Origin of the sequence: Streptococcus mitis (genome assembly GCF_002096845.1) — a bacterium.
GTDB lineage: Bacteria > Bacillota > Bacilli > Lactobacillales > Streptococcaceae > Streptococcus > Streptococcus mitis_A.
The window spans coordinates 1-96595 of record NZ_NCVK01000034.1 but is presented as its reverse complement, the minus strand read 5'-3'; the positions used below and the strand labels follow the sequence as shown (position 1 = coordinate 96595).

The following is a 96595-nucleotide window of genomic DNA, read 5'->3' as shown; positions in this document are numbered from 1 at the left end:
TATCATGGAAAATCCCTCCTTAACTATAAGTTTATCACATAAAAAAGAAACCCAAATACAGAATTGTATTTGAATTTCTTAACTTAATGACATTGGTTTGCTTCTCTCTTTTTTTTTTTTTAATTTCAGTAATTCATTTTGATTGCGTATGCTTTTTTGTTTCATGATTTGTTCAATGAATACTGTAGTTTAGGTACATAAATTAAAATTTAACAGATTGTATAATTCTTACAAACTTTTAAGAAAGTAATTGAAGAGTTTTTTTGCTCCGCCTATAATATATGTTTCAATGTTATAAAAATTGCTGCTATTACGAGTCTAGATAAGTATTAGTTTACATTATAGTGTGAATAGGATTTAATATCTCTTTTGAGGAAGCTACCTTAGCTTTTTTCTACTTGTGTTTTATTGTATAGTGTATCTTTCTTGTTTTGAACAGAATCTTTTATGACATTTGTCATATCTCCTCATGACAGAAGTTTCTAGTGATTCTACCTTCAAAGAATTATACTAGATGTATCAAGTGGAGGAAGAAAAAATGAAACATAAAGTAATTGTCGCAATGAGTTTAGTAGCAGCAGGAGTCATGACTTATCTCATGTTCTCAGGATTGGATGAAGATTTCTATCATTTTCCTTGGGAGCTATTTGCAGGATTTGGAATGATGTCCTGGCTTATCCGAGAAGGTTTGAAATTAGTCTCAGATGTGAAAAAGGAGTTTGAAAAATGAAAAAAGCGTTTCTCTATCTTTTTATTGGACTATCACTAGTGGTATGGTTGGTAGAAATGTTTACAGGTTGGTTTGATCAAGCCTTCCTTCACCAATTCATCCGTGGTGCCTTGGGACTAGGATTTATGATTTTTATCGCCTTTCCTATGGGAATGGAGTGGCTGAAAGGAGAATATTATGAACATGATTAAGGTACAAGGCTTACATAAAAACATCAAGGGTAAGGCTATTTTGAAGGATATTTCCTTTGAGATAGCTGAAGGTGAATGTGTTGCCATGATTGGGCCAAACGGAGCAGGAAAGACCACACTCTTGGACTGTTTGCTCGGAGATAAATTGGTCTCCAGCGGTCAAGTATCTGTTCAAGGTTTACCAGTGACGAGCTCTAAGTTAGATTATACTAGGGCTTATCTCCCCCAAGAAAATGTAATCGTTCAGAAACTAAAGGTAAAAGAGTTGATTGCTTTCTTTCAACGTATTTATCCAAATTCCTTGAACAATCAGGAAATCGATCAACTATTGCAGTTTGATCAGCAACAGAAAGAGCAATTTGCAGAAAAATTGTCAGGTGGGCAAAAGCGTCTCTTTTCTTTTGTCTTGACCTTAATTGGGCGACCAAAGCTTGTCTTTTTAGATGAGCCTACATCGGCTATGGATACCTCAACTCGTCAACGCTTTTGGGAAATTGTTCAGGAACTAAAAGCTAAGGGAGTTACCATTCTCTATTCCTCCCATTATATTGAAGAGGTAGAGCATACAGCGGACCGAATCTTGGTCTTGAATAAGGGAGAGTTGATTCGCGATACAACACCTCTAGCCATGCGCAGTGAGGAGATTGAAAAGCACTTTATCCTTCCTCTAGCATACAAGGAAGTCATTGAGCAGTCTAACTTGGTTGAAAACTGGTCACAAAAACAAGATGCTTTGCAAGTAGTTACACGTGAAGCGGATGCTTTTTGGCAACTGTTAGTGCAAGCAGGATGTAGGATTCAAGAAATTGAAGTCAATAATCGTAGTTTGCTAGATACAATCTTTGAAGAAACACAAAAGGGAGATGACTAAGATGAAACGATGGATCGCACTAAACAAGATAGAATTTCTATTGACCAAACGACAATTAGTCTATTATCTATTATCCGTAGGGATGCCGACAGCCTTCTATTTATTCTTTTCAGGCATGTACCAGGACACACCTGGTGGACCAGCTAATTTTATGCGTGATTACCTCATCTCCATGACAGCCTTTTCCATGATGTCGACAGCTATGTTTTCATTCCCAGCTGTTTTACATACAGATAAAATCAACAACTGGCAGAAAACATTGCGCCATACCCCTGTAAATATGGTAGAATATTATCTATCAAAGATAACCAGTATGATGGTTGATTATTTGGTCTCAATCCTGGTTGTTTTCTCAGTTGGGCACTTGGTCAGAGGTGTGGATATGTCTTTAGGAAGCTGGATTGGGGCTGCGTTCTTGCTGATAGTAGGAAGTGTAGCTTTTGTAGCGCTTGGCTTGACCTTGACACTCTTGCCTTCTAGTCAGCTGATGTCTGTCGTGGGCAATCTTCTCTATCTAGGCTTGGCTGTTTTAGGTGGACTCTGGATGCCCATCTCTTTATTTCCAGACTGGATGCAAGCAATCGGGAAGCGCCTACCAACTTATCAGTTGATGGAGTTGCTCAAGACCTTCTTAAACGAGGGTAGCATCAATCTATCAGCCACAGTTTATCTACTTGTTTTTTCAGCAGTTTTGTTTGGTTTGACCATTTACCTTCAAGGTCATAAGGAGAATGCTTAATGCTTGAAAGACTGAAAAGCATACACTATATGTTTTGGGCCAGTTTAATTTTTATGATTTTCCCCATCCTACCTGTAGTGACTGGGTGGCTTTCTGCCTGGCATTTATTGATTGATATTCTATTTGTAGTGGCGTATTTGGGTGTTTTAACAACTAAGAGCCAGCGCCTATCTTGGCTATATTGGGGCCTCATGCTGACTTATGTAGTTGGGAATACTGCCTTTGTTGCTGTTAATTATATCTGGTTTTTCTTTTTCCTATCCAATCTCTTAAGTTATCATTTCAGCGTAGGTGGTTTAAAGTCTTTACATGTCTGGACTTTTCTTCTTGCTCAAGTCCTTGCTGTGGGACAAATTTTGATTATTCAGAGAATCGAAGTTGAGTTTCTATTCTATCTACTTGTAATTCTTGCTTTTGTCGATTTGATGACTTTTGGTTTGGTTCGGATTCGTATTGTGGAGGATTTGAAAGACGCGCAGGCCAAGCAAAATGCCCAGATAAATCTCTTGCTAGCTGAAAATGAACGTAGTCGTATCGGTCAGGATTTGCATGATAGTCTGGGACATACCTTTGCTATGCTGAGTGTCAAAACGGATCTAGCCTTGCAGTTATTTCAGATGGAGGCTTATCCACAGGTGGAAAAGGAATTAAGAGAAATACAGCAAATTAGCAAAGAATCAATGCGTGAAGTGCGAACCATTGTGGAAAATCTTAAGTCTAGAACTTTGGCATCTGAACTAGATACTGTGAAAAAGATGTTAGAAATTGCTGGAATTGAGGTGGAAACGGATAACCAACTAGATACTGCTAGCCTTACTCAAGAATTGGAGTCAACGGCTTCCATGATTTTGCTTGAGTTGGTGACCAATATCATCAAACATGCCAATGCATCTAAAACTTACTTAAAATTAGAACGGACAGAGAAGGAACTCATTCTAACAGTGAGAGATGATGGCTGTGGCTTTACTTCTATAAAGGGGGATGACCTCCATACAGTTCGAGATCGTGTTCTTCCATTTTCGGGAGAAGTAAAGGTAATTAGTCAGAAACAACCGACAGAAGTTCAGGTTCGACTACCTTATAAGGAGAGAAACTAAGATGAAACTACTTGTTGCAGAAGATCAAAGTATGTTACGAGATGCCATGTGCCAGTTACTTGCCTTTCAAGCAGATGTAGAGTCTGTCTTACAAGCCAAGAATGGGCAAGAAGCAATCCAACTATTAGAAAAGGAGTCTGTAGATATCGCCATCCTTGACGTAGAAATGCCCGTTAAGACAGGTCTTGAAGTCTTGGAGTGGATACGAGCAGAAAAGCTAGAAACAAAGGTGGTTGTAGTGACGACCTTCAAGCGTCCTGGGTATTTTGAACGTGCGGTCAAGGATGGAGTAGATGCTTATGTATTAAAGGAACGAAGCATTGCAGACCTCATGCAAACCTTGCACACCGTCCTCGAAGGACGCAAGGAGTATTCGCCTGAATTGATGGAAGTGGTGATGACGCATCTCAATCCATTAACAGAGCAAGAAATCGCAGTTTTAAAGGGAATTGCTCAAGGCTTGTCTAACCAAGAAATTGCAGACAAACTCTATCTATCCAACGGAACAGTCCGAAACTATGTCACCAATATTCTTTCAAAACTAGATGCAGGTAATCGAACAGAGGCAGCTAATATCGCGAAAGAATCTGGTTGGTTGTGATACTATCATAACTCGAAAACCATTATGTGCTAAAATTGAAATTATTCAATCAAACAAACAATTTTGTAACTAGAGGAGGGTTTAGTTTCCTCCTTTTTGTTTACTCTAAGGTGCTAGCAAGGAGCTAAAATTAACAATAAAAAAGAAAAATATCTTGACAACCAATGGAAAATTTTGTTACAATAATAGACGGTACTTTTTACTTTTGGTCTCTCAAGAGTGTACAGGGACGTGCTGACAAATGTTGCAAAAGTACACACAGATGATAGCTGTCACCAAGTGTATCATCACCAAAAATAAAAAAACACAGGAGAATGTAGATGCCTACAATTAACCAATTGGTTCGCAAACCGCGTAAATCAAAAGTAGAAAAATCTAAATCACCAGCTTTGAACGTTGGTTACAACAGTCATAAAAAAGTTCAAACAAACGTTTCTTCACCACAAAAACGTGGTGTTGCAACTCGTGTTGGAACAATGACACCTAAAAAACCTAACTCAGCCCTTCGTAAATTCGCTCGTGTACGTTTGAGCAACCTTATCGAAGTTACTGCCTACATCCCAGGTATCGGACACAACTTGCAAGAGCACAGCGTGGTGCTTCTTCGTGGTGGACGTGTAAAAGACCTTCCAGGGGTACGTTACCATATCGTCCGTGGTGCACTTGATACTGCAGGTGTTAACGATCGTAAACAAGGCCGTTCTAAATACGGTACTAAACGTCCAAAAGCATAAGGAAAGGGGATAAAGAGAAATGAGTCGTAAAAATAGAGCTCCAAAACGTGACGTATTGCCAGATCCGCTTTACAATTCACAACTAGTTACTCGTCTTATCAACCGCGTTATGCTTGATGGTAAACGTGGTACAGCTGCTTCAATCGTTTACGGTGCCTTTGAGCAAATCAAAGAAGCTACTGGAAACGATGCACTTGAAGTATTTGAAACAGCTATGGAAAACATCATGCCTGTACTTGAAGTACGTGCACGTCGTGTTGGTGGTTCTAACTACCAAGTCCCAGTTGAAGTTCGTCCAGAACGTCGTACAACACTTGGACTTCGTTGGTTGGTAACAATCGCTCGTCTTCGTGGTGAACACACAATGCAAGACCGTCTTGCAAAAGAAATCTTGGATGCTGCTAACAACACTGGTGCAGCTGTTAAGAAACGTGAAGACACTCACCGTATGGCTGAAGCTAACCGTGCATTCGCACACTTCCGTTGGTAAGATAGGATGCGAAAGCGTTAAGAAAGTCCCAGAGAAAATAGGGAATCGAAGCAGGTTGCGATTGCAACCAATGAGATTCATCTTTTTCTCCAGACTTTTAGCTTGAGCTCAACTCAACTAACTTGGGCTTTTAGCCCGAGTTCGATTCAATTTGTAAACCTACAAGTTGAAACTAACAATAGCATGAAAACATTGAGAACGGGTAGGTCCTGCCTATCCGTTTTTATTAAAATCATGTTATAATAGAATAGAAATCAAAAATAAATAGGAGAAACAAACCTCATGGCACGCGAATTTTCACTTGAAAAAACTCGTAATATCGGTATCATGGCTCACGTCGATGCTGGTAAAACAACAACTACTGAGCGTATTCTTTACTACACTGGTAAAATCCACAAAATCGGTGAAACTCACGAAGGTGCGTCACAAATGGACTGGATGGAGCAAGAGCAAGAGCGTGGTATCACTATCACATCTGCTGCGACAACAGCTCAATGGAACAACCACCGCGTAAACATCATCGACACACCAGGACACGTGGACTTCACAATCGAAGTACAACGTTCTCTTCGTGTATTGGATGGTGCGGTTACAGTTCTTGACTCACAATCAGGTGTTGAGCCTCAAACTGAAACAGTTTGGCGTCAAGCAACTGAGTATGGAGTTCCACGTATCGTATTTGCCAACAAAATGGACAAAATCGGTGCTGACTTCCTTTACTCTGTAAGCACACTTCACGATCGTCTTCAAGCAAATGCACACCCAATCCAATTGCCAATCGGTTCTGAAGATGACTTCCGTGGTATCATCGACTTGATCAAGATGAAAGCTGAAATCTATACGAACGACCTTGGTACAGATATCCTTGAAGAAGATATTCCAGCTGAATACCTTGACCAAGCTCAAGAATACCGTGAAAAATTGGTTGAAGCAGTTGCTGAAACTGACGAAGAATTGATGATGAAATACCTCGAAGGTGAAGAAATCACTAACGAAGAATTGAAAGCTGGTATCCGTAAAGCGACTATCAACGTTGAATTCTTCCCAGTATTGTGTGGTTCTGCCTTCAAGAACAAAGGTGTTCAATTGATGCTTGATGCAGTTATTGACTACCTTCCAAGCCCACTTGATATCCCAGCTATCAAAGGTATTAACCCAGATACAGATGCTGAAGAAACTCGTCCAGCATCTGACGAAGAACCATTTGCAGCTCTTGCCTTCAAGATCATGACTGACCCATTCGTAGGTCGTTTGACATTCTTCCGTGTTTACTCAGGTGTTCTTCAATCAGGTTCATACGTATTGAACACTTCTAAAGGTAAACGTGAACGTATCGGACGTATCCTTCAAATGCACGCTAACAGCCGTCAAGAAATCGACACTGTTTACTCAGGTGATATCGCTGCTGCCGTTGGTTTGAAAGATACTACTACTGGTGACTCATTGACAGATGAAAAAGCTAAAATCATCCTTGAGTCAATCAACGTTCCAGAACCAGTTATCCAATTGATGGTTGAGCCAAAATCTAAAGCAGACCAAGATAAGATGGGTATCGCCCTTCAAAAATTGGCTGAAGAAGATCCAACATTCCGAGTTGAAACAAACGTTGAAACTGGTGAAACAGTTATCTCTGGTATGGGTGAGCTTCACCTTGACGTCCTTGTTGACCGTATGCGTCGTGAGTTCAAAGTTGAAGCGAACGTAGGTGCTCCTCAAGTATCTTACCGTGAAACATTCCGCGCTTCTACTCAAGCACGTGGATTCTTCAAACGTCAGTCTGGTGGTAAAGGTCAATTTGGTGATGTATGGATTGAATTTACTCCAAACGAAGAAGGTAAAGGATTCGAATTCGAAAACGCAATCGTCGGTGGTGTGGTTCCTCGTGAATTTATCCCAGCGGTTGAAAAAGGTTTGGTAGAATCTATGGCTAACGGTGTTCTTGCAGGTTACCCAATGGTTGACGTTAAAGCTAAGCTTTACGATGGTTCATACCACGATGTCGACTCATCTGAAACTGCCTTCAAGATCGCGGCTTCACTTGCTCTTAAAGAAGCTGCTAAATCAGCACAACCAGCTATCCTTGAGCCAATGATGCTTGTAACAATCACTGTTCCAGAAGAAAATCTTGGTGATGTTATGGGTCACGTAACTGCTCGTCGTGGACGTGTAGATGGTATGGAAGCACATGGTAACAGCCAAATCGTTCGTGCTTATGTTCCACTTGCTGAAATGTTCGGTTACGCAACAGTTCTTCGTTCTGCATCTCAAGGACGTGGTACATTCATGATGGTATTTGACCACTACGAAGATGTACCTAAGTCAGTACAAGAAGAAATCATTAAGAAAAACAAAGGTGAAGACTAATCAGTCTTCGCTCTAGAAGGAAGTCACTTAGTGGCTTCCTTTTGTCTTTAGAAAATACCTCTAAATATGGTAAAATAGTAGAAGAATAATGTGAGGAAAATGAATGTCAAATAGTTTTGAAATTTTGATGAATCAACTGGGGATGTCTGCTGAAATGAGACAGGATCCTGCTTTAGCACAGGCCGATATTGAGCGAGTTGTGGTTCATAAAATTAGTAAGGTATGGGAGTTTCATTTCGTATTTTCTAATATTTTACCGATCGAAATCTTTTTAGAATTAAAGAAAGGGCTGAGTGAGGAATTTTCTAAGACAGGCAATAAAGCTGTTTTTGAAATCAAAGCTCGGTCTCAAGAATTTTCAAATCAGCTTTTGCAGGCCTACTATAGGGAGGCTTTCTCTGAAGGGCCATGTGCTAGTCAAGGTTTTAAGTCCCTTTATCAAAATTTGAAAGTTCGTGCGGAGGACAATCAGCTATTTATTGAGGGCTCAGAGGCGATTGATAAGGAACATTTTAAGAAAAATCACCTTCCTAATTTAGCCAAACAACTTGAAAAATTTGGTTTTCCTACTTTTAACTGTCAAGTAGAGAAAAATGATGTGCTGACCCAAGAGCAGGAAGAAGCCTTTCATGCTGAAAATGAGCAGATTGTTCAAGCGGCCAATGAGGAAGCGCTCCGTGCTATGGAGCAACTGGAACAGATGGCACCACCTCCAGCTGAAGAGAAACCAGCCTTTGATTTTCAAGCCAAAAAAGCTGTAGCTAAACCGAAGCTGGATAAGGCAGAGATTACTCCTATGATTGAAGTGACGACGGAGGAAAATCGTTTGGTCTTTGAAGGGGTTGTTTTTGATGTGGAGCAAAAAGTGACCAGAACAGGGCGTGTTTTGATCAACTTTAAAATGACGGACTACACTTCAAGTTTTTCTATGCAAAAGTGGGTTAAGAATGAAGAAGAGGCTCAGAAATTTGATCTAATCAAGAAAAATTCTTGGCTCCGAGTTCGTGGGAATGTGGAGATGAATAACTTCACACGCGATTTGACTATGAACGTGCAGGATGTGCAGGAAGTTGTTCACTATGAGCGTAAGGATTTGATGCCAGAAGGTGAGCGTCGGGTTGAGTTTCACGCTCATACTAACATGTCGACCATGGATGCTCTACCAGAGGTTGAAGAAATCGTTGCGACAGCTGCTAAGTGGGGACACAAAGCAGTTGCTATCACCGACCACGGGAATGTTCAATCCTTCCCACACGGCTATAAGGCGGCCAAAAAAGCGGGAATCCAGCTGATCTATGGTATGGAAGCCAATATCGTGGAGGATCGTGTCCCTATCGTCTATAATGAAGTGGAGATGGACTTGTCAGAAGCGACCTACGTGGTTTTTGACGTGGAAACGACAGGACTTTCAGCTATCTATAATGATTTGATTCAGGTTGCGGCTTCTAAGATGTACAAGGGGAATGTCATTGCTGAATTTGATGAATTTATCAATCCTGGGCATCCCTTGTCAGCTTTTACTACTGAGTTGACTGGAATTACAGATGACCATGTCAAAAATGCCAAACCACTGGAACAAGTTTTGCAAGAATTCCAAGAATTTTGTCAGGATACAGTCTTAGTCGCTCACAATGCGACCTTTGACGTTGGCTTTATGAATGCCAATTATGAGCGTCATGGTCTGCCAAAGATTAGTCGGCCAGTTATTGATACGCTGGAGTTTGCTAGAAACCTCTATCCTGAGTACAAACGTCATGGTTTGGGGCCTTTGACCAAGCGTTTTGGTGTGGCCCTAGAACATCACCACATGGCCAATTACGATGCGGAAGCTACAGGTCGTCTGCTTTTCATCTTTATCAAAGAGGTAGCAGAAAAACATGGTGTGACTGACTTAGCTAGACTCAACATTGATTTGATTAGCCCAGATTCTTATAAAAAAGCTCGGATTAAACATGCGACCATTTATGTCAAGAATCAAGTAGGGCTAAAAAATATCTTTAAGCTGGTTTCCTTGTCTAATACCAAGTACTTTGAAGGAGTGCCACGGATTCCGAGAACGGTTTTAGATGCCCATCGGGAAGGTCTGATTTTAGGTTCAGCTTGCTCTGAAGGTGAAGTTTTCGATGCAGTTGTTTCCCAAGGTGTGGATGCGGCGGTTGAGGTGGCCAAGTATTATGACTTTATCGAGGTTATGCCACCTGCCATCTATGCTCCCTTGATTGCCAAGGAGCAGGTCAAGGATATGGAAGAACTCCAGACCATTATCAAAAGTTTGATAGAAGTGGGAGACCGCCTTGGTAAGCCTGTTCTGGCTACGGGGAATGTCCACTATATCGAACCAGAAGAAGAGATTTACCGTGAAATTATCGTCCGTAGTTTGGGTCAGGGAGCGATAATTAACCGTACCATTGGTCACGGTGAGCATGCCCAACCAGCTCCTCTTCCCAAGGCTCATTTTCGAACAACCAATGAGATGTTGGATGAATTTGCCTTCTTGGGCGAGGAATTAGCTCGGAAACTAGTTATTGACAACACCAATGCCTTGGCAGATATCTTTGAACCTGTTGAGGTTGTTAAGGGGGACTTGTACACGCCTTTCATAGACAAGGCTGAAGAAACGGTCGCTGAATTGACCTATAAGAAAGCTTTTGAGATTTATGGAAATCCGCTACCAGATATTGTTGATTTGCGGATTGAAAAGGAATTGACTTCTATTCTGGGAAATGGATTTGCTGTGATTTATCTGGCTTCCCAGATGCTGGTACAACGTTCCAATGAACGGGGCTACTTGGTTGGTTCTCGTGGGTCTGTCGGATCTAGTTTCGTTGCGACCATGATTGGGATTACGGAGGTTAATCCTCTATCTCCTCACTATGTCTGTGGTCAGTGTCAGTATAGCGAGTTTATCACAGATGGTTCGTACGGTTCAGGATTTGATATGCCCAATAAGGACTGTCCAAACTGTGGTCACAAACTCAGTAAAAATGGGCAGGATATTCCATTTGAGACCTTCCTTGGTTTTGATGGAGACAAGGTTCCCGATATTGACTTGAACTTCTCGGGAGAAGATCAGCCTAGTGCCCACTTGGATGTACGTGATATCTTTGGTGAGGAATATGCCTTCCGTGCAGGAACGGTTGGTACGGTGGCTGCCAAGACCGCTTATGGATTTGTCAAGGGCTATGAGCGAGATTATGGCAAGTTTTATCGTGATGCAGAGGTGGAACGTCTTGCTCAAGGTGCAGCTGGTGTCAAGCGGACGACGGGACAACACCCGGGGGGAATTGTTGTTATTCCTAACTATATGGATGTCTACGACTTTACGCCTGTCCAGTATCCAGCGGATGACGTGACAGCTGAATGGCAGACCACTCACTTTAACTTCCACGATATCGATGAGAACGTCCTCAAACTCGATGTGCTGGGGCATGATGATCCGACCATGATTCGGAAACTCCAGGACTTGTCTGGGATTGATCCTAATGAAATCCCAATGGATGATGAGGGAGTTATGGCTCTCTTTTCTGGGACTGATGTGTTAGGGGTAACACCTGAGCAAATCGGAACGCCGACGGGTATGCTGGGGATTCCAGAGTTTGGGACCAACTTTGTACGTGGAATGGTAGACGAGACCCATCCGACAACTTTTGCAGAGTTGCTTCAGCTCTCAGGTCTATCCCATGGTACCGACGTTTGGCTGGGCAATGCCCAAGATCTGATTAAACAAGGGATTGCAGACCTATCAACCGTTATTGGTTGTCGGGACGACATCATGGTGTACCTCATGCATGCTGGTCTCGAACCTAAGATGGCCTTTACTATCATGGAACGGGTGCGTAAAGGCTTATGGCTCAAGATTTCCGAAGAGGAACGTAATGGCTACATCGAAGCCATGAAGGCTAATAAGGTACCAGAGTGGTATATCGAGTCTTGTGGGAAAATCAAGTACATGTTCCCTAAAGCCCATGCGGCAGCCTACGTTATGATGGCCTTGCGTGTAGCTTACTTCAAGGTTCATCATCCCATTTATTACTACTGTGCTTATTTCTCAATCCGTGCTAAGGCTTTTGATATCAAGACCATGGGGGCGGGCTTGGATGCTATCAAGCGCAGAATGGAAGAAATCTCTGAAAAACGGAAGAATAATGAAGCCTCTAATGTAGAAATTGATCTTTATACAACTCTTGAGATTGTCAATGAAATGTGGGAGCGTGGTTTCAAGTTTGGAAAACTCGATCTCTATCGTAGTCAGGCGACAGAGTTCCTTATCGATGGGGATACCCTCATCCCGCCATTTGTAGCAATGGATGGTCTAGGAGAGAACGTTGCCAAGCAATTGGTGCGAGCGCGTGAAGAGGGAGAATTCCTCTCTAAAACAGAATTGCGCAAGCGTGGAGGGCTCTCATCAACCTTGGTTGAAAAGATGGATGAAATGGGTATTCTGGGCAATATGCCAGAGGATAACCAGCTCAGTTTGTTTGATGAGTTGTTTTAAAAATTGCTTATTTTGATCAAGTGGACAAAATATGTCCACTTGATTTGTTATAATTCTCTTAAAAATAATAGAAAAGAGAGTATAATATGGTGGATCAAGGAATTTTAAATTCTAACGTGTCAATTGAAGAGCAAATTTACAATTTTGAAAAAGGCTTGAAAGATGATGGGAGTGATTGGACTGGGTTCCCACAAATAGACTTAAAAGAAGATTCTCAATGTATTTATATTTGCGGTATTTCAGAGACTGACAGATGGCATTTGTTTTATACGTTAACTAAAATAAAACCTGCTACTCCAATAGCATCACTTGGATATTATCGAGTGAGAGATAATTTGATTTTTTCTAAACATAGTCAATGGATAAAACTGCAAATGGAGCATACAGAGTATGACTTGATTTTTCTGGAGGGAGTTCAATTTTTGGGAGAGGCTGATCAAAGGGTACAGGAATACTGGATGCAGCAATTCAAAGAGAATAAGAAAAGAAGCAAACTCTTCATTGTATATTCAGACTGCTTACCCGAAGACTTAAAAAATATGGATGAATCCGTAGTTGAGTTCTTCGAATCTGGCATAGTGGTACAGTTGAAATCACCTAAGGGCTAGTTTATTTTGCTTTAATCGTTTTGAATATAAAGTGCTAGTTAGACTATAGAAGTGATGATAATGTACTAGAAATAATATTGTTTGAATAATATGTAGAAGGAAATTGCAAATGAATGATCAAGAGAGATTACTAACTATCTTTTTACGCTTACAGTTTGGGACTCCGTTAGGAAAAAAGCAACTGGCTCAGGAATTTGAGGTTAGTGAAAAGACGATACAGAGAGATTTTTCGCTACTCCGTGATATTTTATCTAGTAACACCAGTTATAGTGGAGATTTGCTTTATAACCGTAAGACGAATAAGTATTGTTTAGCAAGTAAGTCAGTTTTTAATAAAAAGGATATTCTCGTTATTTCAAAGATTTTATTGGAAAATCGAGCACTGAATAGACCAGAAATTGCTAGCTTACTAAAAAATTTACTGGTTTTGGTTCCCCGTGATGATCAGAAAGAAATTGAGCAGATTATTGGCAGTGAAAAGCTGAACTATGCTCCCTTAACGGATCAACAAAATAGAATAGAGAAAATATGGAATTTATCAGAAGCTATTTTGCATGAACAGGTTCTAGATATTATCTATCAAAAACCTTATTCTGAATCTTCTAAGAGGCAGACTGTTTTGCCAGTCTCTCTTTACTATGATAGTCATTATTTCTATCTGGTTGTTTACCAGTTGAAACATGCTACTTATATTACCTTAAGAGTAGACCGTATCCAGTCATGGTCTCTTAGTGGTATAGAGAAACCCTCTATTTCTTATCGAGATAAATTTAGAGATGGCGACATTCGTAACGAGAGAGTAGATGCTTTTATCGGGAAGAAAATCAGTATTGAAATCGAGTATTTGTACGAACCGACGATTGTGATGGATCAATTTCCAAATGCAAAAATAGTTGGGAAAAATGGCGACTGGACTCATTTTCAGTTTGAAAGTCAGCATACACCAGGGCTTAAACGCTGGTTGCTGGGACAAGGGGAAGCAGTTACTGTTTTGTCTCCTCGGATTTTAGTAGAGGATATGAAGCAAACAGTTCAAGAAATGATAGATAAATATAGATGAGGATAAAATGACTATTCAATTTACTTCTAAAAAGGTTGGAGAACTATTGAAAGAAGGGAAGTTGCGGATTCCTTCTTATCAAAGACCATATAAATGGAACAGAAAACATATCCGTAATCTTTTTTATGATTTACGAGATGCTATGGGGAAAAAGGAATATCAGATTGGTTCCGTTATCTTACATGAAAATGATGGATACGATATTGTCGATGGACAGCAACGGCTAATTTCAATTTCCTTGTTTCTTCATTTATTAGATAGATTAGAGAATTATAAGGGTGCTAAGCAACTGCTGAGTGCTGAAGAATTTGGAGAGCTATCTTGCTATCATGCGAGTGAAAATTATAATGAGTGGAAAAATTTAACTCAATTAGTTGGCGAAAATCAGGCAAAAGATATTTGCAATTTTTTATTAGAGAATTGTGCTGTCTCTGTGATTACTATGCCCAAAGAACGATTATCAGAAGCCTTTCAGCTATTTGATTCTCAGAATAATCGTGGAAAATCTCTAGAACCTCATGATTTGCTCAAAGCCTATCATCTTCGCAAGCAAGATTCCGAAGATGAAAGAATTGTGGAAAAGTGGGAGCAATTTGTAGAGGATAAAGAGTTAAGTCTCAAAGAGTTATTTGATAAACATCTTTTTCGTATGAGACGTTGGTCGCGAGGAGAGACAGGATTGACAAACAAGCGTTATGGTTCTTATCTCCGTTTTACAGAGGATTTTATTGACGATTTTAAAGGCGTTGATTTGAACCAGAATTTTCCATATCTAGAATTGTATCGTCATATTGAAAATCTCCCCATGTCCATTACTATGCCAATCATTGATGGAAGTAAATTTTTTGAGTATATTGAATCTGCTTATGAAACTATTAAAGAACATAAAGATTTTTTAAATGAAGAGTTAGGATTTTCTGATGAACCTGAAGGGGAAGAAAAAAATCTAGCTTACCCAGAAGGTATGTTGAACATTTACAATAGCTCAAAAGGACGCTACCTCAAGTGTCACAATATATTCTTAAATATATGCTCGCTTTTTGCAGATAGATTTGGAAAAGATGAGCTATTGAAGGAGATAGTAGAGACCTTGTTTATTTGGTCTTATTACCCACGAGTTAAGTCTAAAGCTATATACGATGCAACGGTAGGAAACTATGTTGCTGGTGGAAGGTTTAGACAAAAAGAGATTCAAAAGCTATTTCAACTTTTATCCCATGCTGTTACTCCGAATGATTTCATGATCAAGATAGATAGAGAATTATTTGAAAATTATACTGTGGACAAGATTATAGAAGAGGAAAAAGATAAATGGTAGAAACACATATAAGCTTATCGGTTAATCGTTTGTTAAATGAAGATACCTATGCTATTCCTCTTTATCAGAGAAATTTTGCTTGGACTTATAATGAAATCGAGCAGTTATTGAACGACGTAGCAGATGCTTTTCAAGAAAATAGAGACAATTATTATAGAGACAATTATTATATTGGAACATTAGTCGTTAATAAAGAGAATGATATTTTCAAAATCATAGATGGGCAACAACGAACAACAGCCCTTAATTTGATTGCCTTAGCTTTGAAGCATGAGTTTGGTTTTGATAGATTGAAAGCTGTCAATCTTACCTTCCCAGCTAGGAAGAAATCAAATAAGAATATTCAAGATTTATTTGCCAAGAAAAAAATTTTAGAGGGCGATGAAAATGAGCTGACTAGAGGCTACAGACATGCTAAAGACGCATTAAAAAAAGTGTTAGAAGAGCGCCAATTGGATCCTCAGTCTTTCGTTGATTATCTTTTTGATAATGTCATCATTTTTCGGAGTGTACTTCCTGAGGATTTAGATTTGAATCTTTATTTTGAACGTTTCAATTCTCGAGGAGAACAACTAGAGGCTCATGAGATTCTTAAGGCGCGAATGATGGCTAAGTTCGGTACAAATCAAGAAATGGCGCAAAAGTTTGCAAGGATTTGGGATGCCTGTGCAGAGTTTGATAAGCCGGTAATAAAAACTTTTCAAATCCGAAGTAGACCAAACAATACTGATGAAGAGGGGGAGAAAATTTTTGGTAAAGAATTTACTAACTTCAAATTGGAAAGTGTATTTGAGAAAATAAGAGTAAAAAAAATTGAGCAACGAAGTTTACTAGATGCAATTACTCAGACAAAATATGAAAGTAGTAGTTTAGTAAATAATGGAGCAGATATTTCAAATTATACGACTGTAATTGATTTTCCAACATTTTTGCTTCAAGTTTTTTTCATCATGGAAGGAAATGATGAAACTACATTTGATGATAAAAAATTATTGAAAATTTTTGAAATTGAACGACGAGATAGAGAATGGGTCCAACAATTTGGGCAACTACTTCTGACTATGAAGCATATATTTGATACGCTTATCGTAAAAAATGTCCAATTAGAAAATGAAACCGAATGGCAAATCAAACGAGGTAAGTATGAGACATATAAACGAAATGAAATTCGAATTAACTTTCAAAAAAATACTTTTGACAATTTAAACAAAAACATTATCCTCCTTCAATCTATGTTTGCTGTGACCTTTACTGCTAATCGTGATAGTCGTTGGTTATATGAAATCTTGCAATTCTTGTTTAACCATATTGAAGAGTTAAATCAAACAGAATTTGCTAGTCAGTTTAAGGATTTTCTTGAAAAAATGGCAGTGAGATATGCTGAGGAAAGATTGTTTACTGAAGATAAAAGTATCAAAAAATATGGAGCAATTCCTGTTTACGCTTTTAACTTTGTAGATTATGTTTTATGGAAAAATCGTGCCGAATTAGAGAAAGAGTACAAGGATATTAATTTTGATCATTTCAAATTTGCATATCGTCGCTCCATAGAGCATTGGTATCCTCAGAATCCAAATGGACATGATGGAGAGAGCCAATTACCTGCGGAGTTTTTACATTCCTTTGGCAACCTTTGTATTATTACCGATAGTCAGAACTCCAGGTTTGGCAACTCCTATCCAGAAGCTAAATTAAAACAATGGGAAAAAGAAGATATATTCCATCGTCAAAGTTTAAAATTACAGATGATGGCAAAGATAACTTCTAAAAAAGATTCTGGTTGGGGTCCGAAACAAATAACAGAACTGGAAAAAGAGATTTTGACTAGGGTAAATCATTTTATAGAAAATAAGACATCAGAACAACTATAATCATCTATTCAAAGAGGCCATTGTATATCTAATAGATTTACATTAGCCTTCTTTTTTGTTAAAATAGTCTATAGAAAGAGGGTGAGAGTATGTCAAAGACGAGTATGAGCATTCGTCTGGATAGTGAGGTTAAGGAGCAGGCCCAACAGGTGTTTAATAACCTGGGAATGGATATGACAACGGCTATTAATATTTTCCTTCGTCAGGCTATTCAATATCAGGGATTACCTTTTGATGTTAGGCTAGACGAAAATCGGAAGTTGCTCCAAGTGTTAACGGATTTAGACCAAAATCGTAATATGAGCCAGTCTTTTGAATCAGTCTCAGACTTGATGGAGGACTTACGTGCTTAAGATTCGTTACCATAAACAGTTTAAAAAAGATTTTAAGTTGGCTATGAAGCGTGGTTTAAAGGCAGAATTATTAGAAGAAGTTTTAAATTTTCTTGTTCAAGAAAAAGAACTTCCTGCTAGATATCGTGATCATCAATTAACGGCATCCAAGCATTTTCAAGGAGTTCGTGAATGCCATATCCAGCCAGATTGGCTTTTGGTTTATAAAGTAGACAAGGAAGAATTGATTTTAAATTTGCTGAGGACAGGAAGTCATAGTGATTTGTTTTAATCTATTTTAAGGAGTTCAGGATGAAACTAAGAATTTTTGCGGAAGATAAGCCGGCTGAGAAGGTATTTGAATATCAATTAGAACTTGCTGATCAGACAATTCTTCTATCAACAGCACTTTTGTCAGGTGCCATTGCTTTAGCAGGATTATTCTCTGCTTTGAAAGAAAAATAAATATAGAAAAGAGAAAACAACATGGTTTTACCAAATTTTAAAGAAAATCTAGAAAAATACGCGAAATTGTTGGTTGCAAATGGAATCAACGTGCAACCTGGTCACACTTTGGCTCTCTCTATCGATGTGGAGCAACGTGAATTGGCGCATTTGATTGTCAAAGAAGCTTATGCTTTGGGTGCGCATGAGGTTATTGTTCAGTGGACAGATGATGTCATTAACCGTGAGAAATTCCTCCATGCGCCGATGGAGCGTCTGGATAATGTACCAGAATACAAGATTGCTGAGATGAACTATCTTTTGGAGAACAAAGCTAGCCGTCTTGGGGTTCGTTCTTCTGATCCAGGTGCCTTGAACGGAGTGGATGCTGACAAGCTTTCAGCTTCTGCTAAAGCTATGGGACTTGCCATGAAGCCAATGCGAATCGCAACTCAATCCAACAAGGTTAGTTGGACTGTAGCAGCCGCTGCTGGACTTGAGTGGGCTAAGAAAGTCTTTCCAAATGCTACGAGCGACGAAGAAGCAGTTGATCTCCTTTGGGACCAAATCTTCAAAACTTGTCGTGTCTACGAAGCAGATCCTGTTAAGGCTTGGGAAGAGCATGCAGCTATCTTGAAGAGCAAGGCCGATATGCTTAATAAAGAGCAATTTTCAGCCCTTCACTACACAGCGCCAGGAACCGATTTGACCCTTGGCTTGCCGAAGAACCACGTTTGGGAATCAGCTGGGGCTATCAATGCACAGGGAGAAGGATTCTTGCCAAATATGCCGACAGAGGAAGTTTTCACAGCGCCTGATTTCCGTCGCGCAGATGGTTATGTCACTTCTACAAAACCGCTTAGCTATAACGGAAATATCATCGAAGGTATTAAGGTAACCTTTAAGGATGGACAAATCGTTGACATCACTGCTGAGAAGGGCGATCAAGTCATGAAAGACCTTGTCTTTGAAAATGCGGGTGCGCGTGCCTTAGGTGAATGTGCCTTGGTACCAGATCCAAGCCCAATTTCTCAGTCAGGCATTACCTTCTTTAACACTCTTTTCGATGAAAATGCGTCAAATCACTTGGCTATCGGTGCAGCCTATGCAACTAGCGTTGTTGGTGGAGCGGAGATGAGCGAAGAGGAGCTTGAAGCTGCGGGGCTTAACCGTTCAGATGTTCACGTAGACTTTATGATTGGTTCTAACCAAATGGATATCGATGGTATCCGTGAGGATGGGACACGTGTACCACTCTTCCGTAACGGAGATTGGGCAAATTAAAGAGATAATATGTTAGGAAGTATGTTCGTAGGTCTCTTAGTGGGATTTTTAGCAGGTACTCTGACCAATCGTGGAGAACGCATGGGATGTTTTGGAAAAATGTTTCTCGGATGGATTGGTGCCTTTATAGGCCATTTGCTTTTTGGGACTTGGGGACCGATAATAGCAGGAATTGCCATTATTCCGGCAGTACTAGGTTCCATGATTGTCTTAGCGATTTTCTGGAGACGAGGAAGTTAATTTCCTAAATCTGATACTCAATGAAAATCAAAGAGCAAACTAGGAAACTAGCCGCAGGTTGCTCAAAGCACTGTTTTGAGGTTGTAGATAGAACTGACGAAGTCAGCTCAAAACACTGTTTTGAGGTTGCAGATAGAACTGACGAAGTCAGCTCAAAATACTGTTTTGAGGTTGCAGATAGAACTGACGAAGTCAGTAACATATATACGGCAAGGCGACGTTGACGCGGTTTGAAGAGATTTTTGAAGAGTATGAAACGAAAAGGAGGTTGGTCATTGTACCAGCCTCCTTTTGAGTATGATATAATAGTTCTATGAGATTAGATAAATTTTTAGTTGCCTGCGCTGTGGGGAGCCGGACTGAGGTCAAAAACTTGCTCAAGGCTGGGCGCGTGACGGTAAATGGTAAAAAAGAAAAATCAGCTAAATTGCAGATTGATGAAAAAATAGATGAGATTCGCTTTGATGGGCAAGTTTTGGAGTATGAAGAGTTTGTCTACTATATGATGAACAAGCCCAAAGGAGTTATCTCAGCGACTGAGGATCCTAAGCACAGGACCGTTCTGGACTTGTTGGATGACTTGGCTCGGAGCAAGGAAGTTTTCCCGGTAGGACGCTTGGATATTGATACACATGGTCTTCTACTCTTGACCAATGATGGTCAGCTTGCCCATGCTCTTCTTTCACCAAAGCGTCATGTGGACAAGACTTATCTGGCCCATGTCAAGGGAATTATGACCCAAGAAGATGTGGAGATATTTGCTGAGGGTATTCCTCTCAAAGACTTTACCTGTCAACCCGCTAGACTGGAGCTTGTGTCCATAGATACAGAAAAGAACCAAAGCCAAATCCGTGTGACCATTGCAGAAGGGAAGTTTCATCAGGTCAAGCGTATGGTGGCCTACTGTGGCAAGGAAGTAGTAGACTTGCAACGTTTGACTATGGGAACTTTAGTTTTAGATGAGAACTTGCAGCGAGGAGAATGGCGTCGCTTGACCAAGGAGGAATTAGAAAATCTTCTTGCAAGTATGGCTTAGTTTGGTTTATATTCTAAAAAGGTGAGAGACAATGTCCTTGCCTTTTATGTTTTTCAGTTGCTTCCTTTGTGAAAAGAGTTATAATAGACTGTAGAATAAAAGGAGGAATCTATGAACGCGATTCAAGAATCATTTACTGATAAACTATTTGCCAATTATGAAGCAAATGTAAAATACCAAGCGATTGAAAATGCTGCCAGCCACAACGGAATTTTTGCAGCCCTTGAGCGTCGCCAAAGCCATGTAGACAACACACCTGTTTTCTCATTGGATTTGACCAAGGACAAGGTAACTAACCAGAAAGCATCTGGTCGTTGCTGGATGTTTGCGGCTCTCAACACCTTCCGCCACAAGCTCATCTCACAATACAAACTGGAAAATTTTGAGTTGTCACAGGCCCACACATTCTTCTGGGACAAGTATGAGAAATCCAACTGGTTCTTGGAGCAAGTCATTGCGACTGCAGACCAAGAATTGACGAGCCGTAAGGTTAAATTCCTACTTCAGACACCTCAACAAGATGGTGGTCAATGGGATATGGTGGTATCTCTTTTTGAAAAATATGGTGTCGTGCCTAAGTCAGTTTACCCTGAGTCAGTTTCATCTAGTAGCAGTCGTGAGCTAAATGCAATCCTTAACAAATTGCTTCGTCAAGATGCTCAAATCTTGCGTGACTTGCTTGCTTCTGGCGCAGACCAAGCGACTGTTCAAGCTAAGAAAGAAGAACTTTTGCAAGAAATCTTTAACTTTCTTGCTATGTCTTTAGGACTTCCACCACGTAAATTTGACTTTGCTTATCGCGATAAGGATAACAACTACCAAAGTGAAAAGGGCATCACACCACAAGAATTTTACAAGAAATATGTTAATCTTCCTCTAGAGGACTATGTTTCTGTTATCAATGCTCCAACTGCTGATAAACCATACGGTAAATCTTACACAGTTGAGATGTTGGGGAATGTGGTTGGTAGCCGTGCAGTTCGTTACATCAACGTGCCGATGGAGCGCTTGAAAGAGTTGGCAATTGCTCAAATGCAAGCAGGTGAGACTGTTTGGTTTGGTTCTGATGTCGGCCAGCTCAGCAACCGCAAAGCTGGAATCCTTGCGACAGATGTTTATGACTTCGAATCAAGCATGGACATTCAATTCACTCAAGACAAGGCTGGACGTCTGGACTACAGTGAAAGCTTGATGACCCACGCCATGGTCTTGACAGGTGTTGATTTGGACGAAAATGGCAAGTCAACCAAGTGGAAGGTTGAAAACTCATGGGGAGACAAGGTCGGTACAGATGGTTACTTTGTTGCCTCAGACGCTTGGATGGACGAATACACATATCAAATCGTTGTCCGCAAAGAATTGCTGACAGCTGAAGAACAAGCTGCCTATGAAGCAGAACCAATTGTACTTGCACCATGGGATCCAATGGGAGCCTTGGCCGAATAAAAGTATAGAAAAAAGGAATCAGATTTTAGAACCTGATTCCTTTTAAGTTGCTTGATTACATGATGTGAAGAACATGTGCCACAATACCCACTGCGAAGAGTGCAAGGATAATAGTGATTGGAGATACTTTTTTCTTAAGCAAGTACATGCAAAGGAAAGTAAGGAGTAGTCCTGATAGTCCAGGAATCAACATATCCAAGTTTTGTTGGAAAGTAGTAACTTTTTCAGATGTTTGAGATAATCCTTGTCCTACTTGTGCGAATGCTTCTTGGATACCTTTAGATCCTTCTGGCAATTTATCCCAATGGATATAAGCCTTTTCATCTAGTTGAACTTTGGCAACATCGAAAGCAAATTTAATATTTACCCAACGTTGAACAAGGACAGCAAGAATGAACATACCAAGGATAGAAGCACCTTTAGTGATGTCTTGGAGGATACCGCCAGACATATCTTTAGTGATTTCTGATCCAGCCTTGTATCCAATCTCTTGTGTATACCACAAGAATGACATACGAATCAAGTTCCAAAGAACGAAGAAGAGGATTGGACCTAAGATATTACCAGTAAGGGCAAGTGAAGCACCGAGTGATCCAAGGATTGGGCGTACTGTAAACCAGAATACTGGGTCACCGATACCAGCAAGAGGTCCCATCATACCGATTTTAACCCCTTGGATAGCAGCGTCATCAATTTCAACACCGTTAGCACGTTCTTCTTCAAGTGCAAGAGTAACCCCCATGATTGGAGCGGCTACGTATGGGTGAGTGTTGAAGAACTCAAGATGGCGTTCAAGAGCAGCGATTTGATCTTCTTTTTTAGTGTAGAGTTTTTTAAGAGCTGGAATTAATGAGTAAGCCCAACCCAAGTTTTGCATACGTTCATAGTTCCAAGAACCTTGTAAGAAAGTTGAACGCCACCAAACTTTTTTACGATCTGATTTAGTTAATTGAAGTTTTTCAGTCATGATGTTTTCAGTCCTTTCTTATCTTAGTAGTCTTCTAGGATATCGCCGATTGGGTCGTTAGAAGTTGCGGCTCCTCCGCCACCATTTCCACCAGTTTTAGAAAGGTGAAGGTAGATAAGAGCGATAGCAACACCGATAGCACCAAATCCGATTAGAGTAATATCTGACACGGCAGCAAGCACGAAACCGATAGCGAAGAATGGCCATACTTCACGAGTTGCCATCATGTTGATAACCATAGCGTAACCAACGGCAACGACCATACCACCACCGATAGCCATACCGTCTTTAAGCCAATCAGGCATAGCATTTAGAATGCTTTGTACGGTTTCAGTTGGTACCATTAGAAGGAGTGCTGCAGGAACTGCAATACGAAGACCTTGAAGAAGAAGTGCGACAAAGTGAGCACGTTCAACTGCTTTGAAGTCACCTTTTTTAGCAGAAGCATCAGCAGTATGAACCAATCCGACAGAGAGTGTACGGACAATCATAGTCAAGAATAGACCAGCAACTGCAAGAGGGATAGCAACCGCTTGGGCAACACCGATACCTGTCTTAGTAAAGTCGCCACCAAGAACCATGATAATGGCAGCAGCAACAGAAGCAAGAGCAGCGTCAGGAGCTACGGCAGCTCCGATGTTAGCCCAACCAAGGGCGATCATTTGAAGAGAACCACCAAGGATAATCCCTGCTTCAAGGTTACCAGTAACAAGACCGATAAGGGTACAAGCTACGATTGGTTGATGGAATTGGAACTGGTCGAGGATACCTTCAAGACCTGCTAGGAAGGCTACAACGACTACTAAAACCATAGAAATAATAGACATCTTTAAAATCCTTTCATAAAATCGATTATTGCACGTTTGCTTTGTTGATCAAGTCAAACAAATCTTTTTTCGTGTCGTTTGGTACTTTACGTACATCAAATTCAACACCGAGGTCACGCATTTTTTCAAATGTTGCAACGTCGTCTTTGTCCATAGACAAAACGTTGTTAACCATTGTTTTACCAGTTGAGTGAGCCATTGATCCAACATTAAGAGTTTTGATTGGCACGCCACCTTCGATAGCACGAAGAGCATCTTGAGGTGTTTCAAACAAGATAAGGGCATGTGTTTCTCCGAAGCGAGGATCTTTTGCAACGTCGATTAGTTTTTGGATAGGAACAACGTTTGCTTTCACTTTACCTGGAGCTGCTTGTTTAATCAATTCTTTACGTAATTCGTCTTTAGCTACGTTATCTGAAGCAACGATGATACGATCTGCTTTTGAGTCTGGAGTCCAAGCAGTTGCAACCTGACCGTGAAGTAAACGAGTGTCTAGACGGGCAAGGTTGATTTTGAGTTTACCGTCTCCGATGACAGTTCCTTCTGGAATAGCAGCTTGGGCTACAGGAGCAACTGCAGCAGTTGCAACTTCTTCAACTGGATTTAACTCTTCTGGAAGAGCTTTGATGCCATCTTTGGCTTCTTTGATAATATTCGCAGCGACTTTTTCCACACCTGCTGTAGCGTCCATGAGGCGCTCTGTATAGGCTTGGATTAACATCGGTAAGTTAAGTCCTGTGATGATGGCAAACTTACGCTCAGGATTTTCTCCCATCACGCGACTAGCTTGGTTAAATGGAGATCCACTCCAAAGGTCAGCCAGAACTAGAACCTCATCTTCTGCGTCAAATGCAGCAACAGCGTTATTAAACTTAGCGTATAAATCATCAGGACCTTCATTTGGCATAAAGGTTACAACTTGAACCTTTTCTTGTTCACCAAAGATCATAGATCCTGACTGATGAATACCCGCAGCAAATTCGCCGTGGCTCGCAATAATGATTCCGATACTCATTATTGTCATTCCTCCTTTTTTGTTTTAGTTTTCGTTTAAGAAAACTTTAAGACTGTTTAAGTATAAACCGTTTTCATATAAAAAGCAACTATTTGATATAAAATATTCAAGAAAACATTTAAATAGTGTATTTAATGATATTGATATAATAAGGTTTCAAGAAGACATAGTAATTTTTGATATTAAAATTTAATATAAAAAAGTTGGAAGCGTATTCCAACTTTTAAAATAGGTTTTTATTAGATTAGTGGGTGAAATCGAGTACCATACGTCCTTGGATTTGACCTTTTTCCATTTCGTCGAAAATGGCTACGGCATCTTCTATTGGACGTTTTTGAACAACTGGAACTACTAAACCTTCTGCACCGAATTGGAAGGCTTCTTCCAAGTCTTTACGAGTTCCTACAAGAGAACCGATGACTTGGATTCCATCTAAAACTGTTTTCACGATGCTGAGTTCCATCATTTCAGAAGGAAGACCAACAGCGACTACGCGACCACCGGCACGAACTGAGTCAACAGCCTGGTTGAAGGCAACTTTAGACACAGCAGTTACGACAGCTGAATGAGCTCCACCATCAGTTTTTTCTTTGATGAGTCCAGGTACATCTTCAACTTCTAGGCCATTAATCACAATATCAGCACCAACTTCTTTTGCAAGGGCAAGTTTGTCGTTATTGATATCAACTGCGATGACATGTGCATTAAATACTTTTTTAGCATATTGAACTGCGAGGTTACCAAGTCCACCAGCACCGTAAAGAACAACCCATTGACCTGGTTCAACTTTTGCTTCTTTAATCGCTTTATAGGTTGTTACACCAGCACATGTGATAGAAGAAGCTTGGGCTGGATCAAGTCCGTCAGGAACTTTGACAGCATAGTCTGCAGTTACAATACATTGTTCAGCCATACCACCATCTACTGAGTAGCCAGCATTTTTTACTGTACGGCAAAGGGTTTCGCGACCAGTTGTACAGTATTCGCAAGTGCCACATCCTTCAAAGAACCAAGCAACGCTGACGCGGTCGCCGACTTTAAGGCTTTTAACATCTGAGGCAATTTCCTTAACGATACCAACACCTTCGTGTCCTAGTACACGTCCTGGTACTTGACCAAAGTCACCATGGGCAACGTGGAGGTCAGTGTGGCAAACACCACAGTATTCAATTTCTACAAGTGCTTCTCCAGTTTCAAGTGGACGGAGTACTTTTTCTTCAATAGCAACACCAGTGCTTTCTGGATTTACAACAACAGCTTTCATAGCTATCCTCCTTGATATTAACTGAGAGCAGGAGAAACAGGACTGGATTGATTTTGTGTCAACAGAGTCGAGTGTGACGAGCTCTCTTGTATTTATATGTGAAGTATATCACAAAAGAAAGCCTTTTCCAAGGTTTTGGAGGCAAAAAGTAGAACAATCGATTAACTGGTTGATGAGACTGTGAAAAGAACACAAAGACCAGCCCGCAAGCTGGTCATACTCTTCGAAAATCTCTTCAAACCACGTCAGCTTTGCCTTGCCGTATATATTGTTACTGACTTCGTCAGTTTCATCTACAACCTCAAAACAGTGTTTTGAGCTGACTTCGTCAGTTTCATCTACAACCTCAAAGCAGTGCTTTGAGCAACCTACGGCTAGCTTCCTAGTTTGCTCTTTGATTTTCATTGAGTATCAGTATAGGTTATAAGAATAAATCTTGCAGGGTTTTGGCAACCCCATCTTGGTCATTGGTCAGGGCAATTTGCTCGTCGGCATAAGGGAGTAGCTCTGGGTTGGCATTTTTCATTGCATAACCTTTCCCAGCAAAAGCAAGCATTTCGGTATCATTGTGCTCATCTCCAAAAGCAATCAAATCTTTTTTGTCACGGTTCATTACCTTGAGCAAGTAGTCCAAAGCAAAGGCTTTGTTGACACCTTTGGGGGTACACTCAAGGATATTGAGCGGACCTCCCCAGGTATTGATAGACAGTTGATGCTGGTAGAAGGCGTTCATTTCTTTTGCCAAGGCATATTTGTCACTGGCTCTGGTCTGCAAGAGGATACAGTTAGGATCCTTGGTTACCAATTCAGGCTGGAATTGATTTTCAGGCTGGAAAGCTTCTACACCAAATAGTTTTGGATTGGCAATTTCTTCATTAGGATTTGTGATGTAGAATTTTTTACGATATTCTCCAGCGATAAAATCGGCTTGAATGTCCTCTGAACGTCGAACCATATCTAGCAGATATTTTTTGTCTACCGTCAAACACTTTTCAAAATGCCAAACTTGGTCTGGTAAATGAGTAAGGGAGCCGTTGAAATTAATCATAGGAGTGTCTAAGCCAAGCTCGCGGTAAAAATCTTTTGACATTCGGTAAGGGCGACCCGTCGTAATAATAACCTGATGGCCTTTTTCGGCAACTTTTTTTATGGTTTCTTTGGTAAAGTCAGAAATTTGACTGTCTGAGTTGAGTAGGGTTCCATCCAGGTCAACTGCAATAATTTTTTTCGTCATAGGGACCTTTCTAGTGTCTTTTCAGATAAGATGTCTACTATTATAACAGAAAGCAGGCAGAAAAGCAGATTCGAAACCAAAAAAGAAATTTCATCAAATTCTTAAATAAATCAAACAAAGATATTGAAAAAGTGAATGATAAATGATATAATTCTATTATTGTTCATAAAAATTAAAAGGAGATTGATAATGGACAAATTATTTAAACTAAAAGAGAACGGTACAGACGTTCGTACAGAGGTTCTCGCTGGTTTAACGACTTTCTTTGCAATGAGCTATATTCTCTTTGTAAACCCACAAATTCTTTCGCAAACAGGAATGCCTGCTCAGGGTGTCTTCCTCGCAACGATTATCGGTGCAGTTGCTGGTACCCTGATGATGGCCTTCTACGCCAACTTGCCATATGCTCAAGCGCCAGGTATGGGACTCAATGCCTTCTTTACCTTTACAGTTGTATTTGGACTCGGTTATTCTTGGCAAGAAGCCCTAGCTATGGTCTTCATCTGTGGAATTATCTCATTGATTATTACCTTGACAAATGTTCGTAAAATGATCATTGAATCGATTCCAAACGCCCTTCGTTCAGCTATTTCAGCTGGTATCGGTGTCTTCCTTGCCTACGTGGGAATTAAGAATGCTGGGCTTTTGAAATTCTCTATCGATCCAGGAAATTATACGGTTGCAGGAGAAGGTGCTGATAAGGCTCAAGCAGCGATTACAGCAAATGCTTCAGCAGTTCCAGGATTGGTCAGCTTTAATAATCCAGCTGTTTTGGTGGCTCTTGCAGGACTTGCTATCACAATCTTCTTTGTCATTAAAGGGATTAAAGGGGGAATTATCCTCTCTATCTTGACAACAACTGTTCTTGCTATTGCAGTTGGTTTGGTAGATTTGTCAAGTATTGATTTTGCTAATAATCATGTTGGTGCAGCCTTTGAAGACTTGAAGACAGTCTTTGGTGCAGCTCTTGGTTCAGAAGGTTTGGGAGCTTTGATTTCAGATACAGCTCGCTTGCCTGAAACTCTGATGGCTATTCTTGCCTTCTCATTGACAGATATTTTTGATACAATTGGTACTTTGATCGGTACTGGTGAAAAAGTTGGTATCGTAGCGACAAATGGTGAAAATCACCAATCAGCTAAGTTGGACAAGGCTCTTTACTCTGACTTGATTGGTACTTCAATTGGTGCCATCGCTGGTACTTCAAACGTAACGACTTATGTTGAGTCTGCTGCTGGTATTGGTGCAGGTGGACGTACAGGTTTGACAGCCTTGGTTGTGGCAATCTGTTTTGCAATCTCAAGCTTCTTTAGCCCACTTCTAGCGATTGTACCAACAGCCGCTACAGCTCCAATCTTGATTATCGTTGGAATTATGATGTTGGCTAGCTTGAAAAATATCCATTGGGATGATATGTCTGAAGCGGTTCCTGCTTTCTTCACATCTATCTTTATGGGATTCAGCTACTCTATCACTCAAGGGATTGCAGTTGGTTTCTTGACTTACACTTTGACTAAGCTTGTCAAAGGTCAAGCTAAAGATGTTCATGTCATGATTTGGATTTTGGATGCCTTGTTTATCCTTAACTATATCAGCATGGCCTTATAATAGGATAACCCAGGGGGGATTTCCCCCTTTTTTAATACAAAGTCTAGGAGATGAATGATGGAAGAGAAAAGTATGTGGAAAGAATTATTGAATCGTGCAGGTTGGCTGTTAATCTTTTTGCTAGCGACAATCTTATATCAGATTCCTATAGGGGTTACTGCTATTTTAACTTTAAATGAAGTACCACTGTTACAGTCAGGACTGATAGTCGCTGGTATTTCGATTGTGGTTCTGGTGCTATTTATTTTTGGAGCTCGTAAAACGCAATTAGCAAGTTTTAATTTTTCATTTTTTAGAGCTAAGGATTTGGCACGATTGGGCTTGAGTTATTTAGTCATTATCTGTTCAAATATACTTGGTTCTATCTTGTTACAACTGTCAAATGAGACGACAACAAGTAACCAGTCTCAGATTAACGATATGGTTCAGAATAGTTCTCTGATTTCCAGTTTCTTCTTGTTGGCCTTGCTTGCTCCAATTTGTGAGGAAATCTTGTGCCGTGGGATTGTTCCTAAAAAGATTTTCCGAGGAAAAGAGAACTTGGGATTTGTAGTCGGTACGGTTGTGTTTGCTTTATTGCATCAACCGAGTAATTTACCTTCTTTATTGATTTATGGAGTTATGTCGATCGTTCTGTCTTGGACGGCTTACAAGACCCAACGTTTGGAAATGTCTATCTTACTTCACATGATTGTGAATGGGGTTGTTTTCTGTTTGCTGGCTCTCGTGGTGATTTTGAGTCGGACATTAGGGATTTCTGTTTAATACTCAATGAAAATCAAAGAGTAAACTAGGAAACTAGCCGCAGGCTGTACTTAAGTACGGCAAGGCGACGTTGACGCGGTTTGAAGAGATTTTCGAAGAGTATAAGATTTTTGACAATTGCTTACTTGTTTCTACTGGGAAAAAGATGAATGCAATCGTGTCCATCTTTTTCTTTTTATGGTAAAATAGAGAAATAATATGATGAAAAGCCTTGAGGGAGTGACCGATATGTCAACTAAAGCCAATCATGCAAAGACAGCTATTTGCGGAATTATCAATGTAACCCCAGACTCCTTTTCGGATGGTGGTCAATTTTTTGCTCTTGAGCAGGCGCTCCAGCAGGCTCGTAAATTGATAGCAGAAGGAGCCAGTATGCTCGATATCGGCGGAGAATCGACTCGGCCGCGGCCGGGAAGTAGCTATGTTGAGATAGAAGAGGAAATCCAGCGTGTTGTTCCAGTGATTAAAGCGATTCGCAAGGAAAGTGATGTCCTTATCTCCATTGATACTTGGAAGAGTCAGGTAGCAGAGGCTGCTTTGGCTGCTGGTGCCAATCTAGTCAATGATATCACTGGTCTTATGGGTGATGAGAAAATGGCTCATGTGGTTGCTAAGGCTGGTGCGAAAGTAGTCATTATGTTTAATCCAGTTATGGCGCGACCTCAGCATCCTAGCTCACTCATATTTCCTCATTTTGGCTTTGGTCAAGCTTTTACAGAAAAAGAGTTAGCTGACTTTGAAAAATTGCCAATCGAAGACTTGATGGAGACTTTCTTTGACAGAGCCTTAGCGAGAGCAAATCAAGCTGGGATTGCACAAGAAAATATCCTGTTGGATCCAGGAATTGGCTTTGGTCTGACCAAGAAAGAAAATCTCCTTCTTTTACGGGACCTGGATAAAGTCCATCAGAAAGGCTATCCAATCTTTCTCGGAGTGTCGCGCAAGCGATTTGTCATCAATATCCTAGAAGAAAATGGTTTTGAAGTCAATCCTGAGACAGAACTCGGTTTCCGCAATTGGGACACGGCCTCTGCTCATGTAACCAGTATCGCTGCGAGACAGGGTGTGGAAGTGGTGCGCGTGCATGACGTAGCCAGTCACAAGATGGCAGTTGAAATTGCCTCCGCTATTCGTCTGGCTGATGAAGCGGAAAATTTAGATTTAAAACAATATAAATAAGATGAAAGAATTTGAAAATAATCAGTGGATTGCTAACTACCGGACGGATCAACCGCATTTTGGCTTGGAACGAATGGTGGAACTGTTAGCTTTGCGTGGCAATCCCCATCTAAAACTCAAGGTCATCCATGTCGGAGGGACTAACGGCAAGGGTTCGACCATTGCTTTTTTGAAAAAGATGCTAGAAAAGCTAGGACTGAGAGTTGGCGTGTTTAGCTCGCCCTATCTCATTCATTACACAGACCAGATTAGCATCAATGGGGAATCCATTCCAGAGGCTAGGCTAGAAGCCCTCATGGCAGACTACCGGTCTTTGCTTGAGGGGGAATCGGCTGCTAATTTGCAGGGGACAACTGAGTTTGAGATTATCACAGCTATAGCCTATGATTACTTTGCCGCAGAGCAAGTAGATGTGGCCATCATGGAAGTTGGCATGGGTGGACTTTTAGATAGTACCAATATTTGCCAGCCTATTCTAACAGGCATCACGACCATTGGCTTGGATCATGTGGCCCTACTTGGTGACACCTTGGAGGCCATAGCAGAGCAGAAAGCTGGTATTATCAAACAAGGCATTCCCTTGGTAACAGGTCGTATCGCTCCAGAAGCTTTGGGTGTGATTGACAGTATTGCGGAAGGGAAAGATGCGCCGAGACTTGCCTACGGGACAGATTATCAGGTCAGCCATCAAAAGAGTGTGGTTACAGGCGAAGTCTTTGACTATACAAGTGTTGTCAGACAAGGTCGCTTCCAGACTGGTCTGCTTGGTTTGCACCAGATAGAGAATGCTGGGATGGCCATAGCTTTACTTGATACTTTTTGTCAAGAGGATGGTCGAGAACTAGCAAGCAATGACTTGATTGTCCAAGCCTTGGAAGAAACAAGATGGCCGGGGCGTCTGGAGGTCGTGTCAAGGAACCCCTTGATGATCTTGGATGGAGCCCACAATCCCCATGCTATCAAGGCTTTATTGGCAACCTTGCAAGAACGCTTTGCAGATTATCATAAAGAAATCCTCTTTACTTGCATCAAAACCAAGGCCTTAGAGGATATGTTGGACTTGCTGGGGGCCATGCCAGATACCGAGTTTACCCTGACACATTTTGACGACAGTCGGGCGACTGATGAAAGCGTGCTGAAAGAGGCAGCTAAGTCTAGAAATCTCAGCTACCTAGATTGGCAGGATTTTCTAGAGCAGAAATTGACAGATAAAAAAGAAGAGAAACAAACAGTTAGGATTGTCACTGGTTCCTTGTATTTCTTGAGCCAAGTGAGAGCCTATCTGATGGAGAGGAAAAACGAAAATGGATACACAAAAGATTGAAACTGCTGTAAAAATGATTATCGAGGCTGTAGGAGAGGACGTTAATCGCGAGGGCTTGCAGGAAACACCTGCTCGTGTCGCTCGTATGTACCAAGAGATTTTTTCAGGTCTTGGTCAAACAGCGGAGGAACATTTGTCAAAATCTTTTGAGATTATTGACGATAATATGGTGGTAGAAAAGGATATCTTTTTCCATACCATGTGTGAACACCACTTTCTGCCATTTTATGGGAAAGCGCATATTGCCTACATTCCAGATGGTCGTGTGGCAGGCTTGTCTAAGCTAGCCCGTACGGTTGAAGTTTATTCGAAAAAGCCACAAATCCAAGAACGATTGAATATCGAAGTAGCCGATGCCTTGATGGAGTATCTAGGTGCTAAAGGAGCCTTTGTTGTCATTGAGGCGGAACATATGTGTATGAGCATGCGTGGTGTCAGAAAACCAGGCACTGCAACCTTGACGACAGTAGCTCGTGGTCTATTTGAAACAGATAAGGACCTCCGAAATCAGGCTTATCGTTTAATGGGACTATAATACTCTTCGAAAATCAAATTCAAACCACGTCAGCTTCCATCTGCAACCTCAAAACAGTGTTTTGAGCAGCCTGCGGCTAGCTTCCTAGTTTGCACTTTGATTTTCATTGAGTATAAAAAGAATCCGCTTCAAGCGGATTTTTCTAGAAAGGAATCATTATGGATCAACTGCAGATTAAGGATTTGGAAATTTTTGCCTATCATGGTCTTTTTCCCAGTGAGAAAGAATTGGGGCAGAAGTTTGTCGTTTCGGCTATCCTATCCTATGATATGACCAAGGCAGCTACAGATTTGGATTTGACAGCCTCTGTCCATTATGGAGAACTGTGTCAGCAGTGGACGACATGGTTTCAGGAAACGAGTGAGGATTTGATTGAAACGGTAGCCTATAAACTGGTAGAACGTACTTTTGAGACCTATCCTCTTGTCCAAGAAATCAAGCTGGAACTGAAAAAGCCTTGGGCGCCAGTGCATTTGCCACTAGATACTTGCTCCGTAACCATCCATCGCCGCAAGCAACGAGCCTTTATCGCCCTAGGAAGCAATATGGGGGATAAACAAGCAAACTTGAAGCAAGCCATTGAGAACATGCGAGCTCGTGGTATCCATATTCTTAAAGAGTCCAGTGTCTTAACAACGGAGCCTTGGGGTGGTGTGGAGCAAGATAGCTTTGCTAATCAAGTGGTTGAGGTTGAAACATGGTTGCCTGCCCCAGTGCTATTAGAGACCTTGTTAGCCATTGAGTCAGAGATGGGACGGGTGAGAGAAGTGCATTGGGGACCTCGTTTGATTGATTTGGACTTGCTCTTTGTGGAGGACCAGGTCATTTATACAGATGACCTTATCTTGCCTCATCCTTACATAGCAGAACGCCTTTTTGTTCTTGAGTCTCTACAAGAAATTGCGCCTCATTTTATCCATCCGATATTAAAGCAACCTATTCGCAACTTGTATAATGCTTTGAAACAATAGAAAAAACTCTAGTTTTCAGTCGTTTGTAACTGAAGGCTAGAGTTTTTATACTCTTCGAAAATCTCTTCAAACCACGTCAGCTTCCATCTGCAACCTCAAAACAGTGTTTTGAGCAGCCTGCGGCTAGCTTCCTAGTTTGCTCTTTGATTTTCATTGAGTATTAAAATAGGTCATTTTCTTCTGGGAGGAGGATAGTTTCTCTACCGTCCATGTCTAAAACCAGTACTCTTGGCGGATAAAGAGGATCAAAAGGATGGTTAAAGTCAAAATCAATAGCTGTAGGGAGGTGTTGACTTGAGAAGTGGAAGGTAATTTTTCCTTGGTTATTAAGCAATTGAAACTCAAGTTCTTCTTCCAATTCAAAGACATTTTTTAAGAAATGGTCGATGATATACCAAAAAGAGTCAATAACGTCATCAGGCAAGCTGGTAACAATGCCAAAACTAGCCGACCGCATGTGGGTATTGGTAAAAGCCATATTTCTACCCCCTTTCTTTCCCTTATCATACAGCAAATAGGATTAAAAATCAAGAAAAGGCGATTTTTTCTTTATAAACATAGCTTCCTATGAAATTTTTTTCAAACAATCTTCAAAAAATGCTTGAAAGTGTTTACAAATAGTGATAAAATGAAATAAGTAGAACCATGAAAACGAAATTTTCATACAGTCTCTTTTTTTGGAGTCTCGTGAGGTATGATATAGAAAGGAAATGGAATGAATACAGACGATACAGTAACGATTTATGATGTCGCCCGTGAAGCAGGAGTTTCAATGGCGACAGTTAGCCGTGTAGTCAATGGCAATAAGAATGTAAAAGAGAATACCCGTAAAAAAGTGCTTGAGGTGATTGACCGTTTGGATTACCGTCCAAACGCCGTGGCGCGTGGTCTTGCAAGTAAAAAGACAACCACTGTCGGTGTCGTGATCCCAAATATTACCAATGGCTACTTCTCAACGCTTGCTAAAGGGATTGATGATATCGCTGAAATGTACAAGTATAATATCGTCCTTGCTAATAGTGATGAGGATGATGACAAGGAAGTTTCAGTAGTTAATACACTGTTTTCTAAGCAAGTGGATGGTATCATCTTTATGGGGTATCACTTGACTGAAAAAATTCGTTCAGAGTTTTCTCGTTCTCGAACACCGGTTGTTCTTGCGGGAACAGTGGATGTGGAACACCAACTTCCAAGTGTCAATATTGACTACAAACAAGCTACGATTGATGCAGTGACCTACCTTGCTAAAGAAAATGAGCGCATTGCTTTCGTTAGTGGTCCACTAGTGGATGATATCAATGGTAAGGTTCGTTTGGTTGGCTACAAGGAAGCCTTGAAAAAAGCAGGTATTTCTTATAGTGAAGGATTGGTCTTTGAGTCTAAATACACTTATGAAGATGGCTATGCCTTGGCAGAACGCTTGATTTCATCAAACGCAACTGCAGCAATTGTAACAGGTGATGAGTTGTCAGCAGGTGTATTGAACGGCCTTGCTGATAAGGGTGTGTCAGTGCCAGAAGAGTTTGAAATCATTACTAGTGATGATTCGCAAATTGCACGCTTTACCCGTCCAAACTTGACAACGATTGCCCAACCTCTTTATGACCTTGGTGCCATTAGTATGCGTATGTTGACCAAGATTATGCATAAGGAAGAGTTGGAAGAACGTGAAGTTCTCTTACCTCATGGTTTGACAGAGCGTCGCTCAACACGAAAACGGAAATAGAAAAAATCAGGGAATCGAGAAGATTTCCTGATTTGTTTTTAGAGAAGGGAATTATACTTAATGAAAATCAAAGAGCAAATTAGGAAGCTAGCCGCAGGTTGCTCAAAACACTGTTTTGAGGTTGTGGATAGAACTGACGAAGTCAATAACCATACATACGGTAAGGCGACGTTGACGCGGTTTGAAGAGATTTTCGAAGAGTATTAGCCTTCCATATAGTCTTTCAAAGCCTGTCCTGTTAGTCCGGCATTGAGGGCAATGAGGAGTTTCAAACGGGCTTTTTGGGCGTTGAGCTCTTTGACAAAGAAAACGCCTGATTTTTGCAACTGCACGCCCCCACCTTGGTAGGCATAAACAGGCTCAGCGATACCGTTAAAGCATCGGGAAACCAGGGCGACTGGGATTCCTTTTTGCAGAAGGCTTTCTAATTTTTGAGCCGTTTCTTTGGGAATATTACCAGCTCCGAAGGCTTGGATAATCAAACCGTCCAATTGTTCCAAATCCAGCATATCAATCAGCTCATCTGTCATACCAGCATAAGCAGAGATGATAGGGACTAATCCTTGTATGTGATCAAGGTCAAAGCGAACACGAGGTTCAGCTGTTTTGAAGTAGAGGATTTCCTGTTTCATAATCAGACCAAGGGGGCCATGTGTTGGAGTCTGGAAGGTGCTGACGTTGGTTGTATGCGTTTTGGTGACATACTTGGCAGCATGGATTTCATCGTTCATAACAACCAAAACTCCTTTGTCAGCAGCCTTGTCATCGCTAGCCACCCTTAAAGCACTCAGATAATTATAAACACCATCACTGCCGAGTTCGTTGGAGCTGCGCATGGCACCTGTTAGAATGATGGGCATATGGGGAACCTCCATGGTATCAAGGAAATAGGCTGTTTCCTCTAAAGTATCGGTTCCGTGTGTGATAACCACCCCATCGTAATTATCTGCTTCCTCTTTAATTTTTTGGTAGAGGGCCAGCATATGTTTGGGTTTGATATGGGGGCTTGGCAGGTTAAAAAAGTCCAAGGCGTGGACTTGGATTCCTTCAAGTGGGTTGGACACATGGTTCATGGGATTATCTGAACTCGTTACAACAGCGCCAGAAGCATCTGCCTGCATGGAAATAGTCCCACCCGTATGTAAAACAAGGATTTTCTTAGGCATGATTTACTCACTCTTTCTGAAATGTGGTATAATCATTGTATCACAAAAGGGGAGATTGGGATAGGATGGAAGTCAAAGCTGTTTTTTTTGATATCGATGGAACCTTGGTCAACGATCGCAAGAGTGTTTTGAAATCCACTAAGGACGCGATTAAGATTGTCAAAGAACAAGGGGTGTTGGTTGGTGTAGCGACAGGGCGAGGACCTTTTTTTGTTAAGGAATTGATGGACGATTTGGATTTGGACTTTGCGGTAACCTATAATGGCCAGTATATCTTTACTAAAGACAGAGTCTTGTTCACGAGCCCAATTTCCAAGTTACATTTGCGCCAGCTCATTACGTATGCTAAAAAAGAGGGCAAGGAGATTGCATTAGGGACCAAGGATGCCATGCTAGGTTCTAAAATCATGTCCTTTGGTTTGGGTTCTTTTTCCCAACGAATCAGTCGCTTCGTTCCCTCTGTTTTAACTCGGACAGTGAGTCATTCCTTTAATCGTATGGTCAGCAAGGTTGTTCCCCAAAAGGAAGAAGACCTGCTTCATCTGATGAATCAGCCTATCTACCAAGTTTTGATGCTGATGACACCAGAAGAATCTGAGAAGGCGGCAGCTGATTTTGAAGACTTGAAATTGACACGTAGCAATCCTTTTGCAGCGGATGTCATCAATCAAGGAAACTCTAAATTGGAAGGCATACGCCGAGTTGGGAAAGAATACGGCTTTGACCTCAACCAAGTCATGGCCTTTGGTGACTCAGATAACGACCTAGAAATGCTGGCGGGTGTCGGTATGTCGGTCGCTATGGGAAATGGTAGTAGCAGTGTCAAGGAAGTTGCCAAGCACATCACCACTAGCAATCAGCAAGACGGAATCCATAAGGCCCTAGAACATTTTGGTGTTTTAGCTTCAGAAAAAGTCTTTGTCAGCCGTGACTATCATTTCAATAAGGTCAAGACCTTCCACCACATGATGGATGAACGAACCCAAGAAGAACCTCGAGCTTGGGATTTAGAAGGTGCAACCCATAGGGCTGGCTTTAAAATAGAAGAATTGGTGGAGTTTGTTCGAGCTGCCAGCCCTTCTGAAGAGGACTTTGGTCAAGCTCTATCGCAACTTCATCAGGCCCTTGATAAGGCAGCAGATAAGGTAGCACAGAAGACGCCTGCTCAGCAAGATTTGGTGGGGCAAGTGGATGCCTTGATTGATACGCTTTACTTCACCTACGGTAGTTTTGTCTTGATGGGGGTGGACCCAGAACGTATTTTTGACATTGTCCATCAGGCCAATATGGGGAAAATTTTTCCAGATGGCAAGGCTCATTTTGATCCAGTGACTCACAAAATCTTAAAACCAGATGATTGGGAAGAAAAATATGCTCCAGAACCTGCTATTAAAAAGGAACTGCAGCGCCAGCTTAAGGCTTATGAACGCCATAAAGAGAGAAATAAACAGTAAAAAAAGGAGCTCTGGGCTCCTTTTCTACGTGACTATAAGGTTTTTTCTTGTTCTCTCACCACCAGCAAATCAACCTTAGCATGGCGGAGAATGTATTCAGATGAAGAGCCGACCAAGAGACGCTCAAAGGCGTTGAGACCAGTTGCGCCAACGAGGATGAGGTCCACTTCTTCTGCATCTGGAATAGTACGTGCCAGTAGGGTCTTTGGATTGCCCATTTCAATGACGATATGAACATCTGCCACACCAGCATCTTTAGCACGTTTTTCGTACTCTTTCATCAGACTTTCAGCGTCGACTTGGAGTTCTTCATAAACTTCAGCATCAAAGGTGGATACGCTTTGGAGAGCGCGTGTGTCAATGACATGTGCGATGGTAAGTTTAGCGTCGTTTCGTAGAGCAGAATGAACTCCCTTGACAAAAGCCAAGTCCGCTTCCTTAGAACCATCGATTGCGACCATAATATTTTGGTAACGTTGTGCCATAATGAAACCTCCTGAAATTTTCTTACTATAATTGTAAACCTTTTCACTATAGAAGTAAAGCAAAAAAAGTATTTTTCAAAAGAATGTTAGCGCTTAAAATCTATATAAATATATGATAAAATAAAAGAAAGGATAGCAGGAAACAAGTGAAGGGAGGGATAATGATGAAAAGCTCTTTTCAAACATCAAATTTCCTTTATTATGGAATTATCCTAGTTTCAGTCTTGATAGAAGTGATCATGATCTGGCAATTAGAGAGTCTGGTACCGTTTCTTTATCCAGGTTTTATCGGCTTTTTAGTCTTTCATGTACTCTATCATCTGCTCTTATTTCTAGTTGCAAAACGAAGTGGGCGTTGGGATTACTTGATGATATGGGGACTTTTCCTCATGTTCAATCTTTTTTATGACTCCTTTTTAGGCTTGCTTTTTCTAGGTTTATCTTTTGGTATGTGATGTTTTTTGGCAGAACACCTGCTATCTCCCCTGTCTTGACCTCGCTTTTAGCGAGGTTTTTCTTCTATACGAAACTAGTAACACATTTCAGCAAACTTGTCGCATTCTCTTTCTAGTGGTATAATGTTACTATCCTGATGAATTGAGGAAACAAGATGAAAGAATATAACAAGTCTAGTAAGTTAGAACATGTTGCTTATGACATCCGTGGTCCTGTTTTGGAAGAAGCCATGCGGATGCGAGCAAACGGAGAAAAGATTTTACGTCTGAATACAGGAAATCCAGCAGAATTTGGCTTTACAGCGCCAGACGAGGTCATTCATGACTTGATTATGAATGCGCGTGATAGTGAAGGTTACTCTGACTCCAAAGGGATTTTCTCAGCCCGTAAGGCTATCATGCAGTATTGCCAATTGAAGAAATTCCCAAATGTAGATATTGATGATATTTACCTTGGAAATGGTGTTAGTGAACTGATTGTCATGTCTATGCAGGGGCTTTTGGACAATGGGGATGAGGTCTTGGTGCCAATGCCAGACTATCCTCTCTGGACAGCAGCTGTCAGCCTAGCTGGAGGAAATGCCGTTCACTATATCTGTGATGAAGCTGCAGAATGGTACCCAGATATTGACGATATCAAGTCAAAAATCACTTCCAATACCAAGGCAATCGTTCTTATCAATCCAAATAATCCAACTGGAGCCCTTTATCCTAAGGAACTCTTGTTGGAGATTATTGAGATTGCTCGTCAAAACGATTTGATTATCTTTGCGGATGAAATCTATGACCGCATGGTCATGGATGGGCATGTGCATACGCCTGTGGCGAGCTTGGCACCAGATGTTTTCTGTGTCAGCATGAACGGTCTATCAAAATCTCACCGTATTGCTGGTTTCCGTGTGGGTTGGATGGTTTTGTCTGGACCTAAGACTCATGTCAAGGGCTATATCGAAGGGCTCAATATGCTATCCAATATGCGCCTTTGCTCTAACGTTTTGGCCCAACAAGTCGTACAAACTTCCTTGGGTGGCCACCAATCAGTCGATGAATTGCTTCTTCCTGGTGGACGAATTTATGAGCAAAGAAACTTCATCTACAATGCCATTCAAGATATTCCAGGTTTGTCTGCGGTTAAACCTAAGGCTGGACTCTATATCTTCCCTAAAATCGACCGCAATATGTACCGTATAGATGATGATGAACAGTTTGTCCTTGATTTCTTGAAGCAGGAAAAGGTTCTCTTGGTTCATGGTCGAGGCTTTAACTGGCAGGAACCAGACCACTTCCGTATCGTTTACCTTCCTCGTGTCGATGAACTAGCCCAAATCCAAGAAAAGATGACTCGTTTCTTGAAACAGTATCGTAGATAGGGCTTACATTCGAAAAAGCTGGAAACATTTGCCTTGAGCTATTGACAAAAGTAAAAGAATCAGATAGAATAGTAAAGTATGTTTAGTAACTGATCACTTTATAGCCGGCTAAACGAATACAAAATCTATGAGGAGGTATTCATCGTGAAACGTACTTATCAACCAAGTAAACTTCGTCGTGCGCGCAAACACGGATTCCGTAACCGTATGTCAACTAAAAACGGTCGTCGCGTATTGGCAGCTCGTCGTCGTAAAGGACGCAAAGTTTTGGCTGCATAATCCAAACGAACCATAACAAAAATCAGTAGGAACTCGAGTCTACTGATTTTTATTTTTGTAAAAAAGTTCAAAAAGGCTTTATATTTTTGCTCAAATGGTGTATAATATTTCACATACTGTAAAAAATGGAGAATAATCATGAAGAAATCAAAAGTGATGCTTTTTGGAGCTATGGCTTTGACAGCAGGTCTAGCTCTAGCGGCATGCGGGTCATCCCAATCAAGCAATGCAGACAAGACATACTCTTATATCTTTGTCAGTAACCCTGATACCTTGGATTACATTACCTCTACACGAGACTCTACATCTAGTATCACAACCAACTTGATTGATGGTTTGTTGGAAAACGACCAGTATGGCAATCTCATCCCATCTATGGCTGAGTCATGGACAGTGTCAAAAGATGGCTTGACTTACACTTATAAAATCCGTCAGGGAGCTAAATGGTACACTTCTGAAGGAGAAGAGTATGCGGACGTAACAGCTCATGACTTTGTGACTGGTCTCAAGTATGCGGCTGATAAAAAGGCTGAAAACTTGTACTTGGTACAAGACTCTATCAAAGGTCTAGCAGACTATGTTGAAGGACAATCATCCGATTTTGGAACTGTTGGTGTTAAGGCAGTGGATGATTACACTCTACAATACACCCTCAACCAACCTGAGACTTATTGGAACTCTAAAACAACAGCAAGTATCCTTAATCCTGTAAATGAAGCCTTCTTGAAGTCTAAGGGAGATGACTTTGGAAGTGTAACACCATCAAGTATCTTGTCAAATGGTCCTTACTTGTTTAAATCTTTCTCATCAAAATCTTTAATTGAGTTTGATAAAAACCCTAATTACTGGGATAAGGACAAGGTCAAAATTGAGAAAGTGAAACTCTCTTTCTTTGACGGTTCTGACCAAGACAGCATTGCTAGAGGTTTCTTGGATGGTAATTATACAGATGGCCGTATCTTCCCAACAAGTTCAGTCTTTGCTGAACTCAAGAAGGGAAATGAGGACAAGATTACCTATACACCGCAAAACTCAGTTACTTTCTATTATCTTTTCAACGTGAATCGTCAAAGCTACAAGCAAACTATGAAACAGTCTGATAAGGAAAAGACAGATTCACGCGCAGCTATGCAGAATAAAGATTTCCGTCAGGCTATCAACTTTGCCTTTGACCGTCATGCTTATGCAGCACAGACAAATGGTGAAGATGGAGCAGACCGTATCTTGCGTAACACAGTTACACCAAGTAACTTTGTCCAAGTTGGCGATAAGAACTTCGGTGATATTGTCAATGAAAAAATTGTCAACTACGGTAAAGATTGGGCAAATATCAACCTAAACGATGGTAAGCAAGCCTTCTTAAATCCTGACAAGGCCAAAGAGAAATTTGCTAAGGCCAAAGAAAGTCTGCAAGCTCAAGGAGTAACCTTCCCAATTCATTTGGATATGCCAGTTGACCAGACTGCTAAGTTGGATGTGCAACAGGCTGGATCTTTCAAACAAACAGTGGAAGAAACCCTTGGTAAGGAGAATGTAGTTATCGACGTTATCCAACTTTCTCCAGATGAAAAAGACCAAGCAACCTACTTTGCAGATACAGCAGAACAAAAAGACTACGATATCGACATCTCAGGATGGGGTGGAGACTACTCAGATCCTAAGACTTACCTAGCGATTCTAGATCCAGAGACAGGTTCTCAGTTGAAAAACATGGGCTTGTCTGAAGGAAAAGACAAGGAAGTCAAGGACAAGATTGGTCTTGCTGACTACAAGAAACTCTTGGATCAGGCAGATGCGGAAATCGCAGATACTCAAGCTCGCTATGAAAAATATGCTGAAGCCCAAGCTTGGTTGACAGATAGCGCCCTCTTCCTACCGGTTCAAAGTGGTGGAGCTAACCCAATCTTCCGTAAGACTGTACCGTTTACAGGCCCATTCTCATTCGTTGGGAATAAAGGAAATGCGGACAACTACAAATATGTTGAATTGCAAAAAGAGGCAGTAACTGCTAAACAGTACCAAGAACTCTATGAAAAATGGCTGAAAGAAAAAGCTGAGTCAAATAAAAAAGCTCAGGAAGATTTAGCTAACCACATTCAATAATATTCCTAGTCATGCTTTTCAGTTAATACTCTTCGAAAATCTCTTCAAACCACGTCAGCGTCGCCTTACCGTATATATGGTTACTGACTTCGTCAGTTCTATCTGCAACCTCAAAACAGTGTTTTGAGCTGACTTCGTCAGTTTCATCTACAACCTCAAAGCAGTGCTTTGAGCAGCCTGCGGCTAGCTTCCTAGTTTGCTCTTTGATTTTCATTGAGTATAAGCATAGTGACTGGTTTCAGAAAAAGGCCTTACCAGAACTTCTTGGTTCTGGTAAGGCCTTTTCTTTATTCTTTTAAGTGATAAGAGTAGCTAGCGACAACGACGTCTTGGTGCCAACGGAGGGCGTATTTGAGTTTGAGACTCATCTGATTGTGCAGGATATTCTGCCAAGGTTTATTAGGGATAAACTGGGGGACGAGGACAGTGACTGTATAGTTCTTTTTCTGGGCATCCTCAGAGATCCGTTTGACATACTTGACAGTAGGCGTGATGATGTCGCGGTAGCTGGTCTTGATATTTTTCAGAGTAATGGTTGGGAAGTAATCGACAAATTCTTGGAGAATTTCTTGATCTTTTTCTGCTGTTTCCTTGGTAGAAATATGCATGGCTAAGACTTCGTCACCGATACTTTGAGCGTAGTTAATGGCTCCGACGCTAACTCGGGTAACATTCCCTACTAGGACGAGAACTAGATTTCCATCGTAGGTACGTTTTTCGATGCCTTCATAGAGTCGTAGTTGTTGGGCTACTTTTTGGTAATGACTGTGAATGGCCAAGAAGAGTAGGGTGAGTACGAGAATAATCGGGAAGAAAGGCCAGATATCACTGAGACGGAAAAAGAGCAAGATTAGTATAATCGCGTAGCAAATGATTGCCCCAAGGATATTAGCAAGAGCAGGTTTTAAGAAGTTGGCTCCTTTTTCCTTTTTCCAATGACGAATCATCCCAGTCTGAGATAGGGCAAAGGGCACGAAGACCCCGATAGTATAAAGAGGAATCAAGCGTTCGGTATTGCCATTAAAAATGAGAAGAAGAATCATAGCTCCAAATGCCAGAGTTAAAATTCCATTAGAGTAGCCTAGTCGGTCTCCTTTTTCCATAAAGAGATGGGGCATGTATTTGTTTTTAGCCATATTGTAAGCCAGCATAGGAAAGGCTGAAAAGCCAGTATTTGCAGCTACGGCCAAAATCAAGGCAGTGGAGAATTGGAAGATATAATACCCAAGGTGGCCAAAAAAGGAATTACCAAGGATGCCTTGAGCCATCTGTGAAAGAATAGTTTCTCCGTGTTGAGGCATAATCCCCATCCAGTAGTTTAGGAAGGTGATACCAGCAAAAAGAAAACCTAAAATCAGTGACATAATAGTCAAGGTTTGAGCGGCATTCTTTTCTTTTGGAGCCTTGAAAAAGGGAACCGCATTTGAAATAGCTTCAACCCCTGTCAGAGAGGCAGATCCGCTGGTAAAAGCTCTTAGAATGAGAACGATAGACAGACTCGGAACAGCATGCCCGATAGGAGAAGTTGCCTGATAGCTGAGAGAACCTGTCATTAGTTGAAAGATTCCATAGAGCAAGAGAAAGACAGTACTGATGATAAAGAGATAGACAGGAATCATCAGTGAACTGGCAGATTCTTTTAAGCCCCGTAAGTTCAAGAGCATAAGCAAGCAAACTAGAAAAATGGAAATGTGGAGGTTGTAAGGGTGGAGGGTAGGGATAGCTGCTGTGATAGCATCAGCTCCAGATGATACCGATACCGCCACAGTCAGCATGTAGTCAACCAGCAGACTACCTCCAGCAATCAAGCCTAGCTCGGGAGATAGATTTTCTCGAGTAACCATATAGGCCCCGCCCCCTTGAGGGTAGGCATGGATGATTTGACGGTAGGAAACGGTCAGGCTAGCTAGGAGCAGGAGGACAAAGAGGCCGATAGGAAGGCTCCACCATATCGCAAGAGGAGAGAGACTAGCCAAGACGAGGACTACTTGCTCAGGCCCATAGGCAATGGAAGATAGAGCGTCGCTTGACAACATGGCCAAGGCCTGCATTTTTCCCAGCAGACCTCCCTCGCCTTCTGTTAAGGACTTAAGAGGACGACCGATAAAAGTCTGTTTTAATTTTGTAAACATGGTATTTTCCTTTACTGAAAATTTCAATAAGTGTTATTATACTGCTTTGGAAAAAGAGCGTCAAGAGATGATGATGGGTTTTAGAATATTTTTTACATATGAGGAGAGAGGGCAGTTTTTTGGTATAATAGAAGATAGAAAACGAGGTTAGAAGAGATGATTTTTGATACACATACACACTTGAATGTAGAAGAATTTGCAGGTCGTGAGGCAGAAGAAATTGCCTTGGCTGCTGAGATGGGTGTGACACAGATGAATATTGTTGGTTTTGATAAACCGACGATTGAGCGTGCCTTGGAGTTGGTAGATGAGTATGACCAGCTCTATGCGACTATCGGTTGGCATCCGACAGAAGCTGGAACTTACACAGAGGAGATTGAAACCTACTTGCTTGACAAGCTCAAGCATCCAAAGGTGGTTGCCTTGGGTGAGATTGGTTTGGATTATCATTGGATGACAGCGCCAAAAGAGGTGCAGGAGCAGGTTTTTCGCCGTCAGATCCAGCTATCTAAGGACTTGAATTTACCTTTTGTTGTCCATACCCGTGATGCGCTGGAAGATACTTATGAGATTATTAAGAGCGAGGGAGTTGGTCCTCGGGGTGGCATCATGCATTCTTTCTCAGGAACTCTTGGATGGGCAGAGAAGTTTGTCGAGCTTGGTATGACCATTTCCTTCTCAGGAGTGGTGACTTTTAAGAAGGCCACCGATATCCAAGAAGCTGCTAGAGAACTTCCTTTGGACAAGATGTTAGTAGAAACAGATGCGCCCTACTTAGCACCTGTACCCAAGCGTGGTCGTGAAAATAAAACAGCCTATACTCGCTATGTGGTGGACTTTATTGCTGCCTTGCGTGGGATGACGGCAGAAGAGCTGGCAGCGGCAACGACTGCAAATGCAGAGCGAATTTTTGGATTGGACAGCAAGTAATGAAAGAAAAAATTTCTCAAGTTATCGTGGTTGAAGGTCGCGATGATACGGCCAATCTCAAACGTTACTTCGATGTAGAGACCTATGAGACACGAGGTTCTGCTATCAATGACCAGGATCTAGAGCGGATTCAACGCCTGCACCAACGTCATGGAGTCATTGTCTTTACAGACCCAGATTTTAATGGGGAGCGGATTCGTCGTATGATTATGACGGCCATTCCAACAGTTCAGCATGCTTTCCTCAAACGAGATGAGGCTGTTCCTAAGTCCAAAACCAAGGGACGTTCTCTGGGAATCGAACATGCCAGCTATGAAGACTTGAAAACAGCTCTAGCTCAGGTGACAGAACAATTTGAACATGAGAGTCAGTTTGACATCAGTCGTAGCGACTTGATTCGTCTTGGTTTTCTAGCAGGGGCAGACAGCCGTAAGCGCAGAGAATATCTGGGAGAGGTTCTCCGAATCGGCTATTCTAACGGCAAGCAACTCCTCAAACGCCTAGAGTTGTTTGGGGTTACCTTGGCGGAAGTGGAAGAAGCTATGAAATCTTATGAGTAGGAAAGATGTAGCCGTTACAATTTTTTAAGTTTCACAGTATTTTTCGAAGCAGGTAGAAGAGGAGGTGTCTGATGTTAATTGGTCAAAAAATTAAAGAGATTAGGATAGAAAAAGGAATTAGTCGTCCAGATTTTTGTGGAGATGAGCAAGAACTGACGGTTCGTCAACTATCGCGAATTGAAAGTGGAGCTTCGCAACCGAGTTTGCCCAAGTTAGACTATATTGCTCGCCGGCTAGGAGTTCCAGCTTATAGCCTTATGCCGGATTTTTCAGCTCTTCCTTCTGCTTATTTAGAATTGAAATACCAGATTTTACGTGAACCAATCTATGGTAAAGAAGAGGAGTATGATAAGAAAGAAGCGTGTTTGGAAGAGATTTATAAAACATACTTTGATAATCTTCCTAAAGAGGAACAATTAGCATGTGAAGTATTGCAGGCGAGTTTAGATACTTCTAGAACTAGAAGGCCTGAATACGCAGAGTTAATACTTGAGGAACATATGCCTCAGATTATAGAAAAAGAAGCTTATTCAATAAATGATATGTTGTTGATTCGTTTGTTTTTTTATCAAATGCTTATTAGAAAAGATCTTGCCAAATTGGTGAATCAAATCGAAAAGCTAATGCTCTTTCTTTTAGAACAGAAGAAGGTAACTCAATTAGAAAACTTCTTTATAATTAGAGATACTCTTATTTCAGGAATGTGTTGTCTTGAAAAGGTAGGAGTAACTGATTGCTTTAATGATTATCTATCGTGTTTACAAGAAATTATGGATAAAACTCAAGATTATCAAAAGAAACCTCTTGTATTTATGTTTTTGTGGAAGCAAGCATTAAGAGAAGAAAGAGATTTTAGTTTAGCTGAATCATTTTATCAGTCTTCTAAAACATTTGCGCAGCTAATTGGAGATGAATTTCTAGTAAAGAAATTGACAGAGGAATGGCAAGAGGATGTAAAAAAATATTTATAAATATCGTGAAGCAATGCCAAAAATGTCCTTGTTCTTGTATCAAAACAGTTCTAAAGTTCGTCTTTAGGACTGTTTTTTTAGATATAAGCCAAAAATAAAATGAAATAGTTAGATTCTAAGGACATTGATGTCCTTGGTAGTGTGATAAAGATGGAGTATAATGACTATAAAAGTTCATTTCAGGGTGCTATTTTGACAATTTAGAGAAAAACAAATAATTTTAGAATATCATTTGGTAATATAATAGTATCAACGTTGATAATGGAAAGAGGAGCAAGTAACTCAGCAATCTTGTAATCAAAAATAGAGGAGTATCAATATGAAACAAACAGTTAAAAAATTAGCTCTTGTAGCGAGCATTGCAGCAACATTAGGTGGAAGTGTAGCAGTAGTATCGGCCACGGTTAAGTATCCAGGTGGTGGTGTTTGGACGTATGGTTCAGCTAACGGCGGTGCGTACTCAAACTACTATCACCCGTCAAAATACCATAGTTCAACGGTTTCCAGCAGGTGGAATAGTTCATCTGATAAGGGATATGCTAATGCAGGGGGAACATCTCGAGCTTGGATTCGTACTGCGTGGGCCGAGCAAGTAAGTTTCTATTATAATTATTAAAAATTACACACGAGAAAGTAAAAATATTTCTGGGTGAATTGATAACGATGCTTTACTTGGTCATCTTCTCACTAAGTGACCAAGTAACTTTTTGGAGGAAATGATGAAACGCTTATTTATTTTGATTTCAATGGTATTGGTATCGCTTTATATGGTGATAAATTCTGTTGACCATCGAGAAGAGATTTTATTTGGTAACTATCCCTCTGTTGACGTGATGGGTACTGGGCTAGACCAGCCAGTAGCTGGTCGCGAAGAGGTGACAGAGGCTTTGAGTAACTTGGCAGTAGAGCACAATAGTCTCATCGCCCGTCGGATCGTTGAGCCAAATGAAGCTGGAGAAACACGCTTTACCTATGCTACTTATGGTGAGGGAGAACTTCCAGAAGGTTTGACCATTTCCTCCGAGGAGAGTGCAGAAACGAGTGATTTATTAGGTTCTTACTTGATTGTGTCAGGGAGTCTGGATGGAGTGAGCTTACAGACCGCCCTGCAAGAACTGGGTTATAATGGTGTTGTCTCGAATAGAACAGAGTCATTTTCGATGGTCGTCCTCTTGGCGGCTACCCCAATGGGACTACTGAGTCTAGCTATTTTTCTGCTGACCTTTATGAGTCTGACCCTGATTTATCGGATAAAATCCCTTCGTCAGGCAGGGATTCGTTTAATCGCTGGTGAGAGCTTGTTTGGGGTGGTTCTCAGACCAGTGTTAGAAGATGTGAGACAGCTTATCTTCTCGGTGCTAGTATCCAGTCTTTTGGGATTGGGGATTCTCTGGTATCAAGGTGTCTTGTTTATGGCAACGGTGCAACTTGTCATCATTGCTCTTCTACTTTATGGCTTGACCTTGGCAGGGATTTCTACCTTACTAAGTGTCGTGTATCTATTTGGTTTACAGGAAAATAGTCTGGTGGATCTATTGAAAGGGAAACTCCCTCTCAAACGTATGATGACATTGATGATGGTGGGGCAACTCTTGGCCGTGCTGGTGGTCGGTTCGAGTGCGACTGCTCTCCTACCCCACTACCGTGAAATGCAGGAGATGGAGAAGGCTAGCGATAAATGGAGCCAGTCCTCAGACCGTTACCGTCTATCCTTTGGTTGGTCTAGTGCATTTGCCGATGAAGAAGGAATGCGTAAGGATAATCGTGAGTGGCAGACATTTACTGAAGAACGGTTAGCCAATACAGACTCTTTTTATATTATGAGCAATATTGACAAATTCTCAGATGGAGCAGAAGTGGATCTAGATGGCAATCGTCTCAATGACTACACACCGTCAGGGAATGTTATCTATGTCTCACCGCGCTATCTGATAGAAGAAAAGATTACCATTTCTTCAGAGTTTATGGACAAGATGCAAAACTTGTCTGAGGGAGAGTTTGGGCTGATCTTGCCTGAGAGCTTGAGAGAGCAGTCTGCCTACTACCAAGGATTGTTTACAGATTACCTGCAAAACTTTTCATCTGAAAGTGTAGAAGTGACGAGTCAGAAGTACTACCTCCCACAGGTAACGCTAGCTTTTACAGAAACAGGACAGGAACGCTTCCTCTATAACGATGGGTACAAGACGACACGCCAGTACCTAAAAGATCCGATTATTGTAGTTTTAACGCCGCAAGCGACTGGAACAAGACCTGTTGCAGGGATGTTATGGGGAACTACGGCTAATAGTGCCTTGAAATTAGATCAATATCAAGACAGCATCACAGCTCTAAAAGAGCAAGGTCTGTATCACAAGGTCTCTTATTTGGTAAAAAGCCAGCTATTTTTTGCCAAGGTACTAAATGACAAACGTATGGAGTTTTACTCTCTCCTTATTGGGACTGTTTTGACTCTGTCTACGGCTATTTTGTTATTTGATTCCATGAATCTTCTCTATTTTGAGCAGTTCAGACGGGAGATCATGATTAAACGTCTTTCTGGTATGACAATCTATGAGCTTCATGGCAAGTATTTACTGGCGCAAGGAGGAGTTCTCTTACTTGGGCTAATCCTATCTAGTGTTTTGACAGGAGATAGCTTGATTAGCGCTCTAGTTGTAGCTTTGTTTACGCTTAACGCTCTGTTGATTTTAGTAAGACAGGATAAAAAGGAAGAAGCTGGTAGCATGGCAGTATTGAAAGGAAAATAAGATGATTGATATTCAAGGATTGGAAAAGAAGTTTAATGACCGCGCGATTTTCTCTGGTTTAAATCTCAAGCTGGAGAAGGGCAAGGTCTATGCCTTAATCGGAAAGAGTGGAAGCGGAAAGACGACTTTGCTGAACATCTTAGGAAAGCTAGAAAAGATAGATGGTGGAAGGGTTCTCTATCAGGGGAAAGATTTAAAAACCATTTCCACTCGTGAGTATTTTCGAGACCAGATGGGCTATCTCTTTCAAAATTTTGGCCTTTTAGAAAACCAATCAATCAAAGAGAATTTGGATTTGGGCTTTGTTGGTCAGAAAATCTCAAAAGTAGAACGTTTGGAAAGGCAAGTGGAGGCTTTAGAAAAAGTTAATCTAGGATATTTGGATTTGGAGCAAAAAATTTATACTTTATCTGGGGGAGAAGCCCAACGAGTTGCCCTTGCGAAGACTATTTTGAAAAATCCACCCTTGATTTTGGCAGATGAACCAACAGCAGCTCTTGATCCTGAAAATTCAGAGGAGGTTATGAATCTCTTGGTGGGCTTGAAAGATGAAAATCGAATTATCATCATTGCGACTCATAATCCCCTAATCTGGAATAAGGCAGATAAAATCATTGATATGAGGGAGCTTGCTCATGTGTGAAAAAATCCGTATTCGCAGGGTATCTGATTATCCTAGTGCCAGAGGTGGTTTAGAAGATATCCTCATCATGGAAAATATGACCAATCATCTCCTTTTGGTTCAAATCCGAGTAAATGGCTATTTGCTTGATTTTGCTAGTATTGAAGGTCAAAGGCAAAAGCATTATCGTTTGAAAAATTTACCTCAAACGGTTGAACTGACAGTGGATGATGTAGAGGAGGATGTAGATTTGACCCTACCCGAAAATCGAAGTTATCAAGAAGCTGATTTTTTCGAACGGATGTTTCGAGAGAACCGCTAAGGCCACTTCTAAAGATTTCCAAGACTATCTTTCTTCATGAGGAAAGATAGTCTTTTGGTATGATTTTCACCCCCAAAATACAAGGGGAATGTGTTACAATAGTAGTAACAGATAATAGAAAAGAGAATAGATGAGAATTGCAGATTATAGCGTGACCAAGGCAGTGCTGGAGCGTCACGGTTTTACCTTTAAAAAGTCTTTCGGGCAAAACTTCTTGACGGATACCAATATCCTACAAAAAATCGTGGATACGGCTGAGATTGATGATCAGGTCAATGTCATCGAAATCGGGCCAGGGATTGGTGCCTTGACGGAGTTTCTGGCTGAGCGTGCAGCAGAAGTTATGGCCTTTGAGATCGACCATCGTTTGGTACCGATTTTGGCAGATACCTTGCGTGATTTTGACAATGTGACCGTAGTCAACGAGGACATTCTTAAGGTTGACTTGGCGCAACATATCCAGAATTTTAAAAATCCTGACCTGCCAATCAAGGTAGTGGCTAATTTGCCTTACTACATCACAACGCCTATTCTTATGCACTTGATTGAGAGTGGGATTCCTTTTAGTGAGTTTGTGGTCATGATGCAGAAAGAAGTGGCGGACCGCATTTCAGCCCAGCCGAATACCAAGGCTTATGGTAGCTTGTCGATTGCGGTGCAGTATTACATGACTGCCAAGGTTGCCTTTATCGTGCCTCGTACGGTCTTTGTGCCAGCGCCAAATGTGGATTCGGCCATCTTGAAAATGGTGCGCCGTCCAGAACCAGCTGTAGCAGTGGAAGACGAGAGCTTCTTCTTTAAGGTTTCCAAGGCTAGTTTCACCCATCGTCGTAAGACCTTGTGGAATAATTTGACAGGTTACTTTGGCAAGACTGAGGAAGTCAAGGACAAGCTGACCAAGGCTTTGGACCAAGCAGGCTTGTCACCAAGTGTACGGGGGGAAGCTCTCAGCTTGGCAGAGTTTGCTAGCCTAGCAGACGCACTTAAAGGGCAAGGACTTTAAAATGCAGGGACAAATCATTAAAGCCTTGGCTGGGTTCTACTATGTAGAGAGTGATGGCCAGGTCTATCAAACACGCGCGCGTGGGAATTTCCGTAAAAAAGGGCATACTCCCTACGTTGGGGATTTGGTCGACTTTTCTGCGGAGGAAAATTCAGAAGGCTATATTCTCAAGATTCACGAACGGAAAAACAGCCTGGTCCGTCCGCCCATTGTCAATATTGACCAAGCTGTGGTGATCATGTCTGTCAAGGAACCTGATTTTAACAGCAATTTGCTGGATCGGTTCTTAGTTCTTTTGGAACACAAGGACATCCATCCTATCATTTATATTTCTAAAATGGATTTGCTGGAAGATAGAGGAGAACTGGATTTTTACCAACAAACCTATGGTGCTATTGGTTATGATTTTGTGACCAGTAAGGAGGAACTTTTGCCTTTGTTAACAGGTAAGATTACAGTCTTTATGGGGCAGACAGGTGTTGGGAAATCAACTCTTCTCAATAAAATCGCACCAGACCTCAATCTTGAAACAGGAGAAATTTCAGACAGTCTGGGTCGCGGGCGCCACACTACTCGAGCAGTTAGTTTTTATAATCTCAATGGAGGTAAAATCGCAGATACACCGGGATTTTCATCACTGGATTATGAAGTATCAAGGGCGGAAGACCTCAATCAGGTCTTCCCAGAGATTGCTACTGTCAGTCGAGACTGCAAATTCCGTACTTGTACCCATACCCATGAGCCGTTCTGTGCAGTTAAGCCTGCTGTAGAAGAGGGTACCATTGCGTCCTTCCGTTTTGACAACTACCTGCAATTCCTCAGTGAAATTGAAAATCGTAGAGAAACCTACAAAAAAGTCAGCAAAAAAATTCCAAAATAAGGAGAAACCTATGTCTCAATACAAGATTGCTCCGTCAATTCTGGCAGCAGATTATGCCAACTTTGAACGTGAAATCAAACGTCTAGAAGCAACTGGGGCAGAGTATGCCCATATCGATATCATGGATGGTCATTTTGTACCGCAAATCAGTTTTGGTGCGGGTGTGGTCGAGAGTCTTCGACCTCATAGCAAGATGGTCTTTGACTGCCATTTGATGGTAGCTAATCCAGAGCATCATCTGGAAGACTTTGCGCGTGCGGGAGCAGATATCATCAGTATCCATGTGGAAGCAACGCCTCATATTCATGGTGCCCTCCAAAAAATTCGTTCACTCGGTGTCAAGCCATCTATTGTTATCAATCCTGGTACGCCTGTTGAGGCGATTAAGCACGTCCTTCATCTAGTTGACCAAGTTTTAGTCATGACAGTTAACCCAGGTTTTGGTGGGCAAGCCTTTCTGCCTGAAACCATGGATAAGGTTCGTGAGTTGGTTGCTCTTCGTGATGAAAAAGGTTTGAACTTTGAAATCGAAGTGGATGGTGGGATTGATGACCAAACTATTGCTCAAGCTAAAGAAGCTGGTGCGACCGTTTTTGTAGCAGGTTCCTATGTCTTTAAGGGAGAAGTCAATGAGCGAGTACAAACTCTCAGAAAACAACTGGACTAAGGTTGCCGTTTTTGCAGGCGGAGACCGCGGCCATTATCGGACAGATTTTGATGCTTTTGTCGGTGTGGATCGAGGCTCGCTCTGGGTCTTGGAAGAAGATCTGCCTCTTGCTCTAGCAGTCGGAGATTTTGATTCTGTGACGGAAGAAGAGTGGCAGGTGATTCAAAAAAGTGCCCAGCATTTTGTCCAAGCCCGACCAGAAAAGGATGATACTGATTTGGAATTGGCTCTCTTGACTATCTTTAAGAACAATCCTCAGGCTCAGGTCACTATTTTCGGCGCTTTGGGTGGACGTATTGACCATATGCTGGCCAATGTCTTTTTACCTAGCAATCCCAAATTAGCACCCTATATGCGCCAGATAGCGATTGAAGATGGGCAAAATTTGATTGCCTATTGTCCAGAAGGGACCAGTCAGCTAGAACCTCGTTCAGACTACGACTATCTTGCCTTTATGCCAGTTCGGGATAGCCAGCTGACCATTCTCGGAGCCAAGTATGAGTTGACAGAGGAAAATTTTTTCTTTAAAAAAGTGTACGCTTCTAACGAATATATAGATAGGGAAGTGTCGGTGACTTGCCCGGATGGTTATGTGGTCGTGCTGCATAGCAAGGACAGGAGGTAGGATGGAAAGTTTACTTGTTCTATTATTGATTGCCAATCTGGCTGGCCTCTTTCTGATTTGGCAAAGGCAGACTAAGCAGGAAAAACATCTGACCAAGAGCTTGGAGGATCAGGCAGATCACTTGTCAGACCAGTTGGATTACCGTTTTGAACAAGCCAGGCAAGCCAGTCAGTTAGATCAAAAAGATTTGGAAGTGGCTGTCAGCGACCGTTTGCAAGAAGTTCGAATGGAATTGCACCAAGGTCTGACTCAGGTCCGTCAAGAAATGACAGATAATCTCCTCCAAACCAGAGATAAGACCGACCAACGTCTCCAAGCCTTGCAGGAATCAAATGAGCAACGTCTAGAACAAATGCGCCAAACGGTCGAGGAAAAGTTAGAAAAGACCTTGCAGACACGCTTGCAGGCTTCCTTTGAGACAGTTTCCAAACAACTGGAGTCTGTCAATCGTGGCCTTGGAGAAATGCAGACAGTTGCCCGTGATGTTGGCGCCCTCAACAAGGTTCTCTCTGGAACTAAAACACGAGGAATTCTGGGTGAATTGCAACTGGGGCAAATTATTGAGGATATCATGACCCCTGCCCAGTATGAACGAGAATACGCAACGGTTGAAAACTCTAGTGAACGAGTGGAGTATGCCATCAAGTTGCCCGGACAAGGCGACCAGGAATACGTCTACCTACCAATTGACTCTAAGTTTCCACTGGCAGATTATTACCGCTTAGAAGAAGCCTATGATGCGGGTAACAAGGACGAGATCGAACGCTGTCGTAAATCGCTTTTAGCAAGCGTCAAGCGCTTTGCCAAGGATATCAAGGGCAAGTACATAGCACCGCCTCGGACTACCAATTTTGGAGTTTTGTTTGTTCCGACAGAAGGGCTCTACTCAGAAATCGTCCGCAATCCTGTCTTCTTTGATGATTTGAGACGGGAGGAGCAGATTATTGTCGCAGGTCCAAGTACCCTATCAGCCCTCCTCAATTCCCTATCAGTTGGCTTCAAAACCCTTAATATCCAAAAGAGTGCTGACCATATCAGCAAGACCCTTGCTAGCGTTAAGACCGAGTTTGGCAAGTTTGGTGGGATTCTGATCAAGGCACAAAAACACCTCCAACATGCCTCTGGCAATATTGATGAACTATTAAACCGTCGCACTACAGCTATCGAGCGGACGCTCCGTCACATTGAGTTGTCAGAAGGTGAGCCTGCGCTTGATCTACTCCATTTCCAAGAAAATGAGGAAGAATATGAAGATTAGTCACATGAAAAAAGATGAGCTGTTTGAAGGCTTTTACCTAATCAAGTCAGCTGACCTGAGGCAAACTCGAGCTGGGAAAAACTACCTAGCCTTTACCTTCCAAGATGATAGTGGCGAGATTGATGGGAAGCTCTGGGATGCCCAACCTCATAACATTGAGGCCTTTACCGCAGGTAAGGTTGTCCACATGAAAGGACGCCGAGAAGTTTATAACAACACTCCTCAAGTCAATCAAATTACTCTCCGCCTGCCTCAACCTGGTGAACCCAATGATCCAGCTGATTTCAAGGTCAAGTCACCAGTTGATGTCAAGGAAATCCGTGACTATATGTCGCAAATGATTTTCAAAATTGAAAATCCTGTCTGGCAACGGATTGTCCGAAAGCTCTACACCAAGTATGATAAGGAATTTTACTCCTATCCAGCTGCCAAGACTAATCACCATGCCTTTGAAACAGGCTTGGCTTATCATACGGCGACCATGGTGCGTTTGGCAGATGCTATTAGCGAAGTCTATCCTCAGCTCAATCAGAGCCTGCTCTATGCGGGGATTATGCTGCATGACTTGGCTAAGGTCATCGAGTTGACGGGACCAGACCAGACGGAGTATACAGTGCGAGGTAATCTCCTTGGACATATCGCTCTGATTGATAGTGAAATTACTAAGACAGTTATGGAACTCAGCATCGATGACACCAAGGAAGAAGTCGTTTTGCTCCGTCACGTCATCCTCAGTCATCACGGCTTACTTGAGTATGGAAGTCCAGTCCGTCCACGTATCATGGAGGCAGAGATTATCCATATGATTGATAATCTGGATGCTAGCATGATGATGATGTCAACAGCTTTGGCTTTGGTTGATAAGGGAGAGATGACCAATAAAATCTTCGCTATGGACAATCGTTCCTTCTATAAACCAGATTTAGATTAACAATTTAAGAAAAATGAGCATTTTTTAGGATAAGAATGTTCGTTTTTTTATGTGAATATGGTATAATAGATAAAATATCAAAATAAAATGAAATGGGAAATAGAAATGAAATTAAGAAGAAGTGATCGGATGGTTGTCATTTCCAACTATTTGATTAATAATCCTTATAAACTAACTAGTCTCAATACTTTTGCTGAAAAGTATGAATCTGCTAAATCATCCATCTCAGAAGATATCGTGATTATCAAACGCGCCTTTGAAGAAATTGAAATCGGCCATATTCAGACAGTGACTGGGGCTGGTGGGGGTGTCATCTTCACACCATCAATCTCAAGTCACGATGCCAAGGAAATGGTTGAGGACTTGCGTGCCAAGTTGTCAGAAAGCGATCGTATCTTGCCAGGTGGTTATATCTACCTGTCTGATTTGCTTAGCACACCAGCTATCTTGAAAAATATTGGTCGTATTATTGCCAAGAGCTTTATGGACCAAAAAATTGATGCGGTTATGACAGTAGCGACTAAGGGTGTTCCACTTGCAAATGCAGTTGCCAATGTCCTCAATGTTCCCTTTGTTATTGTGCGCCGTGACCTGAAAATTACCGAAGGTTCAACTGTCAGCGTCAACTATGTATCAGGTTCAAGTGGTGACCGCATTGAGAAAATGTTCCTTTCAAAACGTAGTCTCAAGGCAGGCAGCCGTGTCTTGATTGTGGATGACTTCTTGAAAGGTGGCGGAACTGTCAACGGGATGATCAGCCTCTTGCGTGAGTTTGATTCAGAATTGGCAGGTGTAGCGGTTTTTGCAGACAATGCCCAAGAAGAACGTGAAAAGCAGTTTGACTACAAGTCACTCTTGAAGGTAACCAATATTGATGTCAAGAACCAAGCCATCGATGTTGAGGTTGGCAATATCTTTGACGAAGATAAATAAGAGATAGAACTAAAGGTTGGAACGATTGTCCCAGCCTTTCTTTGCAAATAGAATAGAAGGAAGCTTATGAAAACACCATTTATCAATAAAGAAGACTTAGAAGCGATTGTTGCCGAGTTCCCGACTCCCTTTCACTTGTATGATGAGAAGGGGATTCGTGAGAAGGCAAGAGCCGTCAACCAAGCCTTTTCGTGGAACAAGGGCTTTAAGGAATATTTTGCAGTTAAGGCTACTCCAACACCAGCTATTTTAAAAATTCTCCAAGAGGAAGGTTGCGGTGTGGACTGCTCTAGTTATGTGGAACTTTTGATGAGCCATAAACTGAATTTCCCTGGTTCTGAGATTATGTTCTCTTCAAACAACACGCCAGACAAGGAATATGCCTATGCGCGTGAATTGGGGGCGACCATTAACTTGGATGCCTTTGAAGATATTGAACATCTGGAGCGAGCAGCAGGAATTCCAGAAATCATCTCTTGTCGTTACAATCCTGGAGGCGTTTTTGAGCTAGGGACAGACATAATGGACAATCCTGGAGAAGCCAAGTTTGGCATGACTAAGGACCAGCTCTTTGAAGCTTTTGCCAGCTTGAAGGAAAAAGGAGCCAAGACCTTTGGAATTCACTCCTTCCTAGCATCCAATACCGTCACCCATCTCTATTATCCAGAGTTGGCTCGTCAGCTTTTTGAATTGGCTGTTGAAATCAAGGAAAAGTTGGGCATTTCGCTAGACTTTATCAATCTTTCTGGCGGTATTGGTGTCAATTATCGTCCAGACCAGGAGCCGAACGATATCGCCTTGATTGGTGAGGGAGTTCGTAAGGTTTATGAAGAAGTTCTTACGCCAGCAGGTCTTGGTCAGGTCAAGATTTTTACCGAATTGGGTCGCTTTATGCTAGCCCCTCACGGTGCTTTGGTCACAAGAGTCACTCATAAGAAGAAAACTTACCGTACCTATCTAGGTGTGGATGCATCAGCAGTCAACCTCATGCGTCCAGCTATGTATGGAGCCTACCACCATATTACTAACATGACCCATCCAGATGGACCAGCTGAAGTGGTAGATGTGGTCGGTTCACTCTGTGAAAACAATGATAAATTTGCAGTGAATCGCGAACTGCCTCATACAGAAATCGGTGATTTGCTGATAATTCATGATACAGGTGCACACGGTTTTTCAATGGGCTACCAGTACAATGCCAAACTTCGTTCTGCGGAAATCCTCTATACCGAAGAAGGCAAAGCCCGTCAAATCCGCCGTGCAGAGCGCCCTGAGGACTACTTTGCAACCTTGTATGGTTTTAATTTTGAAGAATAATCTGAGAATTAATTGAAAATGAAATTGAAAAACAGATTGCTTTCTAAAAAATAGGCAAAAATCTTGTTTTTCCTTCAAGTCGTGATATAATAAAACTATAAAACGTTTTCAAGGAAGGTAACGATATGTCTGAAGAAACAATTGATTATGGACAAGTGACAGGAATGGTGCATTCGACAGAAAGCTTTGGGTCAGTAGATGGGCCTGGTATTCGCTTTATTGTCTTTTTGCAGGGCTGTCACATGCGTTGCCAGTATTGCCACAACCCAGATACTTGGGCGATGGAGTCCAACAAATCACGTGAACGGACGGTAGATGATGTTTTGTCAGAGGCCTTGCGCTACCGTGGTTTCTGGGGGAATAAGGGTGGTATTACAGTCAGTGGAGGAGAAGCTCTATTGCAGATTGATTTCCTGATTGCCTTCTTCACCAAGGCCAAAGAATACGGAATCCACTGTACCTTGGATACCTGTGCCCTGCCTTTCCGTAATAAACCACGTTACCTTGAGAAGTTTGACAAACTCATGGCTGTTACTGACTTGGTTCTCTTGGATATCAAGGAAATCAACGAAGAACAGCACAAGATTGTTACCAGCCAAACCAATAAAAATATCTTGGCTTGTGCCCAGTATCTATCAGATATTGGAAAACCTGTCTGGATTCGCCACGTGCTAGTTCCAGGATTGACAGATAGAGACGATGACTTGATTGAACTTGGTAAGTTCGTCAAGACCCTCAAAAATGTTGATAAGTTTGAAATTCTGCCTTATCACACCATGGGTGAGTTCAAGTGGCGTGAATTGGGAATCCCTTATTCGCTCGAAGGGGTTAAACCCCCAACAGCAGACCGCGTCAAGAACGCTAAAAAACTAATGGATACCGAAAGTTATCAAGACTATATGAAACGTGTACATGGATAAAAAAGAAGCCTGATGGAAACATCGGGCTTTTAAGTTTACACAAATCTAGATAATTGAATGAAACAAAATTTAATACTCTTCGAAAATCTCTTCAGACCACGTCAGCTTCCATCTGCAACCTCAAAACACTGTTTTGAGCAGCTTGCGGCTAGCTTCCTAGTTTGCTCTTTGATTTTCATTGACTATTAAATCTTTTTTACTCTCTAAATTCTGAAAAAAATCCGAAAAAGAATATGTAAGATATAGTTACTTTTAGAAATATTAAATAGAATAGGAGAACATGATGGAACAAAGTATTACCATTAAAAATTTATGTAAGTCATATGGGCAAACTCAAATTTTAAAAGATATTTCTTTTGAAGCAAAAGCAGGTAGAGTGACTGCTTTCCTGGGTCCAAATGGAGCTGGTAAAAGTTCAACATTACGTATTTTATTAGGATTAGACAAAGCAACATCTGGTCTTACCAAAATTGGAGATCAAACTTATAAGGAATTAAAATTTCCTCTAAAGACTGTAGGAGCTTCATTTGACAGTGTAGGTGCTCCTGATGATCGGACTGTTTATCAGCATTTGAAAATTGTTGCTGCTAGTAATGGGATATCCAGTCAGCGAATTGAGCAAGTCTTGGATATGGTGGATATTAGTCATAAGAAAAAATCTAAAATTGGGAAATTATCATTAGGAGAAGGACAACGCTTGGGAATTGCAACAGCTCTATTAGGAAATCCTCAATATCTGATATTGGATGAACCGACTAATGGGTTGGATCCAATAGGAATTCGGTGGTTTAGAGAGTTTATAAAAAAACAAGCTCAAGAAGGGAAGACAGTCTTGCTATCATCTCATATACTATCGGAAGTGGAAGCAGTAACAGATGATGTAGTTATCATAAATAAAGGAAAAGTTCTTATAAAAGGGACTTTACAAGAAGTGATGAAAAATCTTTCTTCACTAGAAGAAGTCTTCTTTAGTTTAACAGAAGGAGGAAAGTAACATGGCACTTATTTACTCTCTTCATTCTGAAATATTGAAATTACTTTATAAGAGAGCTACTCATGTTGTATTATTCTTGATACTGGTATTTCAAACGTTTTTAGCAAATATTGGTGCTTCTCAAATTGTTTCAGTTGGTATCCATGCTACACCAGAGACAAATCCAGAATTAGCAGAAGCTATACCTCCTATTGAATTTTTAGGTTTTGATGTCACTTTATTTGGTGTTTTTATTATGATTATCCTAGGCTCAATTTACGGAGCCGAGGAGTATAAATGCTCTGCTATTCGTACAAGTCTCCTCTCTATTACAAATCGAAGTACTTTCCTAGTTTCAAAAACATTAGTTTGGCTTGTATTTTCTTTTTTCATTTCCTTTCTATCAATATTCCTTACGATTAACATGACACATTATGTTTTAGGACAAGATGGCTTATTGCTTTTTTCACTAAATGGGAGAGTTTGGTTCTATATATTTTTAGCCAGTATAGCTTGGACTTTGTTGGGACTTCTGGCCTATATTATGGCTTTGACATTTAAAACAGCCATTGTTCCTCTATTATTTTTGCTTCCCCAAGTCTACAATTTAGGAATATTCTTAGCAAACTATATCTCAGCTGCAAAATTTCTTCCAGTTGCATTGGGGCAAGGATTGATTGCTACATCTCCTCAAATTTTAGAACATAATAGTGCACAAAATATTTTATTTTTACTTTGTTGGAACTTCTTATTCTTGGCTTTAGCAATTTACCGCTTACTTAAGTCAGATATTGGAGGAGGTGAATAAGTTGAAAGAACAACTTAAAAGTGAATATCTCAAGTTTATGATGAATCCTTGGCACTGGTTGATTATAGGTGCTCTATTACTGTGTGTTCCGGCGATGGTTATTTTTTTAAATAGTAAGCCAGACCAGTTGACCTTACAGTTTGTTTTGGAACAGCTACTGCAAAGTCTCTATTTAGGACAGGCAGGTTTCATTAGTCTAGCGGTTCTATTTATAGGTCAAGAATTTACAGGTTCAAGCCTTCGTACCAGTTTTCTTACATGTCCAAATCGTTTAAAATTTATAATCTGTAAACTAGCTATTGTATTATGTATGGAAATTGTATTATTGGTTGCTGTAATATTATTATGCATACTAATCGCGCAAGGTTACTACAATATCAATCTTTTGAGTAATATTAAACATGTTCTAACAATTCTATTTCCAGCTTGTATTTCTATTCTAATCTTCTCTCTTTTAAGTGGTATTTTTGTATTTATTTCCCAGTCTTTTATCTTAATTCTGGGAATCAGTTTATCCCTTTTATTGGGGTTGGGACAAATGTTATTACAATTCAGTTCTTTTTTTAGAAATTTACCATTACTGGCTAGTATGAATTGTTTTTATACCTATCCATTGTCTCTTTATTATCCAGTGTGGCAAGGCTTAGGGATACAAATAGTTTGGTTATTAATTGTTTTTCTATTTGCTACATTGATACTTATAGGAAAAAATGTACGCTAAAGACAGGGGATATCCTGTCTTTTTCTCAGGTAGTGCTATAATATATTCAGGAGGGGGAGTTATGGCTTATAAAATTTTGGTTGTAGATGATGATCTTGCTATTCTTCGCCTAATAAAAAAGTACTAGAATATGAAAAATATGAAGTAGTCATACGAAATAAGATAGAAGAGATTGATCTTTGTGATTTTACAGGCTTTGACTTGATTTTATTAGATATTATGATGCCTGTTAGTGGTTTAGAAATCTGTCAGATGATTCGCGAGCAGATAACTGTTCCTATCTGTTTTATAACTGCCAAGGATATGGATGAAGATTTAGTAGCTGGAATTAATGCAGGTGCTGATGATTATATTATGAAGCCCTTTAGTATGCAAGAATTGTTAGCACGTGTTAAAATGCACTTGCGTCGTGAAGAACGGATTAAAGGAAATGTTCATCAAATAAAGATTGGGAAGCTTATACTATATACGGATAGTAAGGAACTATTTGTAAACGATGATAAGATTGCTCTGACAAGGAGAGAATTTGACATAGTGAATCTTTTGGCAAGCAACCCAAGTAAAATATATTCTATTGAGGAAATTTATAATTATCTATATCCACAAAGCTCAGAAGCGCTTTTACGTTCGGTTTCAGAGTATATTTATCAAATTCGTCAAAAGCTGAAACCTTATCAATTAAATCCAATTAAAACCTTGTACGGTGGAGGATATCAATGGGTAGAATCAAAAGTTTTAGACAATTAATTCGAGAAACCTGTTGGAGAATTATTTGGCAGTTTAGTCTTGGCTTACTAATGGCCTATCTTATTCCCTTAGCTTCAGTATCTATACAAATAAATGAAGTTGGGAAACCTCTAAACAATAGTGGTGTTCTATCAATTTTTTTCAATGTGTCATCATGGATATATATTTGTGTTTTATTGATTGTTCTAATAAGTTATCACATTGGAAAATTGTTGAAAAAACTGAGTTATGAAATGACTTTGATTTATGAAAATAGTATGTGGTTGGAGAAGGAATGTACAGAAAGTTTAACGGTTAAAGAATTTCGTGAGACAGGAAATCGGATTATTGTGATGCAAGATAGAATTCGACAATTAATAGTTGATGAGAAAGAACAGAAAGAAGATTTGATGTTTCAGGTTTCAGCAGCTTCTCATGATTTAAAGACTCCCTTAACCATTATTAGGGGAAATGTGGAATTTTTGCAGGCGATAACTGAAAACGACCAATCTCAAGAATGCTTAGCAGATATAGAAAGAGCTAGTCAACAGTTACTAGATTATTTCAATCAATTGATTCACTACTCTAAAACCTATTATGATGATGAGACAGGTTGGACGGAGTATTCCTCTTCAGATTTTATCAATGAGTTAGAGAAAGAAGTCTCTTTTTTGATAAAAAATCAGATGAAGTTTTCTTTTGAAAAAAATGTGAAAGGAACTGAAAACTATTATATAAATCCATCTCTTCTGATTCGTGCCATACAAAATATTTTAACAAATGCTTTGGAGTATGCAGATAAACAGAATCCTAAAATTAAAATTAGGGTAGAGCAAGAGGCGAAAGAATTGAAAATAGGTATATGGAATAATGGCTCTGAATTTCCAGAGGAAGTTTTAACTAATTTTGGGAAGCTCTTTTATCGTATGGATAAAGCTAGATCGGTTAAAGAGCAACATTATGGTATTGGACTTAGTTTTGTATGTAGAGTTGCAAAACTACACAAAGGCCGAGTTGAACTTAGAAATAGAGACGCGGGAGCAGAAGTTTTAATAACTCTCAATTGTATTAAATCATAGTGAGTTACTTGTTAATTTATGATTGAATCGTTTTTATATGTGAGTTTTTAAACTATTTAACATTTTCGACTAGTATAAGATGTAACAGTAGATAATAAAAACGAATGATGATATCTAGTTGATGAAAACTATTTATCATTCATTCGTTTTTTAATTATTGGATAATATACGCAGCTTTATCTCGAACGTTGTTTTCCAGCGTTGCGATTTTTGTGTTTCTTCTTGCTTGTGATAGCAGTTGGTTGTTCAGGAGTAACGTCTTTTCGTCCATTTGGTGTTGAGAAAGAACGTGCTTTTGGTGGGTTCTTGGCTAGTTCTTCACGGACTTTTTTGCGAAGTTTTGGACGAACGATATAGTTGACGATAAACTGTTGGAGAATCATCATGAAACCACCGACAACCCAGTAAAGTGTGACACTAGCTGGTGAGATGAGGGAGAAGCCGGCAATCATGACTGGGCTCACGTAAGCCATTTTCTTGATTTGATCTCTTTGCGTTTCATCTTCTACTCCGTGAAGTGAAAGGAGTGATTGAAGATAGTAAAGGACACCAGCGCAGGCAGCTAAAATCATACTTGGAGAGCCTAGAGGAATTCCTAGGTAACTTGCTTGAGCAACCCCTTCAGTATGTTGGGCAGCAAAGTAAATTGCAGAGAAGAAAGGCATTTGAAGGAGGATAGGGAAGCATCCTACACCACCAAACATGCTGATGCCGTGTTCTTTTTGAGCGGCAAAGAGAGCTTGTTGGGCTTCGAGTTTTTCTTCTTGAGTCGTTGCTTCTTTGAGACGTGTTTGGTGTGGCTCAAGGACGTGCTTGAGAGCGTTCATCTTTTCAGAGTGAAGCGTTGCCTTCCATGATTGGTAGATACCAAGTGGCAAGATAATCAAGCGCACGATAATGGTTACGATGATGATAGCGACACCGAAGCCTAGACCTTTATCAGTAGCGAAGTACTTGATAGCTTCAGCCATAGGCGCTCCGATCGTATTCCAAATAAATCCTATTGGCTTTCCTGTGGCTTTATCGACGCTAACACAGCCAGTCAAGACAAGCAACATAGCCACTCCCATAGCCGAGAGTGCAAAACGTTTAATAGATTTCACTGTTTTTATTCCTTCTTTAAAAATTATACCTTTCTATTCTACTGTTTTTTTACAAAATATACAATAGTTCTAGAGACCTAATTTGCGATTTTAAAGTCAGGGTAAGGAGGAAAGTTACTTAGTTTGACATCCAAGTAGCTGACTTTTGAAAAAGGTGTGGGTCCTTTGCGGATTTCTTGGATAAATTTTGCCATGATAGCAGATGAGTCTGCTTGGGCTAAAATTTCCACTGTGCCATCGTCGTTATTCCATACCCGACCTGTGATGCCACCAATTTCAAGTGCCAAGCTATAAACACCCCAACGAAAGCCGACTCCCTGCACCCTGCCTTGGGCAATCATTCTAACCTTTTGCATACCAAACCCCTTTGATTGTGTTATAATATTTCTATGACTATTATAACCTCAAAAGCCAATTCTGTGGTAAAAAATGCCAAGAAATTACACCAAAAAAAATACCGCAAGTCTGCCTATTTGATTGAAGGCTGGCACTTGTTTGAAGAAGCTGTCCAAGCTGGAGTGACGATTGAGAAAATCTTTGCCCTAGAAAGTTATCGAGAACAGTTAGTTGCTTTTCCGCAAACTGTCTGGGTGTCAGAGGATATTTTGCTAGATTTGGCGGATTCTCAGACTCCACAGGGCATTGTTGCGGTGGTTCAAAAAGAAGAAGTAGGACAAGTTGATTTTAGTCAGGGCAAGTTCTTGTTTTTGGAAGATGTGCAAGATCCTGGTAATGTGGGAACTATCATTCGGACTGCGGATGCAGCAGGCTTTACAGGAGTGATTGTTTCAGATAAGTCGGCAGATATCTACAGTCTCAAGACCTTGCGTTCCATGCAAGGCAGTCATTTCCATCTGCCTATTTATCGGATGTCGACTCAAGCGCTTCTTAAGGAAACCAAAGTGGCAGGTATCCCAGTGCTGGCAACAACCCTATCTAAAGATTCTGTTGATTACAGAGAACTGCCTCCTATAGAAAATTTTGTACTAGTCATGGGGAATGAGGGTCAAGGAATTAGTCCCCTCATGGCTGAAAGTGCAGACCAGTTGGTCCACATTAGTATGAAGGGGCAGGCGGAGAGTTTGAATGTTGCCGTTGCAGCCGGTATTTTAATTTTCCATTTAAGCTAATTTTAACTTTCTTTGTTATAATCAAGGAAAGACATTCATAGAAAAGGAGAAAAGATGAATCACACTATTATTCACGACCGTGCAGGTCTCAATCAATTTTACGCTAAGGTTTATGCCTTTGTTGGTCTGGGGATCGGATTATCCGCTTTAGTATCAGGTCTTATGTTGACGGTCTTTCAATCTCAGTTGGTTTACTTTTTGATGCAGGGGCGTCTCTGGTTGACCATTGCTACTTTTGCGGAGTTGGCCTTGGTTTTCGTTGCCAGCAGTATGGCTTCAAAGAATAGTCCAGCGGCTCTTCCATTATTTTTACTTTACTCAGTATTAAACGGCTTTACCCTCAGTTTTGTGGTGGCCTTCTATACTCCGGGTACAGTTTTATCTGCCTTTGTATCGAGCGCCCTTCTCTTCTTTGTCATGGCGGCAGTTGGTATCTTCACCAAGAAAGACTTGAGTGGTCTTGGTCGGGCTATGATGGCGGCTCTTATCGGTTTGCTGATTGCCATGGTAGTTAATATTTTCTTGGCTAGCGGTTTCTTTGATTATATGATTAGCGTAGCCATGGTTTTGGTTTTCTCAGGGTTGATTGCTTGGGACAACCAAAGGATTCGTCTCGCTTATGAACAATCACAAGGTCGTGTAGCGACAGGTTGGGTTGTGTCAATGGCTCTCAGTATCTATCTTGATTTTATCAATCTCTTCCTAAGTATTCTACGTATCTTCGGTCGTAATGACTAAAGGTCTATGAAATCAGTGTTTTGAATGACACTGATTTTTTTTTAAAATTTCTCTTTTCTTTTCTTGGAAATAGGTGTATAATGCTTTTAATTAAATTTTTGAGGAGTAGCTTATGAAGAAAAGTTTTATCCACCAACAAGAAGAAATTTCCTTTGTCAAAAACACTTTTACCCAGTATTTGAAAGACAAGCTAGAAGTCGTCGAAGTTCAAGGCCCTATCTTGAGTAGAGTCGGTGACGGGATGCAGGACAACTTATCAGGTGTTGAGAATGCCGTATCGGTCAAGGTTCTCCAAATCCCTGATGCTACTTATGAAGTGGTACATTCCCTTGCCAAATGGAAACGCCATACCTTGGCTCGTTTTGGTTTCGGTGAGGGTGAAGGTCTTTTTGTTCACATGAAGGCCCTTCGACCAGACGAAGATTCGCTTGATGCGACCCACTCTGTTTATGTTGACCAGTGGGACTGGGAAAAAGTTATCCCAAATGGTAAGCGTAACATCGCTTATCTAAAAGAAACAGTTGAGAAGATTTACAAGGCTATTCGTCTTACTGAGCTAGCTGTTGAAGCCCGCTATGACATCGAATCAATCTTGCCAAAACAAATCACTTTTATCCATACAGAAGAGTTGGTAGAACGCTACCCAGACTTGACACCGAAAGAACGTGAAAATGCTATCTGTAAAGAATTTGGAGCAGTCTTCTTGATTGGTATCGGTGGTGAATTACCAGACGGTAAACCGCACGATGGCCGTGCACCAGACTATGATGACTGGACAAGTGAGTCTGAAAATGGCTACAAGGGTCTAAATGGCGATATTCTTGTCTGGAATGAGTCTTTAGGTGGAGCCTTTGAGTTGTCCTCTATGGGAATCCGTGTAGATGAAGAAACCCTTCGCCGTCAGGTAGCCATCACAGGTGATGAAGACCGCTTGGAATTGGATTGGCACAAGTCTTTATTGAATGGCCTATTCCCATTGACAATCGGTGGAGGAATTGGACAATCTCGAATGGCTATGTTCCTACTTCGCAAGAAACACATCGGAGAAGTGCAAACAAGTGTTTGGCCTCAAGAAGTCCGTGATACTTACGAAAATATTTTGTAGAGAATCGAACCGCAAGGTTCGATTTTCTTTCTCTTTTCGCCCATAATTTGGTATAATAAACGGTATGAAAATCGTATCAGGAATCTATGGGGGACGTCCCCTCAAGACACTAGAAGGCAAGACGACAAGACCTACTTCGGATAAGGTTAGGGGAGCCATTTTTAACATGATTGGTCCCTACTTTGAAGGGGGGCGAGTCTTGGACCTTTATGCAGGTAGTGGTGGTTTATCTATCGAGGCAGTATCGCGTGGTATGTCGAGCGCTGTTTTGGTGGAACGAGACCGTAAGGCTCAGGCTATCGTGGCTGAAAATATTCAGATGAGCAAGGAAGTTGGAAAATTTCAACTCCTCAAGATGGATGCAGAAAGGGCATTGGAACAGGTATCTGGGGAATTTGACCTCATTTTCTTAGACCCTCCTTATGCCAAGGAACAAATCGTAGCAGATATTGAAAAAATGGCTGAGAGAGACCTTTTTTCTGAAGATGTCATGGTCGTGTGTGAGACGGATAAGGCCGTTGAACTTCCAGAAGAAATTGCCTGCTTGGGCATCTGGAAGGAAAAGATTTATGGAATTAGTAAGGTGACAGTCTATGTCAGATAAGATTGGCTTATTTACAGGCTCATTTGATCCGATGACAAATGGGCATCTGGATATCATTGAACGGGCGAGCATACTCTTTGATAAGCTTTATGTCGGTATTTTTTTTAATCCCCACAAACAAGGATTTCTCCCTATCGAAAATCGTAAACGAGGGCTAGAAGAGGCTTTGAAACATTTGGAAAATGTTGAAGTTGTGTCTTCTCATGATGAATTGGTGGTTGATGTCGCAAAAAGACTGGGGGCTACTTTCTTAGTGCGTGGCTTGAGAAATGCGTCGGATTTGCAATATGAAGCCAGTTTTGATTACTACAACCATCAGCTGTCTCCTGATATAGAGACCATTTATTTACATAGTCGACCTGAACATCTCTATCTCAGTTCATCCGGTGTTAGAGAGCTTTTGAAGTTTGGTCAGGATATTGCCGGCTATGTTCCTGATAGTATTTTGGAGGAAATAAGAAATGAAAAAAAAGATTAGATGGCCCTTATATGTCATTGCGGCCTTGATAGCAACTTTCTTGGCATTTGTAGTGCCCTTGCCCTACTATATAGAGGTTCCAGGTGGTTCGGAAGATATTCGCCAAGTCCTTAAAGTAAATGACACAGAAGATAAGGAAGCTGGGGCCTATCAATTCGTTACGGTTGGTGTCCAGCATGCCACTTTAGCCCATATGATTTATGCTTGGTTGACGCCTTTTACAGATATTCGTAGTGCTCAGGAGACTACAGGTGGATCTTCCGATATTGAATTTATGCGGATCAATCAATTCTACATGCAAACATCACAAAACATGGCCAAGTATCAAGGGCTAAAAACAGCTGGTAAGGATATTGAACTAAAATATCTTGGGGTTTATGTTTTGACTGTGACAGATAATTCGACCTTTAAAGGGATTCTCAACATCTCTGATACGGTCACAGCAGTCAATGATCAGACCTTCGACAGTTCCAAAGATTTGATTGATTATGTCAATTCTCAAAAATTAGGGGACTCTGTCAAAGTAACCTATGAAGAGGATGGGCAAACCAAATCTGCAGAAGGAAAAATTATTACTCTAGAAAATGGCAAAAATGGGATTGGAATCGGCTTGATTGACCGTACAGAAGTGACCAGTGATGTCCCAATTCGCTTTTCAACAGCTGGTATCGGCGGACCAAGTGCTGGTCTCATGTTTAGTCTGGCCATCTATACCCAAATAGCTGACCCTGGCCTTCGTAATGGCCGTATCGTTGCCGGTACCGGAACTATTGACCGCGATGGGAATGTGGGGGACATTGGAGGTGTTGATAAAAAAGTTGTAGCTTCGGCTAGAGAAGGTGCTGCTATTTTCTTTGCCCCTGATAACCCTGTTAGCGAAGAAGAACAAAAAGCGCATCCGGATGCGAAAAACAACTACCAAACAGCCCTGGAAGCAGCTAAAACAATCAAGACAGATATGAAAATCGTGCCTGTTAAAACCCTACAAGATGCAATTGATTACTTGAAAAACAATCCCTAGTTTTTGAGTGAAGTTTCCAAACTAGCGCTCAAACAGAGAAGATGGTATAATAGTCAAATGGTTCAATTATTATTCACTCTAAGCAGTCACATGCTCTTTATTTATGTGAGTTTTTACCTTTTAAAGAATCTTGTTAGATGGGAAAAGGTTTTAAAAGTGACAGCTGAGAATACAGGAAAAGTTCGTTTGCTAGTAGCTTTTTTCAGCATTGTAATGGGTTATATCATGAGTTCTTTCTTTATCAGCCTATATCAGTTGTGGCAAGAAGCGCTTAGAGGATTATTATAAAATCAAGAGTAAAGGAAATAGGTATGGAAAAAATTGTGGTTCAAGGTGGCGATAATCGTCTGGTAGGAAGTGTTACGATCGAAGGAGCAAAGAATGCAGTCTTGCCCTTGTTAGCAGCGACTATTCTAGCAAGTGAAGGAAAGACCGTCTTGCAGAATGTTCCTATCTTATCAGATGTTTTCACTATGAATCAGGTGGTTCGTGGTTTGAATGCCAAGGTAGATTTTAATGAAGAAGCTCATCTTGTTGAGGTGGACGCGACTGGCGATATCGCTGAGGAAGCTCCTTACAAGTATGTCAGCAAGATGCGTGCATCTATCGTTGTCTTGGGACCAATTCTTGCCCGTGTAGGTCATGCCAAGGTATCTATGCCAGGCGGTTGTACCATTGGTAGCCGCCCTATTGATCTTCATTTGAAAGGTCTAGAAGCTATGGGGGCTAAGATTAGTCAGACAGCTGGTTACATCGAAGCCAAGGCTGATCGCTTGCATGGCGCTCATATCTACATGGACTTCCCAAGTGTTGGTGCTACTCAGAACTTGATGATGGCTGCGACCCTGGCTGCTGGTGTGACAGTGATTGAGAATGCTGCGCGTGAGCCTGAGATTGTTGACCTAGCCATTCTCCTCAATGAAATGGGAGCTAAGGTTAAGGGTGCTGGTACAGAGACCATTACCATTACCGGTGTTGAGAAACTTCATGGTACGACTCACAATGTAGTCCAAGACCGTATCGAAGCAGGAACCTTTATGGTGGCTGCTGCCATGACTGGTGGTGATGTCTTGATTAAAGACGCTGTTTGGGAGCACAACCGTCCCTTGATTGCTAAATTGCTTGAAATGGGAGTGGAAGTGACGGAGGAGACTGAGGGAATTCGAGTTCGCTCTCAACTAGAAAATCTAAAAGCTGTTCATGTGAAAACTTTGCCCCACCCAGGATTTCCAACAGATATGCAGGCTCAATTTACAGCCTTGATGACCGTCGCAAAAGGCGAATCAACTATGGTGGAGACAGTTTTCGAAAATCGTTTTCAACACCTAGAAGAAATGCGTCGCATGGGCTTGCACTCTGAGATTATCCGTGATACAGCTCGTATTGTTGGTGGACAAGCTTTGCAGGGAGCAGAAGTTCTTTCAACTGACCTTCGTGCCAGCGCAGCCTTGATTTTGACAGGTTTGGTAGCACAAGGAGAAACTGTAGTTGGTAAATTGGTTCACTTGGATAGAGGTTACTACCGTTTCCATGAGAAGTTGGCACAGCTAGGTGCTAAGATTCAGCGGATTGAGGCAAGTGATGAAGATGAATAAGAAATCAAGCTACGTAATCAAGCGTTTACTTTTAGTCATTCTGGTACTGATTTTAGGCGTTCTAGCCCTAGGAATCGGTTTAATGGTCGGCTATGGAATCTTGGGCAAGGGTCAAGATCCGTGGGCCATCCTGTCTCCAGCAAAATGGCAGGAATTGATTCATAAATTTACAGGAAATTAGGCTGGGAGACCAGCCTTTTTTAAAGATAAGGAGAAATATGAACAAAAAAACAAGACAGACACTAATCGGGTTGCTAGTGTTATTGCTTTTATCTGCAGGGAGCTACTATATCAAGCAGATGCAGTCGACAGCTAATAGTCCCAAAACCAAGCTTAGTCAGAAAAAACAAGCGTCTGAAGCTCCTAGTCAAGCATTGGCAGAGAGTGTCTTAACAGACGCAGTCAAGAGTCAAATAAAAGGGAGTCTGGAGTGGAATGGCTCAGGTGCTTTTATTGTCAATGGCAATAAAACAAATCTAGATGCCAAGGTTTCAAGTAAGCCCTACGCTGACAATAAAACAAAGACAGTGGGTAAGGAAACGGTACCGACCGTAGCTAATGCGCTCTTGTCTAAGGCTACTCGTCAGTACAAGAATCGTGAAGAAACTGGGAATGGTTCGACTTCATGGACTCCTCCAGGCTGGCATCAGGTTAAGAATCTAAAGGGTACTTATACCCATGCGGTCGATAGAGGTCACTTGTTAGGCTATGCCTTAATCGGTGGCTTGGATGGTTTTGATGCCTCGACAAGCAATCCTAAAAACATTGCTGTTCAAACAGCTTGGGCAAATCAGGCTCAAGCCGAGGATTCGACTGGTCAAAACTACTATGAAAGTATGGTACGCAAAGCCTTGGACCAAACCAAGCGTGTCCGTTACCGTGTAACTCTTTATTATGCTTCGAATGAGGATTTAGTTCCTTCAGCTTCACAGATTGAAGCCAAGTCTTCAGACGGAGAATTGGAATTTAATGTCCTAGTTCCCAATGTTCAAAAAGGGCTTCAACTGGATTACCGAACTGGAGAAGTGACTGTTACTCAGTAAAAGATAAGATAAACTCCTATGTCACTTGTAGATATAGGAGTTCTTTCTTACTAGTTTAAGCAGGGCTACAATAGACATTGAGAAAAAATAATATGTACTGGATTAAATTTTGTGATATAATAAAGGATAAGATACTATTTTAGGAGAAGAACTATGGAAGACCCAAGTAGTCAGAATTTGTTGCTACAATTTGTTTTATTGTTTATCTTGACAGTGTTAAATGCTTTTTTCTCAGCCACAGAAATGGCCATGGTTTCACTTAACCGTGCGCGGGTTGAACAAAAGGCAGAAGAAGGAGATAGACGCTATATCCGTCTGCTGAAGGTACTAGAAAATCCTAACCACTTTTTATCAACCATTCAAGTAGGGATTACTCTGATTACAATCTTATCAGGGGCGAGTTTGGCAGAAACTCTGGGACGAGAAATTGCATCTTGGCTTGGAAATGGAGAAACAGCTTATGCCGTTGCAAGTTTTCTATCTTTAGCATTTTTGACTTATATTTCCATCGTTTTTGGGGAATTGTATCCTAAGAGAATCGCTCTTAATCTAAAGGATGCCTTGGCAATTCGTACAGCGCCGGTTATCATTGGGCTTGGGAAACTAGTTAGTCCCTTTTTGGCTCTTGTCTGCATCAACCAATCTCTTGAGTCGCTTGACTCCTATGACCTTTGACGATGCTGACGAAAAAATGACCCGTGATGAAATTGAGTACATGCTGACAAATAGTGAAGAAACACTAGATGCTGACGAAATTGAAATGTTACAGGGGATTTTTTCACTGGACGAATTAATGGCCAGAGAAGTCATGGTTCCTCGAACAGATGCCTTTATGGTCGATATTCAGGATGATAGTCAAACCATCATCCAAAGTATTTTAAAACAAAATTATTCTCGTATCCCTGTCTATGATGGAGACAAGGATAACGTGATTGGGATTATTCACACCAAGAGTCTCCTTAAGGCGGGCTTTGTGGACGGTTTTGACAATATTGTTTGGAAGAGAATTTTACAAGATCCACTTTTTGTTCCTGAAACTATTTTTGTGGATGACTTGCTAAAAGAATTGCGCAATACCCAAAGACAAATGGCAATTTTGCTGGATGAATACGGTGGGATGGCTGGTTTGGTGACACTTGAAGACCTCCTAGAGGAAATCGTTGGGGAAATTGATGACGAAACAGATAAGGCTGAAATCGAAGTTCATCAAATTGGAGAAGATACCTATATCGTTCAAGGTACTATGAATCTCAATGACTTCAATGACTACTTTGATGTTGAACTGGAAAGTGATGACGTTGATACCATCGCTGGTTATTATTTGACAGGAGTTGGGACCATTCCAACGACTGAGAAACTCAGCTATGAATTAGTTAGTCAAAACAAACAGCTTATCTTAACTAATGATAAAGTGAAAAATGGACGTGTTACCAAGGTAAAAGTCCAAATTACCGAAGTTGAAATAGAAGAAGAAACAGAGTAAACTAGAGGCTTTTGTCACCAGGTGTGACGAAGCTTTTTCAGTTGATTTCATACTCTTCGAAAATCAAATTCAAACCGCGTCAACGTCGCCTTGCCGTACTCAAGTACAGCCTGCGGCTAGTTTCCTAGTTTGCTCTTTGATTTTCATTGAGTATCAAAAGATTGTCTCCTAAAAAGAAGTCTGTCCCAAATTCGCTCCAAAAATTTTTGTAAGTTATATGTATTCATCAGAAGAAAATAAAAAAGCCCTTTAAACTGGGCTTTCTGTTCATTTGAAACCTGATAAATCAAGTTATAGAAGGCGGTAGACGGATTTGAACCGACGATCAAGCTTTTGCAGAGCCGTGCCTTACCACTTGGCTATACCGCCTTAACGTTTATTATTATACCTTGAAAATGATTTTCAGTCAATAGCTTTTTCAGATTTTTTGTATCAATAAGCCTAAATATTCTGAAAATTCGTTTACTTTTCTTGAAATCTATGGTATAATTGATGATGACTTATACTTTATTACGAGGAGTGAAGAAATGAAAAAAAGTCAAGTGCTTGCTGTAGCAGGAGCTACCTTATTAGCGTCAGGAGTTCTAGCTGCGTGTTCAAACACTAGTTCAAATAATGCGAAACTAGCAAAAGATTACCAATATGTTTATCAAACAGATCCAGAAACCTTGGATTATATCGTCAGCAATATCGATTCAACATCATTCATCACAACAAATGCTGTAGATGGTTTGTTGGCTAACGATAAATATGGTAATCTGGTTCCTTCTATTGCTGAATCATGGACAGTTTCAAAAGATGGTTTGACTTATACCTATAAAATCCGTAAGGATGCTAAATGGGTAACTGCAGAAGGAGAAGAATATGCTCCTGTCACTGCTAAAGACTTTGTCACTGGTTTGAAGCATGCGGTAGATGGGAAATCAAAAGGACTTTCAATCGTTAGCTCTTCTATTAAGGGATTAGAAGCATATATTAAGGGTGAAACAAGCGATTTTTCAACCGTCGGGGTAAAAGCACTCGATGATCAAACACTAGAATATACCTTGAACCAGCCAGAAACTTTCTGGAATGACAAGACAACTAGTGGTGTTTTGATGCCGGTTAATGAAGAATTCTTAACTTCAAAAGGGGAAGGTTTTGGTGCCCCAACAGATGCCAACTCTATTCTTTATAACGGTCCATTTGTCTTGAAGGCTGTAACTCCTAAATCATCTATCGAGATGGCTAAAAATGACACTTACTGGGACAAAGAAAATGTAAAAATTGAGAACGTTAAGTTCACTTTCTGGGATGGTAAGGACCAAGATGTCATTGCCAAAGGTTTTGCTGATGGTCAATATAGCAAGGCTCGTATCTTCCCTACAAGTTCTACATATGAAAAATATGCAGCTGACTTTAAAGATAACATTTACTTTAATGAACCAGGAGCGGGTGTTGCAACTGTCAGTTTGAATTATGGCCGTACAACCTATAACCACACTGCCAAAACAAGTGATGCCCAAAAGACATCTACTCAGAAAGCATTGCTAAACAAGGAATTCCGTCAAGCCTTGAACTTTGCTGTCGATCGCAATTCTTACTCAGCTCAAACAAATGGTACTGATGGAGCTGCAGTAGCCATCCGTAATACATTTGCACCATATAATCTTCAAGTTGGTAAGAAAACATTTGGTGAATTGGTACAAGATAGCTTGGCTAAGACAAATTCTTCTACTTGGTCAAACGTGTCTCTAGCAGATTCTCAAAATGGACTTTACAATGAAGAAAAAGCTAAAGAAGTCTTTGCTAAAGCTAAATCAAGCCTACAAGCTGAAGGTGTTGAATTCCCAATCCACTTGGATGCCTTGGTTATCCAAGAATCAACAGCGGTTGTAAACCGTGTTCAATCATTGAAACAATCAATTGAAAAAGTATTGGGTTCAGATAATGTTGTTGTAGACTTACAACAAATGACTCAAGCAGAAGCTTTACCAATTTCATTTAGCGCTCCAACGGCTAAAGAACAAGACTGGGATATCCATACCTTGCTAGGATGGAACCCTGACTATCAAGATCCTTCTACTTTCTTGGATCAATTCGTCATTAAGGGAGGAAGCACTCGCCTTTACCTTGGTATTGACCAAAACACAGATGCATCAGTAGTAAGCAAACTTGGTTTAGCTGACTATGGAAAATTACTTGATGACGCAAACAGCGAAAACCAAGATGTTCAAAAACGTTATGAAAAATACGCGGTGGCACAAGCTTGGTTGACTGATAATGCTTTGACAATTCCAGTAATGGCTTCTCCTAAAGAAACAGCCGTTTCATATGTTTAAAAAGTTCTACCATTTAGCTCTTCATATTCTGTAGCCGGCCTTAAAGGTGAAAATTCAGGATACTTGAAGTACACTGAAGTTGGTGAAAAAGCAATCACTAAAGAAGAGTATGAAAAAGCTCGTGAAAAATGGTTGAAAGAGAAGACTGAGTCAAACGAGAAAGCTCAAAAAGAATTGGCAAGTCATGTGAAGTAAATAATTTTCAATAGAACTTTCTCTCCATGAGGAGAAGGTTCTTTTGGGATTTTTAAAGGAAATGATATGAAAAAATATATTTTTATGCGTGTTTTGCGGTCATTGGTTTCTATCTTTTTAGTAACAACCTTGACTTACACGATTATCTATACAATGGTTCCTCGAAAATTGATTTTCAAACAGGATACCAACTATAACAAGATTGCGACAACGGCTGATAAACGTGATAACTATGAGAATACTGTTTATGAGCGTATGGGCTATATAGAGTACTACGATACCAAAGAGTTGCAAGAAAAAGCTAGCCAGATGGATGCTTCTGTAACAGTTGAAGCCAATGACACCAACAAGGCCATCTATGAAAAATACATCAAACAAATCGGTCATGGTTGGACCTTGGGAGAATTTACTGAAAGTGGCCAATTCTACGCTACTCGTGAAATCCCAATTTTTGAACGTGTTTTTCACTTCTATGCTAACTTGATTGATATTGACCATACTAATAAAATCCAAGACCCTGAAAATCCAGACTTGAAACGTTACCTTCGTTTCGAAAACGATCCAGCGATCGGATGGTCCTTGGTTGGTTCAGGAACTAAACACAAATATCTCTTGTACTTCAACAGTCAGTTCCCATTTGTGCATCAAAACTTTGTGAACATTAATTTAGGTGACTCTTATCCAACCTATGCTAATAGTCCTGTTTTACAGGTTATTACTCAAGGACAAGGGCAAACAAAAACATCTCAAGTTCAGTTCCCAACAGGTAAGAAGACTTCTTCTGTAAATATTTACTCAAGAACCTATAAATCACCTAGTCAGGCTGATTCTCGTGAAGTAGCCAACTACGGAAAAGATGACCCATATACTGCAACTGAAAGCAACTACCAATATCCTTCTATGATTGCCAGCTCTGCTGTCGTTGGATTGATCGGTTTGGTGATTTCTTATGCGATTGCCGTGCCACTTGGTTCAGCTATGGCTCGCTTCAAGAATACTTGGATTGATAGCTTCTCAACAGGGGCTTTGACCTTCTTGATGGCTCTTCCAACAATTGCCTTGGTTTATATCGTTCGTTTGGCTGGTTCTTCAATCGGCTTGCCAGATTCATTCCCTATCTTGGGTGCTGGAGATTGGCGTTCGTATGTTTTACCAGCAGTTATCCTTGGTTTGTTGGGTGCTCCTGGTACAGCCATTTGGATTCGTCGTTACATGATTGACTTGCAATCACAAGACTTTGTTCGTTTTGCTCGTGCAAAAGGTTTGTCTGAAAAAGAAATTTCAAATAAACACATCTTTAAAAATGCTATGGTTCCGCTTGTTTCAGGAATTCCTGGTGCTGTTATCGGGGTTATCGGTGGTGCAACCCTTACTGAAACAGTCTTCGCCTTCCCAGGTATGGGTAAAATGTTGATTGACTCTGTAAAAGCATCTAATAACTCTATGGTCGTAGGTCTTGTCTTCATCTTTACATGTATTTCTATCTTCTCACTTCTTTTGGGAGATATTTGGATGACGATTATTGACCCACGTATTAAATTGACTGAGAAAGGAGGCAAATAATGTCTACAATCGATAAAGAAAAATTTCAGTTTGTAAAACGTGACGATTTTGCCTCTGAAGCCATTGATGCGCCAGCATATTCTTACTGGGGTTCAGTGTTTAGACAATTTATGAAGAAAAAATCAACTGTAGTCATGTTGGGAATCTTGGTAGCTATCATTTTGATGAGTTTCATCTATCCAATGTTTTCTAAGTTTGATTTCAATGATGTCAGCAAGGTAAACGACTTTAGTGCTCGTTATATTAAGCCAAATGCGGAGCATTGGTTCGGTACAGACAGTAATGGTAAATCTCTCTTTGATGGTGTCTGGTTCGGAGCTCGTAACTCTATCCTCATTTCTGTGATTGCGACAGTGATTAACTTGGTTATCGGTGTCTTTGTCGGTGGTATTTGGGGAATTTCAAAATCAGTTGACCGCGTGATGATGGAAGTTTATAACGTCATCTCAAACATCCCATCTCTTTTGATTGTTATTGTCTTGACTTACTCAATCGGAGCTGGATTCTGGAATCTGATTTTTGCCATGAGTGTAACAACATGGATTGGGATTGCCTTCATGATCCGTGTGCAAATCTTGCGTTACCGTGATTTGGAATACAACTTGGCATCACGTACTTTGGGAACACCAACCTTGAAGATTGTTGCCAAAAACATCATGCCACAATTGGTATCTGTTATTGTGACAACCATGACTCAAATGCTTCCAAGCTTTATCTCATACGAAGCCTTCTTGTCTTTCTTCGGTCTTGGATTACCGATTACCGTGCCAAGTTTGGGGCGTTTGATTTCAGATTATTCACAAAACGTAACAACTAACGCTTACTTGTTCTGGATTCCATTGACAACCCTTGTTTTGGTATCCTTGTCCCTTTTCGTAGTTGGTCAAAACTTAGCGGATGCTAGTGATCCACGTACACATAGATAGGAGTAGAAATGACAAAAGAAAAAAATGTAATTTTGACTGCTCGCGATATTGTCGTGGAATTTGACGTTCGTGACAAAGTATTGACAGCCATTCGCGGCGTTTCCCTTGAACTAGTTGAAGGCGAAGTGTTGGCCTTGGTAGGTGAGTCAGGATCAGGGAAATCTGTTTTGACAAAGACCTTCACAGGTATGCTCGAAGAAAATGGTCGCATTGCCCAAGGAAGTATTGACTACCGTGGTCAGGATTTGACAGCCTTGTCTTCTCACAAAGATTGGGAACAAATTCGTGGGGCTAAGATTGCGACGATCTTCCAAGATCCAATGACTAGTTTGGACCCAATTAAAACAATTGGCAGTCAGATTACAGAAGTTATTGTAAAACACCAAGGAAAAACAGCTAAAGAAGCAAAAGAATTGGCCATTGACTACATGAATAAGGTTGGGATTCCAGATGCAGATAGACGTTTTGATGAATACCCATTCCAATATTCTGGAGGAATGCGTCAACGTATCGTTATTGCGATTGCCCTTGCCTGCCGACCTGATGTCTTGATCTGTGATGAGCCAACGACAGCCTTAGATGTGACCATCCAAGCTCAGATTATTGATTTGCTAAAATCTTTACAAAACGAGTACCATTTCACAACAATCTTTATCACCCACGACCTTGGTGTGGTAGCAAGTATTGCGGATAAGGTAGCGGTGATGTATGCAGGAGAAATCGTTGAGTATGGAACTGTTGAGGAAGTCTTCTATGACCCTCGCCATCCATATACATGGAGTCTCTTGTCTAGCTTGCCTCAGCTTGCTGATGATAAAGGGGATCTTTACTCAATCCCAGGAACACCTCCGTCACTTTATACTGACCTGAAAGGGGATGCTTTTGCCTTGCGTTCTGACTATGCAATGCAGATTGACTTCGAACAAAAAGCCCCTCAATTCTCAGTATCAGAGACGCATTGGGCTAAAACTTGGCTTCTTCATGAGGATGCTCCAAAAGTAGAAAAACCAGCTGTGATTGCAAATCTCCACGATAAGATCCGTGAAAAAATGGGATTTGCCCATCTGGCAGACTAGGAGGAAGGAAATGTCTGAAAAATTAGTAGAAATCAAAGATTTAGAAATTTCCTTCGGTGAAGGAAGTAAGAAGTTTGTCGCGGTTAAAAATGCTAACTTCTTTATCAACAAGGGAGAAACTTTCTCGCTTGTAGGTGAGTCAGGAAGTGGGAAAACAACGATTGGTCGTGCTATCATCGGTCTCAATGATACAAGTAATGGAGATATCATTTTTGAAGGTCAAAAGATTAATGGTAAGAAATCGCGTGAACAAGCTGCAGAATTGATTCGTCGTATCCAGATGATTTTTCAAGATCCTGCCGCAAGTTTGAATGAACGTGCGACTGTTGATTATATTATTTCTGAAGGTCTTTACAATCATCATCTGTTCAAGGATGAAGAAGAACGTAAAGAGAAAGTTAAAAATATTATCCGTGAAGTGGGGCTTCTTGCTGAGCACTTGACTCGTTACCCTCATGAATTCTCAGGTGGTCAACGTCAACGTATCGGTATTGCCCGTGCCTTGGTCATGCAACCAGACTTTGTTATTGCGGATGAGCCCATTTCAGCCTTGGACGTTTCTGTACGTGCCCAAGTCTTGAACTTGCTCAAAAAATTCCAAAAAGAACTCGGTTTGACCTATCTCTTTATAGCCCATGACTTGTCTGTCGTTCGCTTTATTTCAGATCGTATCGCAGTTATTTACAAGGGTGTTATTGTAGAGGTTGCAGAAACAGAAGAATTGTTTAACAACCCAATTCATCCATATACTCAAGCCTTGCTTTCAGCGGTACCAATCCCAGATCCAATCTTGGAACGTAAGAAGGTCTTGAAGGTTTACGACCCAAGTCAACACGACTATGAGACTGATAAGCCATCTATGGTAGAAATCCGTCCAGGTCACTATGTTTGGGCTAACCAAGCCGAATTGGCGCGTTACCAACAAGGGTTAAACTAATAGTGGTTTTATAATTTCCATGTCAACTTTTATGGAAATTATAACCCTTTTTTGTTGGACTGATTTGAAAAACTTTAAAAGTGGCTTGAAAGAATTTTCGAAAAATTTTAAAAAATTCTGAAATATTCTTGACAGGTGATAAAAAAGGTGGTAAGATAGGAAACATCAAAAAAGAAAGCAGAAAAAGAAATGAATAAGAAACAAGCTGTAACGATGAATCAAAACTTTTACTTTAGCTACTTTAGATAGTGTTTGTAGACATGTCACCATGGATGCAAACAGTTCAAGCAATTTGTTTGTATCTATGTGGCTAAGATTTTTGATTGTGGTCCATATAGATGAATATCTAAATGGACTAGCTAAGTTGTAACTTGTTAGATTATTTCAAGCATCCGTTTAGATAGTATCTAGGCGGTTTTTTGTTTTATCTTTTCTGAGAAGGAGTTTCATTATGAAAGTTGTTCGAAAATTACTAGCCCCCCTCTTGGTAGTGGGGATTCTCTTGACCTCTCTGATCAGTTTGCATCAGTTGAAGGCAGATAAGAAAAAAGATGTTTTTCGTATCGGTATTTCGCAGTTTATTACTCATCAATCTTTGGACGCTACTAGAGAAGGTTTTGTGGATGAGCTAGCAAAGCAAGGCTATGTTGAAGGGAAAAATATCGAGATTGATTTGCAAAATGCACAGGGTGAGCAAAGAAATCTAAAAACCATTTCCCAGCAACTAGCAGAATCTAGTGATGTCGTTCTAGCCATCGCAACGCCTTCTGCTCAGAGTTTGGCTAATACAACACAAACGACACCTGTTATCTTTTCAGCGGTAACAGATCCTGTCAGTGCCAAGTTGGTTGAGTCAAGAGAGCATCCTGGGGGCAATGTGACTGGGACAAGTGACCAGTCATCAGATGCCATTTCAACCCAAATCAATTTGATAAAGAAAGTGTTGCCAAAAGCTAAAACAATTGGAATCCTCTATACTCAGAGCGAGCCAAACTCAGTTGTCCAAAAGGATGAAGCTAAGCGCCTTCTGGAAGAAAAAGGCTTTACCGTTGTTGAAAAAACAATCTTGGACAGTAACAACGTCAAGGCGGCAGCAGAGAGTTTGATGGTAGAGGTGGATATGGTTTTTGTACCAACGGATAATATCATTTCGTCAACCATGGAAACAGTTAAGCAGGTTTCTATTAAACACAAGGTTCCAGTATTCGGTGGTTCAACAGAAATGATTGCTGTTGGTGGCTTGTATAATTACGGAACCAATTATGAAGAATTGGGAAGACAGACAGCTCGCATGCTGGTTCGTGTCTTAAAAGGTGAAAAGCCAGAAAATATAGCAGTTGAGTTGCCTGAAAAACTGGAATTGCATACCAATCAAGAAATGGCAGATGCATTGGGAATTGATATTAGTAAGTTAGAAGGCAAGGAATAAGGAGGTTTAAGATGAATTTTGTGTTATCTAGTTTATCAGAAGGTTTGTTGTGGTCGATTATGGCGATTGGGGTCTACTTGACTTTCCGTATTTTGGATATTGCGGATATGACTGCTGAAGGAGCCTTTCCACTGGGGGCGGCTGTCGTCGTATCTCAGATACAGGCAGGGACAAATCCTTGGATTGCGACTTTACTTGCTTTGTTTGCAGGTATGGTAGCAGGTCTAGTATCAGGAATGCTCCACACCAAGATGAAAATTCCAGCCCTCTTGACAGGGATTGTGACCTTGACAGGGCTTTATTCAATCAATATTAAAATCATGGGAAGTGTGCCCAATCTTTCCTTGGGAGATTCTTCGACTGTCTTTAAACAGTTGGCTAGCTTGGGGCTGTCAACTGAAGAAGCTGTTTTCTCACTCAGTTTAGCTTGTCTCTTACTTGTTTGTTTGGTCTTGACTCTTTTGATGAAAACAGAGATTGGCTTGGTCTTGCGTTCGACTGGGGACAATATTCCGATGAGTGAGGCCAATGGGGTCAATGTAGACACCATGAAGATTGTTGGCTACATGATTTCAAACGGCTTGATTGCCCTATGTGGTTCCTTGTTTGCCCAAAATGATGGATTTTCAGATGTGACTTCTGGGACAGGAACCATTGTTGTTGGTTTGAGTGCAGTGATTATTGCGGAAGTATTGATACACGACTTGCCCATTGGAGGCCGTTTGTTATCCATCGGAATCGGTGCCATTGTTTACCGTTTGATTATTTTAAATATCTATGAAATTCCAAATCTAGATCAAAACTTGGTACGTCTCTTTAATGCAATCTTGCTCGCTTTAGTTTTATTTGCACCAGAATTGCAAAAGCGATTAAAGATTCGTGGTCTGAAATTGAGAAATGAATAGGAGGAGAAAGTTATGGCAAGTTTGTTAACACTTGAAAATATTCACAAAACATTTGAAGCAGGGACGGTCAATGAGAACCATGTCCTCAAAGGATTAGATTTAGAAGTTGAAGAGGGAGATTTTATCTCTGTGATCGGTGGAAATGGAGCAGGGAAATCCACTTTGATGAATATCTTGGCTGGCAATCTATCTGTGGATGAAGGGGATCTTCTACTGGCAGGCAAATCCATTAAAAATCTGAGTGTAAGAAAGAGAGCCAAGGATATTGCCCGTGTTTTTCAAGATCCTAAGATGGGAACAGCTTCTCGTTTGACGATTGAGGAGAATATGGCTATTGCCTTGAGACGAGGGCAGAAGAGAGGGCTTGGTTGGGGCGTGAAGGAGAAGGATAGAATCCAGTTCCAAGAGGCCTTGAAGGAGTTGAATATTGGTCTTGAAAACCGCTTAAAAGTAGATACTCAATATCTCTCAGGAGGACAAAGACAGGCCTTGACCCTAGTCATGGCAGCTCTGGTGAAACCCAAACTTTTGCTTTTGGATGAACATACTGCGGCACTTGACCCGAAAACGAGTCAAATGGTGATGGATTTGACGCAAAAGATTGTGGAACACCATCAGTTGACGACTTTGATGATTACCCACGATATGAACCATGCGATTGAGTACGGAAATCGTCTCATTATGCTCTATCAAGGCAAGATAGTGGTAGATGTCAAAGGAGAAGAGAAAAAGCATCTGACGGTTGAAGATCTCATGCATCTCTTCCAGAAAAATAGTGGCCAAAGTCTAGTCAGTGATGAATTGGTTTTGGGATAAAGAAAAAGGCTGAGATGTGGCTCAATAATTTCTATGTCACAGAAGTGGAAATGGATTTACCAGTAGCCTACCAAAATGGGCAAATTTTGATTTCCAATTATGAAGATGCAGAAGTGTCTGAAAAAATTCTACTCAGACCGTATCAAACACTGGCTATTTATGTAAATTAATACTCTTCGAAAATCTCTTCAAACTGTGTCAGCTCTATCTGCAACCTCAAAACAGTGTTTTGAGCAGCCTGCGGCTAGCTTCCTAGTTTGCTCTTTGATTTTCATTGAGTATAAACTCAGTAAGGAGCCCTCTTTCGCAGAAAAGCAGGGTTCTTTTTGCTGTCTATTCCATTCCTGAAAGCGTAAAACAAACTAGTCAGGGTGGCTAGTTTGTGGTATAATGAAAGAGACTCAAAAAGAAACAGGAGAAAAATTATGGATTTACTTTTAGCAATTGTATTGATTGTGCTAGCTTTTCTAGGAGGAGCTCTTGGAGGAATGTACTTGGTTCGTAAGCAAATTGAAAAGGAATTCGCTGACAACCCACGTTTGAATGCTGAAGCAGTTCGTACTCTTTTGAGTGCAAATGGTCAAAAACCAAGCGAAGCCAAGGTACAACAAGTTTACCACCAAATCATCCGCCAACAAAAAGCAGCCCTTGCTAACAATAAAAAGAAAAAATAAATAAGGAAAAGTCTGGGATGAAAGTTCCAGACTTCTCACTATGTTGGCTATGCTTTAGAGATGAGACTTTTTCCTTGCATTCTATTGATATTTGATTATGATTAAGAGAGATAGTTGTTGATTAGGCTGTCAATTAATTATTAAAGAAAAGTAATCATAATGAACTATCAATCAGAAAAAAGACTAGAAAGAAGACTGTATGGATAATCGACCAATTGGTTTTTTGGATTCGGGTGTCGGGGGCTTGACCGTTGTGCGCGAGCTCATGCGCCAGCTTCCCCATGAAGAAATCGTCTATATTGGAGATTCGGCACGGGCGCCTTACGGTCCCCGTCCTGCTGAGCAAATTCGTGAATATACTTGGCAGTTGGTCAACTTTCTTTTGACCAAGGATGTCAAAATGATTGTCATTGCTTGTAATACTGCGACTGCGGTCGTCTGGGAAGAAATTAAGGCTCAACTAGACATTCCCGTCCTAGGTGTGATTTTGCCAGGAGCTTCGGCAGCTATCAAGTCCAGTCAAGGTGGGAAAATCGGAGTGATTGGAACACCCATGACGGTACAATCAGGCATCTACCGTCAGAAAATCCATGATCTGGATCCCGACTTACAGGTGGAGAGCTTGGCCTGTCCCAAGTTTGCTCCCTTGGTTGAGTCAGGCGCCCTGTCAACCAGTGTCACTAAGAAAGTGGTCTATGAAACCCTGCGTCCCTTGGTTGGAAAGGTGGATAGCCTGATTTTGGGTTGTACCCATTATCCACTGCTCAGACCTATTATTCAAAATGTCATGGGGCCCAAGGTTCAGCTCATCGATAGTGGGGCAGAGTGCGTACGAGATATCTCAGTCTTACTTAATTATTTTGAAATCAATCGTGGTCGCGATGCTGGACCACTCCATCACCGTTTTTACACAACAGCCAGCAGCCAAAGTTTTGCACAAATTGGTGAAGAATGGCTGGAAAAAGAGATTTATGTGGAGCATGTAGAATTATGACAAATAAAATTTATGAATATAAGGATGACCAGGACTGGTATGTCGGCTCATATAGTATTTTTGGTGGTGTCCGGACATTGACTGATGAAGACTTGGATTTTCCTCTATTTGAGTTTGCCCAAAGATTTCGAGATGAGGAACAAGGTTTTCCGCTTTCAGTTACTGTTTTACGCTATGGTTCTCTCTACCGTTTATTGTCTTTTGTGGTAGATATCCTCAACCAAGAAATGGGACGAAATCTGGAAGTCATCCAACGTCAGGGAGCTTTTCTCTTGATTGAAAATGGGCAACTCCTGCATGTAGCATTGCCTAAAGAAGGGGTCAATGTTCATGATTTCTTTGAGACAAGCAAGGTCAGAGAAACCTTATTGATTGCGACTCGAAACGAAGGCAAGACCAAGGAATTTCGAGCTATCTTTGACAAGCTAGGCTACGATGTGGAAAATCTCAATGACTATCCTGACCTACCTGAAGTAGCAGAAACAGGCATGACCTTCGAAGAAAATGCCCGCCTTAAGGCAGAAACTATTTCTCAATTAACGGGCAAGATGGTTTTGGCAGATGATTCTGGACTGAAAGTCGATGTCCTTGGTGGCTTGCCAGGCGTCTGGTCAGCTCGTTTCGCAGGAGTGGGAGCTACTGACCGTGAAAATAATGCCAAGCTATTGCACGAATTGGCCATGGTCTTTGAACTCAAGGATCGTTCGGCTCAGTTCCACACAACCCTAGTCGTAGCTAGTCCAAACAAGGAAAGCTTGGTTGTCGAAGCTGACTGGCCAGGCTACATTAACTTTGAACCTAAGGGTGAAAATGGCTTTGGCTATGACCCTCTCTTCCTTGTAGGAGAGACAGGCAAGTCCTCAGCTGAATTAACCCTTGAAGAAAAAAATAGTCAATCTCACCGTGCCTTAGCCGTTAAGAAACTTTTGGAGGTATTTCCATCATGGCAAAGCAAACCATCATTGTAATGAGCGATTCACATGGCGATAGCTTGATTGTGGAAGAAATCCGTGATCGCTATGTGGGCAAAGTTGACGCCGTTTTTCATAACGGCGATTCTGAACTGCGTCCTGATTCTCCACTTTGGGAGGGCATCCGTGTAGTTAAAGGGAACATGGACTTCTACGCCGGCTACCCAGAACGTTTGGTGACCGAGCTTGGTTCGACCAAGATTATCCAAACCCATGGTCACTTGTTTGACATCAATTTCAACTTTCAAAAGTTGGACTACTGGGCTCAGGAAGAAGAGGCCGATATCTGTCTTTATGGTCACTTGCATGTGCCAAGCGCTTGGATGGAAGGCAAGACCCTCTTTCTAAATCCAGGTTCCATCAGTCAACCACGTGGGACCATCAGAGAATGTCTCTATGCTCGTGTGGAGATTGATGATAGTTACTTCAAAGTGGACTTTTTGACACGAGACCATGAGGTGTATCCAGGCTTGTCTAAGGAGTTTAGCCGATGATTGCCAAGGAGTTTGAGACTTTCTTGTTGGGGCAGGAGGAAACTTTTTTGACCCCTGCTGAAAATCTGGCCGTGTTGATTGATACCCACAATGCAGATCACGCGACTCTCTTGCTCAGTCAGATGACCTATACCCGTGTTCCTGTTGTAACAGATGAAAAACAGTTTGTTGGGACGATTGGGCTCAGAGATATTATGGCTTATCAGATGGAGCATGACTTGAGCCAAGAAATCATGGCGGATACGGATATTGTTCATATGACCAAAACGGACGTAGCGGTCGTCTCGCCTGATTTTACCATTACGGAGGTCTTGCACAAGTTGGTAGATGAGTCCTTCTTGCCGGTTGTGGATGCGTCTGGTATTTTCCAAGGGATTATCACGCGCAAGTCTATCCTCAAGGCAGTGAATGCCCTCTTGCATGACTTTAGTAAGGAATATGAGATTCGATGCAAATGAGAGATAGGATTTCAGCCTTTTTAGAAGAAAAGCAGGGCTTATCTGCCAATTCCAAGCAGTCCTATAAGTATGATCTGGAACAATTTTTAGACATTGTGGGCGAGAGGATTTCTGAGACCAGTCTCAAGATTTACCAAGTCCAGCTAGCCAATCTAAAAATCAGCGCCCAGAAGCGAAAGATTTCGGCCTGTAACCAATTTCTCTACTTTCTCTATCAAAAAGGAGAAGTGGATAGCTTTTATCGTTTGGAATTAGCCAAACAAGCTGAAAAGAAAACCGAAAAGCCAGAACTGTTAGACCTAGACTCTTTTTGGCAGGAAAGTAATTATCCAGAGGGGCGTTTACTGGCTCTACTTATCTTGGAAATGGGGCTCTTGCCGAGTGAGATTTTAGCTCTCAATGTTGCGGACATCAATCTGGATTTTCAGGTGTTGCGAATCCAGAAGGCTTCCCAACAGAGGATTGTCACTATTTCCACGACCTTGCTTTCAGAATTGGAACCCTTGATGGGCCAGACCTATCTTTTTGAAAGGGGAGGGAAAGCCTATTCTCGTCAGTGGGCCTTCCGTCAACTAGAAGCTTTTGTCAAGGAGAAAGGTTTCACAACCTTATCGGCTCAAGCCTTGCGGGAACAGTTCATTCTACGACAAATTGAAAACAAGGTCGATTTGTACGAAATTGCAAAAAAATTAGGATTAAAAACAGTCCTTACCTTAGAAAAATATAGATAATGGATATTAAATTAAAAGATTTTGAAGGGCCCCTGGACTTGCTTTTGCACCTGGTTTCTAAGTACCAGATGGATATCTACGATGTGCCTATTACGGAAGTCATTGAGCAGTATCTAGCCTATGTCTCAACCCTGCAGGCCATGCGTCTGGAAGTGACGGGCGAGTACATGGTCATGGCCAGTCAGCTCATGCTGATTAAGAGCCGCAAACTCCTTCCAAAGGTAGCAGAAGTGACCGATTTGGAAGATGATCTGGAGCAGGATCTTCTCTCTCAAATCGAAGAATACCGCAAGTTCAAGCTCTTGGGGGAGCACTTGGAAGCCAAGCACCAAGAACGGGCCCAGCACTATTCCAAAGCGCCGACAGAGTTGATTTACGAAGATGCGGAGCTTGTTCATGACAAGACGACCATTGACCTCTTTTTGGCTTTTTCAAATATCCTAGCCAAGAAAAAAGAGGAGTTTGCACAGAATCACACGACTATCCTGTGGGATGAGTATAAGATTGAGGACATGATGGTCATCGTAAAAGAGTCCTTGGCTGGACGAGACCAGTTGCGCTTGCAGGATTTGTTCAAGGAAGCCCAGAATCTCCAAGAGGTCATTACCCTCTTTTTGGCAACCCTAGAGTTAATCAAAACCCAGGAGTTGATCCTCGTGCAAGAGGAGAGTTTCGGAGATATCTATCTCATGGAAAAGAAGGAAGAAAGTCAAGTGGCCCAAAGCTAGACTTGATAGAGAGGAAAGATGAGTACTTTAGCAAAAATAGAAGCGCTCTTGTTTGTAGCGGGTGAAGATGGGATTAGAGTCCGCCAGTTAGCTGAACTCCTCTCTCTGCCACCGACAGGCATCCAACAGAGTTTAGAAAAATTAGCCCAGAAGTATGAAAAGGACCCAGATTCCAGTTTGGCCCTGATTGAGACAGGGGGCGCTTATAGATTGGTGACCAAACCTCAGTTTTCAGAGATTTTGAAGGAATACTCTAAGGCGCCTATCAACCAGAGTTTATCTCGGGCTGCCCTTGAGACCTTGTCCATCATTGCCTACAAACAGCCCATCACACGAATAGAGATTGATGCCATCCGTGGGGTCAACTCGAGTGGGGCCTTGGCAAAGTTGCAGGCCTTTGACTTGATACGAGAAGACGGGAAAAAAGAAGTGTTGGGTCGTCCTAACCTCTATGTGACTACGGATTATTTCCTAGATTACATGGGAATAAACCATTTAGAAGAATTACCAGTGATTGATGAGCTTGAGATTCAAGCCCAAGAAAGCCAATTATTTGGTGAAAGGATAGAAGAAGATGAGAATCAATAAGTATATTGCCCACGCAGGTGTGGCCAGTAGGAGAAAAGCAGAAGAGTTGATCAAGCAAGGTTTGGTGACGGTTAACGGCCAAGTGGTACGTGAACTAGCAACCACTATCAAGTCAGGCGACAAGGTCGAAGTTGAAGGCCAACCTATCTACAACGAAGAAAAGGTCTACTATCTGCTTAACAAACCACGCGGTGTCATTTCCAGCGTGACAGATGACAAGGGCCGCAAGACTGTTGTCGACCTCTTGCCCAACGTGAAAGAGCGCATCTACCCTGTAGGTCGTTTGGACTGGGATACATCAGGAGTCTTGATTTTGACCAATGATGGGGATTTTACGGATGAGATGATTCACCCTCGTAATGAGATTGACAAGGTTTATGTCGCGCGTGTTAAAGGTGTGGCCAATAAGGATAATCTCCGCCCCTTGACCCGTGGACTTGAGATTGATGGTAAGAAAACCAAGCCGGCTGTCTATGAGATTCTCAAAGTGGATCCAGTCAAAAACCGCTCTGTGGTGCAGTTGACTATCCATGAAGGGCGTAACCACCAGGTTAAAAAGATGTTTGAAGCTGTCGGTCTCCAAGTGGACAAGTTGTCACGGACCCGTTTTGGACATCTAGACTTGACGGGACTCCGTCCTGGAGAATCCCGTCGTCTTAATAAAAAAGAAATCAGCCAACTACACACTATGGCTGTAACCAAGAAATAATGAAACGAATCTTAATAGCGCCTGTGCGCTTTTACCAACGATTTATCTCACCAGCCTTTCCACCCTCCTGTCGCTTTGAACCGACTTGTTCCAACTACATGATTCAGGCTATTGAAAAGCATGGCTTCAAGGGTGTCTTGATGGGCATGGCTCGGATTTTACGTTGCCACCCCTGGTCGAAAACAGGTAAGGACCCCGTCCCAGACCACTTTTCCCTCAAACGAAATCAAGAAGGGGAATGAGGTTGGGCAAACAGATTTCAAAATGATAAAAACGCATCCTATCAGGTTTGGGTGAGCTTGATAGGATGCGTTTTATCATGTAAAGATGTGATTGAGTTTAAAGTAGCTTATTTCAAGGCTTTTTGTGCGTCTTCAATCATGAGTTTGGTTGATTCAAGTCCGCCTCCGCTGAGATACCAGAGGTCTGGTGTTAGTTGGATAATCTTACCATTTTTAGCGGCAGGAGTTTCAGCGATAAGGGCATTTTCTAGGACGCCATCGTTGCTAGAGTTGTCCCCACCGATGGCAAGGGTACGGTTGATGACAAAGAGGATGTCAGGATTGATCTCTTTGACACTTTCAAAGCTGACTTCTTGTCCGTGGCGTGAGTCTTCGAATTTAGTGTCAGTTGGCTTGAATTTCAAAGTTTGATACAAGAAAGAGAAACGAGATTGGGCACCAAAGGCAGCCATTTTTCCTTCGTTGAGGAGGATAGCAAGGGCTTTTTTGTCAGAACTTTCATTTTTAGTAGCGACTTCTTGTATGCTCTTGTCTAGCTTTGCCAATTCTTCCTTGGCTTTCTGTGTGCCTGTTTCACCGAAGGCACTTGCTAAGGATTCGATATTTGCCTTGGTAGAAGTCCAGTAGTCGTCCTTGCTTGCTTGGAAGAGAACAGTCGGAGCGATTTCGTTGAACTTATCTACGAATTTTTGGGTACGTGGTGAAGCGATAATTAGGTCTGGTTCAAGAGCAGCAAGGGCTTCTAGGTCTGGCTCAACCATAGAACCAACATTTTTAACTTTTCCAGCTAGGTCTTTAAGATAAGTCGGAACAGTTTTTGTAGGCATTCCGACGATATTCTTTTCAAAACCTAAAGCGCGAATAGTATCCGCAGCACCGAGGTCAAAGGTCACAATCTTTTCAGGGACTTTTGAAAGTGTGACTACACCTAGTGAACTTTTAATAGTTACCTCTGTTGGAGCAGAGTTGCTTGTTTCCGACTTACTAGTGCTTGAGTTTGTGTTTGTACTACATGCACCAAGTAGGAGCAAGAAACTAGCCACTAGGGCAGTGAGGTAAAGTTTAAGGGATGTTTTCATGATTTCTCCTTTTTAAAATGTGATAACGATTTAGGGAGTCTCTTGGTCTTATTGACTAAGAGACTGAAGGTTCTCTAACTTGAGCTTCTATGTTACTAGCTATAGATACAGATCTTTTTGCCATTGATATCAGCTAGCGTGATGGGAATCTCGTAAAGTTGGCTGAGCAGGTCAGATTGCATGATTTGACATGTCGTTCCCTTGCTAAAGACTTGACCGTCCTTGAAGGCGACAATTTCATCCGCATACTGACTGGCCATGTTGATATCGTGGAGGACGATGATAATGGTCTTTCCGAGATCTTCCACCAGTCTCCGAAGAATCTGCATCATGCTAACGCTTTGCTTGATGTCGAGATTGTTGAGCGGTTCGTCTAGTAAGATAAAGTCCGTATCCTGGGCCAGTACCATGGCGATAAAGACGCGCTGGAGTTGTCCCCCAGATAGGCTATTGATGTAGCGGTCTTTTAGGTTGGTTAGTTCCAGATAGTCCAGAGTTTCTCGGATTTTTTCCCAATCTTCTGGTCTCAGTCGACCTCGGCTGTAGGGAAAACGTCCAAAACTGACCAGTTCTTCAACAGTCAATTTGGCTTGGTAATTGATTTTCTGTTTTAGGATAGTCAGTTCTTGAGCCAGTTCTTGCGAATTCCAACTCTCGATTTCACGGCCTTTGATACTGAGAATTCCCTGATCTTTCTTGGTCAGTCTGCTCATGATGGAGAGGAGAGTCGATTTTCCAGCACCATTTGGACCAATGAAGGCTGTCAGTTTCTGAGGACTGACTTCAAGCGAAATGCCTTGCAAAATATCCTGTTTTTGAATGGATTTGTCAATGTTTTCCAGTTTCACTGACGTGCCCTCCTGTATAGTAAGATAAAGAATAGGAGCCCCCCTACACTCTCGATGATCATGCTGATGCGAATTTCCAGCGCAAAGACTCGTTCAATCAGGGCTTGTCCCAAGGTCAAGCTAATAAATCCAACCAGAATGGCTACGATAAAGAGTAATTTGTGCCGATAGTCTTTGACAATCAGGTAGGTGAGGTTAGCCAGCATAAAGCCGAAGAAGGCCATAGATCCCACCAGGGCAGTTGCTGTTGAGGTCAAAAGTACGATGCCCCAGAGGAGCTCTTTCTGTTCTTTTTCAACATCGAGTCCCAATATCTGAGCTGTTTCTCTTTGCAGGTGCAAGACATCCAGGATGACTGCTTTTCGAAAGAAAAAGATTGTCAAAGCAAGAATAATCAGAGAACCGATGGCTAGGATGGAAGTGTTGAGATGTTGAAAGGAGGCAAAGAGACTGTTCTGCAGTTTATCGTATTCGTTTGGATCCATCAAGACCTGAAGGAAGGTACTGATATTTCGAAAGAGACTTCCGAGGGCTAGACAGATTAGCAGGATGAAGACCAGGTCTTGTTTCATCAGTGTCTTCAAGTAGCCTTGTAAGGCAAGAAAGAAGAGGGATTGAAGCAGAAGCAAAACTAGGAATTCTAAGATAGGGGACTTGCCAAGTTGAAGAAACTTGCTTTCAAAAACTAGTAGTAGAGTTTGCAGTAGGACGTAGAAGGATTCGATTCCTAAAATACTTGGCGTCAGGAAACGATTTTCCGTCAAGGTTTGAAAACTAATGGTCGAAATCCCAGTCGCGATGGCTACCAAGAGATAAATGATGATTTTTTGGGAACGCAACTTCCAAGCAAAGGCTGACAAGTGAGTGATGGGCCAAAAGTAGAGGAGACAAGCTCCGATGGCCAGAATAATGAGAAGGCAGAAGAGTTTGATATGTTTGCTTTTAAACTGCATCTTTTCGTCCCCCTCTCCAGAGAAGTAGGATAAAGACGAGGCTACCGATGATTCCTAGCAAGAGACTGACAGACAGCTCATAGGGCCGAATCAGAACTCGGGATAGGATGTCGCAAGCCAGAACTAGATTGGCACCGACCAGTGCTACGATGAGTTTGGTCTGACTTAGATTATCTCCATAGCGCTTGCGAACAAGATTGGGAACAATAACTCCGAGAAATGGTAAGCCACCCACAGTAATCATGGTGACACTAGTCGTTAGCGCCACCAGAAAGAGGGCCAGTTTTTCAAGTAGGGAGTAGGAAATACCCAAACTCTCGCTGGTTTCTTTCCCTAGATTCATGATGGTAAAAGTTTGGGATAATTTCCAAACGGCTATCAGAATGATGAGGCCTAAGAAGAGCCACTCATACTGATGGGTCTGAATCATGGAGAAGGAACCCTGGGTCCAAGCTGTCATACTCTGAACCAGATTGAAACGATAGGCGATAACTTCTGTGACAGAACCGATAATCCCGCTATAGATGATTCCAATCAGAGGCAACATCCACCTTTCCTTTACAGTAAAAATGGTCATAAAGGCTAGGAAGAAGAGGGTAAATACGATGGATGAAACAAAAGCAAAGAGCATCTTTTGAGTCAGACTAGCCGACGGAAAGACAAAGAGGCTCAAGACCATTCCCAGTTTGGCAGCTTCAGTGGTTCCAACTGTACTCGGTGCAGCAAACTGATTTTGAGTGATGGTCTGCATGAGAAGTCCTGCCATGCTCATACTAGAGGCAGTCAGGAGAATGCTAATGGTTCTTGGAAGACGGGACTCTTGAAAGAGGAGCCAAGTTTCATGATCCAGTGCAAAGAGTTTTCCCCATGAAAAATCACTGGTTCCAATGCTAATAGAGAGAAAGATTAGGAGTAGAAGTAAGCCAATTAAGTAATAAGAAAGTTTCATACCCCGTCCTTTTATGTAGATTTGGTATCGAAAGATACCTGCAGATATAAATGTAACACTATTTTTCTAATCTGTCAATAAATTTTCTGACAATTTAATGTAAAAAAGAAAGAAAAATTCCTGAAAGAACATCGCTCTCTCTTTTTTAGTAGGAAAACTGAGTAAAAAACTATCCACCTTCCCGCTATCCTTCTCCTATAAAAAGTGGTAAAATGGATGAAAGAAAGAAGGAACTGAAATGACAACATTATTTTCAAAAATCAAAGAAGTAACAGAACTTGCTGCGATCTCAGGTCATGAAGCACCTGTCCGTGCTTATCTTCGTGAAAAATTGACACCGCATGTGGATGAAGTGGTGACAGATGGCTTGGGTGGTATTTTTGGTATCAAACATTCAGAAGCTGCGGATGCACCGCGCGTCTTGGTCGCTTCTCACATGGATGAAGTTGGTTTTATGGTCAGCGAAATCAAGCCAGATGGTACTTTTCGTGTCGTAGAAATCGGTGGTTGGAATCCTATGGTGGTTAGTAGCCAGCGCTTTAAACTCCTGACTCGTGATGGTCGTGAAATTCCTGTGATTTCAGGTTCTGTTCCGCCACATTTGACACGTGGAACAGGTGGACCAACCATGCCAGCTATTTCAGATATTATTTTTGATGGTGGTTTTGCGGACAAGGCTGAGGCAGAAAGCTTTGGAATCCGTCCTGGTGATACCATCGTACCAGATAGCTCTGCAATCTTAACAGCCAATGAAAAAAATATCATCTCAAAAGCTTGGGACAATCGCTATGGAGTTCTCATGGTGAGCGAGTTAGCAGAAACTCTGTCAGGTCAAAAACTCGGAAATGAACTCTATCTGGGCTCTAACGTCCAAGAAGAAGTTGGTCTTCGTGGTGCTCATACTTCCACAACTAAATTTGATCCAGAAGTCTTCTTAGCAGTTGACTGCTCACCTGCTGGTGATGTTTATGGGGGTCAAGGCAAGATTGGAGATGGAACCTTGATTCGTTTTTACGATCCAGGTCACTTGCTTCTCCCAGGGATGAAGGATTTCCTTTTGACAACGGCTGAAGAAGCTGGTATCAAGTACCAATACTACTGTGGTAAAGGCGGAACAGACGCTGGCGCAGCTCATCTGAAAAATGGTGGTGTCCCATCAACAACAATCGGAGTCTGTGCTCGTTATATCCACTCTCATCAAACCCTCTATGCAATGGATGACTTCTTAGAAGCGCAAGCTTTCTTGCAAGCCTTGGTGAAAAAATTGGATCGTTCAACAGTTGATTTGATTAAAAATTATTAAACCATAAGGGAGGTGGAAGGGATGGTAGAACCAAACCTAGAAAGCCTTGTAAAAGATCTTTACAATCATGCTCGACATGATTTGAGTGAAGATTTAGTTGCTGCTCTCCTAGAGACTGCTAAAAAACTGCCTACTACAAATGAGCAATTGCTGGCAGTTCGTCTCTCAGGCCTGGTCAATCGTGAATTGCTCCTTAATCCCAAACATCCGGCACCTGAGTTGCTCAACTTGGCCCGCTTTATCAAAAGAGAAGAATCCAAGTACAGAGGAACTGCGGCTTCTGCGCTTATGTACGGGGAGCTCTTTAAAATGCTTTGATTCCATTGTGGATCAAAGCATTTTTTATAGTAAAATGAAATAGGAATGTAGCGACAAAAATTTGGAATTTAAATCAATTTATAAGAATGTTTTAGAGGTAGTGTCGTCCTGCTCCAGATTCAGTCCACTATATATGGTAGAAAAGCAATTCTTGGTTAGGAAAAGAAAAAAGCCATCCTATTCAGGAGAGCCCACTGAAAAAGTCATCAACTTGATGGCTTTTTTGTTATACTAGAGATGAGGTGAAATCATGCTTGATAATCAGTTAACTATGGATGTCAG

General features: G+C 41.3%; 101 protein-coding genes, 1 tRNA gene and 4 pseudogenes. 88 read left to right on the top strand and 18 right to left on the bottom strand.

Annotation, left to right across the window (positions count from 1 at the left end):
- Positions 1–538: 538 nt before the first annotated feature.
- The 22 genes from B7695_RS06970 (at position 539) to pepC (ending at position 21951) form a co-directional block, all read left to right on the top strand.
- On the top strand, positions 539–730 hold the full coding sequence (locus tag B7695_RS06970; RefSeq protein WP_012972435.1) for a hypothetical protein: 192 nt from the start codon (positions 539–541) through the stop codon (positions 728–730).
- On the top strand, positions 727–921 hold the full coding sequence (locus tag B7695_RS06965) for a hypothetical protein (protein WP_084890673.1): 195 nt from the start codon (positions 727–729) through the stop codon (positions 919–921). Before B7695_RS06970 ends, B7695_RS06965 begins: the two co-directional genes overlap by 4 nt.
- Positions 908–1792 (top strand): ABC transporter ATP-binding protein, encoded by an 885-nt coding sequence (locus B7695_RS06960; protein WP_084890671.1) that lies wholly within the window; start codon positions 908–910, stop codon positions 1790–1792. Before B7695_RS06965 ends, B7695_RS06960 begins: the two co-directional genes overlap by 14 nt.
- Before the next feature lies 1 nt (position 1793).
- Positions 1794–2531, top strand: a complete 738-nt coding sequence (locus B7695_RS06955) for an ABC transporter permease (RefSeq protein WP_084890669.1) — start codon at positions 1794–1796, stop codon at positions 2529–2531.
- Positions 2531–3628, top strand: a complete 1098-nt coding sequence (locus B7695_RS06950) for a sensor histidine kinase (protein WP_084890667.1) — start codon at positions 2531–2533, stop codon at positions 3626–3628. The genes B7695_RS06955 and B7695_RS06950 overlap by 1 nt, the downstream gene beginning before the upstream one ends.
- Before the next feature lies 1 nt (position 3629).
- Positions 3630–4229: a response regulator transcription factor gene (locus tag B7695_RS06945; protein ID WP_084890665.1), complete on the top strand. Its 600-nt coding sequence runs from the start codon at positions 3630–3632 to the stop codon at positions 4227–4229.
- A gap of 320 nt (positions 4230–4549) precedes the next feature.
- Complete coding sequence (rpsL, locus tag B7695_RS06935; RefSeq protein ID WP_001142332.1) at positions 4550–4963, top strand: 30S ribosomal protein S12; 414 nt, start codon at positions 4550–4552, stop codon at positions 4961–4963.
- A 19-nt stretch (positions 4964–4982) separates the two neighbouring features.
- The gene (gene rpsG, locus B7695_RS06930) at positions 4983–5453 is read left to right on the top strand and encodes a 30S ribosomal protein S7 (protein ID WP_000087873.1); all 471 of its coding nucleotides are present in this window, start codon (positions 4983–4985) and stop codon (positions 5451–5453) included.
- 282 nt (positions 5454–5735) lie between these two features.
- On the top strand, positions 5736–7817 hold the full coding sequence (fusA, locus tag B7695_RS06925) for an elongation factor G (RefSeq protein ID WP_000090354.1): 2082 nt from the start codon (positions 5736–5738) through the stop codon (positions 7815–7817).
- Positions 7818–7920: 103 nt separating this feature from the next.
- Complete coding sequence (locus B7695_RS06920) at positions 7921–12312, top strand: PolC-type DNA polymerase III (RefSeq protein ID WP_084890663.1); 4392 nt, start codon at positions 7921–7923, stop codon at positions 12310–12312.
- 86 nt (positions 12313–12398) lie between these two features.
- Complete coding sequence (locus tag B7695_RS06915) at positions 12399–12920, top strand: DnaA ATPase domain-containing protein (protein WP_084890661.1); 522 nt, start codon at positions 12399–12401, stop codon at positions 12918–12920.
- 109 nt (positions 12921–13029) lie between these two features.
- Positions 13030–13980, top strand: a complete 951-nt coding sequence (locus tag B7695_RS06910) for a helix-turn-helix transcriptional regulator (protein ID WP_084890659.1) — start codon at positions 13030–13032, stop codon at positions 13978–13980.
- Between the two features lie 7 nt (positions 13981–13987).
- Positions 13988–15298, top strand: a complete 1311-nt coding sequence (locus tag B7695_RS06905) for a DUF262 domain-containing protein (RefSeq protein WP_084890657.1) — start codon at positions 13988–13990, stop codon at positions 15296–15298.
- Positions 15292–17169 (top strand): DUF262 domain-containing protein, encoded by a 1878-nt coding sequence (locus B7695_RS06900; RefSeq protein WP_084890655.1) that lies wholly within the window; start codon positions 15292–15294, stop codon positions 17167–17169. Before B7695_RS06905 ends, B7695_RS06900 begins: the two co-directional genes overlap by 7 nt.
- A gap of 89 nt (positions 17170–17258) precedes the next feature.
- On the top strand, positions 17259–17522 hold the full coding sequence (locus B7695_RS06895) for a type II toxin-antitoxin system RelB/DinJ family antitoxin (protein ID WP_000047860.1): 264 nt from the start codon (positions 17259–17261) through the stop codon (positions 17520–17522).
- Positions 17515–17793: a type II toxin-antitoxin system YafQ family toxin gene (locus B7695_RS06890; RefSeq protein ID WP_042900272.1), complete on the top strand. Its 279-nt coding sequence runs from the start codon at positions 17515–17517 to the stop codon at positions 17791–17793. Before B7695_RS06895 ends, B7695_RS06890 begins: the two co-directional genes overlap by 8 nt.
- 20 nt (positions 17794–17813) lie before the next feature.
- Entirely contained in the window at positions 17814–17966 is a 153-nt protein-coding gene (locus B7695_RS06885; protein ID WP_000776626.1) for a hypothetical protein, read from the top strand.
- Positions 17967–17987: 21 nt separating this feature from the next.
- Positions 17988–19229: an aminopeptidase gene (locus B7695_RS06880; RefSeq protein WP_084890653.1), complete on the top strand. Its 1242-nt coding sequence runs from the start codon at positions 17988–17990 to the stop codon at positions 19227–19229.
- Between the two features lie 9 nt (positions 19230–19238).
- Positions 19239–19469, top strand: coding sequence for a GlsB/YeaQ/YmgE family stress response membrane protein (locus B7695_RS06875; protein ID WP_084890650.1), 231 nt, complete (start codon positions 19239–19241; stop codon positions 19467–19469).
- Positions 19470–19489: 20 nt separating this feature from the next.
- A complete protein-coding gene (locus tag B7695_RS11475) occupies positions 19490–19693 on the top strand; it encodes a hypothetical protein (protein ID WP_239822269.1) in 204 nt (67 codons plus the stop codon).
- Between the two features lie 89 nt (positions 19694–19782).
- Entirely contained in the window at positions 19783–20505 is a 723-nt protein-coding gene (locus tag B7695_RS06865) for a pseudouridine synthase (RefSeq protein ID WP_084890648.1), read from the top strand.
- 111 nt (positions 20506–20616) lie between these two features.
- Positions 20617–21951 (top strand): aminopeptidase C, encoded by a 1335-nt coding sequence (gene pepC / locus B7695_RS06855; protein ID WP_084890646.1) that lies wholly within the window; start codon positions 20617–20619, stop codon positions 21949–21951.
- 55 nt (positions 21952–22006) lie between these two features.
- Here the strand turns inward: pepC and B7695_RS06850 are convergent, their stop codons facing one another.
- From B7695_RS06850 to B7695_RS06825, 6 genes are all read right to left on the bottom strand, one after another.
- Positions 22007–22918 (bottom strand): PTS system mannose/fructose/sorbose family transporter subunit IID, encoded by a 912-nt coding sequence (locus B7695_RS06850; protein ID WP_000136865.1) that lies wholly within the window; start codon positions 22916–22918, stop codon positions 22007–22009.
- Between the two features lie 23 nt (positions 22919–22941).
- Positions 22942–23745, bottom strand: coding sequence for a PTS mannose/fructose/sorbose transporter subunit IIC (locus tag B7695_RS06845; RefSeq protein WP_000022716.1), 804 nt, complete (start codon positions 23743–23745; stop codon positions 22942–22944).
- A gap of 25 nt (positions 23746–23770) precedes the next feature.
- A complete protein-coding gene (locus tag B7695_RS06840) occupies positions 23771–24760 on the bottom strand; it encodes a PTS sugar transporter subunit IIB (protein WP_084890644.1) in 990 nt (329 codons plus the stop codon).
- Positions 24761–25004: 244 nt separating this feature from the next.
- Positions 25005–26024, bottom strand: a complete 1020-nt coding sequence (gene adhP, locus B7695_RS06835; protein ID WP_084890642.1) for an alcohol dehydrogenase AdhP — start codon at positions 26022–26024, stop codon at positions 25005–25007.
- Positions 26025–26132: 108 nt separating this feature from the next.
- The gene (locus B7695_RS11470) at positions 26133–26429 is read right to left on the bottom strand and encodes a hypothetical protein (protein WP_142358875.1); all 297 of its coding nucleotides are present in this window, start codon (positions 26427–26429) and stop codon (positions 26133–26135) included.
- A 16-nt stretch (positions 26430–26445) separates the two neighbouring features.
- On the bottom strand, positions 26446–27258 hold the full coding sequence (locus B7695_RS06825) for a Cof-type HAD-IIB family hydrolase (RefSeq protein WP_084890640.1): 813 nt from the start codon (positions 27256–27258) through the stop codon (positions 26446–26448).
- A 189-nt stretch (positions 27259–27447) separates the two neighbouring features.
- Here B7695_RS06825 and B7695_RS06820 point away from each other — a divergent pair, with 189 nt between their 5' ends.
- The 6 genes from B7695_RS06820 (at position 27448) to folK (ending at position 33640) form a co-directional block, all read left to right on the top strand.
- Positions 27448–28866, top strand: coding sequence for an NCS2 family permease (locus B7695_RS06820; protein ID WP_000359256.1), 1419 nt, complete (start codon positions 27448–27450; stop codon positions 28864–28866).
- 57 nt (positions 28867–28923) lie between these two features.
- Positions 28924–29631: a CPBP family intramembrane glutamic endopeptidase gene (locus B7695_RS06815; RefSeq protein WP_192855749.1), complete on the top strand. Its 708-nt coding sequence runs from the start codon at positions 28924–28926 to the stop codon at positions 29629–29631.
- 198 nt (positions 29632–29829) lie between these two features.
- Positions 29830–30810, top strand: a complete 981-nt coding sequence (gene folP, locus B7695_RS06805; RefSeq protein WP_192855748.1) for a dihydropteroate synthase — start codon at positions 29830–29832, stop codon at positions 30808–30810.
- A 1-nt stretch (position 30811) separates the two neighbouring features.
- Positions 30812–32134 carry a bifunctional folylpolyglutamate synthase/dihydrofolate synthase gene (locus tag B7695_RS06800; RefSeq protein ID WP_084890636.1) on the top strand — a complete coding sequence of 441 codons (1323 nt, stop codon included), beginning with the start codon at positions 30812–30814 and terminating at the stop codon, positions 32132–32134.
- The gene (gene folE, locus B7695_RS06795; RefSeq protein ID WP_084890634.1) at positions 32115–32669 is read left to right on the top strand and encodes a GTP cyclohydrolase I FolE; all 555 of its coding nucleotides are present in this window, start codon (positions 32115–32117) and stop codon (positions 32667–32669) included. Before B7695_RS06800 ends, folE begins: the two co-directional genes overlap by 20 nt.
- A 158-nt stretch (positions 32670–32827) precedes the next feature.
- Positions 32828–33640, top strand: a complete 813-nt coding sequence (gene folK, locus B7695_RS06790; RefSeq protein ID WP_084890632.1) for a 2-amino-4-hydroxy-6-hydroxymethyldihydropteridine diphosphokinase — start codon at positions 32828–32830, stop codon at positions 33638–33640.
- Positions 33641–33800: 160 nt separating this feature from the next.
- On the opposite strand, the gene B7695_RS06780 is transcribed toward folK, so the two are convergent.
- Positions 33801–34118 (bottom strand): DUF960 domain-containing protein, encoded by a 318-nt coding sequence (locus B7695_RS06780; protein WP_000886035.1) that lies wholly within the window; start codon positions 34116–34118, stop codon positions 33801–33803.
- Between the two features lie 237 nt (positions 34119–34355).
- On the opposite strand from B7695_RS06780, the gene ccpA reads away from it, so the two are divergent.
- Positions 34356–35366 (top strand): catabolite control protein A, encoded by a 1011-nt coding sequence (gene ccpA, locus B7695_RS06775; protein WP_084890630.1) that lies wholly within the window; start codon positions 34356–34358, stop codon positions 35364–35366.
- 60 nt (positions 35367–35426) lie between these two features.
- Positions 35427–35573 carry a hypothetical protein gene (locus tag B7695_RS11215; RefSeq protein ID WP_084890628.1) on the top strand — a complete coding sequence of 49 codons (147 nt, stop codon included), beginning with the start codon at positions 35427–35429 and terminating at the stop codon, positions 35571–35573.
- Here B7695_RS11215 and B7695_RS06765 read toward each other — a convergent pair.
- Positions 35570–36532, bottom strand: coding sequence for an asparaginase (locus B7695_RS06765; protein WP_084890626.1), 963 nt, complete (start codon positions 36530–36532; stop codon positions 35570–35572). The two genes, B7695_RS11215 and B7695_RS06765, sit on opposite strands and share 4 nt — an antisense overlap.
- A 65-nt stretch (positions 36533–36597) precedes the next feature.
- On the opposite strand from B7695_RS06765, the gene B7695_RS06760 reads away from it, so the two are divergent.
- Positions 36598–37986, top strand: a complete 1389-nt coding sequence (locus B7695_RS06760; RefSeq protein ID WP_084890624.1) for a Cof-type HAD-IIB family hydrolase — start codon at positions 36598–36600, stop codon at positions 37984–37986.
- A 32-nt stretch (positions 37987–38018) separates the two neighbouring features.
- Here B7695_RS06760 and B7695_RS06755 read toward each other — a convergent pair whose 3' ends face one another.
- On the bottom strand, positions 38019–38471 hold the full coding sequence (locus B7695_RS06755; protein WP_000079148.1) for a universal stress protein: 453 nt from the start codon (positions 38469–38471) through the stop codon (positions 38019–38021).
- 161 nt (positions 38472–38632) lie between these two features.
- Between B7695_RS06755 and B7695_RS06750 the strand changes: the two genes are divergently transcribed.
- The 4 genes from B7695_RS06750 (at position 38633) to B7695_RS06735 (ending at position 42678) form a co-directional block, all read left to right on the top strand.
- A complete protein-coding gene (locus tag B7695_RS06750; RefSeq protein WP_192855747.1) occupies positions 38633–38926 on the top strand; it encodes a hypothetical protein in 294 nt (97 codons plus the stop codon).
- Positions 38927–39081: 155 nt separating this feature from the next.
- Positions 39082–40296 (top strand): pyridoxal phosphate-dependent aminotransferase, encoded by a 1215-nt coding sequence (locus B7695_RS06745; RefSeq protein WP_000666455.1) that lies wholly within the window; start codon positions 39082–39084, stop codon positions 40294–40296.
- A 144-nt stretch (positions 40297–40440) separates the two neighbouring features.
- Positions 40441–40575 carry a 50S ribosomal protein L34 gene (gene rpmH, locus B7695_RS06740; RefSeq protein WP_000831905.1) on the top strand — a complete coding sequence of 45 codons (135 nt, stop codon included), beginning with the start codon at positions 40441–40443 and terminating at the stop codon, positions 40573–40575.
- 138 nt (positions 40576–40713) lie between these two features.
- Positions 40714–42678: a peptide ABC transporter substrate-binding protein gene (locus B7695_RS06735; RefSeq protein ID WP_084890622.1), complete on the top strand. Its 1965-nt coding sequence runs from the start codon at positions 40714–40716 to the stop codon at positions 42676–42678.
- 22 nt (positions 42679–42700) lie between these two features.
- Here B7695_RS06735 and B7695_RS11465 read toward each other — a convergent pair whose 3' ends face one another.
- Together B7695_RS11465 and B7695_RS06725 are read right to left on the bottom strand one after the other, a co-directional pair.
- Positions 42701–42892 carry a hypothetical protein gene (locus tag B7695_RS11465; RefSeq protein ID WP_020903077.1) on the bottom strand — a complete coding sequence of 64 codons (192 nt, stop codon included), beginning with the start codon at positions 42890–42892 and terminating at the stop codon, positions 42701–42703.
- A 73-nt stretch (positions 42893–42965) separates the two neighbouring features.
- Positions 42966–44810, bottom strand: a complete 1845-nt coding sequence (locus B7695_RS06725; RefSeq protein ID WP_084890620.1) for an APC family permease — start codon at positions 44808–44810, stop codon at positions 42966–42968.
- Positions 44811–44966: 156 nt separating this feature from the next.
- On the opposite strand from B7695_RS06725, the gene B7695_RS06720 reads away from it, so the two are divergent.
- The 21 genes and pseudogenes from B7695_RS06720 to B7695_RS06615 all read left to right on the top strand — a co-directional run bounded on the left by B7695_RS06720 (position 44967) and on the right by B7695_RS06615 (position 63806).
- A complete protein-coding gene (locus B7695_RS06720; protein ID WP_084890618.1) occupies positions 44967–45740 on the top strand; it encodes a TatD family hydrolase in 774 nt (257 codons plus the stop codon).
- On the top strand, positions 45740–46300 hold the full coding sequence (rnmV, locus tag B7695_RS06715; RefSeq protein ID WP_084890616.1) for a ribonuclease M5: 561 nt from the start codon (positions 45740–45742) through the stop codon (positions 46298–46300). Before B7695_RS06720 ends, rnmV begins: the two co-directional genes overlap by 1 nt.
- A gap of 71 nt (positions 46301–46371) precedes the next feature.
- The gene (locus B7695_RS06710; RefSeq protein WP_084890614.1) at positions 46372–47271 is read left to right on the top strand and encodes a helix-turn-helix transcriptional regulator; all 900 of its coding nucleotides are present in this window, start codon (positions 46372–46374) and stop codon (positions 47269–47271) included.
- Between the two features lie 319 nt (positions 47272–47590).
- Positions 47591–47887 (top strand): lactococcin 972 family bacteriocin, encoded by a 297-nt coding sequence (locus tag B7695_RS06705; RefSeq protein WP_084890612.1) that lies wholly within the window; start codon positions 47591–47593, stop codon positions 47885–47887.
- A gap of 103 nt (positions 47888–47990) precedes the next feature.
- Positions 47991–50021, top strand: a complete 2031-nt coding sequence (locus B7695_RS06700) for a bacteriocin-associated integral membrane family protein (protein ID WP_192855746.1) — start codon at positions 47991–47993, stop codon at positions 50019–50021.
- 1 nt (position 50022) lies between these two features.
- Positions 50023–50664 carry an ABC transporter ATP-binding protein gene (locus tag B7695_RS06695; protein ID WP_084890608.1) on the top strand — a complete coding sequence of 214 codons (642 nt, stop codon included), beginning with the start codon at positions 50023–50025 and terminating at the stop codon, positions 50662–50664.
- Complete coding sequence (locus tag B7695_RS06690) at positions 50657–50965, top strand: hypothetical protein (RefSeq protein WP_000333264.1); 309 nt, start codon at positions 50657–50659, stop codon at positions 50963–50965. The genes B7695_RS06695 and B7695_RS06690 overlap by 8 nt, the downstream gene beginning before the upstream one ends.
- Before the next feature lie 130 nt (positions 50966–51095).
- A complete protein-coding gene (rsmA, locus tag B7695_RS06685; protein WP_084890605.1) occupies positions 51096–51968 on the top strand; it encodes a 16S rRNA (adenine(1518)-N(6)/adenine(1519)-N(6))-dimethyltransferase RsmA in 873 nt (290 codons plus the stop codon).
- 1 nt (position 51969) lies between these two features.
- Positions 51970–52848, top strand: a complete 879-nt coding sequence (gene rsgA, locus B7695_RS06680; RefSeq protein WP_084890603.1) for a ribosome small subunit-dependent GTPase A — start codon at positions 51970–51972, stop codon at positions 52846–52848.
- Between the two features lie 10 nt (positions 52849–52858).
- Positions 52859–53515: a ribulose-phosphate 3-epimerase gene (rpe, locus tag B7695_RS06675; RefSeq protein WP_084890601.1), complete on the top strand. Its 657-nt coding sequence runs from the start codon at positions 52859–52861 to the stop codon at positions 53513–53515.
- Positions 53478–54140, top strand: coding sequence for a thiamine diphosphokinase (locus tag B7695_RS06670; RefSeq protein ID WP_084890599.1), 663 nt, complete (start codon positions 53478–53480; stop codon positions 54138–54140). The genes rpe and B7695_RS06670 overlap by 38 nt, the downstream gene beginning before the upstream one ends.
- 1 nt (position 54141) lies before the next feature.
- Positions 54142–55398 (top strand): DNA recombination protein RmuC, encoded by a 1257-nt coding sequence (locus B7695_RS06665; protein ID WP_192855745.1) that lies wholly within the window; start codon positions 54142–54144, stop codon positions 55396–55398.
- Positions 55388–56329 carry a 3'-5' exoribonuclease YhaM family protein gene (locus B7695_RS06660; protein ID WP_084890595.1) on the top strand — a complete coding sequence of 314 codons (942 nt, stop codon included), beginning with the start codon at positions 55388–55390 and terminating at the stop codon, positions 56327–56329. The genes B7695_RS06665 and B7695_RS06660 overlap by 11 nt, the downstream gene beginning before the upstream one ends.
- Positions 56330–56434: 105 nt before the next feature.
- Entirely contained in the window at positions 56435–57262 is an 828-nt protein-coding gene (purR, locus tag B7695_RS06655; RefSeq protein ID WP_004238844.1) for a pur operon repressor, read from the top strand.
- Positions 57263–57328: 66 nt separating this feature from the next.
- Positions 57329–58579 (top strand): diaminopimelate decarboxylase, encoded by a 1251-nt coding sequence (locus B7695_RS06650; RefSeq protein WP_084890593.1) that lies wholly within the window; start codon positions 57329–57331, stop codon positions 58577–58579.
- Between the two features lie 125 nt (positions 58580–58704).
- Complete coding sequence (gene pflA, locus B7695_RS06645; RefSeq protein ID WP_084890591.1) at positions 58705–59499, top strand: pyruvate formate-lyase-activating protein; 795 nt, start codon at positions 58705–58707, stop codon at positions 59497–59499.
- Positions 59500–59782: 283 nt separating this feature from the next.
- Positions 59783–60493 (top strand): ABC transporter ATP-binding protein, encoded by a 711-nt coding sequence (locus tag B7695_RS06635; protein WP_084890589.1) that lies wholly within the window; start codon positions 59783–59785, stop codon positions 60491–60493.
- Between the two features lies 1 nt (position 60494).
- A complete protein-coding gene (locus B7695_RS06630; RefSeq protein WP_084890587.1) occupies positions 60495–61280 on the top strand; it encodes an ABC transporter permease in 786 nt (261 codons plus the stop codon).
- A 1-nt stretch (position 61281) separates the two neighbouring features.
- Entirely contained in the window at positions 61282–62001 is a 720-nt protein-coding gene (locus B7695_RS06625; RefSeq protein WP_084890585.1) for an ABC transporter permease, read from the top strand.
- A gap of 61 nt (positions 62002–62062) precedes the next feature.
- A pseudogene (locus B7695_RS06620) lies at positions 62063–62748 on the top strand (response regulator transcription factor).
- The gene (locus tag B7695_RS06615) at positions 62718–63806 is read left to right on the top strand and encodes a sensor histidine kinase (RefSeq protein ID WP_084890583.1); all 1089 of its coding nucleotides are present in this window, start codon (positions 62718–62720) and stop codon (positions 63804–63806) included. Before B7695_RS06620 ends, B7695_RS06615 begins: the two are co-directional and overlap by 31 nt.
- A gap of 176 nt (positions 63807–63982) precedes the next feature.
- On the opposite strand, the gene yidC is transcribed toward B7695_RS06615, so the two are convergent.
- Together yidC and B7695_RS06605 are read right to left on the bottom strand one after the other, a co-directional pair.
- Positions 63983–64909 (bottom strand): membrane protein insertase YidC, encoded by a 927-nt coding sequence (yidC, locus tag B7695_RS06610; protein WP_084890581.1) that lies wholly within the window; start codon positions 64907–64909, stop codon positions 63983–63985.
- Positions 64910–64986: 77 nt separating this feature from the next.
- Complete coding sequence (locus B7695_RS06605; RefSeq protein ID WP_001174612.1) at positions 64987–65265, bottom strand: acylphosphatase; 279 nt, start codon at positions 65263–65265, stop codon at positions 64987–64989.
- Positions 65266–65298: 33 nt separating this feature from the next.
- Between B7695_RS06605 and B7695_RS06600 the strand changes: the two genes are divergently transcribed.
- The 11 genes and pseudogenes from B7695_RS06600 to B7695_RS06545 all read left to right on the top strand — a co-directional run bounded on the left by B7695_RS06600 (position 65299) and on the right by B7695_RS06545 (position 74106).
- On the top strand, positions 65299–66039 hold the full coding sequence (locus tag B7695_RS06600) for a TrmH family RNA methyltransferase (protein WP_084890579.1): 741 nt from the start codon (positions 65299–65301) through the stop codon (positions 66037–66039).
- A 54-nt stretch (positions 66040–66093) separates the two neighbouring features.
- Entirely contained in the window at positions 66094–66777 is a 684-nt protein-coding gene (locus B7695_RS06595; protein WP_084890577.1) for a Bax inhibitor-1/YccA family protein, read from the top strand.
- A 112-nt stretch (positions 66778–66889) separates the two neighbouring features.
- Positions 66890–67882 carry an aspartate--ammonia ligase gene (gene asnA / locus B7695_RS06585; RefSeq protein WP_084890573.1) on the top strand — a complete coding sequence of 331 codons (993 nt, stop codon included), beginning with the start codon at positions 66890–66892 and terminating at the stop codon, positions 67880–67882.
- A gap of 64 nt (positions 67883–67946) precedes the next feature.
- Entirely contained in the window at positions 67947–68486 is a 540-nt protein-coding gene (gene rsmD, locus B7695_RS06580) for a 16S rRNA (guanine(966)-N(2))-methyltransferase RsmD (RefSeq protein ID WP_084890571.1), read from the top strand.
- On the top strand, positions 68476–68964 hold the full coding sequence (coaD, locus tag B7695_RS06575; RefSeq protein WP_084890569.1) for a pantetheine-phosphate adenylyltransferase: 489 nt from the start codon (positions 68476–68478) through the stop codon (positions 68962–68964). The genes rsmD and coaD overlap by 11 nt, the downstream gene beginning before the upstream one ends.
- Positions 68948–69985 (top strand): SepM family pheromone-processing serine protease, encoded by a 1038-nt coding sequence (locus tag B7695_RS06570; protein WP_084890567.1) that lies wholly within the window; start codon positions 68948–68950, stop codon positions 69983–69985. Before coaD ends, B7695_RS06570 begins: the two co-directional genes overlap by 17 nt.
- Positions 69986–70042: 57 nt before the next feature.
- A complete protein-coding gene (locus B7695_RS06565; RefSeq protein WP_000250399.1) occupies positions 70043–70273 on the top strand; it encodes a DUF1146 family protein in 231 nt (76 codons plus the stop codon).
- A 23-nt stretch (positions 70274–70296) separates the two neighbouring features.
- The gene (murA, locus tag B7695_RS06560; protein WP_084890565.1) at positions 70297–71580 is read left to right on the top strand and encodes a UDP-N-acetylglucosamine 1-carboxyvinyltransferase; all 1284 of its coding nucleotides are present in this window, start codon (positions 70297–70299) and stop codon (positions 71578–71580) included.
- On the top strand, positions 71573–71761 hold the full coding sequence (locus B7695_RS06555) for a DNA-directed RNA polymerase subunit beta (protein ID WP_025170734.1): 189 nt from the start codon (positions 71573–71575) through the stop codon (positions 71759–71761). The genes murA and B7695_RS06555 overlap by 8 nt, the downstream gene beginning before the upstream one ends.
- 37 nt (positions 71762–71798) lie before the next feature.
- A complete protein-coding gene (gene endA, locus B7695_RS06550; protein ID WP_084890563.1) occupies positions 71799–72623 on the top strand; it encodes a DNA-entry nuclease EndA in 825 nt (274 codons plus the stop codon).
- A 153-nt stretch (positions 72624–72776) separates the two neighbouring features.
- Positions 72777–74106 (top strand): annotated as a pseudogene (locus B7695_RS06545) (hemolysin family protein).
- A 298-nt stretch (positions 74107–74404) separates the two neighbouring features.
- On the opposite strand, the gene B7695_RS06535 reads toward B7695_RS06545, so the two are convergent.
- A tRNA-Cys gene (locus B7695_RS06535) sits at positions 74405–74475 on the bottom strand.
- A gap of 158 nt (positions 74476–74633) precedes the next feature.
- Here B7695_RS06535 and B7695_RS06530 point away from each other — a divergent pair.
- The 19 genes and pseudogenes from B7695_RS06530 (at position 74634) to yidD (ending at position 90863) form a co-directional block, all read left to right on the top strand.
- Positions 74634–76622, top strand: a pseudogene (locus B7695_RS06530) (peptide ABC transporter substrate-binding protein).
- A 66-nt stretch (positions 76623–76688) separates the two neighbouring features.
- Positions 76689–78185 (top strand): ABC transporter permease, encoded by a 1497-nt coding sequence (locus B7695_RS06525; protein ID WP_000759914.1) that lies wholly within the window; start codon positions 76689–76691, stop codon positions 78183–78185.
- Positions 78185–79111, top strand: coding sequence for an oligopeptide ABC transporter permease OppC (gene oppC / locus B7695_RS06520; RefSeq protein ID WP_000103691.1), 927 nt, complete (start codon positions 78185–78187; stop codon positions 79109–79111). Before B7695_RS06525 ends, oppC begins: the two co-directional genes overlap by 1 nt.
- Positions 79112–79119: 8 nt before the next feature.
- Positions 79120–80187 carry an ABC transporter ATP-binding protein gene (locus B7695_RS06515; RefSeq protein ID WP_000159550.1) on the top strand — a complete coding sequence of 356 codons (1068 nt, stop codon included), beginning with the start codon at positions 79120–79122 and terminating at the stop codon, positions 80185–80187.
- 10 nt (positions 80188–80197) lie between these two features.
- Positions 80198–81124, top strand: a complete 927-nt coding sequence (locus B7695_RS06510) for an ATP-binding cassette domain-containing protein (RefSeq protein ID WP_042900321.1) — start codon at positions 80198–80200, stop codon at positions 81122–81124.
- Between the two features lie 451 nt (positions 81125–81575).
- Complete coding sequence (locus tag B7695_RS06505) at positions 81576–82553, top strand: ABC transporter substrate-binding protein (protein ID WP_084890560.1); 978 nt, start codon at positions 81576–81578, stop codon at positions 82551–82553.
- A gap of 11 nt (positions 82554–82564) precedes the next feature.
- On the top strand, positions 82565–83458 hold the full coding sequence (locus B7695_RS06500; protein WP_084890558.1) for an ABC transporter permease: 894 nt from the start codon (positions 82565–82567) through the stop codon (positions 83456–83458).
- A gap of 12 nt (positions 83459–83470) precedes the next feature.
- Positions 83471–84274, top strand: coding sequence for an ABC transporter ATP-binding protein (locus tag B7695_RS06495; protein ID WP_000157661.1), 804 nt, complete (start codon positions 83471–83473; stop codon positions 84272–84274).
- Positions 84275–84294: 20 nt separating this feature from the next.
- Positions 84295–84444, top strand: a pseudogene (locus B7695_RS10850) (alpha-glucosidase C-terminal domain-containing protein); the annotation flags it as partial.
- Positions 84445–84699: 255 nt separating this feature from the next.
- A complete protein-coding gene (locus B7695_RS06485) occupies positions 84700–84948 on the top strand; it encodes a YneF family protein (protein ID WP_000364990.1) in 249 nt (82 codons plus the stop codon).
- Between the two features lie 199 nt (positions 84949–85147).
- Positions 85148–85942 carry a glutamate racemase gene (gene racE / locus B7695_RS06480; protein ID WP_084890556.1) on the top strand — a complete coding sequence of 265 codons (795 nt, stop codon included), beginning with the start codon at positions 85148–85150 and terminating at the stop codon, positions 85940–85942.
- Entirely contained in the window at positions 85900–86910 is a 1011-nt protein-coding gene (locus B7695_RS06475) for a nucleoside-triphosphate diphosphatase (protein WP_419991787.1), read from the top strand. Before racE ends, B7695_RS06475 begins: the two co-directional genes overlap by 43 nt.
- The gene (locus B7695_RS06470) at positions 86886–87407 is read left to right on the top strand and encodes a metallophosphoesterase (RefSeq protein ID WP_001118952.1); all 522 of its coding nucleotides are present in this window, start codon (positions 86886–86888) and stop codon (positions 87405–87407) included. The genes B7695_RS06475 and B7695_RS06470 overlap by 25 nt, the downstream gene beginning before the upstream one ends.
- Positions 87404–87865, top strand: coding sequence for a cyclic-di-AMP-binding protein CbpB (gene cbpB, locus B7695_RS06465; RefSeq protein WP_000560716.1), 462 nt, complete (start codon positions 87404–87406; stop codon positions 87863–87865). Before B7695_RS06470 ends, cbpB begins: the two co-directional genes overlap by 4 nt.
- Positions 87862–88596 carry a site-specific tyrosine recombinase XerD gene (xerD, locus tag B7695_RS06460; RefSeq protein ID WP_345788997.1) on the top strand — a complete coding sequence of 245 codons (735 nt, stop codon included), beginning with the start codon at positions 87862–87864 and terminating at the stop codon, positions 88594–88596. Before cbpB ends, xerD begins: the two co-directional genes overlap by 4 nt.
- Positions 88596–89324, top strand: a complete 729-nt coding sequence (locus B7695_RS06455) for a segregation/condensation protein A (RefSeq protein ID WP_084890549.1) — start codon at positions 88596–88598, stop codon at positions 89322–89324. The genes xerD and B7695_RS06455 overlap by 1 nt, the downstream gene beginning before the upstream one ends.
- Positions 89325–89342: 18 nt before the next feature.
- Positions 89343–89912, top strand: coding sequence for an SMC-Scp complex subunit ScpB (gene scpB, locus B7695_RS06450; RefSeq protein ID WP_020903100.1), 570 nt, complete (start codon positions 89343–89345; stop codon positions 89910–89912).
- Complete coding sequence (locus tag B7695_RS06445; RefSeq protein WP_001222228.1) at positions 89899–90621, top strand: pseudouridine synthase; 723 nt, start codon at positions 89899–89901, stop codon at positions 90619–90621. Before scpB ends, B7695_RS06445 begins: the two co-directional genes overlap by 14 nt.
- On the top strand, positions 90621–90863 hold the full coding sequence (gene yidD / locus B7695_RS06440) for a membrane protein insertion efficiency factor YidD (RefSeq protein WP_084890548.1): 243 nt from the start codon (positions 90621–90623) through the stop codon (positions 90861–90863). Before B7695_RS06445 ends, yidD begins: the two co-directional genes overlap by 1 nt.
- Positions 90864–90970: 107 nt before the next feature.
- On the opposite strand, the gene B7695_RS06435 is transcribed toward yidD, so the two are convergent.
- The 4 genes from B7695_RS06435 to B7695_RS06420 form a co-directional block, all read right to left on the bottom strand.
- Positions 90971–91942, bottom strand: coding sequence for a siderophore ABC transporter substrate-binding protein (locus B7695_RS06435; protein ID WP_084890545.1), 972 nt, complete (start codon positions 91940–91942; stop codon positions 90971–90973).
- A gap of 95 nt (positions 91943–92037) precedes the next feature.
- Positions 92038–92790 carry an iron ABC transporter ATP-binding protein gene (locus B7695_RS06430; RefSeq protein ID WP_084890543.1) on the bottom strand — a complete coding sequence of 251 codons (753 nt, stop codon included), beginning with the start codon at positions 92788–92790 and terminating at the stop codon, positions 92038–92040.
- Complete coding sequence (locus B7695_RS06425; protein WP_084890541.1) at positions 92787–93743, bottom strand: iron chelate uptake ABC transporter family permease subunit; 957 nt, start codon at positions 93741–93743, stop codon at positions 92787–92789. Before B7695_RS06425 ends, B7695_RS06430 begins: the two co-directional genes overlap by 4 nt.
- The gene (locus B7695_RS06420) at positions 93733–94692 is read right to left on the bottom strand and encodes an ABC transporter permease (protein WP_192855744.1); all 960 of its coding nucleotides are present in this window, start codon (positions 94690–94692) and stop codon (positions 93733–93735) included. Before B7695_RS06420 ends, B7695_RS06425 begins: the two co-directional genes overlap by 11 nt.
- Before the next feature lie 238 nt (positions 94693–94930).
- On the opposite strand from B7695_RS06420, the gene pepA reads away from it, so the two are divergent.
- Both pepA and B7695_RS06410 read left to right on the top strand, forming a co-directional pair.
- The gene (gene pepA, locus B7695_RS06415) at positions 94931–95995 is read left to right on the top strand and encodes a glutamyl aminopeptidase (protein ID WP_084890537.1); all 1065 of its coding nucleotides are present in this window, start codon (positions 94931–94933) and stop codon (positions 95993–95995) included.
- Positions 95996–96016: 21 nt separating this feature from the next.
- Entirely contained in the window at positions 96017–96313 is a 297-nt protein-coding gene (locus tag B7695_RS06410) for a bacteriocin immunity family protein (RefSeq protein ID WP_084890535.1), read from the top strand.
- Positions 96314–96595 lie beyond the last annotated feature (282 nt).

What these genes read in the sequence shown, in the direction of transcription:
- B7695_RS06885 (WP_000776626.1), top strand. Translation starts at nt 17,814, where the DNA reads ATGAAACTAAGAATTTTTGCGGAAGATAAGCCGGCTGAGAAGGTATTT.
- yidD (WP_084890548.1), top strand. Translation starts at nt 90,621, where the DNA reads ATGAAACGAATCTTAATAGCGCCTGTGCGCTTTTACCAACGATTTATC.
- B7695_RS06750 (WP_192855747.1), top strand. Translation starts at nt 38,633, where the DNA reads ATGATGAAAAGCTCTTTTCAAACATCAAATTTCCTTTATTATGGAATT.
- B7695_RS06605 (WP_001174612.1), bottom strand. Translation starts at nt 65,265, where the DNA reads ATGCAAAAGGTTAGAATGATTGCCCAAGGCAGGGTGCAGGGAGTCGGC.
- B7695_RS06500 (WP_084890558.1), top strand. Translation starts at nt 82,565, where the DNA reads ATGAATTTTGTGTTATCTAGTTTATCAGAAGGTTTGTTGTGGTCGATT.
- B7695_RS06865 (WP_084890648.1), top strand. Translation starts at nt 19,783, where the DNA reads ATGAGATTAGATAAATTTTTAGTTGCCTGCGCTGTGGGGAGCCGGACT.
- rpsL (WP_001142332.1), top strand. Translation starts at nt 4,550, where the DNA reads ATGCCTACAATTAACCAATTGGTTCGCAAACCGCGTAAATCAAAAGTA.
- B7695_RS06800 (WP_084890636.1), top strand. Translation starts at nt 30,812, where the DNA reads ATGAAAGAATTTGAAAATAATCAGTGGATTGCTAACTACCGGACGGAT.
- folK (WP_084890632.1), top strand. Translation starts at nt 32,828, where the DNA reads ATGGATCAACTGCAGATTAAGGATTTGGAAATTTTTGCCTATCATGGT.
- B7695_RS06780 (WP_000886035.1), bottom strand. Translation starts at nt 34,118, where the DNA reads ATGGCTTTTACCAATACCCACATGCGGTCGGCTAGTTTTGGCATTGTT.
- B7695_RS06495 (WP_000157661.1), top strand. Translation starts at nt 83,471, where the DNA reads ATGGCAAGTTTGTTAACACTTGAAAATATTCACAAAACATTTGAAGCA.
- folP (WP_192855748.1), top strand. Translation starts at nt 29,830, where the DNA reads ATGATGAAAAGCCTTGAGGGAGTGACCGATATGTCAACTAAAGCCAAT.
- B7695_RS06945 (WP_084890665.1), top strand. Translation starts at nt 3,630, where the DNA reads ATGAAACTACTTGTTGCAGAAGATCAAAGTATGTTACGAGATGCCATG.
- B7695_RS06960 (WP_084890671.1), top strand. Translation starts at nt 908, where the DNA reads ATGAACATGATTAAGGTACAAGGCTTACATAAAAACATCAAGGGTAAG.
- purR (WP_004238844.1), top strand. Translation starts at nt 56,435, where the DNA reads ATGAAATTAAGAAGAAGTGATCGGATGGTTGTCATTTCCAACTATTTG.
- scpB (WP_020903100.1), top strand. Translation starts at nt 89,343, where the DNA reads ATGAGTACTTTAGCAAAAATAGAAGCGCTCTTGTTTGTAGCGGGTGAA.
- B7695_RS06470 (WP_001118952.1), top strand. Translation starts at nt 86,886, where the DNA reads ATGGCAAAGCAAACCATCATTGTAATGAGCGATTCACATGGCGATAGC.
- B7695_RS06840 (WP_084890644.1), bottom strand. Translation starts at nt 24,760, where the DNA reads ATGAGTATCGGAATCATTATTGCGAGCCACGGCGAATTTGCTGCGGGT.
- B7695_RS06905 (WP_084890657.1), top strand. Translation starts at nt 13,988, where the DNA reads ATGACTATTCAATTTACTTCTAAAAAGGTTGGAGAACTATTGAAAGAA.
- B7695_RS06825 (WP_084890640.1), bottom strand. Translation starts at nt 27,258, where the DNA reads ATGACGAAAAAAATTATTGCAGTTGACCTGGATGGAACCCTACTCAAC.
- B7695_RS06820 (WP_000359256.1), top strand. Translation starts at nt 27,448, where the DNA reads ATGGACAAATTATTTAAACTAAAAGAGAACGGTACAGACGTTCGTACA.
- B7695_RS06570 (WP_084890567.1), top strand. Translation starts at nt 68,948, where the DNA reads ATGAAAAAAAAGATTAGATGGCCCTTATATGTCATTGCGGCCTTGATA.
- B7695_RS06950 (WP_084890667.1), top strand. Translation starts at nt 2,531, where the DNA reads ATGCTTGAAAGACTGAAAAGCATACACTATATGTTTTGGGCCAGTTTA.
- B7695_RS06425 (WP_084890541.1), bottom strand. Translation starts at nt 93,743, where the DNA reads ATGCAGTTTAAAAGCAAACATATCAAACTCTTCTGCCTTCTCATTATT.
- B7695_RS06420 (WP_192855744.1), bottom strand. Translation starts at nt 94,692, where the DNA reads ATGAAACTTTCTTATTACTTAATTGGCTTACTTCTACTCCTAATCTTT.
- B7695_RS06850 (WP_000136865.1), bottom strand. Translation starts at nt 22,918, where the DNA reads ATGACTGAAAAACTTCAATTAACTAAATCAGATCGTAAAAAAGTTTGG.
- B7695_RS06900 (WP_084890655.1), top strand. Translation starts at nt 15,292, where the DNA reads ATGGTAGAAACACATATAAGCTTATCGGTTAATCGTTTGTTAAATGAA.
- ccpA (WP_084890630.1), top strand. Translation starts at nt 34,356, where the DNA reads ATGAATACAGACGATACAGTAACGATTTATGATGTCGCCCGTGAAGCA.
- murA (WP_084890565.1), top strand. Translation starts at nt 70,297, where the DNA reads ATGGAAAAAATTGTGGTTCAAGGTGGCGATAATCGTCTGGTAGGAAGT.
- B7695_RS06845 (WP_000022716.1), bottom strand. Translation starts at nt 23,745, where the DNA reads ATGTCTATTATTTCTATGGTTTTAGTAGTCGTTGTAGCCTTCCTAGCA.
- B7695_RS06670 (WP_084890599.1), top strand. Translation starts at nt 53,478, where the DNA reads ATGAGCGAGTACAAACTCTCAGAAAACAACTGGACTAAGGTTGCCGTT.
- endA (WP_084890563.1), top strand. Translation starts at nt 71,799, where the DNA reads ATGAACAAAAAAACAAGACAGACACTAATCGGGTTGCTAGTGTTATTG.
- racE (WP_084890556.1), top strand. Translation starts at nt 85,148, where the DNA reads ATGGATAATCGACCAATTGGTTTTTTGGATTCGGGTGTCGGGGGCTTG.
- B7695_RS06445 (WP_001222228.1), top strand. Translation starts at nt 89,899, where the DNA reads ATGAGAATCAATAAGTATATTGCCCACGCAGGTGTGGCCAGTAGGAGA.
- B7695_RS06505 (WP_084890560.1), top strand. Translation starts at nt 81,576, where the DNA reads ATGAAAGTTGTTCGAAAATTACTAGCCCCCCTCTTGGTAGTGGGGATT.
- B7695_RS06700 (WP_192855746.1), top strand. Translation starts at nt 47,991, where the DNA reads ATGAAACGCTTATTTATTTTGATTTCAATGGTATTGGTATCGCTTTAT.
- B7695_RS06965 (WP_084890673.1), top strand. Translation starts at nt 727, where the DNA reads ATGAAAAAAGCGTTTCTCTATCTTTTTATTGGACTATCACTAGTGGTA.
- asnA (WP_084890573.1), top strand. Translation starts at nt 66,890, where the DNA reads ATGAAGAAAAGTTTTATCCACCAACAAGAAGAAATTTCCTTTGTCAAA.
- B7695_RS06510 (WP_042900321.1), top strand. Translation starts at nt 80,198, where the DNA reads ATGTCTGAAAAATTAGTAGAAATCAAAGATTTAGAAATTTCCTTCGGT.
- folE (WP_084890634.1), top strand. Translation starts at nt 32,115, where the DNA reads ATGGATACACAAAAGATTGAAACTGCTGTAAAAATGATTATCGAGGCT.
- rnmV (WP_084890616.1), top strand. Translation starts at nt 45,740, where the DNA reads ATGAAAGAAAAAATTTCTCAAGTTATCGTGGTTGAAGGTCGCGATGAT.
- B7695_RS06455 (WP_084890549.1), top strand. Translation starts at nt 88,596, where the DNA reads ATGGATATTAAATTAAAAGATTTTGAAGGGCCCCTGGACTTGCTTTTG.
- B7695_RS06555 (WP_025170734.1), top strand. Translation starts at nt 71,573, where the DNA reads ATGAATAAGAAATCAAGCTACGTAATCAAGCGTTTACTTTTAGTCATT.
- B7695_RS06435 (WP_084890545.1), bottom strand. Translation starts at nt 91,942, where the DNA reads ATGAAAACATCCCTTAAACTTTACCTCACTGCCCTAGTGGCTAGTTTC.
- B7695_RS06410 (WP_084890535.1), top strand. Translation starts at nt 96,017, where the DNA reads ATGGTAGAACCAAACCTAGAAAGCCTTGTAAAAGATCTTTACAATCAT.
- pepA (WP_084890537.1), top strand. Translation starts at nt 94,931, where the DNA reads ATGACAACATTATTTTCAAAAATCAAAGAAGTAACAGAACTTGCTGCG.
- B7695_RS06720 (WP_084890618.1), top strand. Translation starts at nt 44,967, where the DNA reads ATGATTTTTGATACACATACACACTTGAATGTAGAAGAATTTGCAGGT.
- B7695_RS06735 (WP_084890622.1), top strand. Translation starts at nt 40,714, where the DNA reads ATGAAGAAATCAAAAGTGATGCTTTTTGGAGCTATGGCTTTGACAGCA.
- B7695_RS06875 (WP_084890650.1), top strand. Translation starts at nt 19,239, where the DNA reads ATGTTAGGAAGTATGTTCGTAGGTCTCTTAGTGGGATTTTTAGCAGGT.
- xerD (WP_345788997.1), top strand. Translation starts at nt 87,862, where the DNA reads ATGAGAGATAGGATTTCAGCCTTTTTAGAAGAAAAGCAGGGCTTATCT.
- B7695_RS11465 (WP_020903077.1), bottom strand. Translation starts at nt 42,892, where the DNA reads ATGAAAATCAAAGAGCAAACTAGGAAGCTAGCCGCAGGCTGCTCAAAG.
- B7695_RS06765 (WP_084890626.1), bottom strand. Translation starts at nt 36,532, where the DNA reads ATGCCTAAGAAAATCCTTGTTTTACATACGGGTGGGACTATTTCCATG.
- B7695_RS06595 (WP_084890577.1), top strand. Translation starts at nt 66,094, where the DNA reads ATGAATCACACTATTATTCACGACCGTGCAGGTCTCAATCAATTTTAC.
- B7695_RS11470 (WP_142358875.1), bottom strand. Translation starts at nt 26,429, where the DNA reads ATGAAAATCAAAGAGCAAACTAGGAAGCTAGCCGTAGGTTGCTCAAAG.
- B7695_RS06690 (WP_000333264.1), top strand. Translation starts at nt 50,657, where the DNA reads ATGTGTGAAAAAATCCGTATTCGCAGGGTATCTGATTATCCTAGTGCC.
- B7695_RS06915 (WP_084890661.1), top strand. Translation starts at nt 12,399, where the DNA reads ATGGTGGATCAAGGAATTTTAAATTCTAACGTGTCAATTGAAGAGCAA.
- rsgA (WP_084890603.1), top strand. Translation starts at nt 51,970, where the DNA reads ATGCAGGGACAAATCATTAAAGCCTTGGCTGGGTTCTACTATGTAGAG.
- B7695_RS06910 (WP_084890659.1), top strand. Translation starts at nt 13,030, where the DNA reads ATGAATGATCAAGAGAGATTACTAACTATCTTTTTACGCTTACAGTTT.
- B7695_RS06695 (WP_084890608.1), top strand. Translation starts at nt 50,023, where the DNA reads ATGATTGATATTCAAGGATTGGAAAAGAAGTTTAATGACCGCGCGATT.
- B7695_RS06475 (WP_419991787.1), top strand. Translation starts at nt 85,900, where the DNA reads ATGGCTGGAAAAAGAGATTTATGTGGAGCATGTAGAATTATGACAAAT.
- B7695_RS06920 (WP_084890663.1), top strand. Translation starts at nt 7,921, where the DNA reads ATGTCAAATAGTTTTGAAATTTTGATGAATCAACTGGGGATGTCTGCT.
- coaD (WP_084890569.1), top strand. Translation starts at nt 68,476, where the DNA reads ATGTCAGATAAGATTGGCTTATTTACAGGCTCATTTGATCCGATGACA.
- B7695_RS06525 (WP_000759914.1), top strand. Translation starts at nt 76,689, where the DNA reads ATGAAAAAATATATTTTTATGCGTGTTTTGCGGTCATTGGTTTCTATC.
- B7695_RS06955 (WP_084890669.1), top strand. Translation starts at nt 1,794, where the DNA reads ATGAAACGATGGATCGCACTAAACAAGATAGAATTTCTATTGACCAAA.
- pepC (WP_084890646.1), top strand. Translation starts at nt 20,617, where the DNA reads ATGAACGCGATTCAAGAATCATTTACTGATAAACTATTTGCCAATTAT.
- B7695_RS06880 (WP_084890653.1), top strand. Translation starts at nt 17,988, where the DNA reads ATGGTTTTACCAAATTTTAAAGAAAATCTAGAAAAATACGCGAAATTG.
- pflA (WP_084890591.1), top strand. Translation starts at nt 58,705, where the DNA reads ATGTCTGAAGAAACAATTGATTATGGACAAGTGACAGGAATGGTGCAT.
- B7695_RS11215 (WP_084890628.1), top strand. Translation starts at nt 35,427, where the DNA reads ATGAAAATCAAAGAGCAAATTAGGAAGCTAGCCGCAGGTTGCTCAAAA.
- B7695_RS06760 (WP_084890624.1), top strand. Translation starts at nt 36,598, where the DNA reads ATGGAAGTCAAAGCTGTTTTTTTTGATATCGATGGAACCTTGGTCAAC.
- B7695_RS06660 (WP_084890595.1), top strand. Translation starts at nt 55,388, where the DNA reads ATGAAGATTAGTCACATGAAAAAAGATGAGCTGTTTGAAGGCTTTTAC.
- rsmD (WP_084890571.1), top strand. Translation starts at nt 67,947, where the DNA reads ATGAAAATCGTATCAGGAATCTATGGGGGACGTCCCCTCAAGACACTA.
- B7695_RS06895 (WP_000047860.1), top strand. Translation starts at nt 17,259, where the DNA reads ATGTCAAAGACGAGTATGAGCATTCGTCTGGATAGTGAGGTTAAGGAG.
- B7695_RS06745 (WP_000666455.1), top strand. Translation starts at nt 39,082, where the DNA reads ATGAAAGAATATAACAAGTCTAGTAAGTTAGAACATGTTGCTTATGAC.
- B7695_RS06705 (WP_084890612.1), top strand. Translation starts at nt 47,591, where the DNA reads ATGAAACAAACAGTTAAAAAATTAGCTCTTGTAGCGAGCATTGCAGCA.
- adhP (WP_084890642.1), bottom strand. Translation starts at nt 26,024, where the DNA reads ATGAAAGCTGTTGTTGTAAATCCAGAAAGCACTGGTGTTGCTATTGAA.
- B7695_RS06650 (WP_084890593.1), top strand. Translation starts at nt 57,329, where the DNA reads ATGAAAACACCATTTATCAATAAAGAAGACTTAGAAGCGATTGTTGCC.
- B7695_RS11475 (WP_239822269.1), top strand. Translation starts at nt 19,490, where the DNA reads ATGAAAATCAAAGAGCAAACTAGGAAACTAGCCGCAGGTTGCTCAAAG.
- B7695_RS06600 (WP_084890579.1), top strand. Translation starts at nt 65,299, where the DNA reads ATGACTATTATAACCTCAAAAGCCAATTCTGTGGTAAAAAATGCCAAG.
- oppC (WP_000103691.1), top strand. Translation starts at nt 78,185, where the DNA reads ATGTCTACAATCGATAAAGAAAAATTTCAGTTTGTAAAACGTGACGAT.
- cbpB (WP_000560716.1), top strand. Translation starts at nt 87,404, where the DNA reads ATGATTGCCAAGGAGTTTGAGACTTTCTTGTTGGGGCAGGAGGAAACT.
- B7695_RS06710 (WP_084890614.1), top strand. Translation starts at nt 46,372, where the DNA reads ATGTTAATTGGTCAAAAAATTAAAGAGATTAGGATAGAAAAAGGAATT.
- fusA (WP_000090354.1), top strand. Translation starts at nt 5,736, where the DNA reads ATGGCACGCGAATTTTCACTTGAAAAAACTCGTAATATCGGTATCATG.
- B7695_RS06515 (WP_000159550.1), top strand. Translation starts at nt 79,120, where the DNA reads ATGACAAAAGAAAAAAATGTAATTTTGACTGCTCGCGATATTGTCGTG.
- B7695_RS06665 (WP_192855745.1), top strand. Translation starts at nt 54,142, where the DNA reads ATGGAAAGTTTACTTGTTCTATTATTGATTGCCAATCTGGCTGGCCTC.
- B7695_RS06815 (WP_192855749.1), top strand. Translation starts at nt 28,924, where the DNA reads ATGGAAGAGAAAAGTATGTGGAAAGAATTATTGAATCGTGCAGGTTGG.
- B7695_RS06970 (WP_012972435.1), top strand. Translation starts at nt 539, where the DNA reads ATGAAACATAAAGTAATTGTCGCAATGAGTTTAGTAGCAGCAGGAGTC.
- B7695_RS06630 (WP_084890587.1), top strand. Translation starts at nt 60,495, where the DNA reads ATGGCACTTATTTACTCTCTTCATTCTGAAATATTGAAATTACTTTAT.
- B7695_RS06635 (WP_084890589.1), top strand. Translation starts at nt 59,783, where the DNA reads ATGGAACAAAGTATTACCATTAAAAATTTATGTAAGTCATATGGGCAA.
- B7695_RS06565 (WP_000250399.1), top strand. Translation starts at nt 70,043, where the DNA reads ATGGTTCAATTATTATTCACTCTAAGCAGTCACATGCTCTTTATTTAT.
- B7695_RS06615 (WP_084890583.1), top strand. Translation starts at nt 62,718, where the DNA reads ATGGGTAGAATCAAAAGTTTTAGACAATTAATTCGAGAAACCTGTTGG.
- B7695_RS06485 (WP_000364990.1), top strand. Translation starts at nt 84,700, where the DNA reads ATGGATTTACTTTTAGCAATTGTATTGATTGTGCTAGCTTTTCTAGGA.
- rsmA (WP_084890605.1), top strand. Translation starts at nt 51,096, where the DNA reads ATGAGAATTGCAGATTATAGCGTGACCAAGGCAGTGCTGGAGCGTCAC.
- B7695_RS06725 (WP_084890620.1), bottom strand. Translation starts at nt 44,810, where the DNA reads ATGTTTACAAAATTAAAACAGACTTTTATCGGTCGTCCTCTTAAGTCC.
- rpsG (WP_000087873.1), top strand. Translation starts at nt 4,983, where the DNA reads ATGAGTCGTAAAAATAGAGCTCCAAAACGTGACGTATTGCCAGATCCG.
- B7695_RS06755 (WP_000079148.1), bottom strand. Translation starts at nt 38,471, where the DNA reads ATGGCACAACGTTACCAAAATATTATGGTCGCAATCGATGGTTCTAAG.
- rpe (WP_084890601.1), top strand. Translation starts at nt 52,859, where the DNA reads ATGTCTCAATACAAGATTGCTCCGTCAATTCTGGCAGCAGATTATGCC.